Source organism: Pseudomonas sp. CH61 (genome assembly GCF_059429415.1).
In genome coordinates, this window is record NZ_CM182098.1 from 4,356,420 (window position 1) to 4,471,762 (window position 115,343).

The 115,343-nt window shown below is 59.3% G+C and carries 94 protein-coding genes; 55 read left to right on the forward strand and 39 right to left on the reverse strand.

Features of this window, described 5'->3' with window-relative positions; genetic code table 11:
* Window positions 1–89 precede the first annotated feature (89 nt).
* Window positions 90–1,274 (forward strand): 4-hydroxybenzoate 3-monooxygenase, encoded by a 1,185-nt coding sequence (pobA, locus tag AC5SEM_RS19490; RefSeq protein WP_495473488.1) that lies wholly within the window; start codon window positions 90–92, stop codon window positions 1,272–1,274.
* 79 nt (window positions 1,275–1,353) lie between these two features.
* Window positions 1,354–2,871 carry an MDR family MFS transporter gene (locus AC5SEM_RS19495; RefSeq protein ID WP_495471071.1) on the forward strand — a complete coding sequence of 506 codons (1,518 nt, stop codon included), beginning with the start codon at window positions 1,354–1,356 and terminating at the stop codon, window positions 2,869–2,871.
* 127 nt (window positions 2,872–2,998) lie between these two features.
* Here AC5SEM_RS19495 and AC5SEM_RS19500 read toward each other — a convergent pair whose 3' ends face one another.
* The 4 genes from AC5SEM_RS19500 to AC5SEM_RS19515 all read right to left on the reverse strand — a co-directional run bounded on the left by AC5SEM_RS19500 (window position 2,999) and on the right by AC5SEM_RS19515 (window position 6,908).
* Window positions 2,999–3,847, reverse strand: coding sequence for a cache domain-containing protein (locus AC5SEM_RS19500; protein ID WP_495471072.1), 849 nt, complete (start codon window positions 3,845–3,847; stop codon window positions 2,999–3,001).
* A 108-nt stretch (window positions 3,848–3,955) separates the two neighbouring features.
* Window positions 3,956–4,804: an ATPase gene (locus tag AC5SEM_RS19505; protein ID WP_495471073.1), complete on the reverse strand. Its 849-nt coding sequence runs from the start codon at window positions 4,802–4,804 to the stop codon at window positions 3,956–3,958.
* 116 nt (window positions 4,805–4,920) lie between these two features.
* Window positions 4,921–5,913: an NAD-dependent epimerase/dehydratase family protein gene (locus tag AC5SEM_RS19510; protein ID WP_495471074.1), complete on the reverse strand. Its 993-nt coding sequence runs from the start codon at window positions 5,911–5,913 to the stop codon at window positions 4,921–4,923.
* Between the two features lie 95 nt (window positions 5,914–6,008).
* A complete protein-coding gene (locus AC5SEM_RS19515) occupies window positions 6,009–6,908 on the reverse strand; it encodes a LysR family transcriptional regulator ArgP (RefSeq protein WP_495471075.1) in 900 nt (299 codons plus the stop codon).
* Window positions 6,909–7,004: 96 nt separating this feature from the next.
* Here AC5SEM_RS19515 and AC5SEM_RS19520 point away from each other — a divergent pair, with 96 nt between their 5' ends.
* The 10 genes from AC5SEM_RS19520 (at window position 7,005) to AC5SEM_RS19565 (ending at window position 21,152) form a co-directional block, all read left to right on the forward strand.
* On the forward strand, window positions 7,005–7,406 hold the full coding sequence (locus AC5SEM_RS19520; RefSeq protein WP_495471076.1) for an ACT domain-containing protein: 402 nt from the start codon (window positions 7,005–7,007) through the stop codon (window positions 7,404–7,406).
* A 5-nt stretch (window positions 7,407–7,411) separates the two neighbouring features.
* A complete protein-coding gene (locus AC5SEM_RS19525; RefSeq protein ID WP_495471077.1) occupies window positions 7,412–8,014 on the forward strand; it encodes a LysE/ArgO family amino acid transporter in 603 nt (200 codons plus the stop codon).
* Window positions 8,015–8,240: 226 nt separating this feature from the next.
* Complete coding sequence (locus AC5SEM_RS19530) at window positions 8,241–8,837, forward strand: superoxide dismutase (RefSeq protein ID WP_007918933.1); 597 nt, start codon at window positions 8,241–8,243, stop codon at window positions 8,835–8,837.
* Between the two features lie 424 nt (window positions 8,838–9,261).
* Window positions 9,262–11,313 carry a putative bifunctional diguanylate cyclase/phosphodiesterase gene (locus AC5SEM_RS19535; protein ID WP_495471078.1) on the forward strand — a complete coding sequence of 684 codons (2,052 nt, stop codon included), beginning with the start codon at window positions 9,262–9,264 and terminating at the stop codon, window positions 11,311–11,313.
* A gap of 225 nt (window positions 11,314–11,538) precedes the next feature.
* Window positions 11,539–12,885, forward strand: a complete 1,347-nt coding sequence (locus AC5SEM_RS19540) for an imelysin family protein (protein WP_495471079.1) — start codon at window positions 11,539–11,541, stop codon at window positions 12,883–12,885.
* A 277-nt stretch (window positions 12,886–13,162) separates the two neighbouring features.
* Window positions 13,163–14,590, forward strand: coding sequence for a di-heme oxidoreductase family protein (locus AC5SEM_RS19545; protein WP_495471080.1), 1,428 nt, complete (start codon window positions 13,163–13,165; stop codon window positions 14,588–14,590).
* A 28-nt stretch (window positions 14,591–14,618) separates the two neighbouring features.
* Window positions 14,619–15,683 carry an imelysin family protein gene (locus AC5SEM_RS19550; RefSeq protein ID WP_077574348.1) on the forward strand — a complete coding sequence of 355 codons (1,065 nt, stop codon included), beginning with the start codon at window positions 14,619–14,621 and terminating at the stop codon, window positions 15,681–15,683.
* 14 nt (window positions 15,684–15,697) lie between these two features.
* Entirely contained in the window at window positions 15,698–16,798 is a 1,101-nt protein-coding gene (locus tag AC5SEM_RS19555; RefSeq protein WP_340134880.1) for a DUF1513 domain-containing protein, read from the forward strand.
* A 156-nt stretch (window positions 16,799–16,954) separates the two neighbouring features.
* On the forward strand, window positions 16,955–18,103 hold the full coding sequence (locus tag AC5SEM_RS19560) for an efflux RND transporter periplasmic adaptor subunit (protein WP_495471081.1): 1,149 nt from the start codon (window positions 16,955–16,957) through the stop codon (window positions 18,101–18,103).
* Between the two features lie 13 nt (window positions 18,104–18,116).
* Entirely contained in the window at window positions 18,117–21,152 is a 3,036-nt protein-coding gene (locus AC5SEM_RS19565) for a multidrug efflux RND transporter permease subunit (protein WP_495471082.1), read from the forward strand.
* Window positions 21,153–21,321: 169 nt separating this feature from the next.
* Here the strand turns inward: AC5SEM_RS19565 and AC5SEM_RS19570 are convergent, their stop codons facing one another.
* The 5 genes from AC5SEM_RS19570 to colR form a co-directional block, all read right to left on the reverse strand.
* Window positions 21,322–21,549, reverse strand: coding sequence for a hypothetical protein (locus tag AC5SEM_RS19570; RefSeq protein ID WP_495471083.1), 228 nt, complete (start codon window positions 21,547–21,549; stop codon window positions 21,322–21,324).
* Between the two features lie 2 nt (window positions 21,550–21,551).
* Window positions 21,552–22,268 (reverse strand): lipopolysaccharide kinase InaA family protein, encoded by a 717-nt coding sequence (locus AC5SEM_RS19575; protein ID WP_077574352.1) that lies wholly within the window; start codon window positions 22,266–22,268, stop codon window positions 21,552–21,554.
* Window positions 22,269–22,272: 4 nt separating this feature from the next.
* Window positions 22,273–22,941, reverse strand: a complete 669-nt coding sequence (locus AC5SEM_RS19580; protein WP_016986675.1) for a class I SAM-dependent methyltransferase — start codon at window positions 22,939–22,941, stop codon at window positions 22,273–22,275.
* Window positions 22,942–23,102: 161 nt separating this feature from the next.
* On the reverse strand, window positions 23,103–24,377 hold the full coding sequence (locus AC5SEM_RS19585; RefSeq protein ID WP_077574353.1) for a sensor histidine kinase: 1,275 nt from the start codon (window positions 24,375–24,377) through the stop codon (window positions 23,103–23,105).
* Complete coding sequence (gene colR / locus AC5SEM_RS19590) at window positions 24,367–25,050, reverse strand: two-component system response regulator ColR (RefSeq protein ID WP_016986673.1); 684 nt, start codon at window positions 25,048–25,050, stop codon at window positions 24,367–24,369. The genes AC5SEM_RS19585 and colR overlap by 11 nt, the downstream gene beginning before the upstream one ends.
* A gap of 202 nt (window positions 25,051–25,252) precedes the next feature.
* Between colR and AC5SEM_RS19595 the strand changes: the two genes are divergently transcribed.
* Together AC5SEM_RS19595 and AC5SEM_RS19600 are read left to right on the forward strand one after the other, a co-directional pair.
* The gene (locus tag AC5SEM_RS19595) at window positions 25,253–27,202 is read left to right on the forward strand and encodes an LTA synthase family protein (protein WP_495471084.1); all 1,950 of its coding nucleotides are present in this window, start codon (window positions 25,253–25,255) and stop codon (window positions 27,200–27,202) included.
* Between the two features lie 54 nt (window positions 27,203–27,256).
* On the forward strand, window positions 27,257–28,000 hold the full coding sequence (locus tag AC5SEM_RS19600) for a phosphatase PAP2 family protein (RefSeq protein ID WP_495471085.1): 744 nt from the start codon (window positions 27,257–27,259) through the stop codon (window positions 27,998–28,000).
* Window positions 28,001–28,193: 193 nt separating this feature from the next.
* Here AC5SEM_RS19600 and groL read toward each other — a convergent pair whose 3' ends face one another.
* The 4 genes from groL to AC5SEM_RS19620 form a co-directional block, all read right to left on the reverse strand.
* Window positions 28,194–29,840 (reverse strand): chaperonin GroEL, encoded by a 1,647-nt coding sequence (groL, locus tag AC5SEM_RS19605; RefSeq protein WP_016986670.1) that lies wholly within the window; start codon window positions 29,838–29,840, stop codon window positions 28,194–28,196.
* Between the two features lie 50 nt (window positions 29,841–29,890).
* Complete coding sequence (locus AC5SEM_RS19610) at window positions 29,891–30,184, reverse strand: co-chaperone GroES (RefSeq protein WP_007916610.1); 294 nt, start codon at window positions 30,182–30,184, stop codon at window positions 29,891–29,893.
* A 248-nt stretch (window positions 30,185–30,432) separates the two neighbouring features.
* Window positions 30,433–30,909, reverse strand: a complete 477-nt coding sequence (locus tag AC5SEM_RS19615; protein WP_077574356.1) for an FxsA family protein — start codon at window positions 30,907–30,909, stop codon at window positions 30,433–30,435.
* 65 nt (window positions 30,910–30,974) lie between these two features.
* Window positions 30,975–31,706 carry a HugZ family pyridoxamine 5'-phosphate oxidase gene (locus tag AC5SEM_RS19620; protein WP_077574357.1) on the reverse strand — a complete coding sequence of 244 codons (732 nt, stop codon included), beginning with the start codon at window positions 31,704–31,706 and terminating at the stop codon, window positions 30,975–30,977.
* 164 nt (window positions 31,707–31,870) lie between these two features.
* Here AC5SEM_RS19620 and AC5SEM_RS19625 point away from each other — a divergent pair, with 164 nt between their 5' ends.
* Window positions 31,871–32,629: an SDR family oxidoreductase gene (locus AC5SEM_RS19625; RefSeq protein ID WP_064391936.1), complete on the forward strand. Its 759-nt coding sequence runs from the start codon at window positions 31,871–31,873 to the stop codon at window positions 32,627–32,629.
* Window positions 32,630–32,761: 132 nt separating this feature from the next.
* On the opposite strand, the gene apbC is transcribed toward AC5SEM_RS19625, so the two are convergent.
* Window positions 32,762–33,856: an iron-sulfur cluster carrier protein ApbC gene (gene apbC / locus AC5SEM_RS19630; RefSeq protein ID WP_095123282.1), complete on the reverse strand. Its 1,095-nt coding sequence runs from the start codon at window positions 33,854–33,856 to the stop codon at window positions 32,762–32,764.
* Between the two features lie 155 nt (window positions 33,857–34,011).
* Between apbC and metG the strand changes: the two genes are divergently transcribed.
* The 8 genes from metG (at window position 34,012) to AC5SEM_RS19670 (ending at window position 41,024) form a co-directional block, all read left to right on the forward strand.
* A complete protein-coding gene (gene metG, locus AC5SEM_RS19635; protein ID WP_034153500.1) occupies window positions 34,012–36,063 on the forward strand; it encodes a methionine--tRNA ligase in 2,052 nt (683 codons plus the stop codon).
* A 114-nt stretch (window positions 36,064–36,177) separates the two neighbouring features.
* The gene (locus AC5SEM_RS19640) at window positions 36,178–36,747 is read left to right on the forward strand and encodes an electron transport complex protein RnfA (protein ID WP_495471086.1); all 570 of its coding nucleotides are present in this window, start codon (window positions 36,178–36,180) and stop codon (window positions 36,745–36,747) included.
* The gene (rsxB, locus tag AC5SEM_RS19645) at window positions 36,744–37,952 is read left to right on the forward strand and encodes an electron transport complex subunit RsxB (protein WP_495471087.1); all 1,209 of its coding nucleotides are present in this window, start codon (window positions 36,744–36,746) and stop codon (window positions 37,950–37,952) included. The genes AC5SEM_RS19640 and rsxB overlap by 4 nt, the downstream gene beginning before the upstream one ends.
* Window positions 37,939–38,922, forward strand: a complete 984-nt coding sequence (locus tag AC5SEM_RS19650; RefSeq protein WP_495471088.1) for an RnfABCDGE type electron transport complex subunit D — start codon at window positions 37,939–37,941, stop codon at window positions 38,920–38,922. Before rsxB ends, AC5SEM_RS19650 begins: the two co-directional genes overlap by 14 nt.
* Window positions 38,919–39,524, forward strand: a complete 606-nt coding sequence (locus AC5SEM_RS19655; protein WP_495471089.1) for an RnfABCDGE type electron transport complex subunit G — start codon at window positions 38,919–38,921, stop codon at window positions 39,522–39,524. Before AC5SEM_RS19650 ends, AC5SEM_RS19655 begins: the two co-directional genes overlap by 4 nt.
* Window positions 39,521–40,102: an Rnf-Nqr domain containing protein gene (locus tag AC5SEM_RS19660; protein ID WP_495471090.1), complete on the forward strand. Its 582-nt coding sequence runs from the start codon at window positions 39,521–39,523 to the stop codon at window positions 40,100–40,102. The genes AC5SEM_RS19655 and AC5SEM_RS19660 overlap by 4 nt, the downstream gene beginning before the upstream one ends.
* Window positions 40,099–40,737, forward strand: a complete 639-nt coding sequence (nth, locus tag AC5SEM_RS19665; RefSeq protein ID WP_077574364.1) for an endonuclease III — start codon at window positions 40,099–40,101, stop codon at window positions 40,735–40,737. The genes AC5SEM_RS19660 and nth overlap by 4 nt, the downstream gene beginning before the upstream one ends.
* Before the next feature lie 107 nt (window positions 40,738–40,844).
* The gene (locus tag AC5SEM_RS19670) at window positions 40,845–41,024 is read left to right on the forward strand and encodes a PA3496 family putative envelope integrity protein (protein WP_495471091.1); all 180 of its coding nucleotides are present in this window, start codon (window positions 40,845–40,847) and stop codon (window positions 41,022–41,024) included.
* An 88-nt stretch (window positions 41,025–41,112) separates the two neighbouring features.
* Here the strand turns inward: AC5SEM_RS19670 and AC5SEM_RS19675 are convergent, their stop codons facing one another.
* On the reverse strand, window positions 41,113–41,739 hold the full coding sequence (locus AC5SEM_RS19675; protein ID WP_007916656.1) for a response regulator transcription factor: 627 nt from the start codon (window positions 41,737–41,739) through the stop codon (window positions 41,113–41,115).
* Between the two features lie 507 nt (window positions 41,740–42,246).
* Here AC5SEM_RS19675 and AC5SEM_RS19680 point away from each other — a divergent pair.
* A complete protein-coding gene (locus AC5SEM_RS19680; protein ID WP_495471092.1) occupies window positions 42,247–42,963 on the forward strand; it encodes a hypothetical protein in 717 nt (238 codons plus the stop codon).
* A gap of 133 nt (window positions 42,964–43,096) precedes the next feature.
* Here AC5SEM_RS19680 and AC5SEM_RS19685 read toward each other — a convergent pair whose 3' ends face one another.
* Both AC5SEM_RS19685 and AC5SEM_RS19690 read right to left on the reverse strand, forming a co-directional pair.
* Window positions 43,097–44,314, reverse strand: coding sequence for an argininosuccinate synthase (locus AC5SEM_RS19685; protein ID WP_016986656.1), 1,218 nt, complete (start codon window positions 44,312–44,314; stop codon window positions 43,097–43,099).
* Window positions 44,315–44,443: 129 nt separating this feature from the next.
* Window positions 44,444–45,352, reverse strand: a complete 909-nt coding sequence (locus AC5SEM_RS19690) for a flagellar protein MotY (RefSeq protein ID WP_160059244.1) — start codon at window positions 45,350–45,352, stop codon at window positions 44,444–44,446.
* 160 nt (window positions 45,353–45,512) lie between these two features.
* Here AC5SEM_RS19690 and pyrC point away from each other — a divergent pair, with 160 nt between their 5' ends.
* Together pyrC and rnt are read left to right on the forward strand one after the other, a co-directional pair.
* Complete coding sequence (gene pyrC, locus AC5SEM_RS19695) at window positions 45,513–46,559, forward strand: dihydroorotase (protein ID WP_007916661.1); 1,047 nt, start codon at window positions 45,513–45,515, stop codon at window positions 46,557–46,559.
* A complete protein-coding gene (rnt, locus tag AC5SEM_RS19700; protein ID WP_007916667.1) occupies window positions 46,556–47,233 on the forward strand; it encodes a ribonuclease T in 678 nt (225 codons plus the stop codon). Before pyrC ends, rnt begins: the two co-directional genes overlap by 4 nt.
* 77 nt (window positions 47,234–47,310) lie before the next feature.
* On the opposite strand, the gene AC5SEM_RS19705 is transcribed toward rnt, so the two are convergent.
* Window positions 47,311–47,913, reverse strand: coding sequence for a peroxiredoxin (locus tag AC5SEM_RS19705; RefSeq protein ID WP_003227723.1), 603 nt, complete (start codon window positions 47,911–47,913; stop codon window positions 47,311–47,313).
* Between the two features lie 314 nt (window positions 47,914–48,227).
* On the opposite strand from AC5SEM_RS19705, the gene AC5SEM_RS19710 reads away from it, so the two are divergent.
* Together AC5SEM_RS19710 and bfr are read left to right on the forward strand one after the other, a co-directional pair.
* Window positions 48,228–48,446 carry a bacterioferritin-associated ferredoxin gene (locus AC5SEM_RS19710; protein WP_003227725.1) on the forward strand — a complete coding sequence of 73 codons (219 nt, stop codon included), beginning with the start codon at window positions 48,228–48,230 and terminating at the stop codon, window positions 48,444–48,446.
* 201 nt (window positions 48,447–48,647) lie between these two features.
* The gene (gene bfr / locus AC5SEM_RS19715) at window positions 48,648–49,121 is read left to right on the forward strand and encodes a bacterioferritin (RefSeq protein WP_007916671.1); all 474 of its coding nucleotides are present in this window, start codon (window positions 48,648–48,650) and stop codon (window positions 49,119–49,121) included.
* Between the two features lie 193 nt (window positions 49,122–49,314).
* Here bfr and grxD read toward each other — a convergent pair whose 3' ends face one another.
* The 3 genes from grxD to plzR all read right to left on the reverse strand — a co-directional run bounded on the left by grxD (window position 49,315) and on the right by plzR (window position 52,284).
* A complete protein-coding gene (gene grxD / locus AC5SEM_RS19720; protein WP_008079424.1) occupies window positions 49,315–49,656 on the reverse strand; it encodes a Grx4 family monothiol glutaredoxin in 342 nt (113 codons plus the stop codon).
* Between the two features lie 97 nt (window positions 49,657–49,753).
* Window positions 49,754–51,859 carry a molybdopterin oxidoreductase family protein gene (locus tag AC5SEM_RS19725; RefSeq protein ID WP_212621152.1) on the reverse strand — a complete coding sequence of 702 codons (2,106 nt, stop codon included), beginning with the start codon at window positions 51,857–51,859 and terminating at the stop codon, window positions 49,754–49,756.
* A gap of 134 nt (window positions 51,860–51,993) precedes the next feature.
* Window positions 51,994–52,284, reverse strand: coding sequence for a PlzR type 4 pili assembly inhibitor (gene plzR / locus AC5SEM_RS19730; RefSeq protein ID WP_027612069.1), 291 nt, complete (start codon window positions 52,282–52,284; stop codon window positions 51,994–51,996).
* A 403-nt stretch (window positions 52,285–52,687) separates the two neighbouring features.
* Here plzR and argF point away from each other — a divergent pair, with 403 nt between their 5' ends.
* Both argF and AC5SEM_RS19740 read left to right on the forward strand, forming a co-directional pair.
* Complete coding sequence (gene argF / locus AC5SEM_RS19735; RefSeq protein ID WP_038369078.1) at window positions 52,688–53,608, forward strand: ornithine carbamoyltransferase; 921 nt, start codon at window positions 52,688–52,690, stop codon at window positions 53,606–53,608.
* The gene (locus AC5SEM_RS19740; protein WP_495471093.1) at window positions 53,605–54,714 is read left to right on the forward strand and encodes an ABC transporter ATP-binding protein; all 1,110 of its coding nucleotides are present in this window, start codon (window positions 53,605–53,607) and stop codon (window positions 54,712–54,714) included. Before argF ends, AC5SEM_RS19740 begins: the two co-directional genes overlap by 4 nt.
* Window positions 54,715–54,832: 118 nt before the next feature.
* Here the strand turns inward: AC5SEM_RS19740 and AC5SEM_RS19745 are convergent, their stop codons facing one another.
* On the reverse strand, window positions 54,833–55,615 hold the full coding sequence (locus tag AC5SEM_RS19745; RefSeq protein ID WP_495471094.1) for a PhzF family phenazine biosynthesis protein: 783 nt from the start codon (window positions 55,613–55,615) through the stop codon (window positions 54,833–54,835).
* Between the two features lie 95 nt (window positions 55,616–55,710).
* Window positions 55,711–56,181 (reverse strand): Cys-tRNA(Pro) deacylase, encoded by a 471-nt coding sequence (gene ybaK, locus AC5SEM_RS19750; protein ID WP_003227741.1) that lies wholly within the window; start codon window positions 56,179–56,181, stop codon window positions 55,711–55,713.
* 362 nt (window positions 56,182–56,543) lie between these two features.
* Here ybaK and AC5SEM_RS19755 point away from each other — a divergent pair, with 362 nt between their 5' ends.
* The 11 genes from AC5SEM_RS19755 to AC5SEM_RS19805 all read left to right on the forward strand — a co-directional run bounded on the left by AC5SEM_RS19755 (window position 56,544) and on the right by AC5SEM_RS19805 (window position 69,335).
* Entirely contained in the window at window positions 56,544–57,395 is an 852-nt protein-coding gene (locus AC5SEM_RS19755; protein ID WP_495471095.1) for an MIP/aquaporin family protein, read from the forward strand.
* A gap of 77 nt (window positions 57,396–57,472) precedes the next feature.
* Window positions 57,473–58,975, forward strand: a complete 1,503-nt coding sequence (glpK, locus tag AC5SEM_RS19760) for a glycerol kinase GlpK (protein WP_077574371.1) — start codon at window positions 57,473–57,475, stop codon at window positions 58,973–58,975.
* Between the two features lie 274 nt (window positions 58,976–59,249).
* Window positions 59,250–60,005: a DeoR/GlpR family transcriptional regulator gene (locus AC5SEM_RS19765; RefSeq protein ID WP_007916700.1), complete on the forward strand. Its 756-nt coding sequence runs from the start codon at window positions 59,250–59,252 to the stop codon at window positions 60,003–60,005.
* Window positions 60,006–60,252: 247 nt separating this feature from the next.
* A complete protein-coding gene (gene glpD, locus AC5SEM_RS19770) occupies window positions 60,253–61,791 on the forward strand; it encodes a glycerol-3-phosphate dehydrogenase (protein WP_331691891.1) in 1,539 nt (512 codons plus the stop codon).
* A gap of 521 nt (window positions 61,792–62,312) precedes the next feature.
* The gene (locus tag AC5SEM_RS19775) at window positions 62,313–63,239 is read left to right on the forward strand and encodes a glutamate/aspartate ABC transporter substrate-binding protein (RefSeq protein ID WP_137219176.1); all 927 of its coding nucleotides are present in this window, start codon (window positions 62,313–62,315) and stop codon (window positions 63,237–63,239) included.
* Between the two features lie 193 nt (window positions 63,240–63,432).
* Window positions 63,433–64,179, forward strand: coding sequence for an amino acid ABC transporter permease (locus AC5SEM_RS19780; protein WP_016986630.1), 747 nt, complete (start codon window positions 63,433–63,435; stop codon window positions 64,177–64,179).
* On the forward strand, window positions 64,179–64,850 hold the full coding sequence (locus tag AC5SEM_RS19785) for an amino acid ABC transporter permease (RefSeq protein WP_003227756.1): 672 nt from the start codon (window positions 64,179–64,181) through the stop codon (window positions 64,848–64,850). The genes AC5SEM_RS19780 and AC5SEM_RS19785 overlap by 1 nt, the downstream gene beginning before the upstream one ends.
* Window positions 64,847–65,581 (forward strand): amino acid ABC transporter ATP-binding protein, encoded by a 735-nt coding sequence (locus AC5SEM_RS19790; protein WP_007963947.1) that lies wholly within the window; start codon window positions 64,847–64,849, stop codon window positions 65,579–65,581. Before AC5SEM_RS19785 ends, AC5SEM_RS19790 begins: the two co-directional genes overlap by 4 nt.
* Window positions 65,582–65,758: 177 nt before the next feature.
* A complete protein-coding gene (gene aauS / locus AC5SEM_RS19795) occupies window positions 65,759–67,660 on the forward strand; it encodes a two-component sensor histidine kinase AauS (RefSeq protein ID WP_495471096.1) in 1,902 nt (633 codons plus the stop codon).
* Window positions 67,657–68,985: a two-component response regulator AauR gene (gene aauR / locus AC5SEM_RS19800; RefSeq protein ID WP_077574375.1), complete on the forward strand. Its 1,329-nt coding sequence runs from the start codon at window positions 67,657–67,659 to the stop codon at window positions 68,983–68,985. Before aauS ends, aauR begins: the two co-directional genes overlap by 4 nt.
* A gap of 11 nt (window positions 68,986–68,996) precedes the next feature.
* Window positions 68,997–69,335 carry a GlpM family protein gene (locus AC5SEM_RS19805; RefSeq protein ID WP_150693227.1) on the forward strand — a complete coding sequence of 113 codons (339 nt, stop codon included), beginning with the start codon at window positions 68,997–68,999 and terminating at the stop codon, window positions 69,333–69,335.
* A 197-nt stretch (window positions 69,336–69,532) separates the two neighbouring features.
* Here AC5SEM_RS19805 and AC5SEM_RS19810 read toward each other — a convergent pair whose 3' ends face one another.
* Together AC5SEM_RS19810 and AC5SEM_RS19815 are read right to left on the reverse strand one after the other, a co-directional pair.
* Window positions 69,533–70,198, reverse strand: a complete 666-nt coding sequence (locus AC5SEM_RS19810) for a DsbA family oxidoreductase (RefSeq protein WP_495471097.1) — start codon at window positions 70,196–70,198, stop codon at window positions 69,533–69,535.
* Between the two features lie 177 nt (window positions 70,199–70,375).
* Window positions 70,376–71,410: an alpha/beta fold hydrolase gene (locus AC5SEM_RS19815; RefSeq protein ID WP_331691898.1), complete on the reverse strand. Its 1,035-nt coding sequence runs from the start codon at window positions 71,408–71,410 to the stop codon at window positions 70,376–70,378.
* 216 nt (window positions 71,411–71,626) lie between these two features.
* On the opposite strand from AC5SEM_RS19815, the gene AC5SEM_RS19820 reads away from it, so the two are divergent.
* The 3 genes from AC5SEM_RS19820 (at window position 71,627) to metR (ending at window position 78,886) form a co-directional block, all read left to right on the forward strand.
* Window positions 71,627–77,185, forward strand: coding sequence for a dermonecrotic toxin domain-containing protein (locus AC5SEM_RS19820; protein WP_495471098.1), 5,559 nt, complete (start codon window positions 71,627–71,629; stop codon window positions 77,183–77,185).
* A 127-nt stretch (window positions 77,186–77,312) separates the two neighbouring features.
* Window positions 77,313–77,825, forward strand: coding sequence for a hypothetical protein (locus tag AC5SEM_RS19825; RefSeq protein ID WP_495471099.1), 513 nt, complete (start codon window positions 77,313–77,315; stop codon window positions 77,823–77,825).
* Between the two features lie 143 nt (window positions 77,826–77,968).
* Entirely contained in the window at window positions 77,969–78,886 is a 918-nt protein-coding gene (metR, locus tag AC5SEM_RS19830; RefSeq protein ID WP_007916739.1) for a transcriptional regulator MetR, read from the forward strand.
* A gap of 125 nt (window positions 78,887–79,011) precedes the next feature.
* Here the strand turns inward: metR and AC5SEM_RS19835 are convergent, their stop codons facing one another.
* The 4 genes from AC5SEM_RS19835 to nosR all read right to left on the reverse strand — a co-directional run bounded on the left by AC5SEM_RS19835 (window position 79,012) and on the right by nosR (window position 82,037).
* Complete coding sequence (locus AC5SEM_RS19835) at window positions 79,012–79,509, reverse strand: GNAT family N-acetyltransferase (RefSeq protein WP_495471100.1); 498 nt, start codon at window positions 79,507–79,509, stop codon at window positions 79,012–79,014.
* A 2-nt stretch (window positions 79,510–79,511) separates the two neighbouring features.
* Window positions 79,512–80,150 (reverse strand): LysE family translocator, encoded by a 639-nt coding sequence (locus tag AC5SEM_RS19840; protein WP_034153531.1) that lies wholly within the window; start codon window positions 80,148–80,150, stop codon window positions 79,512–79,514.
* 23 nt (window positions 80,151–80,173) lie between these two features.
* Window positions 80,174–80,608 carry an NUDIX hydrolase gene (locus AC5SEM_RS19845; RefSeq protein ID WP_495471101.1) on the reverse strand — a complete coding sequence of 145 codons (435 nt, stop codon included), beginning with the start codon at window positions 80,606–80,608 and terminating at the stop codon, window positions 80,174–80,176.
* Between the two features lie 67 nt (window positions 80,609–80,675).
* Window positions 80,676–82,037, reverse strand: coding sequence for a response regulator c-di-GMP phosphodiesterase, NosR family (nosR, locus tag AC5SEM_RS19850; protein ID WP_495471102.1), 1,362 nt, complete (start codon window positions 82,035–82,037; stop codon window positions 80,676–80,678).
* Window positions 82,038–82,289: 252 nt separating this feature from the next.
* Here nosR and AC5SEM_RS19855 point away from each other — a divergent pair, with 252 nt between their 5' ends.
* Genes AC5SEM_RS19855 through AC5SEM_RS19875 form a run of 5 tightly spaced genes read left to right on the forward strand, consistent with a single transcriptional unit; the run spans window position 82,290 to window position 90,624 of the window.
* Complete coding sequence (locus tag AC5SEM_RS19855; RefSeq protein ID WP_495471103.1) at window positions 82,290–84,548, forward strand: GGDEF/EAL domain-containing response regulator; 2,259 nt, start codon at window positions 82,290–82,292, stop codon at window positions 84,546–84,548.
* Window positions 84,545–86,428 carry a putative bifunctional diguanylate cyclase/phosphodiesterase gene (locus tag AC5SEM_RS19860; RefSeq protein WP_495471104.1) on the forward strand — a complete coding sequence of 628 codons (1,884 nt, stop codon included), beginning with the start codon at window positions 84,545–84,547 and terminating at the stop codon, window positions 86,426–86,428. The genes AC5SEM_RS19855 and AC5SEM_RS19860 overlap by 4 nt, the downstream gene beginning before the upstream one ends.
* A gap of 31 nt (window positions 86,429–86,459) precedes the next feature.
* Complete coding sequence (locus AC5SEM_RS19865) at window positions 86,460–87,413, forward strand: cytochrome-c peroxidase (protein ID WP_495471105.1); 954 nt, start codon at window positions 86,460–86,462, stop codon at window positions 87,411–87,413.
* Window positions 87,410–89,224, forward strand: coding sequence for a DAHL domain-containing sensor histidine kinase (locus AC5SEM_RS19870; RefSeq protein WP_495471106.1), 1,815 nt, complete (start codon window positions 87,410–87,412; stop codon window positions 89,222–89,224). The genes AC5SEM_RS19865 and AC5SEM_RS19870 overlap by 4 nt, the downstream gene beginning before the upstream one ends.
* Window positions 89,221–90,624, forward strand: coding sequence for an ATP-binding protein (locus AC5SEM_RS19875; RefSeq protein WP_495471107.1), 1,404 nt, complete (start codon window positions 89,221–89,223; stop codon window positions 90,622–90,624). The genes AC5SEM_RS19870 and AC5SEM_RS19875 overlap by 4 nt, the downstream gene beginning before the upstream one ends.
* A 7-nt stretch (window positions 90,625–90,631) precedes the next feature.
* Here the strand turns inward: AC5SEM_RS19875 and AC5SEM_RS19880 are convergent, their stop codons facing one another.
* Together AC5SEM_RS19880 and AC5SEM_RS19885 are read right to left on the reverse strand one after the other, a co-directional pair.
* Window positions 90,632–91,957, reverse strand: coding sequence for an APC family permease (locus AC5SEM_RS19880; RefSeq protein ID WP_495471108.1), 1,326 nt, complete (start codon window positions 91,955–91,957; stop codon window positions 90,632–90,634).
* Window positions 91,958–92,245: 288 nt separating this feature from the next.
* Window positions 92,246–93,067 carry a carbon-nitrogen hydrolase family protein gene (locus AC5SEM_RS19885; protein ID WP_495471109.1) on the reverse strand — a complete coding sequence of 274 codons (822 nt, stop codon included), beginning with the start codon at window positions 93,065–93,067 and terminating at the stop codon, window positions 92,246–92,248.
* Window positions 93,068–93,193: 126 nt separating this feature from the next.
* Here AC5SEM_RS19885 and AC5SEM_RS19890 point away from each other — a divergent pair, with 126 nt between their 5' ends.
* Window positions 93,194–93,994 carry a helix-turn-helix transcriptional regulator gene (locus AC5SEM_RS19890; RefSeq protein WP_495471110.1) on the forward strand — a complete coding sequence of 267 codons (801 nt, stop codon included), beginning with the start codon at window positions 93,194–93,196 and terminating at the stop codon, window positions 93,992–93,994.
* 170 nt (window positions 93,995–94,164) lie between these two features.
* Complete coding sequence (locus tag AC5SEM_RS19895) at window positions 94,165–95,784, forward strand: FMN-binding glutamate synthase family protein (RefSeq protein ID WP_495471111.1); 1,620 nt, start codon at window positions 94,165–94,167, stop codon at window positions 95,782–95,784.
* A 311-nt stretch (window positions 95,785–96,095) separates the two neighbouring features.
* On the opposite strand, the gene AC5SEM_RS19900 is transcribed toward AC5SEM_RS19895, so the two are convergent.
* Window positions 96,096–97,517, reverse strand: a complete 1,422-nt coding sequence (locus tag AC5SEM_RS19900) for an amino acid permease (protein ID WP_495471112.1) — start codon at window positions 97,515–97,517, stop codon at window positions 96,096–96,098.
* A 489-nt stretch (window positions 97,518–98,006) separates the two neighbouring features.
* Here AC5SEM_RS19900 and AC5SEM_RS19905 point away from each other — a divergent pair, with 489 nt between their 5' ends.
* Together AC5SEM_RS19905 and AC5SEM_RS19910 are read left to right on the forward strand one after the other, a co-directional pair.
* Window positions 98,007–101,150 carry a transglycosylase domain-containing protein gene (locus AC5SEM_RS19905; RefSeq protein ID WP_495471113.1) on the forward strand — a complete coding sequence of 1,048 codons (3,144 nt, stop codon included), beginning with the start codon at window positions 98,007–98,009 and terminating at the stop codon, window positions 101,148–101,150.
* A 192-nt stretch (window positions 101,151–101,342) separates the two neighbouring features.
* Window positions 101,343–106,457, forward strand: coding sequence for a dermonecrotic toxin domain-containing protein (locus tag AC5SEM_RS19910; protein ID WP_495471114.1), 5,115 nt, complete (start codon window positions 101,343–101,345; stop codon window positions 106,455–106,457).
* A gap of 133 nt (window positions 106,458–106,590) precedes the next feature.
* On the opposite strand, the gene AC5SEM_RS19915 is transcribed toward AC5SEM_RS19910, so the two are convergent.
* The 5 genes from AC5SEM_RS19915 to AC5SEM_RS19935 form a co-directional block, all read right to left on the reverse strand.
* The gene (locus AC5SEM_RS19915) at window positions 106,591–107,094 is read right to left on the reverse strand and encodes a CS1 type fimbrial major subunit (RefSeq protein ID WP_495471115.1); all 504 of its coding nucleotides are present in this window, start codon (window positions 107,092–107,094) and stop codon (window positions 106,591–106,593) included.
* A gap of 33 nt (window positions 107,095–107,127) precedes the next feature.
* A complete protein-coding gene (locus AC5SEM_RS19920) occupies window positions 107,128–107,871 on the reverse strand; it encodes a molecular chaperone (protein ID WP_495471116.1) in 744 nt (247 codons plus the stop codon).
* Window positions 107,872–107,915: 44 nt separating this feature from the next.
* On the reverse strand, window positions 107,916–109,133 hold the full coding sequence (locus AC5SEM_RS19925; RefSeq protein ID WP_495471117.1) for a hypothetical protein: 1,218 nt from the start codon (window positions 109,131–109,133) through the stop codon (window positions 107,916–107,918).
* 4 nt (window positions 109,134–109,137) lie between these two features.
* On the reverse strand, window positions 109,138–111,660 hold the full coding sequence (locus AC5SEM_RS19930; RefSeq protein WP_495471118.1) for a CS1-pili formation C-terminal domain-containing protein: 2,523 nt from the start codon (window positions 111,658–111,660) through the stop codon (window positions 109,138–109,140).
* A gap of 113 nt (window positions 111,661–111,773) precedes the next feature.
* Complete coding sequence (locus tag AC5SEM_RS19935; protein WP_137219346.1) at window positions 111,774–112,265, reverse strand: CS1 type fimbrial major subunit; 492 nt, start codon at window positions 112,263–112,265, stop codon at window positions 111,774–111,776.
* A 510-nt stretch (window positions 112,266–112,775) separates the two neighbouring features.
* On the opposite strand from AC5SEM_RS19935, the gene AC5SEM_RS19940 reads away from it, so the two are divergent.
* Window positions 112,776–113,351, forward strand: coding sequence for a PadR family transcriptional regulator (locus AC5SEM_RS19940; RefSeq protein WP_495471119.1), 576 nt, complete (start codon window positions 112,776–112,778; stop codon window positions 113,349–113,351).
* Window positions 113,348–114,133, forward strand: a complete 786-nt coding sequence (locus AC5SEM_RS19945; RefSeq protein WP_495471120.1) for a siderophore-interacting protein — start codon at window positions 113,348–113,350, stop codon at window positions 114,131–114,133. The genes AC5SEM_RS19940 and AC5SEM_RS19945 overlap by 4 nt, the downstream gene beginning before the upstream one ends.
* 102 nt (window positions 114,134–114,235) lie before the next feature.
* Here AC5SEM_RS19945 and AC5SEM_RS19950 read toward each other — a convergent pair whose 3' ends face one another.
* Complete coding sequence (locus AC5SEM_RS19950) at window positions 114,236–114,877, reverse strand: Pr6Pr family membrane protein (protein WP_495471121.1); 642 nt, start codon at window positions 114,875–114,877, stop codon at window positions 114,236–114,238.
* A 1-nt stretch (window position 114,878) separates the two neighbouring features.
* Window positions 114,879–115,109 carry a VF530 family protein gene (locus AC5SEM_RS19955; protein WP_007916799.1) on the reverse strand — a complete coding sequence of 77 codons (231 nt, stop codon included), beginning with the start codon at window positions 115,107–115,109 and terminating at the stop codon, window positions 114,879–114,881.
* Between the last annotated feature and the right edge of the window lie 234 nt (window positions 115,110–115,343).

The window sequence follows — 115,343 nt, forward strand, 5'->3', positions numbered from 1 at the left end:
CAAGGGAAAAATGCAAGCACTCGATCCATAAAAATCATTCACCGGTCTTGGCCGCGTGAAGCTTGCGAGTCATAAAAACAATGAAAACGCTGAAAACCCAAGTCGCCATTATCGGCGCCGGTCCGTCCGGATTGCTCCTCGGCCAGTTGTTGCACAACGCCGGCATCGATACCCTCATCCTCGAACGCCAGACCCCGGATTATGTCCTCGGTCGCATCCGCGCCGGTGTGCTCGAACAGGGCATGGTAGAGCTGTTGCGTCAGGCTGGCGTGAGTCAGCGCATGGACGCCGAAGGTCTGGTGCATGGCGGTTTCGATCTGGCCCTGGACGGGCGTCAGGTGCACATCGATCTGCACGCGCTGACCGGTGGCAAGAGCGTGATGATCTACGGCCAGACCGAAGTCACCCGCGACCTGATGGCCGCTCGTCGGGAGGCCGGCGCGCCGACGATTTACCAGGCGAGCAATGTCGTTCCTCACGGCATGAAAAGCGACGAAGCCTTTGTCACTTTCGAAAAGGACGGCGAAACCTTTCGCGTCGATTGCGATTACATCGCCGGTTGCGACGGTTTCCACGGTGTCGCTCGGCAGGCGATTCCGGCCGACAGCCTGAAGGTCTTCGAGCGGGTTTATCCGTTTGGCTGGCTGGGCATTCTGGCGGACACGCCGCCGGTGCATGACGAGTTGGTCTACGCCAGCCATGAACGCGGCTTTGCCTTGTGCAGCATGCGTTCGGCAACGCGCACCCGTTATTACCTGCAAGTGCCGGCGGATGAGAAGGTCGATGACTGGAGCGATCAACGCTTCTGGGATGAGTTGAAAAATCGCCTGCCGGTGGCGCTCGCGGAGAAACTGGTCACTGGTCCGTCGATTGAAAAAAGCATCGCGCCACTGCGTAGTTTTGTCGTCGAGCCCATGCAGTACGGACGGATGTTTCTCGTCGGCGACGCCGCGCATATCGTCCCGCCCACTGGCGCCAAGGGTTTGAATCTGGCGGCGAGTGACGTCAGCACGTTGTTCAATATTCTGCTGAAGGTTTACCGCGACGGCCGCACCGACCTGCTGGAAAAATACTCGGAAATCTGCCTGCGCCGCGTCTGGAAAGCCGAGCGCTTTTCTTGGTGGATGACTTCGATGCTGCACCGCTTCGATGATCACGATGCGTTCAGCCAGCGCATCAGCGCCTCGGAACTGGACTACTTTGTCAGTTCAGAAGCAGGGCGAAAAACCATTGCAGAAAATTACGTCGGACTTCCTTATGAGGCTATCGAATAGCCTGCTACCGACTTACACTGGCGAGCATCCCCGCTCGCCTGACGATCTGCGGGACTCTCACTGCCCGCAGGTTTTGCCCGTGACCAATCTCAATCACCCCGAAACGCCCAAACCGGCCATTCGCAGCGTGCTGGTCGCGTTGATGATGGCGATCTTTCTCGGCGCGCTGGATCAAACCATCGTCGCCGTGTCGATGCCGGCCATCTCTGCACAGTTCAAGGACGTCAGCCTGCTGGCCTGGGTGATTTCCGGGTACATGGTCGCGATGACGGTGGCCGTGCCGATCTACGGCAAGCTCGGCGACTTGTACGGGCGGCGCAAACTGATGCTGTTCGGCATGGGCCTGTTCACCCTCGCCTCACTGTTTTGCGGCATGGCGCAGAGCATGGAGCAACTGGTACTGGCGCGGATCCTTCAGGGCATCGGCGCCGGCGGGATGATTTCGGTGAGTCAGGCGATCATCGGCGACATCGTGCCGCCGCGTGAACGCGGGCGTTATCAGGGTTACTTCAGCAGCATGTACGCGGTGGCCAGCGTTGCCGGCCCGGTGCTCGGCGGTTACATGACCGAATACCTGTCGTGGCGCTGGGTGTTTCTGATCAACCTGCCGCTGGGCCTCGGTGCCTGGTGGGTGGCGCGGCGCAATCTGCGCGGGCTGCCGATTCCGCAGCGCAAACCGATCATCGATTATATCGGCACCTTGCTGATGATCATCGGCCTGACTGCCCTGCTGCTGGGCATTACTCAGGTTGGTCAGGGTCATTCGTGGCGCAGCGCTGAAGTGCTTGGCCTGTTCGCTTGTGCAGTGGTGGTACTGGCGGTGTTTGTCTGGCACGAGCGCCGTGCTCGGGAGCCTTTGCTGCCGATGCACCTGTTTGCCAACCGCAATGCCCTGCTGTGCTGGTGCACGATTTTCTTCACCAGTTTCCAGGCGATTTCCTTGATTGTGTTGATGCCGCTGCGCTTTCAGACCGTGACCGGGGCCGGTGCTGACAGCGCCGCCCTGCACTTGCTGCCGTTGGCGATGGGACTGCCGATTGGTGCATTTTTCGCTGGCCGACGTACGTCGATCACCGGGCGTTATAAACCGCAGATCCTGACGGGTGCGATGCTGATGCCGATCGCGATTCTCGGCATGGCGTTCAGCCCGCCCGAGGCGACACTGGTCAGCGGTCTGTTCATGTTGCTCTGCGGTATTTCCAGCGGCATGCAGTTTCCGACCTCGTTGGTCGGCACCCAGAATTCGGTGGAACAACGCGACATCGGCGTGGCGACCAGTACCACCAATCTGTTTCGCTCCCTCGGCGGCGCAGTGGGTGTGGCGTTGATGTCGGCGCTGTTGCTGGCGTTGTTACAGGACTCCAGCTTCGCCCATCTGGCGAGCAGTTCGCTGATGAGCGAGGGGCATTCGGGCAACGTCTTGCTGGATGGTTTGAACGCCGCGCCGGGAGACGCGCAGAACGCCCTGCGTGCGGAATTGCTGGTGACATTCCGGCATTTGTTGTGGGTGAGTGCGGCGGTGTCATTGCTGGGACTGGCGGCAGCGATTGCGATGCCGAACAACCTGCTGCGCGGACGTGAGCACGGCGCAAAATAACCGCAACACCACAAAACCCTGTGGGAGCGAGCCTGCTCGCGAAAGCGGTGTGTCATTCAACCACGATGTTGGCTGAAACGACGCCTTCGCGAGCAGGCTCGCTCCCACAGGGGAGACGGTGTTTCATTCAAGGGCTGTAGTAACCCACGGCCACAAGGAAATGCCCGGCCTTCTTCAGGTAGGCATGCTTGTCCTCGACCTTGCCGGTCACCGGGTTTTTCCAGCGGTATTCATACTCGCCTTCATCCTGCTTGCCGATCAGCGCCAGAATCGGCTCGCCTACCGGTTTGCCATCCGGATCCTTGATCTTGCCAAAGTCGGTGTTGATCAAGCGCAGATTGGTGCCGTGGGCGACGTAGCGCTGGGTGTTCAGATCGACCACAAACACGTACAGGTCATCCTGCAAATAGCCACCCTTGAGCGAGTTGATCGCCGTCAGCGTGCCCTTCTCGTCTTTGCCCAAATCAGTCGCCGCTTTGTCGAGCAACGCCTTGGCCTGTTCGGCCGAGGCTCGCGGCAAGTAGTAACCCACTGCCAGAATTCGCTGGCCGATGCGCTGGTAATACACATGCTTGCGCTCGACCTTGCCATCGGCCCAGTTCTGCCAACGGTACTCGGCCTGCTGGATGCCGTTGCCTTCCGGCACCTTCAACGCATCCTTGAAGGTTTTCTGCAAATCCGGGCCGAGCACCTCACTCACGTCACGACCGATCAACGCCGACGAAGGCCCACCGCTGGCGAGCATCACGCCTTTGGTGTCGAGGACGAACACGTAGCGATCCTTGTCGACGAACTCGCCCTGGCGGCTGAACGCGGCGAACGCCTTGTCGCCGTTGTCGTGGTAGTAGGCCAGGGCTTTTTCCAGCAAGGCAATGGCGGCCTGACTGTCATCCTTGGCGGTGGTGGCGGCGCTGGCCTGGCCGAAACCGGCCAGTAACATCACGCCGAGCCAGGCCACTTTATGCAAAAACCCCATAGCGCATCCCTCGTTCTTGTTGGTGTTTCAAGAGCGTAGACGGCTTGGGGTGATGTACGAGTATTCAGAATGATGCAGGGGATTACAGAATCCCCTGATCAACAAAGCTTATGGGCGGGAATTGATCTGCTGCTGCAAATTCTGAATCTGCGCCTGAAGGGTGTTGATATTGCGGGTCATCTGCCCACGGAAGGCGTCGAACTCGGCGGTATTGCCGCCGCCCTGCGCGGCTGCCGGGCGGTTGTCCTGTTCGCTTTTGAGCACAACGATTTCCTGTTCGAGACGATCGATCGCCGCGCTCGGATTGCCCTGTTTCTTCAACGCCGCGATATCGGCGCCGAGGCTTTTGAACTGCGCATCGAAGGCTTTCAACTGCGTGTCGACCTTGCTGGTGTCGGCCGGTGTGCTTTTCACCGTCGCCAATTCCGCGCTCAAGGCTTTGACCTGCGCTTGCAACTGGGTATTGGCGTTCTGCTGTTCGGTGGTTTGCGCGGTCATCTGCGCCAGGCGTTTGTCCAGATCACTGGCCTGTCCTGCTACGCCTTGCTGCTGTTTGCTCTGATCGAGCAGCTTGCCTTCGAGCTGTTTGATCTGCAGCTTCAAGGCTTCGCTGTCGCTGGTGACGTTGGACTGGCTGGCGACGACCTTGCCGGAAATGTCCTGCAAGCGTCCGGCCGCTTCTTCGCTGATCCGCGCGAAGCTTTCCTGGGTCGCGACCAGTTGCTGCTCCATCAGCGAGATCTGCTGGAAACTCCACCAGGCCAGACCGACAAAGGCGAAGAACAGCGCACCGACCAAGGCCCACAATGGCCCGGTGCTCGCGGCCTTGACCACCGGCGGCGTGCGCGAGTGTACGGAGGTGCGGGCGGTGGTCGGAATGTCATCGTCGTCGAAGTTGTCGGCACGCAGGCTCGGGACATCATCGAAATCGTCGTGGGCATCATTACGCATGGACATTGAGGCAACCTTTGGGAAACGCGGTGATGGCTAAATGCTGCGAAGTATAACCGCCGCAGCCGCAGGGATTGACCCCCAAGCGGCTACACGGTTCATTGCCGCCCGGCCGAATCGTTTCAACGGATGTCCTGAGCTTTCCACCACGCGCAGAACTCATCCAGCGCCGACCACAGGCTGACTTTCGGATCGTAATCCAGATAATGCCGGGCGCGGCTGATGTCGAGGGTGAAATTTTTTTTCATCACCTGCATGCCCAGGCGCGACAGGGTTGGCTCCGGACGCCCGGGCCAGAGCTTGCACGCCCCTTCGTTGAGCGCCGCGACGCTATAGGCCAGTCCATACGAACGGTACTTGCTGACCTGCGGCACTTCCATTTTGCGCATCACGTAATTGACCACATCCCACAGCGGCACCGGCGCGCCATTGCTGATGTTGTAGGCCTTGCCCAGTGCGGAGCCGGCGGCCAGCAAGCTGCTGAGCATCGCTTCGTTGAGATTCTGCACACTGGTGAAGTCGACTTTGTTCAGGCCATTGCCGATGATCGCCAGCCGGCCCTTGCGCTGCATGTTGAGCAGGCGCGGGAAAATGCTCATGTCGCCGGCACCGGTAACAAAACGCGGGCGCAGGGCGATGGTTTCCAAGCCGAATTCCTGGGCACCGAAGACCTTTTGCTCGGCCAGGTACTTGGTCGCGGCATAGTGATGCTTGAAGCGCTTGGGCACTTGCTCTTCGGTCAGGTTGAAATGATCGCGACCATCGAAATAGATCGATGGCGACGACAGATGCACCAAGCGGCGGACGCGCTGTTTGAGACAGGCTTCGACAACGTTTTCGGTGACCTGCACGTTGCCCTGGTGGAAGTCCTGATAGCGGCCCCACAATCCGACGGCGCCAGCGCAATGCACCACTGCTTCGACGTCGGAACACAACTCACGGACCAGATCGGGATCGGTCAGATCGCCGGGGACAAACTCGGCACCCCGGCGCACCAGATGTTCGACGCTCTCGGCCCGGCGACCGTTGACCCGCACGTCCAGGCCCTGCTCCAGGGCGAAACGCGCAAAGCGTCCGCCAATGAAGCCGCTTGCGCCGGTGACCAAAATTTTCATGCAAAACTCCAATGAAACCAGCTGCGAGCTTCAAGCTTCGAGCTGCAAGTTTAAAACGGTGCGCAGCGCTGAACTTGCCGCTTGCAGCTTGACGCTCATGGCTGCTTCCAGGGCACCAGCCATTGCGCCGATGAACGCACCAATTGCTCGGTCAGCAAGCCTAGAAGCTGACCGCCATTGCGCCAATGATGCCAGTACAACGGCACGTCGATCGGTTTATCTGGCAACAGTTCGCGCAACACGCCGCGTTGCAGTTGATCGCGCACTTGCAGTTCCGGCACCAGCCCCCAGCCGAGTCCCGCTTCGGTCAGGCGGATAAAACCTTCCGAGGACGGGCACAAATGGTGTTCGAATCCACCATCGACGCCCAACGAGGCGAGATAGCGATGCTGAAGAAAATCGTCCGGGCCGAATACCAGCGCCGGGGTGCGCGGCAATTGTTCGGCACGCACGCCGTCGGGGAAATGCCGCTCGATGAACGCCGGGCTGGCCAGCGCGCGATAACGCATCGCGCCGAGCAACACGCTGCGCGCGCCCGCAACCGGACGCTCACTGGCACAAAGGCACGCGGCCACTTCACCGGCGCGCATGCGTTTGAGGCCGACGGTCTGGTCTTCGACAATCAGATCGAGCAGTAAATGTTGTTCGGCGCAGAAATCGCCAACCGCTTTAGCCCACCATGTGGCAAGGCTGTCGGCATTCAGCGCAATGCGCAGACGCTCCGGCAAACCCTCTTCGTCCAGCGCGGGCACCAGGGTTTGCAGGTCGCGCTCAAGCAAACGCACCTGCTGCACATGGTTGAGCAGGCGCCGGCCAATCTCGGTCGGCGACGGTGGCGTGCCGCGAATCAACACCGGCTGGCCGACCCGCGCTTCAAGCAATTTGATCCGCTGCGAGATCGCCGATTGCGACAAGCCCAATACCTGCGCGGCCCGTTCGAATCCCGCCTGCTCGACCACGGCGGCCAGAGCAGAAAGCAATTTGTAGTCGAACATCAGTTTTCCTAATGAGCGATCAGCACTATTGGTTTTTCTTATACAGGTTTCGACCGGAGAATAGCCAGCAAGCACTCTTTCTCAAGGATCACTTTCATGGCTGGCGAAACTTCACTCACGACTTTGTTGCGCAGCATGAGCCCGCAACTCAACGTCGGCGAATACGTGTTCTGCACCCTGCGCGACGGTCTGCTTCCAAGCGGTCTGGAGATTGTCGGCAGCTTCCGCGAACAGGAAGGTTTGACGGTGATTCTTGAACGTTCCCATGCCGAACAGGCCGGTTTGAGCTTCGACTACGTCGCGGCGTGGATAACTCTGAATGTGCATTCGGCGCTGGAAGCCGTTGGCCTCACCGCCGCGTTTGCCACGGCATTGGGCCAGGCCGGGATCAGTTGCGACGTGATTGCCGGCTATTACCACGACCATTTGTTCGTCGGTCAGGCCGACGCCCAACGCGCCATGCAAGTGCTGCGTGATCTCGCAGCCGACGCGGAGTAATTGTTATGTGGCAAAGCTATGTGAACGGCTTGCTGGTGGCGTTGGGGCTGATCATGGCGATCGGTACGCAGAACGCCTTTGTATTGGCGCAAAGTCTGCGCCGTGAACATCACCTGCCGGTGGCGGCATTGTGCGTGGTCTGTGATGCGCTGTTGGTTGCGGCCGGTGTATTCGGTCTGGCGACGATTCTGGCGCAGAACCCGACGCTGCTCGCCATTGCCCGTTGGGGCGGCGCGACGTTTCTGATCTGGTACGGCAGCCAGGCGCTGCGCCGGGCCTGTTCGAAACAGAGCCTGGGTCAGGGCGAGAACCAGACTGTGCGCTCCCTGCGGGCGGTGATGCTCAGCGCTTTGGCCGTGACGCTGCTCAACCCGCACGTTTATCTGGATACGGTGTTGCTGATCGGCTCTCTCGGCGCGCAGCAATCGGTGCCGGGCGCTTATGTAGTGGGCGCGGCGAGCGCTTCGTTGCTGTGGTTTTTCACGTTGGCATTGGGCGCTGCGTGGTTGGCGCCATGGCTGGCGCGTCCGAGCACTTGGCGGATTCTCGATCTGGTGGTGGCATTGATGATGTTCACGGTTGCAGGACAGTTAATTATTGCGGGCTGATTTATTCCAAACAGCTAAGGGGATGCCCTCACTAAATGACGATCCGTCATTTAGTGAGGGCATCCCCTTGAACCTCTATCCCACACAGTTGTTGCGTGGTTATGCCGCAACCCCGGTGCTATGATCGAAACCCTGCGCCGCAAAGAGTAAAAACTCGCCGGTGCATTTCTGGCCGCCCGTGATCGGCCTTGCGCTCACCGCAACAGACCTGATTAGGAGAATCATCATGGCTTTCGAATTGCCGCCGCTGCCTTACGCACACGATGCCCTGCAGCCGCACATTTCCAAGGAAACCCTGGAATACCACCACGACAAGCACCACAACACCTATGTCGTGAACCTGAACAACCTGGTGCCAGGCACCGAGTTCGAAGGCAAGACCCTGGAAGAAATCGTCAAGACTTCCTCGGGCGGTATCTTCAACAACGCCGCTCAGGTCTGGAACCACACTTTCTACTGGAACTGCCTGGCGCCAAACGCCGGCGGTCAACCAACCGGCGCGCTGGCTGAAGCCATCAACGCAGCCTTCGGTTCGTTCGACAAGTTCAAGGAAGAGTTCAGCAAAACCTCGATCGGCACCTTCGGTTCCGGCTGGGGCTGGCTGGTGAAAAAGGCTGACGGTTCCCTGGCTCTGGCCAGCACCATCGGCGCCGGTAACCCGCTGACCAGCGGCGACACCCCGCTGCTGACCTGCGACGTCTGGGAACACGCTTACTACATCGACTACCGCAACGTTCGTCCTAAATACGTCGAAGCGTTCTGGAACCTGGTCAACTGGAAGTTCGTTGCTGAGCAGTTCGAAGGCAAAACCTTCACCGCTTAAGCTGCGCGCCAGTCAAAAAACCCGGCTTTTGCCGGGTTTTTTTATGCCCGGATAAACCCCGTACGATGATCGTTCCCACGCTCCGCGTGGGCATGCAGCCCGTGACGCTCCGCGTCACTGGACGCAGAGCGTCCCTGGAGGCATTCCCACGCGGAGCGTGGGAACGATCAAGCCGTCTACCGCCGCTTGCTGCCGTGCCACTGCGGGCTACCATCAAAAAGAGGAAAAAATGCTGCGAACCGCTCAAGTTGAGGGACGAAACTACCGACATAGTACAAATTAGGGCTAATACTCCAGACAGCAGCATTTCGGCCTAGGCCACGGGCAAATCATCCCCGGTCTGATTGTCCCTTTGACTGCCAACACGGGATTGCCAATACTCATGGCAACTTGACGCTACCCGCACGGAACAAGGAATAACCCTTTGAAGCTGGAACTCAAGAACAGCTTGTCGGTGAAGTTGCTCCGGGTCGTGCTCCTGTCGGCATTGATCGTCGGCGTAGTCTTGAGCTGCGCGCAGATTGTTTTCGACGCTTACAAAACCCGTCAGGCCGTTGCTGGCGACGCCGAACGCATCCTCGACATGTTCCGCGACCCGTCGACCCAGGCCGTTTACAGCCTGGACCGGGAGATGGGCATGCAGGTGATCGAAGGCCTGTTCCAGGACGATGCCGTGCGTCAGGCCTCCATTGGCCATCCCAACGAAGCCATGCTCGCGCAGAAATCCCGCGACCTGCAGCAGTCCAACAGCCGCTGGCTGACCGACCTGATCCTTGGCCAGGAACGCACCTTCACCACGCAACTGGTGGGGCGTGGCCCGTACAGCGAGTATTACGGCGATTTGAGTATCACCCTCGACACCGCCACCTATGGCGAGGGCTTTATCGTCAGTTCGGTGATCATTTTCATTTCCGGCGTGCTGCGCGCACTGGCCATGGGTCTGGTGCTGTATCTGGTTTATCACTGGCTGCTGACCAAACCGTTGTCGCGGATCATCGAACACCTCACCGAGATCAACCCGGATCGCCCCAGCGAGCACAAGATTCCGCAGCTCAAGGGCCACGAGAAAAACGAACTGGGCATCTGGATCAACACCGCCAACCAGTTGCTTGAGTCGATCGAACGCAACACCCATCTGCGCCACGAAGCTGAAAACAGCCTGCTGCGCATGGCCCAATACGACTTCCTCACCGGCCTGCCGAATCGCCAGCAGTTGCAGCAGCAACTGGACAAGATTCTGGTCGACGCCGGCAAGCTGCAACGCCGGGTCGCGGTGCTGTGCGTGGGGCTGGATGATTTCAAAGGCATCAACGAGCAATTCAGCTACCAGACCGGCGACCAATTGTTGCTGGCTCTGGCCGATCGCTTGCGTGCCCACAGTGGCCGCTTAGGCGCCCTCGCCCGCCTGGGTGGCGATCAGTTCGCCCTGGTACAGGCCGACATCGAACAACCTTACGAAGCGGCGGAATTGGCGCAAAGCATCCTTGATGATCTGGAAGCGGCGTTCGCCCTCGACCATCAGGAGATTCGCCTGCGCGCGACCATCGGCATCACCCTGTTCCCGGAGGACGGCGACAGCACCGAGAAGCTGTTGCAGAAAGCCGAGCAGACCATGACGTTGGCCAAGACCCGCTCGCGCAACCGCTATCAGTTCTACATCGCCAGCGTCGACAGCGAGATGCGTCGCCGCCGCGAACTGGAAAAAGACCTGCGCGATGCGCTGTTGCGTGATCAGTTCTACCTCGTCTATCAGCCGCAGATCAGCTATCGCGATCACCGCGTGGTCGGCGTCGAAGCGCTGATTCGCTGGCAGCATCCAGAACACGGTCTGGTGCCGCCGGACCTGTTCATTCCGCTGGCCGAGCAGAACGGTACGATCATCGCCATTGGCGAATGGGTGCTCGATCAGGCCTGCAAACAACTGCGCGAATGGCACGATCAGGGCTTTGTCGACTTGCGCATGGCGGTCAACCTGTCGACGGTTCAGTTGCACCACGCCGAGCTGCCGCGAGTGGTCAATAACCTGCTGCAAATGTACCGCCTGCCACCGCGCAGTCTGGAACTGGAAGTCACCGAAACCGGCCTGATGGAAGACATCAGCACCGCCGCGCAGCACCTGTTGAGCCTGCGCCGTTCCGGTGCGTTGATTGCCATCGATGATTTCGGCACCGGGTATTCGTCACTGAGCTATCTGAAAAGTCTGCCGCTGGACAAGATCAAGATCGACAAGAGCTTCGTACAGGATCTGCTCGATGACGACGACGATGCGACCATTGTTCGCGCGATCATTCAACTGGGTAAAAGCCTCGGCATGCAGGTGATTGCCGAGGGCGTGGAAACCGCCGAACAGGAAAGCTACATCATTTCCGAAGGCTGCCACGAAGGTCAGGGTTACCACTACAGCAAACCGCTGCCGGCCCGGGAACTGGGCGCCTATCTCAAACAGGCACAACGCACTAACGCGGCCATTCTCTAGAAGATCAAAAGATCGCAGCCTGCGGCAGCCCCTACATTTGGAATGTGTTCCCCCTGTAGGAGTTGCCGAAGGCTCGGGCCGCGATCGGACGATCTTTTGATCTGCGTAAATAAGAAATATTTCCAGCCACAACCCTTTACACATAATGCGAAAGATTTGCATTATGTCGCAGTTTTGCGCACCCCCAGCGCGAGTCCACTCAACTATCGAAGCAGGATGTTCGCCATGATTCGTATGCCTCTGGCTACCGCCAGTCTGCTGGCCATCGCTATTTCCCTCGCCGGTTGCGGCGAAGGCAAAGACAAGGCCGCCGCTCCGGCCGCACCGACGCCAGCCGCCAGCACCACCGCACCTGCGGCTGCTCCTGCCGCTGCCGGTAAAGTCGACGAAGCCACCGCCAAGGCTGTGGTCGCGCACTATGCCGACATGGTCTTCGCCGTCTACAGCGATGCCGAATCCACCGCGAAAACCCTGCAGACCGCCGTCGACGCTTTCCTCGCCAAGCCGAACGCCGACACCCTGAAAGCCGCCAAGGCTGCCTGGGTCGCCGCGCGCGTTCCGTACCTGCAAAGTGAAGTGTTCCGCTTCGGCAACACCATCATCGACGATTGGGAAGGTCAGGTTAACGCCTGGCCGCTGGACGAGGGTCTGATCGACTACGTCGACAAATCCTACGAGCACGCACTGGGTAACCCGGGCGCCACCGCCAACATCATCGCCAACACCGAAGTTCAGGTCGGCGAAGACAAGGTCGACGTCAAAGACATCACCCCGGAAAAACTCGCCAGCCTCAACGAGCTGGGCGGTTCCGAAGCCAACGTCGCCACCGGCTACCACGCCATCGAATTCCTGCTCTGGGGCCAGGATCTGAACGGCACCGGCCCTGGCGCTGGCAACCGTCCGGCCTCCGACTACCTGGAAGGCGCCGGCGCTACTGGCGGTCACAACGATCGTCGCCGTGCCTACCTGAAGTCCGTGACCCAACTGCTGGTCAGCGACCTCGAAGAAATGGTCGGCAACTGGAAGCCGAACGTGGCTGACAACTACCGCGCCACCCTGGAAGCCGAGCCGGGCGAAAGCGGTCTGCGCAAAATGCTCTTCGGCATGGGCAGCCTGTCGCTGGGCGAACTGGCGGGCGAGCGCATGAAGGTGTCCCTGGAAGCCAACTCCCCTGAAGACGAGCAGGACTGCTTCAGCGACAACACGCACAACTCGCACTTCTACGATGCCAAAGGCATTCGTAACGTTTACCTGGGCGAGTACACCCGTGTTGACGGCAGCAAAATGACCGGCGCCAGCCTGTCGTCGCTGGTGGCCAAGGCTGACCCGGCTGCCGACACTGCACTGAAAGCCGATCTGGCTGCCACTGAAGCGAAGATCCAGGTCATGGTCGATCACGCCAACAAGGGTGAGCACTACGACCAGTTGATCGCTGCCGGCAACACCGCTGGCAACCAGATCGTTCGCGACGCCATCGCCTCGCTGGTCAAGCAGACCGGTTCGATCGAAGCCGCTGCCGGTAAACTGGGCATCAGTGACCTGAACCCGGACAACGCTGATCACGAGTTCTGATCAACCGCGTCTGCGTCAAAAAGGCGACCTTCGGGTCGCCTTTTTCATGTCTGCCGTACACGGCCCTTTGTAGGAGTGAGCCTGCTCGCGATAGCGGAGTGTCAGTTGACGAATTAGTGTCTGATGCACCGCTATCGCGAGCAGGCTCACTCCTACAGGGGTTTTGCATTGCTCTTCAGATTTGCGCTGTATCAAGCAAACGATAATTCCTCTTATTCAATCATCCCGGCCCTGTTAGACTTTGCGCCTTTATTTTTGCCCGTCCGCAGGATGTCTGATGCCCTCGCTGCCTCTTCGCTTGTCCGCACTGTTGCTGGCCCTGGGCCTGAGTGCCTGCGATGACGCCCCGCGTTTCACCAAGGCCGAGCCCGGTGAAGCCCGTTCGGGCGGTGCAGCGACCGTGCGCAAGACTGATCAGAATGCGTTCTCTTTGCCTTCGGCGAATCTGCCACCGTCGCGGCGGGTGGATTTCAGTGTCGGCAACAGCTTCTTTCGCAGTCCGTGGGTGATTGCGCCGTCGACCACTACCGCACGCGATGGTCTCGGCCCGCTGTTCAACACCAACGCCTGCCAGAACTGCCACATCAAAGACGGTCGCGGCCATCCGCCAACGCCGGATGCCGCCAACGCGGTGTCGATGCTGGTCAGGCTGTCGATCCCTGATGCGCCGCAATTCGCCAAGCTCATCGAGCAGGTCGGCGTAGTGCCGGAGCCGGTCTACGGCGGCCAGTTCCAGGACATGGCCGTGCCCGGCGTCGCCCCGGAAGGCAAGGTGCGCGTCGATTACACACCCGTGCCCGTGCGTTTCAAAGACGGCACCGAAGTCGAACTGCGCAAACCGGTGTTGCAGATCACCCAGCTCGGCTACGGCCCGATGCACCCGGACACGCGTTTTTCCGCCCGCGTCGCGCCGCCGATGATTGGCCTGGGCCTGCTCGAAGCGATCCCCGAAGAAGCCATCCTTGCCAACGCCGCCGCACAGGCAAAAGACAAAAACGGTATCAATGGCCGCCCCAATCAGGTCTGGGATGACGCCTTGCAGAAGACCGTCATGGGCAGATTTGGCTGGAAAGCCGGGCAACCGAACCTCAATCAACAGAATGTTCACGCGTTTTCGGGTGATATGGGTCTTACGACGAGTTTGAGACCCTTTGATGATTGCACCGACGCGCAAACTGCCTGCAAACACGCGCCGAACGGCAATGGGCCGGATGGCGAACCGGAAGTCAGCGACAACATCCTGCGTCTGGTGTTGTTCTACAGCCGCAACCTCGCCGTGCCTGCACGCCGTGGCATCAACGATGCAGAAGTGCTGGCCGGCAAGAACCTGTTTTTCCAGGCTGGCTGCGATTCCTGCCACACGCCGAAATACACCACCGCCGCCAACGCGGCCGAACCTGAACTGGCCAATCAAGTGATTCGCCCGTACAGCGATCTGCTGCTGCATGACATGGGCGACGGTCTGGCCGACCACCGCACGGAATTCCAGGCCTCCGGCCGCGACTGGCGCACGCCGCCGTTGTGGGGGATTGGCCTGACGCAAGCGGTCAGCGGCCACACACAGTTTTTGCATGACGGTCGCGCGCGCAATCTGCTCGAAGCGGTGCTCTGGCACGGCGGCGAGGCAAAAGCGGCGCAGCAACAGGTTTTGTCTTTCAATGCCGAGCAGCGTGCCGCGCTGCTGGCGTTTTTGAACTCACTTTAAACACTGATAAAAGAATCGGGAGCCCGACATGTTCCGTCCCAAGCTACTGTTCACCAGCCTTGCCGCGCTCGCCCTCGGCGCCTGCTCACCGCAGGATCCACAAGCGGTCACCTCGGCAGCCATCGCCAAATCGGTGATCCTGCCGACCTACACCCGCTGGGTCGAGGCCGACAAGCAACTGGCGGTCAGCGCCCTCGCCTACTGCCAGGGCAAAGAAACCCTGGAAACCGCCCGCGCCGACTTCCTCCACGCACAGAAAGCCTGGGCCGAGCTGCAACCGCTGCTGATCGGTCCATTGGCCGAGGGCAACCGTTCGTGGCAGGTGCAGTTCTGGCCGGACAAGAAGAACCTCGTCGGCCGTCAGGTCGAGCAATTGGTCGTCGCGCAGCCGCAGATCGATGCCGCTGCACTGGCCAAATCCAGCGTTGTCGTTCAGGGTCTGTCGGCCTACGAATACATCCTGTTCGACGCCAAGCCTGACGTGGCCAACGCCGAGCAGAAAGCCAAGTACTGCCCGCTGCTGATCGCCATCGGCGAACGTCAGAAGCAACTGGCCGAAGAGATTCTGCAGAACTGGAACAACACCGACGGCATGCTCGCGCAGATGACCAAGTTCCCCAACCAGCGCTACGCCGACTCCCACGAAGCGATCGCTGATCTGCTGCGTGTGCAAGTCACCGCGCTAGACACCCTGAAGAAAAAACTCGGCACGCCAATGGGCCGCCAGAGCAAGGGCGTGCCACAGCCGTTCCAGGCCGATGCATGGCGCAGCCAGTCTTCGCTGACCGCACTGGAAGCCAGCCTCGCAGCGGCCAAAACCGTCTGGGAAGGCGTCGACAACAAAGGTCTGCGCGGTCTGTTGCCAACTGAGCAAAAGCCTTTGGCCGACAAGATCGATGCCGCTTACGCCGCGTCGCTGAAGCTGTTCGACAGCACCCAGCGTTCGCTCGGCGAAATGCTTGAAGACGACGCTGGTCGTCAGCAACTCAACGACATCTACGACAGCCTCAACGTCGTCCATCGCCTGCACGAAGGCGAACTGGCCAAGGCGCTGGGCATCCAACTGGGCTTCAACGCCAACGACGGTGACTGATGAGGGCAAGTGCCATGCTGCGACGTCAGGTTCTGACTTTAGGTAGTGCACTGCTGGGAGCAGTGACGCTGGGCGGCTGGACGCTGTTCAAACGCAAGGATCAGAGCCCGCTGTTGCTGTCGGCGCGCGACGACACTGACGGCAAGCATTACGCCGTCGGTTATCGGCTCGATGGCACGCGGGTGTTCGCCACCGAAGTCGGCCAGCGTTGCCACGACATCATCAACCACCCGACGCAGCCAATCGCGCTGTTTGTCGCCCGTCGTCCGGGCACCGAGAGTTACCTGATCGACCTGCGTGACGGTAAGTTGCTGCAGACCGTGACCTCGCAGCCGAACCGGCATTTCTACGGGCATGCCGTGGTGCACAAGGACGGCGAATACCTGTACGCCACCGAGAACGACACGACCGATCCTGGCCGTGGTTTGCTCGGTGTGTACAAGTTCGAAGGCGAACGACTGGTGCACAGCGGCGAGATTTCCACCCACGGCCTCGGCCCGCATCAGGTGTCGTGGATGCCCGACGGCGAGACGCTGGTGGTGGCCAATGGCGGGATTCGTACCGAGGCGGAAAGCCGCGTCGACATGAACCTCAACGCCATGGAGCCAAGTCTGGTCTTGATGCAACGTGACGGCACTTTGCTGAGCAAGGAAACCCTCGCCCAGCAGATGAACAGCGTGCGCCATCTGGGCATCGCCAGTGACGGCACCATCGTCGCCGGTCAGCAATTCATGGGCGCCTCGCATGAGCGCTCGGAACTGTTGGCGATCAAGCGTCCGGGGCAGCCGTTCGTGGCGTTCCCGGTGCCGGATCATCAGTTGCAGTCGATGGGGCACTACACCGCCAGCGTCGCGGTACACAGTGAATTGCGTCTGGTCGCCCTGACAGCGCCGCGCGGCAACCGTTTCTTTATCTGGGATCTGGACAGTGGCGAAGTACGCCTCGATGCGCCGCTGCCCGATTGCGCCGGTGTCGGTGCGGTGAAGGACGGTTTTGTCGTGACCTCCGGGCAAGGACGTTGCCGGTACTACGATTGCCGTCAGGATGAGCTGCTGGCCAAGCCGCTGGAATTGCCGGCGGGGCTCTGGGACAACCATCTGCATCTGATGGCATAAGCGTGCGCTTCATCTGCTGACATCACCTTGAGGGTGAGGAGGTTTTCATCCCCCTTACCCTTTTCATTACCTGTAATAACTGCCAGTTGGAATCCCCCCTGTACTCGGAGTAATGTGCCCGCCTGTCTCACCTGATTTATCCAAGGAACTGGAAATATGCTGCGTCGCCGCATGCTGATCATGTTGGGTGTTGTTTTGCTGATCGTCCTGGTGCTGGGCGGGTACAAAGCCTTTTCGATCTACACGATGATCCAGGGCTTCTCCAAGCCGAAACCGCCGATCAGCGTCGCCGTGGCCAACGCCAGCGAACAGCCGTGGCAGCTGCGCCTGCCGACCGTCGGCACGCTCAAGGCGCTGCAAGGTGTCGAGCTGAGCCTGGAAGTGGCCGGCACCGTCACCGAACTCAAGTTCGAATCCGGACAGAAGGTCAAGGCCGGGCAACCGCTGCTGCAACTCGACAGTGGCGTCGAAACCGCCCTGTTGGAGACCGCCAAGGCTGATCTGGGTCTGGCGCAGCTGGACTTCGGCCGTGGCAGCCAACTGATCGACAGTCGCGCCATTTCCAAAGGTGAATACGACCGGCTCTCGGCGGTTCTGCAAAAGGAGCGAGCCACGGTCAATCAGCTCAACGCAGCGCTGGCGAAAAAGCGCATTCTCGCGCCGTTCAGCGGCACCATCGGCATCCGCCAGGTCGACATTGGCGACTACCTCGCCAGCGGCACCAAAATCGCGACCCTGCAGGATTTGAGCAGCCTCTACGCCGACTTCTACCTGCCCGAACAATCGATCCCGAAACTGGCCATCGGCCAACCGGTGCAAATCGCGGTCGCCGCGTATCCCGGGCAAAACTTCGCCGGCAAGATCAGCGCAATCAACCCGATCGTTGAAAGCACCACGCGCAATATTCTGATCCGCGCCACGCTGGCCAACCCTGACGGCAAATTGTTGCCGGGCATGTTTACCAGCCTTGAAGTGCTGCTGCCCGATCCGCAAAAACACGTCGTGGTACCGGAAAGCGCGATCACCTACACCCTCTACGGCAACTCGATCTACGTGGTCGGGCAGAAGAAAGCCGCGGACGGCAGCGTCGAAAAGGATGACAAGGGCCAACCGGTGCTGATCGCCGAACGCCGCTTCATCGAAACCGGTGAACGCCGCGATGGCCTGGTGATGATCAACAAGGGCGTGCAGAGCGGCGAACAAGTGGTGACGGCCGGCCAGATCAAACTGGACAACGGCGCGCACATTGCCATCAGCGACGACAAGACCCTCGGCGAGCAGAACAGTCCGCCGCGCGCCGACTGATCAAGGAATCCCCATGGCTTTTACTGATCCGTTCATCCGCCGCCCGGTGCTCGCCACCGTGGTCAGCCTGTTGATTGTGTTGCTCGGCTTTCAGGCCTGGAGCAAGTTGCCGCTGCGCCAATACCCGCAAATGGAAAACGCCCTGATCACGGTGACCACCGCTTACCCCGGGGCCAACGCCGAAACCATTCAGGGCTACATCACCCAGCCGATGCAGCAGAGTCTGGCCAGTGCCGAGGGCATCGACTACATGACCTCGGTCAGCCGGCAGAACTTCTCGGTGATCTCGATCTACGCGCGCATCGGCTCCAACACCGACCGCTTGTTCACCGAGCTGCTGGCCAAGGCCAACGAGGTGAAGAACAAGCTGCCACAGGACGCCGAAGACCCGGTGTTGAGCAAAGAGTCCGCCGACGCCTCGGCGCTGATGTACATCAGCTTCTTCAGCAAGGATCTGAGCAACCCGCAGATCACCGATTACCTGTCACGGGTGATCCAGCCAAAACTGGCAACCCTGCCGGGCATGGCCGAAGCGGAAATCCTCGGCAATCAGGTGTTCGCCATGCGCCTGTGGCTCGACCCGGTGAAGCTCGCCGGTTTCGGCCTCAGCGCCGCCGATGTGACCAACGCCGTGCGCCAGTACAACTTCCTCTCCGCCGCCGGCGAAGTGAAAGGCCAGTACGTGGTCACCAGCATCAACGCCAACACTGAACTGAAATCCGCTGAGGCCTTTGCGGCGATTCCGCTCAAGGTCAGTGGCGACAGCCGCGTGCTGCTCAGCGATGTCGCGCGGGTGGAAATGGGCGCGGAAAACTACGACTCGATCAGCTCGTTCGGCGGCACGCCGTCGGTGTACATCGGCATCAAGGCGACACCCGGCGCCAACCCGCTGGACGTGATCAAGGAAGTGCGCAAGCTGATGCCCGAGCTGGAAGCGCAACTGCCGCCGAACCTGAAAAGCGAGATCGCTTACGACGCCACGCTGTTTATTCAGGCCTCGATCGATGAAGTGGTGAAAACCCTGTTCGAGGCGGTGCTGATCGTCATCGTCGTGGTGTTCCTGTTCCTCGGCGCACTGCGCTCGGTGGTGATCCCGGTGGTGACCATTCCGCTGTCGATGATTGGCGTGATGTTCTTCATGCAGATGATGGGCTACTCGATGAACCTGCTGACGCTGCTGGCGATGGTGCTCGCCATCGGTCTGGTGGTCGACGATGCGATTGTCGTGGTGGAGAACATTCACCGGCACATCGAGGAAGGCAAGACGCCGTTTGATGCAGCGCTGGAAGGCGCGCGAGAAATCGCCATGCCGGTGGTCTCGATGACCATCACCCTGGCGGCGGTGTATGCGCCGATCGGTTTTCTCACCGGGCTGACCGGGGCGTTGTTCAAGGAGTTTGCCCTGACCCTGGCCGGCGCAGTGGTGATCTCCGGCATCGTCGCCCTGACCCTGTCGCCGATGATGTGCGCATTTTTGCTGCGTCACGAGGAAAACCCCAGTGGCCTGGCGCATCGGCTCGACCGTGTTTTCGAAGGTCTCAAGCGCCGCTATCAGAGCATGCTGCACGGCACGCTGAACACACGGCCGGTAGTGCTGGTGTTCGCCGTGATCGTGTTGTGCCTGATCCCGGTGTTCCTCAAGTTCACCAAATCGGAACTGGCCCCGGACGAAGACCAGGGCATCATTTTCATGATGGCCAACGCACCGCAGCCGACCAACCTTGATTACCTGAGCACCTACACCGACGAATTCATCAAGATCTTCAAGGAATTCCCGGAGTACTACTCCTCGTTCCAGATCAACGGCTACAACGGCGTGCAGGCAGGCATCGGCGGCTTCCTGCTCAAACCGTGGAACGAACGCAGCCGCACGCAGATGCAGATTCTCCCCGAAGTGCAGGGCAAACTGGGCGCCATCCCGGGTCTGCAGATCTTCGGTTTCAACCTGCCCTCCTTGCCCGGCACCGGTGAAGGCTTGCCGTTCGAGTTTGTGGTCAACACCGCCAACGATTACGAACTGCTGCTGCAAGTCGCCGACCGGATCAAGAAACGCGCGATGGAATCCGGCAAGTTCGCCTTCGTCGACCTTGATCTGGCGTTCGACAAACCCGAGGTTGTGGTCGATATCGACCGCGCCAAAGCGGCGCAGATGGGCGTGTCGATGCAGGACCTCGGTGGCACGCTGGCGACGCTGCTCGGTGAGGCGGAAATCAACCGGTTCACCATCGAAGGGCGCAGTTACAAGGTGATCGCTCAAGTCGAACGGCCGTACCGCGACAACCCGGACTGGCTGAACAATTACTACGTGAAGAACACCCAGGGTGAGCTGCTGCCACTGTCGACGCTGATCAAGGTCAGCGACCGCGCGCGACCGCGCCAGCTCAACCAGTTCCAGCAACTCAACGCGGCGAAGATTTCCGGTTTCCCGTTGGTCAGCATGGGCGAAGCCATCGACACCGTATTGCAGATTGCCCGCGAAGAAGCGCCGGCCGGGTTTGCCTTCGACTATGGCGGCGCCTCACGCCAGTTTGTGCAGGAAGGCAGTGCCCTGTGGGTAACCTTCGCGCTGGCGCTGGCGATTATCTTTCTGGTGCTGGCGGCGCAGTTCGAGAGTTTCCGCGATCCGCTGGTGATTCTGGTGACGGTGCCGTTGTCGATCTGCGGAGCGTTGATCCCGCTGTTCCTCGGCTGGTCGAGCATGAACATCTACACCCAGGTCGGGTTGGTGACGCTGATCGGGCTGATCAGTAAACACGGGATTCTGATCGTCGAATTCGCCAACCAGTTGCGCAAGGACAAAGGCCTGACGGCGCGTGAAGCCGTTGAGGAAGCGGCGGCGATTCGCTTGCGGCCGGTGCTGATGACCACGGCGGCGATGGTGTTTGGCATGGTGCCGTTGATTCTCGCCACGGGGGCGGGGGCGGTGAGCCGTTTTGATATCGGCATGGTGATTGCCACGGGGATGTCGATCGGCACGTTGTTTACGCTGTTTGTCTTGCCGTGTGTTTACACCCTGCTGGCGAAACCTGATCCCAAACCAACCGCATAACCCCCTGTAGGAGTGAGCCTGCTCGCGATAGCGGTGGATCAGTCGCCTTAAATACTGACTGACACACCGCTATCGCGAGCAGGCTCACTCCTACAAGGGATCTGTGTCGTCTCGGGCATAAAAAAAAGGCCTCGCATCTGCGAGGCCTTTTATGTGGGCTTCAATCGGTTCAACTCTGCGGCCTCATCCCTTGAGAAAGTCCGAACATGAACAGCAATAAATCATGATCGGGTCTGGTCGCCACGGAGGCTTTCGCCACCCGTGGGACTGCGCAGTGGGCGTCGTCTACGGACGCGCCAACCACCTGCATGCGGGGCTGCTCCCAGGCAGCCACCGCCAATGACGCAACTGCCAAGGCTCCAACCAAAAACAAACCTCGTGCAATTTCTAGTTTCATCGCTATAAACCTTTGATAGCGCTGCCAAACGCCGTCTCATAAAAGTAGACGAGTTTTTTCCAGTCCGCGTCGCGGAACGACGAATGGCGGCGCAATTGCTTCATGTCGTGGGAAGCGGCGCGATAGGCGGTCAGACGCTGGCGGCACTTCTCCAGATCGATCAAGGCAACCTCGACCTTGGCCGACTCGCCCTCGCCCGTCACCCGCACAAACACGTGTTTGATGTAAATGCAGCTGTGCTGCCAACGGCCCTTGTGCATGCGCGCCAGGTTCTCGGCGAGGTCCTTGAGCACACGCTCGTAAACCCCATCGCCACACTGATCGCGACCGCCGGCAGCCGCCAGCCAATGTTCCAGTTCCTGGAAACCGTCCAGGGACTTGGTCACCAGCAGCGCGCGCCATTTGTGCTGCGGATCAGGCTGGGCGCCGCAGAAAACGATTTCTGGCACGCGCACACCGAGCTTGCTCACGCCGGTCAGCGCGTCGAGCTCACGCAGAACAGTGGGACGGCCAAAAGGGTGCAACCAACTGCGATAGATATGACCGGTCTGGCGCTTGGCATACAGCAGTTGACCATCGCGCCCCACGACCCTTTGCACGCCACTTTCGCCACCGCGTCGAACGTTGGGTTCTTCCACCCACTCGCCACGCTGGTTCCAGTAAAAGTCAAAGCGATCTTGCGGAGCGACATCCGTTTCTGCTGCCAATTGCACTGCCATCCTGTTACCTCTTGCGTAATACGTAAACCCGCCACATGGCGTAGAGCGGAATAAAGTCCAGTTGTTCCTGAATCCGAAAACCTGCTTCCTCGAATTCCTTTTCCACCGTAGCGGCCGGTAACACAAAGCGATTCTGATACTCGCGTTTGTCACGGTTGCGCTCGGCTCGCTGGCGTTTCCAGGCTTTGAAATTGCCATCAACCCACAGCGAAACGATCACACTGTCCCGGGTAACGCGCTCGAATTCGCGCAGAATCGCCCGGCGATGCTCGGCTTCACCGATGTGGTGGAGCAGACGCATGCAGAAAATGCTGTCGACGGCGTTGTCAGGCAAGGCAATGTCGAAGGCAGATGTGTGCAAGGGTTGTACCCGTTTCACCACATCGGCCGGTTGCGACTGCATAGCCGTCTTGATCATCGACTCGGAATTGTCCGCGCCGATAATCACCCGGTTGGCCTTTTCGCCCAACAAGGGCCAGAAACGCCCGGCACCGCAAGGCAGATCCAGCACCAGTCCCGGCTCACCCACCGACGCCAGCGCCTTGCGGGCCATCTGTTCGTCACGCCAGTGGGAGAGACGACGTCCAAGGCTTTCTTTGTGCTTGCGCAGGTATTTCTGCGCATGTTGATCGTCGTACTTCTCGGAAAAATCGAGTTTGATCGGACCGGCCATCACCTGGACTCCTGAATTGCTGATGTCACCACCTTAAAGAGCGGCGTGTCAGCGTCAGGTCATCCGTTTGTGAAAAAAATGTCCGGTAAACAGACAAATTATTACAGCGTTATACAGGATTCAGACAGGTTAGAGGGAGTAGCCTTGCGCCACCCCCTGCGTCAGATTTTGCCCAGATCCACCTCGAAGCGGCAGCCATTGGGCTCCATCGTGCTCAAACTGACGGTCCAGCCCTGGTTCTCGCAGATCCGCTGCACCAGCGACAATCCCAGTCCCAGACCTTCGCCACGCTTTTCGCTGCCACGTACGAAAGGCTCGAACATGGCTTCGCGTTTTTCTTCCGGAATGCCGACACCGGAGTCCTCCACCACGAAACCGCTGCCGTTGAGCGTCAGGCGAATAAAGCCCTTCTCGGTGTAGTGGCAAGCGTTGCGCAACAGGTTGCCCATCACCGCGGTCAGCAAGGTCGCGTTGTAGCACGTGTGCGGCGGATTCCCCGGTTCGAACTGCAAGGTCAACCCTTTGCTTTCGATCGGCTCACGCCACACGCACAACAGGCTGTCCGCAACTTGAGCGAGATTCTGTTGCGGCGCCGAGCCGGCATCTTCGCGCTGGGAGCGGGCGAGCATCAGGAAGGTCTGCACCAGTTCGCGCATTTCCTCACTGGCTCGCGCAATGCGCTCGACCTGATTACGCCCGCGCTGATCGATGGCCGGGTTTTCCATCAGCAGCTCGCAGGAGCTGGCCAGCACCATCAATGGCGTGCGCAACTCGTGACTGACGTCGCTGGTGAACAATCTTTCACGGGTCAGCGCCTGACGCAGACGTCCCAGCGTGGCATCGAACGCCACCGCCAGTTCGCCGACTTCGTCTGCCGCATAATCCGGCGCCAGCGGCGGTGCCAGTCCGAGTAACTGGTCGCGATGGCGCACTTGTCGGGCCAGCCGCACCACCGGCGCCATCACCTTGCGTGCGAGTACCCAACCGAGGAATACCGCCAGGGCCAGGCTGAGCACGAAGCCCACCAGCACCACGGCAAACAGTACCCGCTCGCGCTCTTCGAAATCGCTTTGATCCTGCAGCAGCACATAACGCCGACCGTCGACGATCTCGACCATCGCGTGATACGAGAGTTGCTCGCGGAACACTTCATGGAAACCCGCATCGAGGTGACGCAAGTCCTTGGGCAGCTCGAAATCACCCGGCCCGCCGCTGAAATAGAACAATTGGTCCGGTTCCGGGCGGTGGCTCCAGTCCGAAACATTGTCCATGAGCAAAAGGCGCTGCAGGTCGCCGCCCAGCCCGGCCGAAATCAACTTCTCTTCCACAAGGTGCACGGTCGCAACAATGCCCATGGCAAACGCGCCGGCCACCAGTGCGCTCATCAGCGCAAAAGCGATGATGATCCGCTGGGAAAGGCTTTGCTTAAACTCCATCGCGGCCCTCGGCCAAGCGATAACCGACGCCATGCACGGTGTGCAGCAGTGGTTTGGCGAACGGTTTGTCAATCACCTGACGCAATTGGTGTACGTGGCTGCGCAGGCTGTCGCTGTCCGGGCAATCATCACCCCACAGCGCCTCCTCAAGAATTTCCCGACGCAAGACATGCGGGCTCTTCTGCATCAACACCGCCAGCAACTTCAGGCCGACCGGGTTGAGCTTGAGAAACTTGCCTTCACGGGTCACTTCCAGTGTATCGAGGTCATAGCTCAGATCTCCGACCTGCAACGCCCGGCGTCCGCCACCCTGGGTACGCCGCATCACCGCTTCGACGCGCGCGGCCAGTTCCGACAGGGCGAACGGTTTGACCAGATAATCGTCAGCCCCGGACTTGAACCCCTGCAGACGATCATCGAGCTGATCACGAGCGGTGAGCATGATCACCGGCGTGTCACGACGGGCGTCTTCACGCAGGCGTTTGCACAGGGTGTAGCCATCGATGCCGGGCAGCATGATGTCGAGCACGATCAGGTCGTAATGCTCGGTGGCGGCCAGATGCAGGCCTGACAGACCGTCTTGGGCGCAATCGACGGTATAGCCTTTGAGCCCCAGGTAATCGGCCAGATTGGCGAGGATATCGCGGTTGTCTTCAACCAATAGAATTCGCATGGGCACTCCTCCGTACACAGTAACGGCCGTCATGGCTCGCGCAGCTTAAGGCCATCGCCAGCTCAGGGCTAGGGCTGAAAACTTCGTAAATCAACTCTCTCAGGCAAATTCAAAGCTTAACGAGTTTTTCACTATTGGTTCACAACCTGACTACAGTGACAACGCGAGACTCTCGCGCCATTAGATATAAGGAATGTAGACAATGGACTTTTTCAAGACGGCGCCCATGCGCCTTCTGCTGTTGGTCACTGGCGTCTGGCTGGTGCTGTTCTTCCTGACTCGAACCGTCCTGCTGCTGACTCACCTTGATGAGGCCGGCGGCATTGCGCTTTCCGTGTTCGGCATCGGTCTTTTGTATGACCTGGGTTTCCTCGCCTATGCCGCGCTGCCGATGGGCCTGTACCTGCTGCTCTGCCCGCCAGCGCTGTGGCGTCGCCGTGGCCATCGCTGGTTTCTGCAAGGGCTGCTGACCGTCAGCCTGTTCGCCATGCTGTTCGTCTCGGTGGCCGAGTGGCTGTTCTGGGACGAGTTCGGTGTGCGCTTCAACTTCATCGCCGTCGACTATCTGGTGTATTCCGACGAAGTGCTGAACAACGTGCTGGAGTCGTATCCGATCGGTACGCTGTTGAGCATTCTGGCGCTGCTGGCCATTGCTATCAGTTTTGCCCTGCGCAAGCCGTTCAACTCTGCGCTGGACGCTCCGCTGCCGCCGTTACGTGGACGTCTGCTCAATGCATTGGCGTTGCTGGTGGTCGCCGGCCTGAGCCTGCAACTGCTCAGCCAGGATGCGCCGCGTGCGCAGGGCGGCAACGCCTATCAGAACGAACTGGCAAGCAATGGCCCATATCAGTTCTTCGCCGCGTTCCGGAACAACGAACTGGACTACACGCAGTTTTACGGCAGCCTGGCGCCGGAAAAAGTCGCCCAGCAGATTCGTGCCGAACTGAATGAACCCAACGCGCAGTTCATCGGCAAGGACCCGCAGGACATCCGCCGGATGATCGACAACCCCGGCACCCCACGCAAACCGAACATCGTGCTGGTAACCATCGAAAGCCTCAGCGCCAAGTACCTGGGCAGCAATGGCGACGAGCGTAACCTGACACCGAATCTGGATGCCTTGCGCAAACAGAGCTTGTACTTCAACAACTTCTACGCCACCGGTACCCGTACCGACCGCGGCCTGGAAGCCATCACCCTGGCCATTCCACCGACCCCGGGCCGTTCGATCGTCAAACGCATCGGTCGTGAAAGCGGTTTCGCCAGCCTCGGTCAGCAACTCAGCGCGGTGGGCTACGACAGCGTGTTTGTCTATGGCGGGCGCGGCTACTTCGACAACATGAACGCGTTTTTCAGTGGCAATGGTTACCGCGTGGTCGATCAGAGCAGCGTTGACGAAGCCGAGATTCATTTCAAGAACGCCTGGGGCATGGCCGACGAGGACCTGTACAAACAGACCCTGAAACTGGCCGATGCTGACTATGCCAAGCAGCAACCGTTTCTGTTGCAGTTGATGACCACCTCCAACCATCGCCCCTACACCTATCCGGACGACCGGATCGACATCAAATCCGGTAACGGTCGTGATGGCGCGGTGAAATACACCGACTACGCGATTGGCCAGTTCCTTGAGCAGGCGCGGCAGAAACCGTGGTTCGACAACACGATCTTCATCTTCGTCGCCGACCACACGGCCGGTAGCGCCGGTAAAGAAGACTTGCCGATCACCAACTATCAAATCCCACTGTTTATCTATGCGCCGAAACTGGTCGAGCCGCGTGAAAGTGGCCAACTGGCCAGCCAGATCGATCTTGCGCCGACGCTGCTGGGCCTGTTGAACATGGATTACCAATCGACGTTCTTCGGTCGCAACCTGTTGCAGGATAACCCGCTGCCACCACGTGTGGTGGTCGGCAACTACCAGCATCTGGGCCTGTTCGACGGCAAGGATCTGGCGATCCTCAGCCCGCGTCAGGGCTTGCGTCGGCATGACGATGCGCTGACCGAGAGCCGCGAATCCCGAGCGACCAGTGATGATCCACTGATCAGCCGCGCGATCACTTATTACCAAACCGCCAGTTATGGCTTCAAGCAACAGCTGCTTGCCTGGAAAGCACCCAAGGAGGGTGCTCCACAAGTCAGCGAACGTTAATCGAAGCGCCCCGGGCTGATGCCCCGGGGCGTTTTCTTTTATTCAGGAACCAACATGTCATCAACTGTTGTACGCCCCACTCCTCGCCCGATGAATCTGTGGCTTTATCTGGGCATTCCCGTCGTTGCAGCGCTCACGCTGGTCCTGCTGGAAATGACTGATCTGGACATGGTGCTGGCGCGGTTGTTCTATGACCCGGTGGCCGGCGACTTCATTGGCCGCCACAGTTTTTTCCTTGAAGACATCCTGCACGATCGCGCCAAACAGGTGGTGATCGGCTTCTCGGTGTTTGCGGTACTGGGCTTTATCGGCTCGTTTTTTATCGCAAGACTGAAGCCATTCAAGCGTGAACTGGGCTGCCTGGTGCTGTCGCTGGGCCTGGCGACCTCGTTCGTCACTCCGGTCAAAGCCGTGACTGCGGTGCAATGCCCTTGGAGCCTGGAACAATTCGGCGGCCATGAAACCTACAGCAAACTGATGGAGCATCGCCCGCAGACCGACAAGCCAGGCCGTTGCTGGCCGGGTGGTCATGCGGCGACGGGGTTCACTCTTTTTGCGCTGTTTTTTGTCTTGCGTGATCGCCGTCCACGCCTGGCCCGTCAGGCGTTTATCTTTGCCTTCGCACTGGGTTCGGTGTTTTCGATCAGCCGGATGATGCAGGGTGCGCACTTCTTCTCGCACAACGTATGGACGGCGATTTTCTGCTGGCTGATTTGTCTGGGGTCGTATTACTGGGTGCTGTATCGCCCGGCGGTGAAAACCGCGGCCGTGGTCAAGGCGCAACCCATCAGCGCCTGAAATATAGATCCGATTGTGGGAGCGAGCCTGCTCGCGAATGCGCTGTGTCATTCAACATTAATGCTGGCTGATCCGTCCCCTTCGCGAGCAGGCTCGCTCCCACAGGGGTTTGGGGGTGACGCTGATATTTGGGCAATAAAAAACCCCGCTGACTTTCGCCAGCGGGGTTTTGCGTTACAGGGGCAAGGCTGGCTTACATCATGCCGCCCATGCCACCCATGCCGCCCATGTCTGGCATGCCGCCGCCAGCGCCGCCGTCTTTCTTCGGCGCGTCAGCTACTGCCGCTTCGGTGGTCAGGATCAGACCGCCGATCGACGATGCCGCTTGCAGAGCGGAACGAGTCACCTTGGTTGGGTCCAGGATGCCCATTTCGATCATGTCGCCGTATTCGCCAGTTGCAGCGTTGTAACCGAAGTTACCTTTGCCGTTCTTGACTTCGTTGACCACAACGCTTGGCTCGTCGCCGCTGTTGGCAGCGATCTGACGCAGCGGCGCTTCAACAGCGCGGCGCAGAACAGCGATACCGACGTCCTGATCAGCGTTGTCGCCTTTCAGGTCGTTCAGGGTTTGCAGAGCACGGATCAGCGCAACGCCACCGCCAGGTACCACGCCTTCTTCAACGGCTGCACGGGTTGCGTGCAGGGCATCTTCAACGCGGGCTTTCTTCTCTTTCATTTCAACTTCGGAACCAGCGCCAACCTTGATCACTGCAACGCCGCCGGACAGCTTGGCCAGACGCTCTTGCAGTTTTTCACGGTCGTAGTCCGAGGAAGTTTCAGCTGCCTGGGCACGGATCTGAGTGATACGCGCCTGGATGTCAGCTTCTACGCCAGCACCGTCAACGATGATGGTGTTTTCCTTGGAGATGGTCACACGCTTGGCGCTACCGAGGTTTTCCAGGGTAGCGGCTTCCAGGCTCAGGCCGATCTCTTCGGAGATAACGGTACCGCCGGTCAGAACAGCGATGTCCTGCAGCATGGCCTTGCGACGGTCGCCGAAGCCTGGCGCCTTGACGGCGGCGACTTTAACGATGCCACGCATGTTGTTCACAACCAGAGTCGCCAGGGCTTCGCCTTCAACGTCTTCGGAAACGATCAGCAGTGGACGGCCGGCTTTGGCAACGGCTTCCAGCACTGGCAGCATTTCGCGGATGTTCGAGATCTTTTTGTCGACCAGCAGGATCAGCGGGCTGTCCAGCTCGGCAACCATGGTCTCTGGCTTGTTGACGAAGTACGGGGACAGGTAACCACGGTCGAACTGCATGCCTTCAACAACCGACAGTTCGTTTTCCAGGCCAGTGCCTTCTTCAACGGTGATCACGCCTTCTTTACCGACTTTTTCCATGGCTTCGGCAATGATGTCGCCGATGGAGCTGTCGGAGTTGGCCGAGATGGTGCCGACCTGAGCGATTGCCTTGGTGTCAGCGCATGGCTTGGACAGGTTCTTCAGCTCTTTGACGATCGCGATGGTCGCTTTGTCGATACCACGCTTCAGGTCCATCGGGTTCATGCCGGCAGCGACGGCTTTCAGGCCTTCGTTGACGATCGACTGAGCCAGAACGGTAGCGGTGGTAGTACCGTCACCAGCGTCATCGTTGGCACGGGAGGCAACGTCTTTGACCAGCTGCGCGCCCATGTTTTCGAAGCGATCTTCGAGTTCGATTTCTTTGGCGACGGAAACGCCGTCCTTGGTGATGGTCGGAGCGCCGAAGCTCTTCTCGATGATCACGTTACGGCCTTTCGGGCCCAGGGTCGCTTTTACTGCGTCAGCCAGGACGTTGACGCCCTTGAGCATTTTTTTACGGGCGGAATCGCCAAACAGAACTTCTTTAGCAGCCATGATCGATATTCCTTAAATACTTTGTAGTAGCGGGAAAATGAACGGGGGTATCAGCCTTCGATAACAGCGAGGATTTCGTTCTCGCTCATTACCAGCAGGTCTTCGCCGTCGACTTTCACTGTGTTGCTGCCGGAGTAAGGACCGAACACAACCTTGTCGCCTTCTTTAACGGACAGTGCGCGCACTTCGCCGTTTTCCAGAGCTTTGCCCGGGCCTACAGCGAGAATCACACCGTGGTTGGCTTTTTCAGCAGCCGAACCTGGCAGGACGATACCGCCAGCGGTTTTCTTTTCTTCTTCGCTGCGACGGATTACGACGCGGTCATGCAGAGGACGAAGCTTCATTGTCGATCTCTCCTAATTGTGGTTTTCATCGGCCGGTGTAGTCCCGGCGGGTTTAACAAATCCGGCCTGCGCCGGTTGCGGTTCGTCGAACGAACCGCGGAAGACTGACTGGCTCAAATGCCAGAAACCTTTCGGTGACCGATACATAAGGGCGCATAAGCTTATTACAAGGGCGAGCCCAGAAAATTTTTCACTCTGGAGGCCCATAAATGAACACGGCACCCGAAGGTGCCGTGTGGCTAACGCAGTTACTTGCTGTCGCGGTGTTCGAACTCGCCTTCGATCACATCACCCTCGCGGCCCAGAGGCTGACGCGGTGCAGGACCGCCACGGGGCTGCAGGTCGTCGGCGAACGCACGCTGACGCATGGCCTGTTCTTCGGCGCGCTGACGCATTTTGTTCGCCAGCAACCGGCGGCTGAATGGCAGCAGCATGACCAGACCGACCACATCGCTGATGAAGCCCGGCAGGATCAACAGGCCGCCGGCCAACGCCAGCATCAGCCCTTCAAGCATGGTTTGCGCGGGCAGTTCGCCGCGGTTCAGGCTTTCACGGGCACGCAGGGCGGTGGCCAGACCGGCGACGCGCAGCACAAAAACACCGAACATCGAGCCGAGAATGATCAGCAGCAGGGCCGGGAAAAACCCGATTGAGCCTGCCACTTTGACGAATACGAACAGCTCCAGCACTGGAAACAGCAGAAAGAGCAACAGAAAAGGGCGCATCAAAGTTTCCTCAACGCAAGAAATGCCTTGCAGTAAGCCTTAGATGACGTCGCCCTTTCGTGAATTCAAGCATCGGCCACTGTATTTTTTCCCCAGACCTCGGCGTGAGCCAATGAAACCAGGGCTTCGCGCACTTGTGTCGGCGTATTACAAGGTGCCGGAAACGGCAACCAGTACAGTGCCTGACCGATGCGCAGGTGCATGCCTTCGGTGTCGATCCCGGCCAGTTGCGCCGGTACAGTTTTCGGCAGACCGGCAAGGTCGACGTAGTGCGCGATGGCTTTGGCGTGATCGCTGTTCATGTGTTCGACCATGCTGATTTCGGCCTTGCCGGCAAACGGATTGGCCAGGGTCAGTTGATCGATCCAGTGAATCGCGCCGAAACCGCCGATGTAGCGGTGACGCACCGGGTTCAATACCCAGAAGTCGAAATCGTGGGCCTTGTGGTAGTTCTGCGAATCCGGGAAGTAACGGTAGTAACGCTCGGCGGCAGCTTCGATGGCAGCTGCGTCTTCGAGCTTTTGCGCTTCGGCCAGATAGGTCAGGCGACCAACGGCTTGCACATCATCGGCCTCGCGCTCGCCGACGAGCATCGAGCATTTCGGGTCTTTTTGCAGGTTGTGGGTGTGCTGGGCGATGCGGCTGATCAGGATCAGCGGCCGGCCCTGCTCGTCCAGGCAGTACGGCACCACGGAGCCAAAAGGAAAACCAGGCATCGATTTGGAGTGTGTCGACAGCACTCCACGGTATTCCTTGAGAAGCAATTCTCGGGCATTCTTCGCCACTTCAACGCTCAATTTATGACTCCTTAAATAGTATCCGTCGAAAAAACGGACGGGCGCCCGGGATCAAGTCCCCGTCACGCCAGCGGGCAACTCTCATGTGCACACCTGCCACGGCCGGTGCAGATCGGGAGTCGCTGAAAACAAAAACTACTCAGACCTGCTATCGGGGCATGCGAATGCAACTCAACGACAAAGTAATCATTATCACTGGCGGTTGCCAGGGTTTGGGCCGTTCGATGGCCGAGTATTTCGCCGGCAAAGGCGCGAAGCTCGCCCTCGTCGACCTCAATCAGGAAAAGCTCGACGACGCGGTCGCGGCTTGCAAGGCCAAGGGCGTCGAGGCGCGCAGCTATCTGTGCAACGTCGCCAATGAAGAGCAGGTCGAGCACATGGTCGCTCAGGTCGCCGCCGATTTCGGCGCGATCCACGGCCTGATCAACAACGCCGGGATCCTGCGTGATGGCCTGCTGTTGAAGGTCAAGGACGGTGAAATGACCAAGATGAGCCTGGCACAGTGGCAGGCCGTCATCGACGTCAACCTGACCGGCGTGTTCCTCTGCACCCGTGAGGTGGCGGCGAAAATGGTCGAGCTGAAGACCAGCGGCGCGATCATCAATATTTCGTCGATCTCGCGGGCGGGCAACGTTGGCCAGACCAACTATTCGGCGGCCAAGGCCGGTGTAGCGGCGGCGACGGTGACTTGGGCGAAAGAACTGGCGCGATATGGCATTCGCGTGGCGGGGATTGCGCCGGGCTTCATCGAAACCGAGATGACCCTGGGCATGAAGCCGGAAGCGCTGGAGAAGATGACTTCGGGGATTCCGCTCAAGCGCATGGGCAAGCCGGAAGAGATTGCGCACTCGGCGGCGTATATCTTCGAAAACGACTATTACACCGGGCGGATTCTGGAGATGGATGGCGGGCTGCGGATCTAACTGCCAACACAAAACAAATGTAGGAGTGAGCCTGCTCGCGATAGCGGATTAACATTCAACAAATGTGTTGAATGATCGACCGTTATCGCGAGCAGGCTCACTCCTACAGGTTTATTCAGTGTTGCGGATGCATCAATCGTCGCTGATGGTGATGTTCGGCATCGCCGGTGTCGCCGCTTCCTGCAACACAATCCGCGCGCCGACGTGGCGGGCGAGTTCCTGATAGACCATGGCAATCTGGCTGTCCGGCTCGGCAATCACCGTTGGCTTGCCGCCGTCGGCCTGTTCGCGGATCAACATCGACAATGGCAGCGACGCCAGCAGCTCTACGCCGTACTGGGTTGCCAGTTTTTCACCACCGCCCTCACCGAACAGATGCTCGGCATGCCCGCAGTTCGAGCAGATGTGCACGGCCATGTTTTCCACCACGCCCAGCACCGGAATGTTGACCTTGCGGAACATTTCCACGCCTTTGCGTGCGTCCAGCAGTGCCAGATCCTGTGGCGTGGTGACGATCACTGCGCCGGCCACCGGGACTTTCTGCGCCAGGGTCAGCTGGATATCGCCAGTGCCCGGTGGCATGTCGATGACCAGATAATCCAGATCGCCCCACGCGGTTTGCGTGACCAGTTGCAGCAAGGCGCCGGAGACCATCGGCCCGCGCCAGACCATCGGCGTGTTGTCGTCGGTCAGGAACGCCATCGACATGACCTCAACGCCGTGAGCCTTGAGCGGCACGAACCACTTCTGGTCCTTGACCTCAGGGCGGGTGCGCTCGGGAATGCCGAACATGATGCCTTGGCTCGGGCCGTAGATATCAGCGTCGAGAATCCCCACTTTGGCGCCTTCACGGGCCAGGGCCAGCGCGAGGTTGGCGGCGGTGGTCGACTTGCCCACGCCGCCCTTGCCCGACGCCACGGCGACCACGTTCTTGACGTTGGCCAGCCCCGGAATCTGCGCCTGCGCCTTGTGCGCAGCGATAACACTGTTCACTTCAACCTTGGCGATCACCACGCCATCAAGATTCTCGATGGCCAGTTGCAGCAATTGCGCCCAGCCGCTCTTGAACAGACCGGCGGCGTAACCGATTTCCAGCTGCACGTTGACGCGGTCACCGACGATCTCGATGTGCTTCACGCAACCGGCGCTGACCGGGTCCTGGTTCAGGTAAGGGTCGGTGTATTGGCTGAGGACGGCTTCCACCGCTGCGCGAGTGACGGCGCTCATGGGCAACTCCGATAACAAGACTGGGAAAAGATGGCGGGTATCCTACCCCTTCTATCCTCCGGACGGCACGCCCGGCAACGATTTGCAGGGGTGAAATATCTTGCCCGGCGCTTTATAGTGGCCGACCTCCGTTTCATCAAGTAGCGAAGCCCCACATGTCCGAACCACGCAAGATCCTCGTCACCAGCGCCCTGCCCTACGCCAACGGTTCGATTCACCTTGGCCATATGCTGGAATATATCCAGACCGATATGTGGGTGCGCTTCCAGAAGCATCGCGGCAATCAATGCATTTACGTCTGCGCCGACGACGCCCACGGTTCGGCGATCATGCTGCGCGCGGAAAAGGAAGGCATCACCCCGGAACAACTGATCGCCAATGTGCAGGCTGAACACAGCGCCGACTTTGCCGAGTTCCTGGTTGATTTCGACAACTTCCACTCCACTCACGCCGAAGAAAACCGTGAGCTGTCGAGCCAGATCTACATCAAGCTGCGTGACGCCGGGCACATCGCCCAGCGCTCGATCACCCAGTATTTCGACCCGGAAAAGAAAATGTTCCTGGCCGACCGCTTCATCAAGGGCACCTGCCCGAAATGTGGCACCGAAGACCAGTACGGCGACAACTGCGAAAAATGTGGTGCGACCTACGCCCCGACCGACCTGAAAGATCCGAAGTCGGCGATCTCTGGCGCCACCCCGGTGCTCAAGGACTCCCAGCACTTCTTCTTCAAACTGCCAGACTTCCAGCAAATGCTGCAGACCTGGACCCGCAGCGGCACCCTGCAAGACGCCGTCGCCAACAAGATCGCCGAATGGCTGGACGCCGGCCTGCAACAGTGGGACATCTCCCGCGATGCGCCGTACTTCGGTTTCGAGATCCCGGGCGAGCCAGGCAAGTATTTCTACGTGTGGCTGGATGCGCCAATCGGCTACATGGCCAGCTTCAAGAACCTCTGCGACCGCACGCCGGATCTGGATTTCGACGCGTTCTGGGCCAAGGATTCCACCGCCGAGCTGTACCACTTCATCGGCAAGGACATCGTCAACTTCCACGCGCTGTTCTGGCCAGCGATGCTTGAAGGCGCCGGCTACCGCAAGCCGACCGGCATCAACGTACACGGCTACCTGACCGTCAACGGCCAGAAAATGTCCAAGTCGCGCGGCACCTTCATCAAGGCCCGTACGTATCTGGATCACCTGTCGCCGGAATACCTGCGCTACTACTACGCGGCCAAACTGGGCCGTGGCGTCGATGACCTCGATCTGAACCTCGAAGACTTCGTGCAGAAGGTCAACTCCGACCTGGTCGGCAAAGTGGTCAACATCGCCAGCCGTTGCGCCGGTTTCATTCAGAAAGGTAACGCTGGCCTGCTGGTCGGCACCAATGCCGCGCCGGAGCTGACCGAGGCGTTCCTCGCTGCCGCGCCAAGCATTGCCGACGCCTACGAGGCCCGTGATTTCGCCCGCGCCATGCGTGAAACCATGGCCCTGGCCGACCGCGCCAACGCGTGGATCGCCGACAAGGCACCGTGGTCGTTGAACAAGCAGGAAGGCAAGCAGGATGAAGTCCAGGCGATCTGCGCCACCGCCATCAACCTGTTCCGCCAACTGGTGATCTTCCTCAAACCGGTGCTGCCGCTGCTGGCCGCCGATGCCGAAGCGTTCCTCAACGTCGCCCCGCTGACTTGGAACGACCACACCACGCTGCTGGCCAACCACCAGCTCAACGAATTCAAACCGTTGATGACCCGCATCGACCCGGTAAAAGTACAAGCCATGAGCGACGCCTCGAAAGAAGACCTGACCGCCAGCCAGACCGACACCGGCGCCGCCGCCCCGGCCGGCAATGGCGAACTGGCCAAGGATCCGCTGTCGCCGGAAATCGACTTCGATGCCTTTGCCGCGATCGACCTGCGCGTCGCACTGATCGTCAAGGCCGAACACGTGGAAGGTGCTGACAAGCTGCTGCGTTTGACCCTCGACATCGGTGACGAGCAACGCAACGTGTTCTCGGGCATCAAGAGCGCCTATCCGGATCCGTCCAAACTCGACGGTCGCCTGACCATGATGATCGCCAACCTCAAGCCACGGAAAATGAAGTTCGGTATCTCCGAAGGCATGGTGATGGCGGCCGGCCCTGGCGGTGAAGAAATCTACCTGCTGAGCCCTGACAGCGGCGCCAAGCCGGGTCAACGCATCAAGTAACACTCGGCGGTGAATTGATCCCACAGGCGTGCCCGGCATGCCTGTGGGATTTTTCATATCTGGCCGGATAATGCCTAACCTTAAGAGACACCCGCCCGTTTCGCTGGCAGAACCATGACCGAACTCGTGCTTACGCTTATCAGTGCTGCGCTGCTCAACAACTTCGTGTTGCACTGGCCGCTGGGCGTCGATCCGCTGTTGGCGGCCAGTCGTCGTCAGGTGCATGCGTTGGGGCTCGCGACGTTGTGCCTGATGTTGGTTGTCGGTGTGGCGGGTTATGCGATCTGGCATTGGCTGTTGGTGCCGTTGCAACTTGAGGCGCTGCGCCTGTTTGTGTTTCTGCTGTTGAGTGTGTTGCTGATTGCGCCACTGTTGAAGCTGCTCGCGCGCAGGCTGCCGAATCTGCCCTTCGGAGGTTTGTGGCCATTGTTGCTGGGCAATGCCGGCGTGCTCGGGCTGGCACTGATCAATGCGCAAAACGATCGGGGCCTGCTGCAGGCGACCGCTTTGAGCCTGGGTGCCGGGCTGGGTTTCTGGTTGGTACTGAGCCTGTTCCAGGATTTGCGTGAACGTACGGCCGATAACGACATTCCCCTGCCCTTTCGTGGCTTGCCGATCGATTTGATCAGCGCCGGATTGATCGCAGTGATTTTTCTCGGATTCAGTGGACTGATCAAAACATGAGTCTGATTCAACGCATCGATGCCCTTCTGCCGCAGACCCAATGCGGTAAATGCGGCCATCCCGGATGCAAGCCGTATGCGCAAGGCATCGTCGCAGGCGAGCCGATCAACAAGTGCCCGCCGGGCGGTGACGAAACCATTGCCGCGCTGGCTGAACTGTTGAAAGTGCCGGTGCTGGAACTGGACATCAGTCGCGGCACAGCGCCGCCGCAAGTGGCGTTCATCCGTGAAGCCGAATGCATTGGCTGCACCAAGTGCATCCAGGCCTGCCCGATCGACGCGATTGTCGGCGCGGCGAAACTGATGCACACGGTGATCATTGACGAATGCACCGGTTGCGACTTGTGTGTTGCGCCGTGCCCGGTGGATTGCATCGAAATGCATCCATTGCCACCGAGCACGTTGCCGGTGGTTGGCGGTCTGGCATTCAGTCTTGAAGAACAGCGCGCACGGGCGGCCAAACGCGACCACGCGCGTCAACGTTTCGAGCGTCGAAACCAGCGCTTGCAACGCGAAGAACAACAAAAGCAGGCAGAGCGTGAAGCGCGGGCAAAACGGGCGGCGCAACCTGAAGTGACTGCAACCGATCCGGTACAGGCAGCACTGGAACGGGTGCGTGCGCAGAAAGCGGCGACCGCTGATGCGGCGCTGAAGAAAGCCAAGATCGATGTGGCCATGAGCCGTGCGCAATTGCACAAATCGTTGAAAGCTTTCGGCCATCCGCCAACGTTCGAGCAGCAGACCCAACTGATCGTGTTGCAGCAGCAGTTCGAAGCGGCCGAACAGGCTCTGGCGGCCGTTGAAAGCAGCGCTGCGCCAGCACCCACAGTGCCTGCCCCTGCCAAAGACGCCGATCTGAAACGGGCGAAGATCCAGTTGGCCATGCGCCGCGCTGATCTGAAAAAAGCCCAAACCGCCGAAGCGGCGCCGGAGCAGATCGCCGCGCTGGAACAAGCATTAAGCGATGCCGAGCAGGCCCTGCACGCCGCCGAAGCCAACAGCGATCAACCTTTGCCTGACCTGGTGCGCGTCGAAAAACGCCCTATCGACAGCCAGCTTCGCCAGTTGAAAACCGAATTGGCCTACGCCCGCGCGGACCTCAATAAACTCGAACGTCGCGCCGACACGCCCAGTGAAACCCTCGACAAGGCCCGCGCCCGCCTGCAAGACGCCGAGCGCCAGGTGCAAGATCATGTCGCCCCTTGAGGCACCCGAAGACCGCCTGCAACAGGCGATGAAACGGGTGCTGCTGGCCTCGTTGCCGGGGCTGCTGACGCTGTTCTGGTTGTACGGCTGGGGCGTGTTGATCAACTTGATGTTGGCTATCGTCACCGCGCTGATGGTCGAAGCAGCTGTCCTCCGACTGCGTCGACAGCCAATGCAGCCGACACTCCGCGACGGCAGTGCACTGGTCAGCGCGACATTGCTCGCCGCCGCCCTGCCACCTTATTGCCCGTGGTGGCTGACGGTGACGGCGATTGCCACGGGTCTGTTGTTTGGCAAGCACGCGTACGGCGGCGTCGGTCGAAATCCGTTCAATCCGGCGATGCTCGGGTTTGCCTTGGCCATGGTGATGTTCCCGCAGCCGATGACCCATTGGCCGGCCCATGGCCTGGATCTGACGGCAGCGTTTCAACAGGTGTTCGGTGCAGGCCAGGCGCCGGACGCTTGGGCGCAGGCCACGGTGCTGGACAGCCTGCGCATCAACAAAAGCCTGACCATGGACGAATTGTTCGCCAGCAATCCGGCGTTCGGTCGCTTTGGCGGCCACGGTGTGGAATGGGTGAATCTGGCGTTTCTCGCCGGGGGCTTGTTTTTGCTGCAACGCCGGGTCTTCGGTTGGCACGCACCGGCAGGCATGCTCGCCAGCCTGTTTGTTGTCAGCCTGCTGTTCTGGAATGGTTCCGGGTCGGACTCGCAGGGGTCGCCGCTGTTCCACCTGCTCAGTGGCGCGACCATGCTGGGCGCGTTCTTCATCATCACAGAACCGGTCTCGGGAGCTAAAACCGCGCTCGCCCGCCTGCTGTTCGGCATCGGGGTCGGGCTGCTGACTTATTTGATTCGCACCTGGGGTGGGTATCCGGATGGCGTGGCGTTTGCGGTGCTGCTGATGAATCTTTGCGTGCCGGCGCTGGAGCGATTTGCCACTGACCGTCAGGTTGAGGTGAGGCCATGAATCGTACGGCGAGCGCGTTTATTGTGCTGCTGTTGGCGGTGATCGGCATCGGCGCGACCTACTTCGTACAGCGCATTAACGCACCGCAGATTGCCGCCGAACAGCGCTTGATCGAAAGCCGCAAACTGCTCGACCTGCTCCCGCTCGAGACCTACGACAATCAACCGCTGGAACAGCCTCTGGCTTTGACAGACACCACCCTGAGTCACAGCACCTTGTCGGGCGGCTATCGCGCGACTCGAGACGGCCAGGCCGTCGCGATACTGTTGCGCACTCAGACCCAGGGTTATGCGGGTGCCATTGAGCTGTTGATCGCCATCGATACCACCGGCAAATTATTGGCGGTGAAAACCCTTGAACAGACCGAAACCCCGGCACTCGGCGGGCATCTGGGTGACTGGCCGAATGCCTGGCTGCAAACGTTTACCGGCCAATCAGCCAAAGAGCCGACCGATGCAGGCTGGGCGCTGAAAAAGGATCAAGGACAATTTGATCAAATCGCCGGTGCGACCATCACATCTCGCGCGGCGATCAGCGCTATCCATGATGCGCTGCGCTACTTCGATGAACATCGGTCGGCACTGCTGGGGAGCGGAACATGAACCGCTCGGCAGCCCTTTCGAATGCTTTGATGCTGACACTGCTGCTTGGCACCAGTGACTCCTTGGCAGGCGCACTGGGGGCATTATTGATGTTCGCCAGTGTCGTGGGTCTGTATGGCCTGTGCATGCCTGTTTTACGCTCTCGCCTCACTGGCACGAGCGCATTGCTGGCTGGCCTGCTGCTCGCCGCGACCTTCAGCAGTTGTGCAGACCTGTTGGCGCAACGCTGGTTTCTGCCCTGGCAGCAAACATTCAGCCTCTATGCCGGCCTGATCGCCTTGCAATGCGTGGTACTGGAACACAATGGCTTCTGGCGCTCATCGCTGGTCGAGCGCTTGAAACTCTGCGGCATGTTCGGCGGATTGATGTTGCTGCTCGCCGGGCTGCGTGAACTCATCGGTCACGGTAGTCTCGGCCGGGGGCTGTCCGAAGACTGGCCAGGTTTTGTTGTATTTAGCGAAGGGCTGCACCTGATCACCTTGATCCCCGGTGCTTTTATTTTGTTGGCGCTGCTGTTGGCGGCGCGCCAGGCGTTGATTCGCCCGAACTCGATATCCAAGGAAACGCATCGCCCATGAATGCTGCAAAACGTCTGGAGATTTTCCGCCGCCTGCACGAAGACAATCCGGAGCCGAAGACTGAGCTGGCCTACTCCTCGCCGTTCGAGCTGTTGATCGCCGTGATTCTTTCTGCGCAGTCGACTGACGTCGGCGTCAACAAGGCCACGGCAAAGCTGTTTCCGGTGGCCAATACGCCGGCGGCGATCCACGCTTTAGGGGTCGAAGGTCTATCGGAATACATCAAGACGATCGGTCTCTACAACAGCAAGGCCAAGAACGTCATCGAAACCTGCCGCCTGCTGGTCGAACGCCACGGCAGTGTGGTTCCGCAAACCCGTGAAGAGCTCGAAGCCTTGCCGGGAGTGGGCCGCAAGACCGCCAACGTCGTACTCAATACGGCTTTCCGGCAACTGACCATGGCCGTCGACACCCACATCTTTCGGGTCAGCAACCGTACCGGCATTGCACCAGGTAAAAATGTGGTTGAAGTGGAAAAGAAGCTGATGAAGTTCGTACCCAAAGAATTCCTGCTCGACTCTCATCACTGGCTGATTCTTCACGGCCGTTATGTGTGTCTGGCCCGCAAGCCACGCTGCGGCAGTTGCCGCATCGAGGATTTATGCGAGTACAAAGACAAAACTTCGGACGATTGACCGGCTATTGGGAAAATTGATAAGTCGATTGAAAAAATCTTTTTTACCCGCCGCAGGAATATCGATATAAGGAGCGCCAAAGGCAGTCTTAGCCGGGAGCTAACCTTATGAGTAGCGATGAAAAGCAATTGGACGTAGAGGACGAGTTTACTGCCGCTGACCCCGATGACGCAGAACCAGTGGTCGAGGTCGCCAAGACCAATCTGAGCAAGCGCCGCACGATCGATAACATGCTTGAGGAACGCCGGTTGCAAAAGCAACTGGCCGATTACGATTTTGATCTCTGATACTTAAAGCCTCCCGAACCGGAGGCTTTTCACTTTCTGCGGCTAGCTGAGTTTGATCGGCCCATGATCCTGTCAGCCATCGATACATTCAGACCAGACCATTACGCTGCGCCAGCTCGATCAGATCAACCAGTGAGCGCGCATTGAGCTTCAACAACAAGCGAGTCTTGTAGGTGCTCACGGTTTTGTTGCTCAAAAACATGCCATCGGCGATTTCCTTGTTGGTCTTGCCCCGCGCCAACTGCTGCAACACCATCATTTCCCGACCGGACAGACGATCGACCATGTCGGCTTCACTGGCATTACCCAGACTGGTACGCACTGTATGCAAAGCCTGATTGGGAAAATAACTGTAGCCGGACAAGACGGCCTTGATTGCGCTGAGCAACTCGGTCAAGTCCTGCTGTTTACAGACATAACCGGCAGCCCCCGACTGCATGCAGCGCATTGAAAAGTGCCCAGGCGCCTGGGAAGTCAACACCAGTACTTTAATAGGCATCGCCGTCGACGTCAGGCGTGCAATAACTTCCAGACCATCAAGTTTTGGTATTCCTATATCCAGAATGACAATATCCGGCATTTGTTCGCGAGCAAGTTGTAACGCATCCACACCGTTATCAGTTTCTGCGATGACTTCGTAGCCATGACGTTCCATCAGCATACGTACCGCAAGACGAATGACAGGGTGATCATCCACGATCAGCACTTTATTCATGGGCAAGTCCAGTTTCGCTGTTCGAATTTTTAGAACACGCACAATAGCCCAGTCACTTGCTCTATGGCATGCCGGGGTTATCATGCACTTGCATCGAGAGACATCCCCTACAGCGATCGCGGATTAATCCTACAAAAAATCGCTACCCTCCTAAAAATCCGACGTTATTCCCTCCTCCATCCAAAGCAATAGTTCTCTTCCAACTTGTTACAGACTACGACTGACGACATCGAGTTGGTGACTCGCCGCTGACCTGCACTGGCCAAAACGGCCTCGCTCCCCTTGAGCTTGCGCCCGGCAGACGACATTTATTACAAACCGCAAACATAACGCAATAGCAGACACACGGACTCGATAACAGCGAGCAGAATATAAACACTTGAAACAAGATATTTATACCCGACCCAATACTTTTACTATAAATATAAATACCTGAAAACCAACTACCCACTTCTCAACCAACACAAACCATTAACCATGAGAAAGACCAGACACAAGAGCACAAACATGCTAAAAATAAAAAACAAGATCACTAACCCAATGACAGTAATTGCCATATTTGCAGCCATTTCGGAAACATCAGCCGCAGTTTCCCTGCCTTTTCTCGACAACAAAGACAGAGAGATTTACGTGTGGTTTCTGATCAGCTTTCCATTCTATCTGCTATTTCTGTTTTTTATTACTTTAAACTTTAACTACCGCTCTCTCTATTCGCCATCAGACTTCGGCAAAGACAAGAGTTTTCTAAAAACAATCGACAACAATGACCGCGAGAGCAAACGAAACACTTCGACTCAGCAGTCATCCACGCAAGGTACATTTGAACTATCAAGTTGTATCGTGCCCAACGAGTCAGCCACAGTGGAATGCAAAGTCTCGTGCACAGTGCACACCGCGCCCGACCCACCTGGGGGGACCAACACCAAGTCGAGTCTGATTGTTCAGCACAACATCCAGTTGCCCGCGTCGATCAGCAACCTGCATCTCATTGATGCGCGAGATGTCGACGCGTCGAAAGAATTAGCCACGATTCTGGAAAATATCCGAAACCTCGACAGGAAAACTGTCCGTGTGGTGGTGTTTCTTTCCAATCATGTGTCGGACGTTTTACTGACGAAAAATGCGCTGCTGCACATCAAGCAGGTTAAAAAAGGCTCAGGCAAAACGCTTTGTATTGTTTATAACCTGTGCTCACAAGCGGTGACGCTGCTGGGACGGGCATGAAAGATGAGTCGTAGCCACGAACGCGAAGACCAGGAGCACGGCTCGATCAGAGATAGGCAAAGAATGATGCAAAAAGGGCGACCTTGTCTCGATGACAAGGCCGCCCTTTTCATTGCGCGTCAGTCTGCAACGCTTAGAACAGCTTGCGACCCTTGTTGGCCGCAATGCGCATGCGCAGCGCGTTGAGCTTGATGAAGCCCGCCGCGTCGGCCTGGTTGTAAGCACCGCCGTCTTCTTCGAAGGTCGCGATGTTGGCATCGAACAGCGAGTCGTCGGACTTGCGGCCAGTGACGATCACGTTGCCTTTGTACAGCTTCAGGCGAACGACACCGTTCACGTTGACCTGCGAAGCATCGATCATCTGTTGCAGCATCAGACGCTCAGGGCTCCACCAGTAACCGGTGTAGATCAGGCTGGCGTATTTCGGCATCAGCTCGTCTTTCAGGTGAGCGACTTCGCGGTCCAGGGTGATCGACTCGATGGCGCGGTGAGCGCGCAGCATGATGGTGCCGCCCGGGGTTTCGTAGCAACCACGGGACTTCATGCCGACGTAACGGTTTTCAACGATGTCGAGACGGCCGATACCGTGAGCGCCACCGATCTTGTTCAGCGTTGCCAGCACGGTGGCCGGAGTCATTTCGACGCCGTCCAGCGCAACGATGTCGCCGTTACGGTAGGTCAGTTCCAGATACTGTGGTTTATCAGGAGCGTTCTCCGGAGAGACGGTCCATTTCCACATGTCTTCTTCGTGCTCGGTCCAGGTGTCTTCCAGCACGCCGCCTTCATAGGAGATGTGCAGCAGGTTGGCGTCCATCGAGTACGGGGACTTCTTCTTGCCGTGACGCTCGATCGGGATCGCGTGCTTCTCGGCGTAGTCCATCAGTTTTTCGCGGGACAGCAGGTCCCACTCGCGCCAAGGTGCAATGACTTTTACGCCTGGCTTGAGTGCGTAGGCACCCAGTTCGAAACGCACCTGGTCGTTGCCCTTGCCGGTGGCGCCATGGGAAATGGCGTCAGCGCCGGTTTCGTTGGCGATTTCGATCAGACGTTTGGCGATCAGCGGACGTGCGATGGAAGTACCCAGCAGGTACTCGCCCTCGTAAACGGTGTTGGCGCGGAACATCGGGTACACGAAATCACGCACGAATTCTTCGCGCAGATCGTCGATGTAGATTTCTTTGACGCCCATGGCCTGGGCCTTGGCGCGGGCCGGCTCGACCTCTTCGCCTTGACCGAGATCGGCGGTGAAGGTCACCACTTCACAGTTATAAGTATCCTGCAGCCACTTGAGGATCACCGAAGTGTCCAGGCCGCCGGAATACGCCAGAACGACCTTGTTTACGTCCGCCATGCCATCACTCCACGGGGTTCTACGGAAAGCCGAGGAGTCTACCGCTCAAACGCGATAATTTACAGAGGCGCGACAGCTTAAGACGACAAAGCGACAGAATCTGTCGAGAGCGCGACGATGACCGGCGGGTCAGGAAGTCGCTGCAGTGCTGGCTGGCGTGCTCGCTTGCGGTGCTGGAGCGGTCACTGGAGCCACGCGCGCCAGTTTTACATTGACCCGACGGTTCTTCGCACGATTGGCCGCATTGGTGTTCGGCACGATCGGATATTGCTCGCCATGGAAGCGTACGGTGATCTGCGATTCCTGAATGCCGTTGGCCTTGAAGAAGTCGACCACTGCCAGCGCTCGGCGGCGCGACAGTTCACGGTTGGTCAGGCGATTGCCGCTGTTGTCCGAGTGGCCATCGAGCTCGATGTGATTGACCGTCGGATCGGCCTTCATGAATTCGAGCATCACTTGCAGCTTGGCCTTGGCGGCGGCGTCCAGATCAACGCCCTCGCCGGGGAAGCCGATCTGCGACTGCTTGATCTGGTCGAAATTCTGCGGCAGCAATTTCGCCACACAGGTCTGATAGTCGTTAAACGCTTTGCTGAATTTCACCGGCAATAAACGCACTTCCGAGACACGGCCATCGCCAGACGCGCGACGTACAACCGGGCTGCGCCCGTCCAGCAGACCGCTGATCAGACCACCGGCCTGCGACTGCGAACTGCTGAACAGCACGTTGCCGCTGCCAAGCCGGACGCTGCCCAGATTGATGTCACCACGCCCCGGCTGCCAAGGCGCAGCGGCTGCCAGCAACGTTGCCGAACCACCGCCAAGCATGGCGTTGTAGGCGTTCAGACGAAAGATCGCCTGCTCGCCCGCCTTGCGCACGAACTCGCCCGAGCCGAAATCGGTGATCGGCTGGGTCAGACGACATTCGAACTTGTCGCCGGCGACCGTCCACTCAATGTTCTCCAGACGGGTCTGGTACGTGAGCGCCATCGCGGGAAGGCTGGCAAACACACTGAGCAAGGCTAAATAACGCTGGCGCACGGGAGGCTCCATTGGCTTCTGAAACACAAAGACCGATTCACACTATGTTTACGGCATACCTACGGGATATCGGAAGCTTCCCGCAAAACTTGATAGCGAGTGCCTGCAAGAGTCTTTTCCGGTAGCATTCGCCTCAGTTTGACCCGCCTGGAATCCCCTCATGTCCGACCGCCTGACCCTGCTGCGTCCCGACGACTGGCACATTCATCTTCGCGATGGTGCCGTGTTGACCAATACCGTTGCCGATGTTGCGCGCACTTTTGGTCGCGCCATCATCATGCCCAACCTGGTACCCCCGGTGCGCAACGCCGCTGAAGCCGACGGCTATCGCCAGCGGATTCTCGCTGCCCGCCCGGCCGGCAGTCGCTTTGAGCCGCTGATGGTGCTGTACCTCACCGACCGCACCCAGCCCGAAGAAATTCGTGAGGCCAAGGCCAGCGGTTTTGTCTATGCCGCCAAGCTGTACCCGGCCGGCGCGACCACCAACTCCGATTCCGGCGTGACCAGCATCGACAAGATTCTGCCGGCGATCGAAGCCATGGCCGAAGTCGGCATGCCGCTGTTGATCCACGGTGAAGTCACCCGTGGCGACGTCGATGTGTTCGACCGCGAAAAGATTTTCATCGATGAGCACATGCGCCGCGTGGTCGAGCGTTTCCCGACGTTGAAAGTGGTGTTCGAACACATCACCACCGGCGACGCCGTGCAGTTCGTCAACGAGGCTTCAGCCAACGTTGGCGCGACCATCACCGCGCATCACCTGCTCTACAACCGCAACCACATGCTGGTGGGCGGGATTCGGCCGCACTTCTATTGCCTGCCGATCCTCAAACGCAATACGCACCAGGAAGCCCTGCTCGACGCCGCCACCAGCGGCAGCGCGAAGTTCTTCCTTGGCACCGATTCGGCGCCGCACGCGCAGCACGCCAAAGAAGCCGCTTGCGGTTGCGCCGGCTGCTACACCGCGTACGCCGCCATCGAGATGTATGCCGAAGCCTTCGAACAGCGTAACGCGCTGGACAAGCTCGAAGCCTTCGCCAGCCTCAACGGCCCGCGTTTCTACGGCCTGCCGGCAAACACCGATCGCATCACCCTGGTTCGTGAAGAATGGACCGCCCCGACCAGCCTGCCATTCGGCGAGCTGACCGTTATCCCGCTGCGCGCCGGTGAAAAACTGCGCTGGCGCCTGCTGGAGGAACACGCGTGAGTGAAGACCATTTCGACGACGAACTGGACGGTCAAAGTGGTGGTGGCGGTTCCCGTCACCCGATGGCAGCACGCTTTCGCGGCTATCTGCCGGTAGTCGTCGACGTAGAAACCGGTGGTTTCAACTCGGCCACCGATGCGTTGCTGGAGATTGCCGCGACCACCATCGCCATGGATGAAAAGGGTTTTGTTTACCCGGACCACACCTACTTCTTCCGTGTTGAGCCGTTCGAAGGCGCCAACATCGAAGCAGCGGCGCTGGAGTTCACCGGGATCAAGCTCGATCACCCACTACGCATGGCGGTCAGCGAAGAAACTGCGCTGACCGACATTTTCCGTGGCATCCGCAAGGCGCTGAAGGCCAACGGCTGCAAGCGCGCGATTCTGGTCGGTCACAACAGCAGCTTCGACCTTGGCTTCCTCAACGCGGCCGTTGCGCGTCTGGACATGAAGCGCAACCCGTTCCATCCGTTCTCCAGCTTCGACACCGCGACGCTGGCCGGTCTGGCCTACGGTCAAACCGTACTGGCGAAAGCCTGCCAGGCTGCCGACATCGATTTCGATGGCCGTGAGGCGCACTCGGCACGTTACGACACCGAGAAAACCGCTGAGCTGTTCTGCGGCATCGTCAACCGCTGGAAACAGATGGGCGGCTGGGAAGACTTCGACGACTGATTGTTGGTCGTCGGGTAAATCCCGCGCATAAAAAACCGGCCACGTGGGCCGGTTTTTTTGTACCTCGACGTTGCGCCTTACAGTGCCGCAGCGTTCTCGGTCAGGTATGCAGCAACGCCTTCTGGCGAAGCGTTCATGCCTTTGTCGCCTTTTTTCCAGTTGGCAGGGCAGACTTCGCCGTGCTCTTCGTGGAATTGCAGAGCGTCGACCAGACGGATCAGCTCTTCCATGTTACGGCCCAGCGGCAGGTCGTTGATGATCTGCGAACGGACAACGCCTTTGTCGTCGATCAGGAACGCGCCACGGAAAGCCACGCCGCCTTCGGACTCAACGTCGTAAGCCTTGGCGATGTCGTGCTTCATGTCGGCAGCCATGGTGTATTTCACCTGGCCGATGCCGCCATTGTTCACTGGAGTGTTGCGCCATGCGTTGTGAGTGAAGTGCGAGTCGATCGACACAGCGATCACTTCAACGTTGCGTGCCTTGAAGTCAGCCATGCGGTTGTCCAGAGCGATCAGCTCGGACGGGCAGACGAAGGTGAAGTCCAGTGGGTAGAAGAACACCAGGCCGTATTTGCCTTTGATGGCCGAGGACAGAGTGAAGCTGTCAACGATCTCGCCATTGCCGAGTACGGCCGGGACGGTGAAGTCAGGGGCTTGTTTGCCTACGAGTACGCTCATTGATATCTCCTGGTGTAAAAACTTGAAGTTCAGGGTCCGCGCCAGCCTGCCACCCTCAGGCGACAGCCCTGTGACACGAACCCCCTTCGCAAGGGCCGACCATCATACACTGCGAATTTGGCCTGTCCTTAACGGTTTTTTAAAGCAGGCGCAGAACGGCGCTGCATTTACGGGGCCAGGCAAATCGCCAGCAAATACCGTTCGTCAGTCATGGCTATTAATCAGCTGAAGCGTTCCGAAAGCACTTTGACAATCATTCTCGTTAACATTAAGATCCATCGCAATTGAGTCACAACCAGCGACGGTTCTCACTTATGTATGTTTGTCTCTGCACTGGCGTCACCGACGGACAGATCCGCGAAGCGATCTATGAAGGTTGCTGCAGCTATAAAGAAGTCCGCCAGGCCACCGGCGTCGCCAGCCAATGCGGCAAATGTGCCTGCCTTGCCAAGGAAGTGGTCCGCGAAACCCTGACCAAGCTGCAAACCGCTCAGGCCGCGATCCCCTATCCGGTAGAATTTACCGCTGCGTAATAACACCCCATTCCAAAGAACCGGACTTATGTCCGGTTTTTTTATGCCTGTAAATCAATTGCTTAGGCTCCAGACGCGGAACACAAACATTCTTATTCCGATTAATTTTCATATATTATTCAATAACTTAGGTTTGACACTTATAAGTACGAAGCTCAAACTCTGCCGTATATACAGCGAATACAGGGCAGGACTCCGATCATGAAAGGCGACATTACAGTCATCCAGCATCTCAACAAGATCCTTGCCAATGAGCTGGTCGCGATCAATCAGTACTTCCTGCATGCGCGCATGTATGAAGATTGGGGTCTGAACAAGCTCGGCAAGCACGAATACAAAGAATCCATCGACGAGATGAAACACGCGGACAAGCTGATCAAGCGCATCCTGTTCCTCGAAGGCCTGCCGAACGTGCAGGACCTGGGCAAGCTGCACATCGGCGAGCACACCAAGGAAATGCTGGAGTGCGACTTGCGTATCGAGAAGACCGGTCACGCTGACCTGAAGACCGCGATCGCACATTGCGAAACTGTCGGTGACTTCGGTAGCCGTGAACTGCTTGAAGACATTCTCGAATCCGAAGAAGAACATATCGACTGGCTGGAAACCCAGCTGGGTCTGATCGATAAAGTCGGTCTTGAGAACTATCTGCAATCGCAGATGGGCGAAGAGTAAGTTAGCGCCCGCTAAACTCCAGACACTAAAAAGCCCCGCCCTCTTTCGAGGCGCGGGGCTTTTTATTGCCCGGATTTCAGTCAATGCTGAAACCCTGTGGGAGCCAGCGTGCTGGCGATAGCATCATGTCAGCCGAGAACGTCGTCAGCGGCAGAAAGCATTCGCGAGCAGGCTCGCTCCCACAAAAGCCGGATCAGGCTTCGGACTTGTTCGCAGCAGCCGCTTCAACAGCCGACTTGATGGTGCTTTGCAGCGAACCGTCTGCAGCCATCTCGGTCATGATGTCGCTACCGCCGACCAGTTCACCGCCGACCCACAGTTGCGGGAAAGTCGGCCAGTTGGCGTACTTCGGCAGGTTGGCGCGGATTTCCGGGTTCTGCAAGATGTCCACGTACGCAAACTTTTCGCCACACGCCATGACAGCCTGCGCAGCTTTCGCGGAGAAGCCACACTGTGGGGCATTCGGCGAGCCTTTCATGTAAAGCAGAATGGTGTTGTTGGCAATCTGCTCTTTAATCGTTTCGATGATATCCATGGAGCACCTCGGCTGAACTTTCCGACTCATGGGTCGGCACGGTGACGCATTGTAACGGAATCCCGAGCGCCATGCTCGGTCTCCCCGACAGTCATGCTCAGGCCGCCGCCACCGTGACCGGCACGCCATTAAGCGCCGCGTTACCCGACAACTCATCAAGCTGGCATTCATCGGTCAGGTCATTGGCACTCGACCCCGGCTGGCCACTGGCAATCGCCATTTGCACACCTGGCCGCGCATGGCCCCAGCCGTGCGGCAAACTGACCACACCCTTCATCATGTCCAGACTGCCGAGCACTTCCACCTCGATCTGACCGACCCGCGAACTGACGCGCACAAGCTGACCATCGTTAAGCCCACGGCTGGCAAGATCATCCGGGTGCATCAGCAACTGATGACGCGGCTTGCCCTTCACCAGACGGTGATAGTTGTGCATCCACGAATTGTTGCTGCGTACGTGGCGGCGGCCAATCATCAGCAGCTCATCAGCGGCCGGAGCCTGTAGCGCAGCGAAACGTGCAAGGTCAGCGAGAATCTCTGGCGGAGCGGCCTGCACGCGCTGATTCGGCGTTTTAAGACGCGACGCCAGATTCGCTTTCAGCGCCCCCAGATCAATCCCGTGGGGATGATCGAACAACGTCGCCAGTGACAGCTTTTGCTCAGACGCGTCGCCGTACATCCCCATACGCAGGCCCATGTCGATCATCTTCGCCGGTGGCATGGTCGGTTTCAGCTCCTTGCCGGTCTTTTCGGCAAAGGCCTTGGCCAGGCCCACGAAGATCTCCCAGTCATGCAAGGCGCCCTCTGGCTTGGCGAGGATCGCGCGGTTGAAGCGGGTGACGTTACGCACCGCGAACAGATTGAACGTCGTGTCGTAGTGATCATTCTCCAGCGCCGAGGTCGACGGCAGGATCAGGTCGGCATAGCGCGTGGTTTCATTGATGTACAGGTCGATGCTGACCATGAACTCGAGACCGTCCAGCGCCTGCTCCAGTTGCCGCCCGTTCGGCGTCGACAGCACTGGATTACCAGCGACGGTGATCAGTGCACGGATCTGGCCCTCACCTTCAGTAAGCATCTCTTCGGCCAGCGCCGAGACCGGTAACTCGCCGCCGTATTCAGGACGTCCCGAGACCCGGCTCTGCCATTTGTTGAAATGCCCGCCCGAGGTCGACGCCACCAGATCCACCGCAGGTTCGGTGCACAGCGCGCCGCCAACCCGGTCGAGGTTGCCAGTGACCAGATTGATCAACTGCACGACCCAATGGCACAGCGTACCGAACGCTTGCGTCGAAACGCCCATGCGCCCATAGCACACCGCACTCGGCGCTGCGGCGAAGTCGCGGGCCAGTTGGCGGATCTGCTCAGCAGGCACGGCGCACAGCGGGCTCATGGCTTCAGCAGTGAAACCTGCGACGGCTGCACGCACTTCGTCCATGCCATCAACCGGCAGATGACTGTCGCGGGTCAGCCCCTCGCTAAACAGCGTGTTGAGCACGCCAAACAACAACGCCGCATCGCCCCCGGGACGCACGAACAAATGTTGGTCGGCTATCGCCGCCGTCTCGCTGCGCCGTGGATCGACCACAACGACTTTACCGCCGCGCGCCTGGATTGCCTTTAAACGTTTCTCGACATCCGGCACGGTCATGATGCTGCCGTTGGACGCCAGCGGATTACCGCCGAGAATCAGCATGAAGTCGGTGTGATCGATATCTGGAATCGGCAACAGCAGGCCGTGGCCGTACATCAGATAACTGCTCAGGTGATGCGGCAACTGATCGACCGAGGTCGCCGAGAAGCGATTACGCGTCTTCAACAACCCGAGGAAATAGTTGCTGTGGGTCATCAACCCATAATTGTGCACGCTCGGATTGCCCTGATAGACCGCCACGGCGTTCTGCCCATGACGCTCCTGGATGGCCGCCAGCTTTTCAGCCACCAGCGTAAACGCCTCGTCCCATTCGATCGGCAGCCATTCACTGCCCACCCGGCGCATCGGCTGACGCAGACGATCCGGATCGTTCTGGATATCTTGCAGGGCCACGGCTTTGGGGCAGATGTGGCCACGGCTGAAGGTGTCGAGCGCATCACCCTTGATCGAGGTGATCGCGACATTACCGTCAGTTTCGGTGGTCTCAATGGTCAGCCCGCAAATGGCTTCGCACAGGTGGCAGGCACGGTGATGGAGAGTCTTGGTCATGGCCAGTCTCTGTCTTGTTCTGGGCGGGTAATCACGCCCGCGGGAACAAAACTATGGCCCCGGCGCCGTTCAGGCGCCAGCGACGTTCGTCTTGTGAATCGACACCTATCAGGTGAGCCGATAAACCGCCATGATCAGTTCGACGGCAACTGCGGCGGCGCGGCCAGCTGAATTTCCTGGATGGTTTCGATCTGCTCGTGGGCGACGTGCACGCCGGTGAGTTCGCCGATCAATCGCCAGTGTTCATCGAGGCCGGCGCTGATGGTCGCCATGCGATCGATCATGTGGCGACCGGCGGTCTTCACCACTTCGTCTTCGCTGCGCAGCAGTTCGAAAGACATTGAGGTGACCGACGCGGTGAGATGGGTCAGAGAGCGAGCCGTATGGCCCAGCAATTCCATTAACAGTTTTTCTTTCGATTCCATGCGGAGGCTTCCTGCGTCGCTCGAAAGTTATTTATAACCCAGCACTTTGCTTTAGCAAATGTTTCAGCCTGAGCATCCGACCAAATGATGGCATGGCGCCACGGTCGTAAACCGACCCAAGCGACACGATCCCCGCCACGCCGCATTGCCAAGCCCTGCGAGGCCAGTGTACAAAGAGGCTCGCGGCGCCCCTGAACCCGGCTGCAAATGCGCGACTGCAACATCCAGTGCGCCCTTCGATTTCCGCAAAAACCGTAGCCTATTGGAAAAACGCGACATTTAGTGTCAATATCGCGCCTTCCCCTATTTCGTCGCCCCGTGCGGCTTACGCCGCAGGTCTCGCCCGTTGTTCCGCTAAACAAGGCTTTGAGCATCTGCGGTTTGTAGCAAAAGGTAGTCAATGATGAGCGCAAGGCACTTTCTCTCCCTGATGGATTGCACGCCCGAAGAGCTGGTCAGCGTGATCCGTCGAGGCGTTGAGCTCAAAGACCTGCGTAACCGCGGCGTACTGTTCGAGCCTCTGAAAAACCGCGTGCTGGGCATGATCTTCGAGAAGTCCTCGACCCGCACCCGGATCTCGTTCGAGGCCGGCATGATCCAGCTCGGCGGCCAGGCGATCTTCCTCTCGCCGCGCGACACCCAACTGGGCCGTGGCGAGCCGATCGGCGATTGCGCCATCGTCATGTCTAGCATGCTCGATGCGGTGATGATCCGTACCTTTGCCCACAGCACCCTGACCGAATTCGCTGCCAACTCGCGCGTGCCGGTGATCAACGGCCTGTCCGATGACCTGCATCCGTGTCAGTTGCTCGCCGACATGCAGACTTTCCTTGAACATCGTGGCTCGATTCAAGGCAAGACCGTGGCCTGGATCGGCGACGGCAACAACATGTGCAACAGCTATATAGAAGCGGCGATGCAGTTCGACTTCCAGTTGCGCGTTGCCTGCCCGGAAGGCTACGAGCCCAACCCAGAGTTCGTCGCCAAGGCTGGCGATCGAGTGACCATCGTCCGTGATCCTGCCGACGCCGTACGCGGCGCGCACCTGGTGAGCACCGATGTCTGGACTTCGATGGGTCAGGAAGAGGAAACTGCCAAGCGCCTCAAGCTGTTCGCCCCGTTCCAGGTCAACCGCGCCCTGCTCGACCTCGCTGCCGAGGACGTGCTGTTCATGCACTGCTTGCCTGCGCACCGTGGCGAAGAAATCAGCCTCGACCTGCTTGATGACCCGCGCTCCGTCGCCTGGGATCAGGCAGAAAACCGTCTCCACGCACAGAAGGCCCTGCTCGAGTTCCTCGTCGAACCGGCATATCACCACGCATGAGCCATGAATTACTGCTGAACCTGCGCAACCTCGCTTGCGGCTATCAAGATCAACGTGTGGTGCAGAACCTCAATCTGCACCTCAACGCCGGTGACATTGGCTGCCTGCTCGGCTCGTCCGGCTGCGGCAAGACCACCACCCTGCGCGCCATCGCCGGTTTCGAGCCGGTGCACGAAGGTGAAATCACCCTCGGTGGCGAAACCATTTCCAGCGCCGGCTTCACCCTGGCGCCGGAGAAACGCCGGATCGGCATGGTGTTCCAGGATTACGCGCTGTTCCCGCACCTGAGCGTCGCCGACAACATCGCCTTCGGTATTCGCAAGCATCCGAACAAGGAGCGCGTCACCGAAGAACTGCTCGAACTGGTCAACCTGAAAAACCTCGGCAAACGCTTCCCGCACGAGTTGTCCGGCGGCCAGCAACAGCGCGTAGCCCTCGCCCGCGCATTGGCGCCGGAGCCGCAATTGCTGCTGCTCGATGAGCCGTTCTCCAACCTTGATGGCGAGTTGCGGCGCAAGCTCAGTCATGAAGTGCGCGACATTCTCAAGGCCCGTGGCACCAGCGCGATTCTGGTGACCCACGACCAAGAGGAAGCCTTTGCCGTCAGCGATCACGTTGGCGTGTTCAAGGAAGGTCGACTGGAGCAGTGGGACACGCCATACAACCTCTATCACGAGCCGGCAACGCCTTATGTGGCCAGCTTCATTGGTCAGGGTTATTTCATTCGCGGCCAGCTCGGCAGCCCGGAATCGGTGCAGACCGAACTGGGTGAGCTGCGCGGCAATCGTGCTTATACGTGGCCGATTGGCGGCGCGGTGGATGTGCTGCTGCGCCCGGATGACATTGTGTATGCGCCGGACAGTGAGTTGAAAGCGCGGATTGTTGGCAAGACCTTCCTGGGTGCTTCGACGCTGTATCGCCTGCAATTGCCGACGGGGGCGCAGTTGGAGTCGATTTTTCCGAGCCACGCTGATCATCAGGTTGGCGCGGAAGTGGGAATTCGTGTTGCCGCCGAACACCTCGTACTGTTCCAGGCATCGGGCAGCACCGCCGCACAAATCCCGGCAGTGGAAAACGGTGTGCGCCGCTACAGCGCCGCGCTCTGATCCAACACCCATTCTCCTTGTAGGAGTGAGCCTGCTCGCGATAGCGGTGTGTCAATCAACATATATATCGACTGACACACCGCTATCGCGAGCAGGCTCACTCCTACAGGGGGTTGCGTTAACCCAGGATCAAGGTGCCGCTGGCAACCAGCGTCGCATTGCCGCCAATCTTCACCCGCTCGCCCTCCAATCTACAAAACAACTCCCCGCCCCGCGCCGAACGCTGACAGGCGGTCAGGCTCGACTTGCCCAGTCGTTTCGACCAATACGGAATCAGGCTGCAATGCGTCGAACCGGTCACCGGATCCTCATTGATGCCAATCGCCGGGGCGAAATAGCGCGAGACGAAATCGTGCTGATTGCCGCGCGCCGTGACGATCGCACCCAGCCACGGCAGCTTGGCCAGCGCAACCATGTCCGGTTTGCAATCAAGCACGGCCTGCTCCGACTCCAGCACCACGAACAGTTCGTTCGAGCCGAGCACATCCACCGCCTCAACACCCAGCGCCCGCTCGACGTCCAGCGTCACACCAATCTCTGACGGTACGATCGAGGGGAAATCCAGCCACAACCGATCACCCTCTCGCGTGACGCTCAGTGCGCCGGACTTACAAGTGAAGTCGATACGCTCGGCGGTTTCCTTATAGATCTCGAACAGCACATAAGCGCTGGCCAGCGTGGCGTGCCCGCACAACGGTACTTCAGTGGTCGGGGTGAACCAGCGGATATGCCAGACCGATCCCTCACGCACCAGAAACGCAGTTTCCGCCAGATTGTGTTCGCCGGCGATCTTCTGCATCAGCTCATCCGCGAGCCATGCATCCAACCGGTAAATCATCGCCGGATTACCACTGAACGGCCGTTCACTGAACGCGTCGACCTGATGAAACTCGAGCTGCATAACCTTCTCCCTAAGTCAGTCGCCAGAGCATGCAACCACGATGCGCTCAACGCCAGTGACAGAACCGGGCAATTTTCTACATACAGCGATAACGGTTACGCGCGGCCGATATCGGCAAATTTCGCTTGGGTATGTTCGGCGAGCACGGCGGGTGCCAGTTCGACCTCCAGGCCTCGCCGACCGGCGCTGACATAAATAGTCGCAAAACCCTGAGCCGAGTTATCGATGAAGGTGCGCAGGCGCTTCTTCTGCCCCAACGGGCTAATGCCGCCCAACAGATAACCGGTGGAACGCTGGGCTGCTGCCGGGTCGGCCATCTCGACTTTTTTCACGCCTGCCGCATGCGCCAGACCTTTGAGGTCGAGGCTTCCGACGACCGGCACTACCGCCACCAGCAACTCGCCCTTTTCGCTGGCCGCGAGCAGGGTTTTAAACACCTGCGCCGGCTCAAGCGCCAGTTTCTCTGCGGCCTCCAGCCCATAGGACGCGGCCTTTGGGTCATGTTCGTAACTGTGCACGCGATGTTCGGCACGAACTTTTTTCAACAAGTCCAACGCAGGGGTCATGGCAGCTCCGGGCTCGGCAGTGGCGGAAAAACACTGTGCCGGATTCTAGGTGATCAGCCCCTAAAAGGCTCTATCCCAAGCCACGATTCCCGTGGCTTACAGACTTTTCGAGCGCACGACACTGCAGCGACGGCAGAGGATCATTCACACAACGAATAGTTTTATTGTGACTGATGGTTCACTTTCGACCTTTGACAGGTTTGTTTCTTGTCTATATTTTTTCGAATCTGAATAATGTAAGAATTATCGTCATCGCAGCACCCAGCAGTAAACCGGGAAAGGAATGGGGATTCCTGAACGGGGAAAATCGCGCCCTGCCCTGACGGCAGCGCGCCAGACAACAACAAAAACCGAGGTTTTCAATGACAACTGCTTTACAGCAACCAACGCTCTCGAGCCAATGCATGGCCGAGTTTCTGGGCACTGCACTGCTGATCTTTTTCGGCACCGGTTGTGTCGCCGCGCTCAAAGTCGCGGGCGCCAGCTTTGGCCTGTGGGAAATCAGCATCATCTGGGGCGTCGGCGTGAGCATGGCGATCTACCTCACTGCCGGCGTTTCCGGCGCGCACCTGAACCCGGCCGTGAGCATCGCGCTGGCGATCTTCGCCGACTTCGAAAAGCGCAAACTGCCGTTCTACATTCTTGCCCAGATCGCTGGCGCCTTCTGCGGCGCGCTGTTGGTTTACACGCTGTACAGCAATCTGTTCTTCGATTACGAACAAACTCACCAAATGGTTCGTGGCTCGACCGCCAGCCTTGAGTTGGCGTCGGTGTTCTCGACCTTCCCGAATCCGGTGCTGTCCATTGCTCAGGCATTTCTGGTCGAGATGATCATCACCGCGATCCTGATGGGCGTGATCATGGCCCTGACCGACGACAACAATGGCCTGCCAAGAGGCCCGATGGCGCCGCTGCTGATCGGTTTGCTGATCGCGGTGATTGGTAGCTCGATGGGCCCGCTGACCGGTTTTGCAATGAACCCGGCGCGTGACTTCGGTCCGAAACTGATGACTTTCTTTACCGGCTGGGGTGAAATTTCCTTCACTGGCGGTCGTGATATTCCGTACTTCCTGATTCCGATTTTTGCACCGATTGTCGGTGCCTGCCTCGGCGCTGCCGGGTATCGCGGGCTCATCGCCCGTCACCTGACCGGCGCCACACCTGCTACAAAGGATGCAGAACCGGCCATTGACGGCAAACCAAGAACTTCTTGAAACAGTCGGCGCAGGCTCCTGCCCTATAGAGCCTGCGCCACGGCCCACTCTCCCTTATTTCGTCCAAGGCAATCGACATGACCGACATTCAGAATAAGAACTACATCATTGCCCTCGATCAGGGTACGACCAGCTCCCGCGCGATCATTTTCGACCGCGATGCGAACGTGGTCTGCACCGCGCAGCGCGAATTCGCCCAGCATTACCCACAGGCCGGTTGGGTCGAACATGACCCGATGGAAATCTTCGCCACCCAGAGCGCTGTGATGGTTGAGGCCTTGGCTCAGGCCGGTCTGCACCACGATCAGGTCGCTGCCATCGGTATCACCAACCAGCGCGAAACCACCGTGGTCTGGGACAAGACCACCGGCCGTCCGGTGTACAACGCCATCGTCTGGCAGTGCCGCCGCAGCACCGAGATCTGCCAGCAGCTCAAGCGCGACGGTCACGAAGAGTACATCCGCGACAACACCGGTCTGGTCACCGACCCGTACTTCTCCGGCACCAAACTGAAGTGGATCCTCGACAACGTCGAAGGCAGCCGCGAACGCGCGCGCAACGGCGAATTACTGTTCGGCACCGTCGATAGCTGGCTGATCTGGAAGTTCACCGGCGGCAAAGTACACGTCACCGACTACACCAACGCCTCGCGCACCATGCTCTTCAACATTCACTCGCTGGAGTGGGATTCGAAGATGCTAGAGATTCTCGACATTCCGCGCGAGATGCTTCCGGAAGTGAAGGCTTCTTCGGAAATCTACGGTCGTACCAAGAGCGGCATCGCCATCGGCGGTATTGCTGGCGACCAGCAAGCGGCGCTGTTCGGCCAGATGTGCGTCGAGCCGGGCCAGGCGAAAAACACCTACGGCACCGGCTGCTTCCTGCTGATGAACACCGGCGACAAAGCGGTGAAATCCCAACACGGCATGCTCACCACCATCGCCTGCGGCCCGCGTGGCGAAGTCGCTTACGCGCTGGAAGGTGCGGTGTTCAACGGCGGTTCGACCGTGCAGTGGCTGCGCGATGAACTGAAGATCATCAACGACGCCCACGACACCGAATACTTCGCCAATAAAGTGAAGGACAGCAACGGCGTGTACCTGGTACCAGCGTTCACAGGTTTGGGCGCTCCATACTGGGACCCGTATGCCCGTGGCGCGCTGTTCGGCCTGACCCGCGGCGTACGCGTGGATCACATCATTCGCGCTGCGCTGGAATCGATCGCTTACCAGACCCGCGACGTGCTCGACGCCATGCAACAGGACTCCGGCGAACGGCTCAAAGCCCTGCGCGTGGACGGCGGCGCGGTGGCGAACAACTTCCTCATGCAGTTCCAGGCCGACATCCTCGGCACGCAGGTCGAGCGTCCGCAAATGCGTGAAACCACAGCGCTTGGCGCAGCGTATCTGGCTGGTCTGGCGTGCGGTTTCTGGGGCAGCCTGGAAGAACTGCGCGGCAAAGCGGTGATCGAGCGCGAGTTCGAGCCGAGCCTCGACGAAACGGAGAAAGAGAAACTCTATAAAGGCTGGAAAAAAGCCGTCAGTCGTACCCGTGATTGGGCGCGTGAAGACGCTGAATAAGCCAACCTTAGGACTGGCTAAAGCGGTCCAAACAGCGTGAAAGCGTAGCGAGCGAAGGCAAGCCAAGGCAAAAACAGGCGAGGACCGGCTGGGGTCGCACTCGACTTTACGGGTTTGTAAATGAACAGTCCGAGCCTGTTTTTAACGCAGGATGGCTTGCGTAACGCCGTAGGCGCCCAGCACGAAGTAGCTTTCACGTTGTTTGGAAACTGGTAGGGAGCGGATTCCTGCGTCATCATGGGCAAATTTTGCACGGCAGCCCAAAGGAAGCCCCATGAATCTGCCTCCCCGTCAGCAGCAAATCCTCGAGCTGGTCCGCGAACGCGGCTATGTGAGCATCGAGGAAATGGCCACGCTGTTCGTTGTTACCCCGCAAACCATCCGCCGCGACATCAATCAGCTCGCGGAAGCCAATCTGCTGCGTCGCTACCATGGTGGTGCCGCCTATGATTCCAGCGTTGAAAACACTGCCTATGCGATGCGCGCCGATCAGATGCGCGATGAAAAACAACGCATCGGTGAAGCCATCGCCGCACAGATTCCCGATCACGCCTCGCTGTTCATCAACATCGGCACGACCACCGAATCGATTGCCCGCGCTCTGCTCAATCACAATCATCTGAAAATCATCACCAACAACCTGCACGTAGCGTCTATGCTCAGTGCCAAGGATGATTTCGATGTGCTGCTGACCGGCGGCAATGTGCGCCGTGATGGCGGTGTGGTCGGTCAGGCCAGTGTCGATTTCATCAATCAGTTCAAGGTTGATTTCGCCTTGGTCGGGATCAGCGGGATAGATGAAGACGGCAGTTTGCTGGATTTCGATTATCAGGAAGTGCGGGTTTCGCAGGCGATCATTGCCAATGCGCGACAGGTGATTCTGGCAGCGGATTCGAGCAAGTTCGGCCGTAACGCGATGATTCGACTGGGGCCAATCAGCCTGATCGATTGCCTGGTGACCGATCAGCAGCCGGTGCCGGCGCTGGCGCAGTTGTTGAGCCAGCACAAGATTCGCCTGGAAGTCGTTTAAAAACCCTCAAGATCAAAAGATCGCAGCCTTCCGCAGCTCCTACATGGGTTCACTTGACCTGTAGGAGCTGCCGAAGGCTGCGATTTTTTGCTTTTAATGTTCGAAAATTTTCTTTTAGCCGCCCTTCGATGAGTTTTTTCAATCGAATGCGACTGGCTGCGCGCGTCTTTATGGGCTACCATTTTCGCAAATGAACATTCATGTTCAATTTCCAATATAGAAAATCAAAAGAACCCGAGGCCAGCCGATGTCCACCTCTACCTTGCGTACGCCCCCAATCTCCGAGATCTACGACATCGCCGTTATCGGCGGCGGGATCAATGGCGTGGGGATCGCAGCGGATGCCGCCGGTCGCGGGCTTTCGGTGTTCCTTTGTGAAAAAGACGATCTGGCCAGCCACACCTCGTCGGCCAGCAGCAAGCTGATCCACGGCGGCCTGCGCTACCTCGAACATTACGAATTCCGTCTGGTGCGTGAAGCGCTGGCCGAACGCGAAGTGCTGCTAGCCAAGGCGCCGCACATCGTCAAGCCGATGCGCTTCGTGTTGCCACACCGTCCGCACCTGCGCCCGGCGTGGATGATTCGTGCCGGCCTGTTCCTGTATGACAATCTCGGAAAGCGCGAAAAACTGCCAGGTTCGAAAAGCCTGAAGTTCGGCGCCGACAGCGCGCTGAAAAGCGAAATCAAGAAAGGCTTCGAATACTCCGACTGCTGGGTCGACGACGCCCGCCTCGTGGTTTTGAACGCCATGGCCGCCCGCGAAAAGGGCGCCCATGTGCACACCCAGACGCGCTGCGTCAGCGCCCGTCGCGCCAAAGGCCTGTGGCACCTGAATCTGGAACGTGCCGACGGCAGCCTGTTTTCGATCACTGCCAAAGCGCTGGTGAACGCCGCTGGCCCGTGGGTCGCCAAGTTCATTCGTGACGATCTGAAGATGGAATCGCCGTACGGCATCCGTCTGATTCAGGGCAGCCACATCATCGTGCCGAAGCTGTACGAAGGTGATCATGCGCACATTCTGCAAAACGAAGATCAGCGCATCGTCTTCACCATTCCGTACCTGAACCACTTCACCCTGATCGGCACCACCGACCGTGAATACACCGGTGATCCGGCGAAAGTGGCCATCACCGAAGGTGAAACCGATTACCTGTTGAAAGTGGTCAACGCCCACTTCAAGCAGCAAGTCAGCCGCGACGACATCCAGCACAGTTACTCGGGCGTACGCCCACTGTGCAACGACGAATCCGACAACCCATCGGCCGTCACCCGCGATTACACCCTGGCACTGTCCGGCAACACCGAAGAAGCGCCACTATTGTCGGTATTCGGCGGCAAGCTGACCACCTACCGCAAACTCGCCGAGTCGGCGATGGCGCAGTTGCTGCCGTTCTTCACCCAGATGCGCCCGAGCTGGACAGCCACCGCTACCCTGCCCGGCGGCGAAGACATGACCACGCCACAAGCCTTGTGCGCGCAGATTCGCGACAAGTTCGACTTCGTGCCGACCGAGATCGCTCGTCGCTGGTCCACCACTTACGGCAGCCGCACCTGGCGCATGCTTGAAGGGGTGGAAACCCTGGCCGACATGGGCGAACACCTCGGCGGCGGGCTCTACACTCGCGAAGTGGATTACCTGTGCAGCGAAGAGTGGGCGACTACGGCGCATGACATTCTGTGGCGTCGTAGCAAGCTGGGCCTTTTCACTACCCCGGCAGAGCAAGAGAAGCTTGCGGCGTATCTGGGTAAGGTCGAACAGAACCGTAGCAAGATCGAAGCGGCGTGATTTGAACATCGCTTAAACGAAAGCCCCTGAATTGAGAGATTCAGGGGCTTTTTGTTTTGTGGGTTCTGTTGAACCTGATTGTGTCAGTTAGATCTTTCCCCCTCACCCCAGCCCTCTCCCCCAAGGGGTAGAGGGGGAAAGGGAGCCGATCGAGGTGCTCTGTAAAGCCTGAGTTCGACTCGGTATCTCAAGTCGGTGCATCTCACCCAGTCGCCGCGTTCAGTCCCCTCTCCCTCTGGGAGAGGGCTAGGGTGAGGGGCTGTTGCTCGTTCGGTTTTCCGAACGCAACTTCCCGGTCGATTCGGTAAACCGGATCAGTTACGCCAAAACAAACCATCACAAAACTTTAATAACGTTATAAATCATCAACTTAAGTACACGTCGCTGGTCTGGCACGAGTCATGCTCTACACTCTCTCGACGAATGCTTGTTGTGCCAACACTTCAGGAGCCGTCAGGCATTCGAAGCACAAAAGGGCCGACGAACTGGCTCCATAAAAAAAACAATTCGAGGAAAATTTGATGCGCATCGTTCCCCATATCCTGGGCGCAGCCATTGCGGCCGCTCTGATCAGCACGCCAGTTTTCGCCGCCGAACTCACCGGCACCCTGAAGAAAATCAACGATTCGGGCACCATTACGCTCGCTCACCGTGACAGCTCCATTCCGTTTTCCTACATCGCGGATGCTTCCGGCAAACCAGTGGGCTACTCCCACGACATTCAAGTGGCCATCGTTGAAGCCCTGAAAAAAGACCTGAACAAGCCAGACCTGCAGGTCAAATACAACCTGGTGACCTCGCAAACCCGTATCCCGCTGATCCAGAACGGCACCGCGGATATCGAGTGCGGCTCCACCACCAACAATGCCGAACGCGCCCAGCAAGTCGACTTCACCGTCAACATCTTCGAAATCGGCACCCGTCTGCTGGTCAAGAAAGACAAGGATGGCAAGCCGTCCTACGCTGACTTTGCCGACCTGAAAGGCAAAAACGTCGTGACCACCGCCGGCACCACGTCCGAGCGCATCATCAAAGCGATGAACGCCGACAAGCAGATGGGCATGAACATCATCTCCGCCAAAGACCACGGCGAATCCTTCAACATGCTGGAAAGCGGCCGCGCCGTTGCCTTCATGATGGACGACGCTCTGCTGGCCGGCGAAGAAGCCAAGGCCAAGAAGCCGAACGACTGGATCATCACCGGTACGCCACAGTCCTTCGAAGCCTATGCGTGCATGGTTCGTAAAGACGATCCGGCCTTCAAGAAAGCGGTCGATGATGCCATCGTCGCCCTGTACAAGTCTGGCGAGATCAACAAGATCTACAGCAAGTGGTTCGAAAGCCCGGTTCCACCAAAAGGCCTGAACCTGAACTTCCCGATGAGCGACAAGGTAAAAGATCTGATCGCCAACCCGAGCGACAAGCCGGCGCCTGACGTAAAAATCTGATTCCTGACTAACCTTATTGCCTGAGGGGGCCACTCTCCCTCAGGCGTCTGTTACTACCTGCGGGCTGTACTGTGGAACACTCGACCTGGCGGTTTTCGAGCCGATCGCGTGTGCCTGACGTTCAACGTCAGGCGGGAAAGGATCTTCCCCAAGCGGGTGCTTGTACATCGATCGATCTCGAGGGGAGACCCTAATGAATTACAACTGGGACTGGGGCGTGTTCTTCAAGTCCACCGGCGTCGGCAGCGAGACTTATCTCGACTGGTACGTCACCGGTTTGGGCTGGACCATTGCCATCGCCATCGTGGCGTGGATCATCGCCTTGCTGCTGGGCTCCATTCTGGGCGTCATGCGCACGGTGCCAAACCGCATCGTATCGGGCATTGCCACCTGCTACGTCGAGCTGTTCCGTAACGTGCCGCTGCTGGTTCAGCTGTTCATCTGGTACTTCCTGGTACCCGACCTGCTGCCGCAAAACCTGCAGGACTGGTACAAACAGGACCTCAACCCGACCACCTCGGCTTACCTGAGCGTTGTCGTCTGTCTGGGTCTGTTTACCGCTGCCCGTGTCTGCGAACAAGTGCGTACCGGTATCCAGGCGCTGCCACGCGGCCAGGAATCCGCCGCCCGCGCCATGGGTTTCAAGCTGCCGCAGATCTACTGGAACGTGCTGCTGCCCCAGGCCTACCGGATCATCATTCCACCGCTCACCTCGGAATTCCTCAACGTCTTCAAGAACTCCTCCGTGGCGTCCTTGATCGGCCTGATGGAACTGCTGGCGCAAACCAAACAGACCGCTGAGTTCTCGGCCAACCTGTTTGAAGCCTTCACCCTGGCCACGCTGATCTACTTCACCCTGAACATGAGCCTGATGTTGCTGATGCGCATGGTCGAGAAGAAAGTCGCGGTGCCCGGCCTGATCTCCGTGGGGGGTAAATAATGGACTTCGATTTCAGCGGCATCATCCCCGCTATCCCGGGCCTGTGGAACGGCATGGTCATGACCTTGCAGTTGATGGTCATGGGTGTGGTCGGCGGCATCGTGCTGGGGACGATCCTGGCGCTGATGCGCCTGTCGTCGAGCAAATTGCTGTCCCGCGTGGCCGGCGCTTATGTGAACTACTTCCGTTCGATTCCGCTGCTGTTGGTGATCACCTGGTTCTACCTGGCGGTGCCGTTCGTGCTGCGCTGGATCACCGGTGAAGACACGCCGATCGGTGCGTTCACCTCCTGCGTCGTGGCCTTCATGATGTTCGAAGCCGCGTACTTCTGCGAAATCGTCCGGGCCGGTGTGCAGTCGATCCCCAAAGGCCAGATGGCCGCCGCGCAGGCGATGGGCATGACCTATGGCCAGACCATGCGTCTGATCATCCTGCCCCAGGCGTTCCGCAAGATGACGCCGTTGCTGCTGCAACAGTCGATCATCCTGTTCCAGGACACCTCGCTGGTCTACACCGTGGGCCTGGTGGACTTCCTCAACTCCGCCCGCTCCAGCGGCGACATCATCGGTCGTTCCAACGAGTTCCTGATCTTCGCCGGTGTCGTCTACTTCATCATCAGCTTTTCCGCCTCGCTGCTGGTCAAGCGTCTGCAAAAAAGGTTTGCCGTATGATCTCTATCAAGAACATCAACAAGTGGTATGGCGACTTCCAGGTGCTGACTGATTGCAGCACCGAGGTCAAAAAAGGCGAAGTGATCGTGGTCTGCGGCCCGTCGGGTTCCGGCAAATCGACCCTGATCAAATGCGTAAACGCGCTGGAGCCGTTCCAGAAAGGCGACATCGTCGTCGACGGCACGTCGATTGCCGACTCGAAGACCAACCTGCCGAAACTGCGTTCGCGCGTCGGCATGGTGTTCCAGCATTTTGAGCTGTTCCCGCACCTGACCATCACCGAAAACCTGACCATCGCGCAGATCAAGGTGCTGGGCCGGAGCAAGGAAGAGGCGACCAAGAAAGGTCTGCAACTGCTCGAGCGCGTCGGTCTGTCGGCGCACGCCCACAAGCACCCGGGGCAACTGTCCGGTGGTCAGCAACAGCGTGTGGCGATTGCCCGTGCGCTGGCGATGGACCCGATCGTCATGCTGTTCGACGAACCGACTTCGGCGCTCGACCCGGAGATGGTTAACGAAGTGCTCGACGTGATGGTGCAACTGGCCCACGAAGGCATGACCATGATGTGCGTAACCCACGAAATGGGCTTCGCCCGTAAAGTGGCTGATCGCGTGATCTTCATGGACGCCGGCAAGATCATCGAAGACTGCCCGAAAGAGGAATTCTTCGGCGACATCAGTGCCCGCTCCGAACGCGCGCAGCACTTCCTCGAGAAAATCCTGCAGCACTAAAAGCAACACACCCGCCGGGGCATTGCTCCTTCCCTGTGGGAGCGATTCTGCTCGCGAAGAGGTCATTACATTCAGCCTGGATGTTGAATGTCAGTCCGTTTTCGCGAGCAGGCTCGCTCCCACAAGGGCCGGCGTTGCCCTTGCAACAAGTGTGGTGGTTGACCCAAGGCAACTGTGATGAAATGCGACCCCAATCTCTATCGCGCCGCGCCGCCATCACTTGCCGTGAAGCCCCGTCTGATTCGTCATTTGTTCCTGCCGCCACTGATCATCGCCCTGATGATCGGGTTGGGTTTTATCGGCTTCTGGACCAGTGAACATTTCGGCATTCGCAGCCTCGGCGAAAATGGCCAGCGCCAGCTGGAACTGCACGCCCGCGCGGTCGAAAGCGAGATCAGCAAATACACCTACCTGCCCAGCCTGCTGGAACTCGAAACCAGTGTGTCGCAGCTGCTGGCCGACCCGAGCCCGGAGCACCGGCAAAAGGTCAACGATTACCTTGAAGGCCTGAACCGGCGCAGCCGCAGTCGGGCCATCTACGTCATGGACACCACCGGACGCGTCATGGCCACCAGCAACTGGCGCGATGTCGACAGTTACCTCGGTGAAGACCTGTCCTTCCGCGCTTACTTCCAAAAAGCCGTACGTGGCGAACCCGGGCGTTTCTACGGCATCGGCAGCACCAACGGCGAACCCGGTTACTACCTCGCTCATGGCCTCGAAGAGCACGGCAAGATCATTGGCGTCGCCGTGGTCAAAGTGCGCCTGGAAGCCATGGAAGAACGCTGGCAACGCGCGCGTCTGGAAGCGTTCGTCAGCGATGAAAACGGCATCATCATTCTCTCCAGCGATCCGGCCCGGCGCCTGAAAGCAGTGATTCCGCTGAGTGAAGCCACCAAGGAAAAACTCGCCCGCAGCCTGCAGTACTACTGGTTCCCGCTCAACGAGCTGCAACCTCTGGCTCGCGAAACCTTGTCCGAGGGCGTAGAAAAATTCACCTTCCCGGCCAACAGCGAAGTGCAGTCCGGCGAGGACGACATCAGCTATCTGGCGCAAACCCGACCGCTGAGCGACACGCCGTGGAATTTCACCCTGCTTACGCCGTTGCAGGACCTGCGCCGCGAAGCGATCAACCAAGGCATTCTCGTCGCCGTCGCGTTCGCGCTGGTGGCCTTCCTGCTGATCGCCTGGAACGAACGGCGCAAGGTCATCGCCACCCGCCTCGCGGCCCGTGAAGCCTTGCAGGAAGCCAACAATCAGCTGGAGCGTCGGATTACCGAACGCACCACCGACCTGCGCGCCAGCAACGAACGGCTGAAGAGCCAGATCCGCGAACGCCGCCAGGCTGAAGAGACCCTGCGGCGTGCGCAGGATGAGCTGGTGCAGGCCGGCAAGCTCGCCGCCATTGGCCAGATGTCGACCAGCATTGCTCATGAATTGAACCAGCCGCTGGCGGCGATGCGCACGCTGTCGGGCAACACCGTACGCTTTCTCGAGCGCGGTCAGCTGGATGTGGCCAGCACCAACCTGAAAACCATCAACGACCTGATCGACCGCATGGGCCGGATCACCGCCAGCCTGCGCTCGTTCGCCCGGCGCGGTGACAACAAGGGTCAGGCCAGCCTCGGCAAAGCGGTCGATGCCGCCTTGCAAGTGCTGGGCGCCCGGGTGGAAACCTCGGCGCTGAACGTGCATCGTCAGTTCATCGACGTGCAAGTGCAGATCGACCAGACCCGCCTCGAACAGATTCTGGTCAACCTGATCGGCAACGCCCTCGACGCCATGCAGGCGCAACCACAGCCCGAACTGTGGCTGGAGGGCGAAGAGTTCAACGCCAAGTATCGCCTGCGCGTACGCGACAACGGCCACGGCATCGACGCCGAAGCGCGCAAGCATCTGTTCGAGCCGTTCTTCACCACCAAGCCCGGCGAACAAGGCCTGGGCCTTGGTTTGACCCTTTCCGCCAGCCTCGCCGCTGCCACCGGCGGGCATCTGGGTGTCGAACACCCGGCCAGCGGTGGCTCCACCTTCGTCCTCAGTTTACCGTTGGTAAGCCCTACTCCTGCCGAGCCAATATGAACCACGACCTTAGTGTGCTGATCGTCGAAGACGACCCCCATGTGCTGCTCGGCTGCCAACAGGCGCTGACCCTCGAAGACATTCCCTGCGTCGGCGTCGGCAGTGCCGAGGAAGCGCTGGAGCGTGTCGGCGACAATTTTGCCGGCATCGTCATCAGCGACATTCGCCTGCCGGGCATTGATGGCCTGGAACTGCTGACCCGCCTCAAGCAGCGCGATCGCAGCCTGCCGGTGGTGTTGATCACCGGCCACGGCGACATTTCCATGGCCGTCGGCGCGATGCAGAAAGGCGCCTACGACTTCATGGAAAAACCGTTCTCGCCGGAGCGTCTGGTGGATGTCGCGCGACGGGCGCTGGAGCAACGCAGTCTGGCTCGCGAAGTGTCATCGCTGCGTCGGCAACTGGCCGAGCGTGATTCCCTCGAGGGGCGGATCATCGGCCGCTCGCCGGCGATGCAGAACCTGCGCGAACTGATCGCCAACGTCGCCGACACTTCGGCCAACGTGTTGATCGAAGGCGAAACCGGCACCGGTAAAGAACTGGTCGCCCGTTGCCTGCACGACTTCAGTCGCCGCCACAGCAAACAATTTGTCGCGTTGAACTGCGGCGGCCTGCCGGAGAACCTCTTCGAAAGCGAGATTTTCGGCCACGAAGCCAACGCGTTTACGGGCGCCGGTAAACGCCGGATCGGCAAGATCGAACACGCCGACGGCGGCACATTGTTCCTCGACGAAGTGGAAAGCATGCCACTGCCGTTGCAGATCAAACTGCTGCGTGTGTTACAGGAACGTACCCTCGAACGCCTCGGTTCGAACCAGAGCGTGGCCGTGGATTGCCGAGTGATCGCGGCGACCAAGTCCGACCTCGACGAGTCGAGCAAGGCCGGGGAGTTTCGCAGCGACTTGTACTACCGCCTCAATGTGGTGACGCTGGAACTGCCGCCGTTGCGCGAGCGCCGCGAAGACATCCTGCAACTGTTCGAGCACTTCACCCAGCAGTCGGCGCTGCGCTTTGATCGCGCGCTGCCGGAGCTGGATAACCAGACCCTGTCGAACCTGATGAGCCACGACTGGCCGGGTAACGTGCGCGAACTGCGCAACGTCGCCGAACGCTTCGCCCTCGGTCTGCCGGCGTTCAAGAAGTCGGGGGCCAACAGTGGCGGACAAGGGCTGGCGTTTGCCGAAGCGGTGGAAGCGTTCGAGCGCAACCTGCTCAGCGATGCCCTGCAACGCAGTGGCGGCAACCTGACTCAGGCCAGCCTGGAACTGGGTATGGCCAAGACCACGCTGTTCGACAAAGTAAAAAAATACGGTCTGAGCCATTAAGCGAGAACGATGTGGATCTGTTTTTCAAAGCCCTGTTGGGCGCCGCGGTAGTTCTGATCATCGCGGCGCTATCGAAAACCAAAAACTACTACATCGCCGGATTGGTGCCGCTGTTTCCGACGTTTGCGCTGATTGCGCATTACATCGTTGGCAAAGGGCGTTCGATTGATGATCTGAAGACCACGATCGTGTTCGGCATGTGGTCGATCATTCCGTACTTTGTGTATCTGGCGACGTTGTATGTGATGGTCGATCGGATGCGGTTAGAGGCTTCACTGGCGGTAGCGGCGGTGGCCTGGTTGATGGCTGCTACGGTGTTGGTGACGGTTTGGGTTCGGTTGCACAGCTGACCCTCACCCCAGCCCTCTCCCAGAGGGAGAGGGGGCCGACCGAGGTGTCTTGCGTCTGACATTGACCTGAAAGATCCAGTCGATTATGGATTCGCTACAACACGCTCAGGTCGGCGTATCACTGCAGCATCCCCCGATCAGTCCCCTCTCCCTCTGGGAGAGGGCTAGGGTGAGGGGCTTTTGACTTCTGACCGATATCAACTAACCGTACCACCCTTAGACTCGGCCATGATCTGCCGAATCGCCCCGACAAACGTCTCCACCGGCTGCCCGCCCGTCACCGCGTATTGCCCGTTGAACACCACCGTCGGCACCGAACTCACCCCGCGCTGCAGCCACAACTGCTCTTCTTCACGCACCTCATCGGCAAACTCGTCCGACGCCAGAACCGCCTCGGCACGCTGGCGATCCAGCCCGACACTTTCCGCAATCTGCACAAGCTGCCGAGGATCCGACGGATTGCCTCCATCACTGAAGTACGCCTTGAACAGCGCCTCTTTCAACGGCAATTGCAAACCTTCAAGCCCGGCCCAGTGCAGCAAGCGATGCGCATCAAAAGTGTTGTAGATACGGCTGTTGCCGTCGGTGCGAAAGGCAAACCCGAGTTCTGCACCACGAGCGCGGATCGCTTCGCGGTTCTTCTGCGACTGCTCCGGGGTTGAACCGTATTTCTCTTGAATATGCTCGGCGATGTTCTGCCCATCGGCGCCCATTTTCGGATTCAGTTCGAACGGCTGGAAATGGATCTCGGCCTGCACTTCGTTGCGCAAGATCTCCAGCGCCTGTAACAAACCACGCAAACCGACGACGCACCACGGGCAGGAGACGTCGCTGACAAAATCGATTTTCAAAGCGGAACTCATCACACACCTCGCGAGGGGAGATCGGGCGGGAAAGTTTGCACGATACACCTGCTGCAGATTTTTGCTGACTATAGCGGCCCCTTCGCGAGCAGGCTCGCTCCCACCCTTGGAGTGCGTTCCCCTGTGGGAGCGAGCCTGCTCGCGAAGAGGCCCGCTCAGACAACACAAATACCTCGGTTACAGCAGATTCCCGCCCACCACCGGCTCAATCTGCGCCCAATGCGAGGTGTCTTCACGATGCGCCTGCAAATACGGCAGCACCGCCGCCAGCAATGGCTCCTTGAACGCCTCTTGAAAGCGGTGCGCCAGCCCCGGAATCAGCTTCAACTGACTGCCACGAATATGCGCCGCCAGATGCACGCCGTGCATCACCGGCAACAACGGGTCCGCCGTGCCATGCACCACCAGCGTCGGCACGCGCAATTGATTGAGCAACGCCACCCGACTCGGCTCGGCGAGGATCGCCATGATCTGCCGTTTCACGCCTTCGGGGTTGAACGCCCGGTCATACGACGCGGCTGCCTGCTGCAACAAGACCTGCCGATCATCGGTGACCGCCGGGCTGCCGAGTGCCGCGAGCAAATCCGCCTGTTGCTCCAGTGCCACCTGACGATTCGGTGCACCGCGTCGCGAGAGAAGTTGCACCAGCGCAGCACTCGGTGCCGGCAAACCTTCGGCGCCAGACGTGGTCATGATCAACGTCAGGCTTTCGACCCGCTGTGGCGCCATCGCCGCCATGTGCTGGGCGATCATCCCGCCCATGCTCGCGCCCAGTACATGGAATTGCTCAACGTGCAAAGCGTCCATCAAACCCAGCGCGTCGTCCGCCATATCGGTCAGGCTGTACGGCGCCGCCACTGGCAAACCGAGCTTGTAACGCAGCACTTCGAAGGTCAGGTTGGCTTCAACCGGCGCCTGACGCCAGGTCGACAAGCCGACATCGCGGTTGTCGTAGCGAATCACCCGAAAGCCCTGCTGACACAGCGCAACCACCACTTCGTCCGGCCAGTGGATCAACTGCCCGCCCAGGCCCATCACCAGCAGCAACGCCGGGTCCGACGCCCGCCCAATGCTCTGATAAGCAATGCTGACTTGTTGCAGATCAGCGTGCTCGGTCGGCACGTTGACATCACAACGCGCTGCCGCCATCGACGGCGCACTGAACAAAAGCGCGGCCAACATGGCCGCGACGGATAAAAACACCTTGTGCATGAAAAACACCGAAACGCAGAACCCCAGTAGAGCGCGAGTCTGATGAAGTTTGTACAAGCGCGCTGCCACAGTTCGATGACAGTTTGATGAAGAGTGCCGAGCGGTCACGCGGGGTTGTTGCAAACAATATCTATGTACCGCCATCGCCTTGCGCGATTTGTCTTGAATGACCCGTTCCGGAACGGATGAGCCGTTCCCTTTGCGAGTCATGCCACCATGCCCGATCGCCTTAATCTGGATGAAGCCAGCGCCCCCTCACCATTGCCCACGGTAGCCGGGCACCTGCCGAAAGTGACCGATGACAGCCTGTTGCAGCAGGCCAGCCACCGCTGGCGCGCCAGCAGCGAAGGCTTGCGCCAATTGTTTGCCGATAGCCCGGCCCTGCGCGACACGATCAATGAGTTACTGCGCCAACAACTGCAACTGGACGGCGAAACCACGCACTTGCACTTTGCTGCCACTGATGAGCACCCCGAACATATCGTCAGCCTTACCGATGCGTGTGCCTTCGTCGCCCAGCAACCGACGCTGGAAACCGGTCTGGATCAGCGTTGCCACCTCACCGGCATCAGCACAAATCATGCGTTGTACGCGTTGAAACCCCTGCAACTCCTGGAAAAGCTCAAATCGCTCGATCCCGCGAAGAGCCACGCCACACGCTGGAGAAACTTCTGGGAAGCGCGCGCGCCGCGCACACCGGTGTCACGCAGCAGCCGTGCCACGCAGCTTTACCGTGCGCATTTCGAAGCTACCGCGCACACGGCGCTCGCCAACCAGACCCTTAGCGCTGCTCAACTCAAAACGCTGCAACAGGTCATCGATTCGGACACCGGCGCACTGACCCTTGACGGCCAACCCATCCACACGCAAAAGCCGGCGCTGGTACTGAGCAATCACAGTAAAGTGAAACTTCCGGGGGCGTGGGTGATCAGCGTGGGTGATCTGGCCACGGCCGCGCCGCTGCTGTATCTGCCCAGCAGCGCCGTGTCGATCCAGGCCTTCAAGAGCCGCGCCGACCTGCAAGCCTGGCTGACCAGCCATGTGCAAATCCCCACCGATCTGCCCAAGGACATCCTGCGCTTTGACTACAGCGCAGCGCTCGACCCGATGGTCACCGGGGCGAGCGATCTGTTCGCCGACCGACACCATGCGCAGCTTGATGCCTTGAGCAATACCAACAAAGACAAAACCGGGATCAGGGAGCACGGCGCGCGATCCCTGGTGCATGTCGACCTGATCGATCATCAGCGCAGCAACGCGATCATCGTGGCAGCGCCGCCAAAACCAGCCACGCCTGTCAGCGACGGCGAGTTCGATGAAAAGCCGCTGTTCGGCAGCCTGTCGGCCGCTATTCCACTTGCCGTGCGCCAGGCCGCGCTCAAACGCGAGCGCGATGCACTGAAGCGCTTGCAGGACAACGACGGCGACGGTTCTCGTTACCGCCAATGCAAGGACGCCCTCAAAGCACTGGAGACCGCCGAACAAGCCGGTGAGCGCGCCGCCACATCGCTGCATTACCGCGAAAGTCTTGATTTAAGCGCCTTCAACACAGCGTTCGCTGCGCTCCTTCAGGCGCACAAGGACGGCTTGCATGCCGAAGCCAGACTGCAAGCAGCACTGGGCCAACTCGACAGTACTGAACACGATCTGCTCAAAGCCGTGCTGAACACCCCCATCGCGGCCGAACGCGACATTGACTTCACAGCGGCCAGCCTGACCTTGTCGATGAGCGAAACAAAAGACGGGATTACCTCCACGCAGAGCGAAACGCTCAAGGGCGTACTGGTGATCGCACCTCAGGCCGCACTCTCGGACAGCACCTCAAGCGCCAGCCTGATGCTCTACTGGCCGGGCACCGGTGGTGGTCTGCAACGATTCGCCGACCGTCGCACACTGGCGCGCGAGGTGTTCAAGATTCAGGATCAGGACAGCGAACTGGCCCTGCAACTGAGCACCCTGACCGCGGACCCGCTGCATTACTGCCTCAATGAACTGATCGCCGACTTCGAAGCGAAAGCTACCCGCCTGCGCGGCAAACCCGAGCAGGCTGACGCTCTGGAAACGCTGCGCCAGGCCTGTCTTGCCGCTGTGCAGGTGCCGGTTCACGCCGCCAGAAGCCTGTCCTTTGCTCACCTGCAAGAGCAGGAACGCAGCGGCACTCTCGCCGGCCATCTGCCGGAATGGCTGATCAAGCTCAAGGAAAACGAGCGTAACGGGCTCAAACAAAACATTGAGGCGTACATCGCGGCAATGCGCCAAAGCCACGCTCTGATGACCCTCGCACTGGAACCTCGTGACGACTTCACCCGCCGCCACCTGTACGCCCGACTGCGCAAGGATTTTTCCCTTGAAGGTCACTTTTCCATCCAGGTCGAACTGCCCGACTCGACCAAAACCGAGCAAATCCCTGAATCCGGGCCAGGAGGTAACCGCAAAACCACTGTCATCGTGCCCAGCCAAACCCGCAGCAAAATGTCACTCGAAGACCTTGCCCAGCTCAACATCGATAATGTCCATTCGGTGCTCAACGATGCGCTGTCACAGCGTCTGATCTTCTTGCGCCTGGAGGTCACCGCGACGCTGAAAAAGGATCGTACGCGCCTGCTCAATGGCATCAACCTGACCTATCTGCGCAAGGTGCTGCCGGAACTCGATCTGCCCAAGGCCTATGAACAGAAGATCCACGACGCCTTCACGGGGGCCGCCGACGAGTCGGCGTTTATCCAACAGCATCGCCGGGAAAGCCTCATCGAACCGTGGCGTCTGCTGCTCAAGATTCAAAGTGAAAATGCGCGCCTGCAAAAGCACATCAACCGTGACGAGGCCGCGCTGCTGAACATCGCCATTGATGCCTGCACCGCAGAAGCGTGGCAAGCCAATGGCAAGCGCATTGTCTTGTTGCCGGTATCTCTGAAAGTCGGCGGCAAGGACACCCCCGGCGAAGGCCCGGTGACCCTGTCCAGCATCAGCTTCATCGAAGAACAGATCAGCGGCGTCACCCTGTTGTACCTGCCAGACAGCCACGACGGGCAGTTTTTCCGCCGCTACGACACGCTCGAAGCGGCGCGCACAGGGCTGTTCAGGTTGTGCGGGAGCGACAAGTGGGTCGCATACCTCGCGGGCCGGGCCTTGCAGGGCAACGTCAGGGCACATGTCAGCCGGATCGCTCAGGCCGTGGCAAAAAACTTCGATGCCATCATCGAAGTGGGCGTGCGCTGGCCGGCGAGCACATCGCTGGCCGCGCACCTGCTCGATGCGCACAGGGGACGCCTGGTCGAAGCCCATCGCGGTACCTCGCGTTCCAACGACGAGCTGTTCTTCGAGCGCTACGCCTTGAAAGGCCCGCGTGCCTTCAACTACATAAAAATGGCACTGGGGATGGTGCCCTTTGTCGGCAGCGTGCTGGCCCTTTATCAAGCCTGGACAGCGGCCAATCAGGCCACAGCAGCATTTTTGCGCGGTGATGTCGCTGATGGTCTGGCGGAAGTCGAGTCCATGTTGCTGTCGTTGATCGACGCGCTGATGGATCTGCTCCCGGGCGAAGCGGTGGCCTCGACCCTCTCCCGGACGACACGCGCGTTGACACAGGCTCGCCAACTTCACGCATTGATCGGCAACGTTGCGGCCCTGCACGGCAAAACGCAGCGCCAGGCCAGACAAGTGCTGGCGCGTTTCAAGGATTACGAATATGAAAAACCGCTTTCACTGGCAGGGACTGAACCCGCCACCCACGGTCTTTATCGCGGTATCTACCGGCATGCCGACGGCGACTTCATCGAACGTCAGGGTCGCCTCTACCAGGTTGAGCTGAGCAAGGACTCGCGCCAGTGGCGCTTGTCAGGCAACTCGCAAAAAACCTACAAGCAACCGATCGCACTGGATGAAACCGGGGCCTGGGACACCTGGTTCGGCGTCTACGGAACGACCTTCGACGGCGGCCTGGCGGGGGGTGGCAATGTCGTCGGGCGCGTGGCCGATACGCTGGATCCTTACTGGCCTCCGGTGATTCGCCAACGCTTGCCGCGCTGGCTGGTGGATCGGAACTTTCGGCGCCAACATCAATTGACTGCCGCTGCGGATGATCTGGCCGATCGGTTGCAGGTCAGCGGAACCCAAAGTGATCGGTTGATCAACGTCTATAGCGAAGCCACGCTGGAACAACGCCCGGCCAAGTTGCCCGCAGTCGAAGCCGCTTGCGTTGTCGATATCCGCTTGGCTGAACAACGTTATCAAACGTTGACCGAGCTGACCGAGCTGACCCATGGCGGAAAACTCAGGGAAGTCGTCGGCATGCAAAGCAAGTGCGCGTGGCTCCTGACCGATCGCTATCGGCGCCGCGCTGTTCACGCCTCGCACAACGTTCATGCCATGACCCTGAAAATCAGGGAGCTGAAACGGGCCCGCAACGCTTTGCCCCCCGACAGCCTGCCGCAACGTTTGATCATCCTGGAAGAGATGCGTGGACTGCGTATCGAGATCGTGAAAAAACTCGAAGACATGGAGGCATTCAAGGAGCAGGTCAATCACTGGTATGGACACATGCTTGCAAAAGAACGGCCGAAGATTTCGACACTCGTTGACAACATCAACACCCGATACAGTGATGCCGCCCTGCTATACCTGAGAACCTCGCAGCGCCTGGAAATTGTCAAGAAAGCGGGCCACGCCGACCCTGCGTCGTGGCTCTATTTTCAAAGAGTTGCCGAGCCGCTTCGCGCGGACATTGATCGCGTCCTGTACCGCCAGTACGACCTGCCGAATATCGCGACTACAACAGCCCAACGAAACCGCATGCTTCAGGAATCTGTCGAGCTGTGCCAGCGCTTTCGTCGCGAGATGGGCGTGTGGATCGCCAGCTACCCGCAATTCTTCCATCTCGAAGTGGTCGAGCCCTTGCTGGAAGGTATTGACCGCCTGGCCGATCGGGCGCGCGCCGGGATCAATACGCCGTCGGCGCCGGTACGAAGGCCCGGGGGGCCACCTCTGCAACGCGTATTCACCACGGCTGACAATCAATTGCGCCATGGCGTCGAGCAATGGGACAACGTGACCCAGACCCGCCGATACACATGCACCGGGCCTGGCGGCCATGAGGAAATCTGGGAACAAGCCGCCGATGGCATATTACGTCTGACCAACCCGCGAACCTCAGTGGCGCGCTCGCCCGCAGGATTGAGTCTGGCCTCCCTGGTGAGCGCAGCCCGACAACGTGTGGATAACGTCGCGACTTTCCGGGCTACGGTTCAAAGTAACGCTGACAGGGGCATGCTACCCATTGATCTGCAACACATGATGGACGTTAGAGCAAACGAGTTCATCGCCCGCGCCGACGACATCGCAGCCAAGTCTGCGCAACACCCGATCATCCAGACGTTGCGCGACCAGGCCACAGAGCTGACGGCTGCCGGGCGAGCCATCCGCACCGAACGCTCACTGACCAGCCCGAAGCCAACCGATGGCATGCTCGACGACCTCATCGATCAACATGTCGTGGAGATACGGCGTACGCAGTCGATCCAGCCACTGGGCCAGTATCAGGGTTATCCAGACTACATGCAGGAATACGAGATCTGGAACGTCAACGCACAACCGCCTTACCTGCTGTGGTATGCGCACTTTCATTACCGCAGTGCAACGCCTGATTTTCGTCAGTTCGAAAAAGCTCACCTGAAACTGCCTGAGCACCGCTTCCTGACCCACGCTGACGATGCCACCCTGCCGTATTCGGACATTGGCAGGCAGTCGGTGGTGCTGGGTCATTTCGAAGCCATTTGAGCAAGATTCAGCGGACCGTCCGTCGCTACTGTCAGATCTGACAGTAGCGTGATCTTGCGTTTACGCAGCCAATGGTTCGACGACGGAACTCATGGTGAACCGTCGATACGATTACAGGATGGCAGACATGAATAAAAATCTTCTGCAAAACGGCGACTTCGGCACTGGCAAGTTTGCGCCTTGGGAGGTTCATGCATTCCAAGGCAAGGTCAGCGTCGTTCAGCATAACCTCGGCTATCAAGCGAAGGTGCTGCCTGGTGTAGATAACGGCGTCGTACTGTTGAATCGATTCGACGCCCCACCCGGGGCCTTTACCGTGCAGATCGATGCATCCGCGCCTGAGGCCAAATACCATCAGGATCCGCCGAACATCGACACGCACCCGATTCTGTTTTTTATCATCTCGGGCTATGGAGCGGACGGCAGAACGATCCAGTACGACGTCGGTAGCTGGTGGCTGAAACCTGCGCAAATGCCTTTCGAATACTCCGGCGTCATGTTGGCAGGTGTAGTGAGCGCCCAACTGCAAGTGTCCTTTCCCTCTGATCCTCTTAAGGTCAAGGGGTCGCTCTACATCGATAACGTCAGCTATATGCTCGACCCGCCAGGGCAAATTCATAAAACGCGCTGGAGTCAGTGATCGGCAGCCCCCACTCAGAAACTGCGCAGCGGGTAGGTGACACTCTGCGGGCAAAAGGATTTCGTAATCGTCGACAGCCCACTAAACATGAGACAAACTCAACACTTTTGCGTTGACCACAAGTTTTCCTCATGGAGCCATCGGTGCTTGAAATCCGCCACCTGAAAACCCTGCATGCCCTGCGCGAAGCCGACAGTCTGGTGGACGCCGCTGACCGTTTGCACCTGACGCAATCGGCGCTGTCCCACCAGTTCAAGGAGCTTGAGGAACGCTTGGGCATGGCCCTTTTTGTGCGCAAGACCAAACCGGTGCGTTTCACCAGCGCCGGTTTGCGCTTGCTGCAACTGGCCGATGCGACCCTGCCGCTGCTGCGCGCTGCTGAACGCGATATCGGTCGTCTGGCCGGTGGCACCGCCGGGCGTTTGCACATGGCCATTGAGTGCCACAGTTGCTTTCAGTGGCTGATGCCGACCATCGACCAGTTCCGCGATGCCTGGCCGGAAGTCGAACTCGACCTCGCCTCGGGGTTCGCCTTCGCACCGCTGCCGGCCTTGGCCCGTGGCGATCTGGATCTGGTGGTGACGTCTGATCCACTGGAAATCGCTGGCATCACCTATGTGCCGCTGTTCACTTATGAAGCCATGCTGGCCGTGGCCAATCAGCATGCACTGGCGAGCAAACCGTACATCGTCCCCGAAGACTTGCTCACGGAAACGCTGATCACCTACCCGGTGGAACGCGACCGACTCGATATCTTCACGCGCTTCCTCGAACCGGCCGATATCGAGCCGGCACAGGTGCGCACTTCAGAGCTGACGGTGATGATGATGCAACTGGTCGCCAGCGGCCGTGGCGTCTGCGGCATGCCGCATTGGGCGCTGCACGAATACAGCTCGCGCGGCTACGTGAAGGGCAAACGGCTGGGGGAAAAAGGCTTGTTCGCGACGTTGTACGCGGCGATTCGCACCGACATGCTCGATGCACCGTACATGCGGGATTTTCTGCTGACGGCCAAGGACACATCGTTCTCGACGCTGGACGGTGTCAGCGCCGTGCGATGACTCAAGTACAGCGCGAACTCTGTGGGAGCGAGCCTGCTCGCGAATGCAATCGGTCAGTTGCCAACGTTGCTGACTGACACATCGCTTTCGCGAGCAGGCTCGCTCCCACAGGGATCAGTGTGAAATCAGATCTCGCGCCACATATGGATCTTGTCGAAGTAGTCTTCACCCACCCGCACCGCCAATGGTTCGAGGCCGAACTGGATGAAGCCGCAGCGCTGGTAGAGGTTGAACGCGGCTTCATTGCCGGCGGTGACGGTGAGCTGGAGCAGTTTCAGCGCCGGATGGTTTTGTGCTTCGGCAATGGCCGCCTGCACCAGTTCATGGCCCAGGCCATGCTGGCGAAAATCCGCCGACACGTACATGCCGAACAGCGTGGCCTTGTGACGAGCCTTTTCGCGCGGTTCAAAGGCCAGCCCGACAATCCCGGCCAACGTGCCGGCTTCAAACGCGCCGAGCACCACGTCGAGCTTGCTGGTCAGGCGCCCCTCCCACCAGCTCAACGGCATTACCGCCCGTTCGCGTACGCTGGAAGTGAACGCCTGCGGATGACGGTCATAGGCTTCGAGCATCAGTTCCCGGTAGGCCAGGGCATGGCTGGCGTCCAGCCGTTCGATCCACATGATCACGCCGTCCTGCGTTGCTCAAACATCAGGCGCACGGCCAGACCAGCCAAAACGAAGCCCATGAAATAACGCTGCAGCGCCAGCCATGTCGGGTTGCGCACAAACCACGAAGCGATGCCCGCCGCGAACAGCGCGATCAGCAAATTCACGCAGAAACTGACGCTGATCTGAGTCAGGCCGAGAATGATGCTTTGGGTGAACACCGAGCCGTGTTCAGGGGTGATGAATTGCGGGAATACCGAAAGGTAGAACACCGCTATTTTCGGGTTCAGTGCGCTGGTCAGAAAGCCCATAGTGATCAGCTTGCGCGACGAGTCCGCCGGCAATTGTTGCGCTTCGAACGGCGAGCGAGCACCGGGTTTCAGCGCTTGCCAAGCCAGCCACAGCAGGTACAACGCACCGGCCCATTTCAACACTTCGTAGGCCATCGGCACCGCCAGAAACACTGCGGTCAAACCCGCCGCTGCCGCAAACAGATGCACAAAGAACCCCGCCACCACGCCCAGCAACGAGGTCACCCCGGCCTTGCGTCCCTGACAGATCGAACGCGAGATCAGGTAGATCATGTTCGGGCCCGGCGTCAGCACCATCAGCAAGGCGGCAGCGGCGAAGATCAGCAAGTCTTGAAGCGGGATCATGGCAAAGTCCTTTGCGTGGATGATCAGGCAATTGCGCTCAGCGAGTTGCGATAAAACGGCAGGATCAGGTCGCGTGTCAATGGCGCCAGAACGACCGCAGGATCAGTGGCCGGATCGACCCAGATCACTTCTTCGATTTCCGCTGCCGGCATGACCTCAGTGTCGATCGTCAGTTGAAAGATTTGCGCCTGCACAACGCATCCCGGCTCGTTGGCGGCGGGGGCGGAAAACTGCCCGAGAAACGTCGCCTGCGCCGAGTCGATCTGCAAGCCCAATTCCTCCTCCAGCTCACGCGCCAGCGCGTGCACCGGCGACTCGTGCGCTTCGATCTTGCCGCCCGGTTGCATGAACGCCGTGGTGCCACGCTTGCGTACCAGCAGGGTTTGCCCTTCGGGGTTGAGCAACAGCGCGGCGGCTATACGAATGAGGTTTGCAGAGTTAACAGATGCACAAGTCATGGGTCAGCCACCGGCCTGGAAAAACCGCAAGGATCCCATGCGCGCCCCGCTGAGGTCACCCCGTAAATCATTCCCCCTGGGCCTTGAGCACGGCTTCAACCTCCTCCGGCACCTTGACGAAAATCGTGTACTTGCCGCCCTCCATGGCTTCGAACGCAATCAGCTTTTCCACCAACAGCGCGCTGAGTACCTTGCCGGCATTGAGCAGCAGCATGCCGTTATCGGCATTGAGGTTGCGTGCCAGAATCATCCCCGCCGCCAGATCCCGAGTGGAGAGTACCTTGACCGACGGATCGGCCAGCGTCACGTCGCTGAGAAACGCCGCGCACACCAGAATGAAATCTTCGACCAGATCGGGGTCGTATAAGCGCCCGGCGTACTGGCGCAGGTACAGCAGCGCTTCATCGCTGTTCATCTGCCGCTCGAGGATCAGACCGCGTTGCAACTCGACGAAATCCACCGCCAGTTTCAGCAAGCGTGAACCGAACGGAATGCCCTCGCCCTTGAGCCGGTCGGGAAAGCCGCTGCCGTCCCAGCGCTCCTGATGATGCAGGATCAGACGCGCCGCATCTTTCATCGGGTCCAGGGTCATGAGCAACGATTCGCTCTGCTTCGGATAACTGCGATAGCGCTCGCGTTCGGTATGACGCAACAGATCCGAGGGCGTGGTCATCATCGCGTCGGTCCAGCTCAGCTTGCCGATGTTGTACAGCGCCGCAGCCATGGTCAGATCACGGCTGGTGGCCTCGTCCAGGCCGTGCTGTTTGCAGTAGCTGCGCACCAGTTCGATGATCTGCCGGTTGGTCTGCTTGGCAGGTGGCAAGCGCAGATTGGCCAGCAGCGAAAACACTTCGGTGCCGGTGACATAGCTGTGCTTGAGCTCTTCGTACGCCAGATCGAGCATGTCGGCGGTTTGCTGCAGTTCGGCGGTGCGCGCCGCGACATGCTTTTCCAGGGTGCTGTTGAGCAGTTTGAGCTGCTCGTTCTGCACCCGGGTCAAGCGCTCCAGACGCTGGCGCTCGTGCTCGGAATGCTGGTGCTCGAGGGACTGGCGCAGAATCAGCAGCAACTCTTCGTCGTTCCACGGTTTGCTGATGTAACGGTGAATCTGCCCGTCATTGATCGCTTTGATGATCGCCGCCGGGTCGGCATATCCCGTGAGCATGATCCGCGCAGTCGCCGGAAAACGCTCACGGACATGCGCCAACAACGACGCACCGTCCATGCCCGGCATGCGCGCATCACTCACCACCAGATTCACCGGCTGCTGCGCGAGGATCTCCAGCGCCTGGACGCCGCTGGTGGCCAACAGAAGATCGTAGGGTTGGCCGCGTAACAGGCGGCGCAGGCTGTTGAGGATCGACTCCTCGTCATCGACCAGCAGCACTGTGGGTCGATGCGCCGACATCGGCGCGGATAGCTCTTCCATGGCATGGCCTCAAGCAAACAGGGAAATAACGACGCACCGACCCAACGCTTCGCCGGTCCGCGCCTGAGTCCAAGGCTAGATGATTTTGGCCGGCATTCACGCCGATCTTTGTCCGGGGCCGAAAGCGCAGTACCGGGGAGCCGACTATGCTGAACACAGCGCAAGACTCCATCGGCTGATACAAACAGGCAAATGGCGAGGGAAAAGGATGCCCCGGATCACCACAGCATGCCTCCCCACGGGTGGCGCGGCATGACAACGCCAACCGTGCACATCAATCGCCGCGTGCTGATCGTTGACGACAGCCCGGCGATCCATGGCGATTTCGCCAAGATTCTCAGCCCGGTCATCCCCGGCGACGATGGTTTGGGCGAAACCGAGAATCTGTTGTTCGGCACCCCGTCTGCAAAACAATCCCAACATTTCGAGCTGGACTCGGCGTTTCAGGGCCGCGAAGCGCTGGACAAACTCGAAGCCGCGCTGGCGCAAAACCGCCCCTACGCCATGGCTTTCATCGACATGCGCATGCCGCCGGGCTGGGATGGTCTGGAAACCATCGAACGGCTGTGGCAGGTCGACCCCAAGCTGCAAGTTGCGCTGTGCACGGCCTATTCCGATTATTCCTGGGAGGATATCGACCAGCGTCTGACATTGAACGACCGGTTGCTGATCCTGAAAAAGCCCTTCGACGCCATCGAGATCCGCCAGATGGCCAGCGCCCTCACGGTCAAATGGCAGATGACCGAAGACGCAGAACTGAAGATGAGCCTGCTGGAGCAAGCGGTGCAGGAACGCACCCGGGAGCTGTCGGACGCCAACGCGATCGTGCAGAACAGCCCGACCATTCTTTACCGTTTGCGCGGCGAACCCTCGTTTGCACTGATGTACATCTCCCACAACATCACCCGTTACGGCCATGTCGCCGCCGACCTGGTGGGGTCGCCCGACTGGGCACAGGCACTGATTCATCCGGACGATCAGGCGAACGTCGATGCCGCCATGGCCCGGGTGCTGGATCGGCATGCGTCGGGCGCATCCATCGAGTTCCGCATGCGCACAGGTCAGGGCACCTGGCGCTGGGTGGAGAACCGCTACATCCCGGTGCGCGATCAGGACGGCCGTCTGCTGGAAGTCGAAGGCATCATTCTCGACATCACCGAACGTCGCCTGGCCGAGGACAAACTGGCCTTGCTGGCGCGCTCCGATGGCCTGACGGGCCTGGCCAATCGCGCCACACTGATCGAACGCCTGCATCAGGCATTCGCCGCCGCGCGACGGGGGGCCATGCCGTTCGCGGTGTTCTACCTGGACCTCGACCATTTCAAGCGGATCAATGACACCCTGGGCCACCCGGTGGGCGATCTGCTGCTGCAGGAAGTCGCCCGGCGCATCAGGTTCGGCGTCCGCGAAAACGACGTGGTGGCGCGCCTGGGCGGCGACGAATTCGCGATCCTGCAACTGGACGTCAGCGACCCGACCCAATCGGCCGCGATGGCCGCCAAGATTCGCGACACGCTGCTGGCGCCCTACAACCTGGCCGGCAATGCGCTGCATATTTCGGTGAGCATTGGAATCAGCAGTTACAGCGACCTCAGCCTCGATGCCGACACGCTGCTCGGACAGGCCGACATGGCGCTGTACCGCGCCAAGGAAATGGGGCGCAACCAGTACCACTTCCACTCCGAGGAAATCTCCCGGGAAGTGGCCGAACGCATGACCCTCGTCAGCGAACTGATGACGGCCCTCGAGGGCAATGAGCTGATGCTGCGGTATGCGCCGGAGGTCGATCTGCACAGCGGCAGGATTCTCGGCATGGAGGCACAAGTCCTCTGGCAGCATCCTCGTCACGGCCTGCTGCCGGCTGCCGACTTCGTGCCGATCGCGGAGAAAACCGGCGCAATCATTCCGCTCGGGCGCTGGGTGCTGGATCACGCTTGCCACCAGATGCATCTGTGGCGTAATGAGGGCGTCGCGCCGCCGGTGATGGCGATCAAACTTTCGCTGGCCCAACTCAAGAGTGGCCCCGAACTGATCTACAACGTACTGCGCACCACCGCCCGCTGGGAACTTGCGCCCTGGGACCTGCGCTTCGATGTTACCGAGGCTACGCTGGCCCAAACCAAGTGGACGCACAACGACGCGTTGCCGCGCCTGCGTGAACTGGGCGTGAGTATCGCCATCGATGATTTCGGCACTGAATATTCCTCGTTCGACTACCTGAAAACCTACCGGGTCAATCACCTCAAACTGGCGCAGAGTTTCGTTGACAGTGCTGCCCACGATATCGCCGGAGCCAATGCCCTGCGCGCGATCGTCAACTTCGCCCGGGACCTGGACATTGGCATCATCGCTGAAGGCCAGCCGTCGTCGGATCAGCCGTGCACACCACCCGCCGCGCCCCCGCTGCCGAGCGCCCGGGGCATGTATTTCAGTGCAGCGGTCAGCGCCGAACAGGCCAGGCATTTGCTCAAGGACAGTGCCCGTCTGACGCCAAAGGAGGACGAGGCATGAAAACGCCTTTTCCCCAGACCAACCGGCGCATCCTGATCATCGACGACACGCCGGCGATCCACGAGGACTTTCGCAAGATCCTCGCCCCGCAGGTGGCGGACGCCGTCGATTTGCAGCAACTGGAACAGACGCTGTTCGGCAGCCAGCAGACGCCGCGCCTGAGCTTCCAGCTCGACTCCGCCTATCAGGGCCAGGAAGCCTTGGCGCTGGTCAACCGCGCACTGGCCAGTGGCAATCCCTACGCCCTCGCCTTTATCGACATGCGCATGCCGCCCGGCTGGGATGGCCTGGAAACCATCGAGCAACTGTGGCGGGTCGACCCGAACCTGCAAATCGCCTTGTGCACGGCCTACAGCGACTACAGCTGGGAGGCGATGGCCGAACGGCTGGAGTTCGGCGATCAGTTGCTGATCCTGAAAAAGCCGTTCGACAGTCTGGAAATCCGTCAGATGGCCAACGCCCTGACCTGGAAATGGCAACTGGCACAGGACGCGGCACTGAAGATGCTCAGCCTTGAGCGAACCATCGAGGCGCGGGTGCACGAACTGCTCAAGGTCTCGCACCTGCTGCAGTACGACAGCCTCACGGAACTGCCCAACAGCACCCTGCTCGGTGATCGACTGAGCCAGGCCATGGCGGTGTGCCGGCGGCATGACAAACAACTGGTGGTGATGTTTCTCGGCCTCGATCGCTTCAAGCGCATCAACAACGCGCTGGGCCATCCGGCGGGTGACGAGATGCTCAAACGGGTCGCCCGGCAACTGTTGTCCTGCGTGCGTGATTCGGACTCGGTGTTTCGCTACGGCTCCGATGAGTTCGTGGTGATCCTCGGCGACATCAACCACCCTCAGCAAACCCACGGCATCGCGGAAAAACTCCTCGCCGCCATTCGCCTGCCGCAGACGATTGTCGGCCACGATGTCAGCGTCACCGCCAGCGTCGGCATCAGCGTCTACCCCGATGACGGCCTCGAAGCCACCGAGCTGATCAAGAAGGCCGAGACCGCGATGCGCAACGTCAAGGAACAGGGCCCCGATAACATCGGCTTCTTCATCGAAGCCATGAACCAGCACGCCCGCGAACAGCACAGCATCGAGTCGGGCATTCGCCGAGCGCTGCAAGAGCATGAATTCGTCCTGCACTATCAGCCGAAAATCGACCTGCGCAGTACCAAAGTGGTGGGTGCCGAAGCACTGGTACGCTGGCAAAAACCGGGGCATGGCTGGGTCTATCCGGCGGACTTCATCCCGGTGGCCGAGGACAGCGGTCTGATCGTGCCGCTGAGCAAATGGGTGCTGGCTGAGGCCTGTCGGCAGACCCGGGCCTGGCAACTGGCCGGACTGCCGCCGATCCGTATGTCGGTCAACACTTCACCCATCGATTTTCGCCAGCGTGACTTCGTCGCCGGCATCGAGCGCGTACTGCAACAGACAGGTCTGGCGCCCGAGTGGCTGGAACTGGAAATCACCGAAGGCGTGCTGATGCAAAACGTCGAGGCGACGATGACTGCGCTCAATCGCCTGAAGACGCTGGGCACGCGTCTGGCCATCGATGACTTTGGCACCGGCTATTCCAGCCTGAGCTACCTGCGGCGGTTTCCCATCGATGTGCTGAAGATCGACCAATCGTTCATTCGCAACCTGTGCAACGACCGCAGCGATGCGGCGCTGGTCAGCGCGATCATCAACCTGGGCAAGAGCCTGGGCCTGAACGTCATCGCCGAGGGCATCGAAACCGCCGAACAACTGGCGTTTCTCAAGGCCCATCACTGCGAAGAAGGCCAGGGTTACTTTTTCAGCAAAGCGCTGCCGGCAGATGCGTTTGCACGCTTGCTGGCCGGCACGGAACCCGCGCCGTGGACGATGGGATCAACACTGTGAAACCGGCCTTGAGTCAGGGAGACAATTGCCAATGAAGCTTTTCCACCACGCCATGGCGTTACTGCTGTGCGGACTCTGTGTCGGCGCCAGTGCCGAGCCACTGGACGAGCCGCTCAAACCGTTGCCCGCAATACCACAGCAAGATGCCCGGCACGTGGAGCTCGGGCGACGGTTGTTCCACGAGCCACGCTTGTCGATCAACAACACACTGTCCTGCGCCAGCTGCCACCAACTCGACAAGAACGGTGCCGACAGCCGCGCCTTGTCACTGGGCTTCGACGGCAAACCGGTGGCCGTCAACACCCCCACCGTGTTCAACGCGGCCCTCAACTTCCGCCAGTTCTGGGATGGCCGCGTCGAAACGCTGGAGGAACAAAGCAACGTAGTCATCACCAGCCCGCATGAAATGGGCAGCGACTGGAACACAGTCATCGAGCGGCTCGGGCAAAACCCCGACTATCGCCGCGACTTCGCCGCCATCTTCCCGGACGGTGTAACAAGGGCCAATGTCCAGCAGGCGCTGGCCAGTTTTGAGCGTACCCTGTTGACGCCCGATTCGCGCTTCGATCAATACCTGCAAGGCAATACCGACATCCTCACCCTGGAAGAAAAGTACGGTTACCAGCGCTTCAAGGAGTACGGCTGCATTGCCTGCCATCAAGGGGTGAACATCGGCGGCAACATGTTCCAGAAGTTCGGTGTGTTCGGCGATTACATTGCCGATCGCGGCAACCCGACCGTGGCCGACCAGGGCCGCTTCAACGTGACCGGCGACGAAGCAGACCGGGCCGTGTTCAAGGTGCCGAGCCTGCGCAACGTCGCGATCACCGCGCCGTACTTTCACGACGGTTCGGCACCCACCCTCGAACGCGCCGTGGATGTGATGTTCCAGTACCAGTTGGGGCGCATGCCAAGCGCTGAGGACAAACGGCTGATCATGCTGTTTCTTACAACCCTGACCGGCCAACGGGAAGACAAGCCATGATCAACATCTCGCGGCGACGCAGCCTGCTGTTGCTGACCCTGGTCGCTTTGGCGCTGGCCTCGATCCTGCTGTTCCTGTACATCAAGTCCAGCTCTGACCAGACCATGACGTACACCGAATCGAGGGATCTGATCCGGCAGATCAAACAGCAGAACTCACTGTGGGAAAACGAGCTCCTCAAGGCGCGGGTGGCGCTCACCCACAACTACGATCCGTTGGTGTCGCCGATGAACGAGATGAACCGGCTCTGGGCGCGCTTCGACGCGATCGAGTCCGGACATGGGCGCAACGACTCGGCGCAATGGAACGAGGCTCACGAGAGTTTCCTGCAGGCGATGCAGGAGAAGACCCGTCTGGTCGAACAGTTCAAATCGCACAACGCGCTGTTGCGTAATTCCCTGGCCTTTTTGCCCACCGCTGAAGACGACATCCAACAGCAACTGGCCAGCCTGTCGGACTTCGATAAATTGCAGCTGCAGAACATCACTACCGACACCTACGACCTGCTGCTCAGTGCCCTCGAATTCGCCCAGGTCACCTCCGACGATCGGGCCGCCGACATCGAGGTCGGCCTGAACAAGCTGAAGGTCAACGCGCAACGCCTGCCGCCGGCGTTTCAGACCCCGATCAAAATCATGAGCAGCCATATCTCGCTGATTGCGCGCGAGCAGCCACTGGTCAACCAGTTGCTCGAAAACATCGAAAACATCCCCGTGGCTGACAGCCTCGACAACATCACCACCATGCTCGATCACGATCAGCAGCGCGCCGATCAGGTCGATCGGCAATACCACTTCTACCTGCTGTTGTTTTCGGTGCTGTTGATGTTGTCGCTGGTGTGGCTGGCCATCCGCCTGATCGGCAGCTTCGCCGAGATCAACCGGGTCAATAACGCCCTGCAAACGGCCAACGATGCGCTGGAACAACGAGTCGAAGAACGCACCCGGGAACTGCGGGACGCCCAGAGCGAACTGCTCGACGCGGCACGTCAGGCCGGGATGGCGGAAATCGCCACCAATGTGCTGCACAACGTCGGCAACGTGCTCAATAGCGTGAACATCTCCAGCGACCTGATTACGCGCAAGCTGCGCAGCAGCAAGAGTCAAGGCCTGGGCAAGGCCATGCAATTGATCAACGAACACCCGGATGACCTCGGCGGGTTCCTCAGCGAAGACGCCAAAGGCAAATTGCTCCCCGGCTACCTCAACCAACTGGTGGTCGCGATTGCCCAGGAACAACAGGAAATGCTCGACGAATTGAATCAGATGAACAAAAGCGTCGACCACATCAAGGACATCGTCGCCACCCAGCAATCCTATGCCGGCGCCAACAGCATGACCGAACCGCTGTTCATCAACGAACTGCTTGAAGACGCGTTGCGCATGAACGCCGGCGCACTGACCCGGCACCACGTCACGGTGGTCAGGGAATACGCCGACGTGCCGCAGGTGATGGGCGACAAACACCGCTTGTTGCTGATCCTGATCAACCTGATCAGCAACGCCAAATACGCCATGTCCGACCTCAGCAACCGCCCCCGGACCATGACCCTGGCGGTCAGGATTGTCGATGACAGCTTCCTCGAAATCAGCGTCAAGGACGATGGCGAAGGCATCGCTGCGGAAAACATGACGCGGATCTTTGCCCACGGTTTCACCACCCGCAAGGAAGGCCACGGCTTCGGTCTGCACAGCTGCGCCCTGGCCGCCATCGAGATGAACGGCCACCTCACTGCGCACAGTGACGGCCCGGGCCAGGGTGCGTTGTTCACTTTGCAGATCCCCCTGATCAGCGTCACGGAGAACGCATGAGCGAGCTGTCGAACCGCCGCATTCTGCTGATCGACGACATGCCGTCGATCCATGAAGACTTTCGCAAGATTCTCGCGCCGCCGGCGGCGCAGTCGGTGGAACTGGACGAGATGGAAGCGGCACTGTTTGGCGCTCAGGTGCGCGCCGAACGTCCGCCGTTCGAGCTGGACTCGGCCTACGGCGGCGAGGAAGGTCTGGGCAAACTGATACAGGCCCAAACAGAACAACGCCCCTACGCGCTGGCCTTTGTCGACATGCGCATGCCCGACGGTTGGGACGGCGCGAAAACCATTGAACATCTCTGGCAACAGGACCCGCAGTTGCAAGTGGTGGTCTGCACCGCCTACTCGGATTATTCCTGGGATGAACTGCTGGAGCGCCTGCAGGCGCATGATCGGTTGCTGATTCTGAAAAAGCCGTTCGACAACATCGAAGTGCAGCAGATGGCCAACACCCTGCTGACCAAGTGGCAGATGACCGAACGCGCGTCATTGCAGATGCATCACCTGGAACATCTGGTCGATCAACGCACAGCCCAGTTCAAGCAGGCCAGCGAAGAACTGCAGCGGGAAATCGATGAGCGCAAGCAACTGGAAAGTCAGTTGGTGCAGTCGGAAAAACTTGCGTCACTGGGGCAAATGGCGGCGGGTGTGGCCCATGAAATCAATAACCCGATCGGCTTCATCTCCTCCAACCTCGGCACCCTGGACGGCTACTTCAAACAATTGCTGAGCGTACTTGATACCTGGCAGACGCTTGGCCCCACGCCAGACAGTGAGTCCGTGGCACGGCTTGAGCAATTGCGCAAAGACGCCGACCTGGATTTTCTCCTCGAAGACATCCCGGTGCTGATCCGCGAATCCAAGGAAGGCATTGGCCGCGTCGGGCAGATCGTCAAGGACCTCAAGGACTTCTCGCGGGTCGATAGCCATCAGCAATGGCAGTGGGCCAATCTGCAACAAGGCATCGAGTCGACCCTGAATATCGTTGCCAGCGAACTCAAGTACAAGGCCGACTTGATCAAGGAGTACCAGCCCCTGCCGGACATCGAGTGCCTGCCATCACAAATCAATCAGGTGATCATGAACCTGGTGGTCAATGCGGCACAGGCCATGGGCCCCGAACGCGGCACCATCACCTTGCGCACCGGGCAACAACAAGACACGGCCTGGGTGGAGGTCGCGGACACCGGCGCGGGGATTGCGCCGGACATCCTGCAGAAAATCTTCGATCCGTTTTTCACCACCAAACCGGTCGGCCAAGGCACCGGGCTTGGCTTGTCCTTGTCGTACGGCATTGTGAAAAAGCACGGTGGCGATATTTCGGTACGCAGCGAACCGGGGGTGGGCACGACCTTTCGCGTCGAGTTGCCGATGCGCCAGAGCCGGCCCGCTGCGTAAAGGTGCCTCAGGTCGTTTCCTGAAAGTCCATTTCCGGCGGCTGCCGACGGAAGCCACCGGTGAGCACCGCCAGATACACCACGCCGATCGCCAGCCAGCTCAGGCCCAGATACACCGCCAGGTGATCGAGGCTGACCATCAGCCACAGATCCGCGACCAGACCAATGAACGGGAAGAGCAAAAACAGCACCAACTCACGCGGGCCTTTTTTCTCGCCGCCGATCCAGTAATGAAAGATCACCGACAGGTTGACCAGGCTGAACGCGAGGAACGCGCCGAAGTTGATGAACGAGGTCGAGGTGGTCACGTCGAGTTTCAGCGCCAGCAACGCCACCACGGCGCAGAGCAGGATGCTGTTGACCGGTGTGCCGAAGCGCGCATGCAGCGTGCCGAAGAACGACTTCGGCAACACACCGTCACGGCCCATGGCAAACAACAGGCGCGAACCACTGGCCTGCGCCGACAGCCCTGAAGCGAACTGGCCGACAATCAGACCGATCAGGAAGATCGACACAAACAGATCACCGCCGATGTTGCGGGCGATTTCATAGGCGGCCGAATCGACATTGTCGAACTGGAACGACGGGTGCGCGATCTGCACGAAGTACGACACGCCGACGAAGATCAGCCCACCGATCAAGGTGATCAACATGATCGCCCGCGGGATGGTGCGGCGTGGGTCGCGGGTTTCTTCGGTCAAGGTGCTGACCGCATCGAAACCGAGGAACGAGTAGCTGGCGATGGCCGCGCCGCTCATGATCAGCGGCATCTGCATGTCGCCGTTGAAGAACGGTTTGATAGACCACAACGGCGTGCTCGCATCGCCGCCGATGTAGTGCACGCACAGCGCAACGAAAGCGATCAACACGAGGAATTGCACCAGCATCAGCAAGGCGTTGATGCCGTTGGCCAGTTTCAGGCCAATGATGTTGATTGCGCTGGTGATGCCGATAAACGCCAGCACCCAGATCCATTGCGGGATCGACGGGAATGCCGACGCCAGATACGCCGCACCGATCAGCCAGATCGCCATTGGCAAAAACAGGTAATCGAGCAGCACCGCCCAACCGGCGATGAAACCGAGCTTGGGGCTGATCGCCTTGCGCACGTAGCTGTAGGCGGAACCTGCAACCGGGAAAGCAGCGGCCATACGGCCGTAGCTCATCGCCGTAAAGAACATCGCGATCAGTGCCGCCAGATAGGCGGCGGGGACCATACCGGCGGTGGACTGGGCGAGAATGCCGAAGGTGCCGAGGACAATGATCGGCGTCATGTAGGCGATGCCGAACAGCACCACCGACCCTAATGAAAGGGTGCGTTGCAAACGAGCCATGGGCGACTTACTCCGAGTTTTATTGGATTTATGGCAGAGCCGAGTTCGGCGAATGTTTCGGTTCTTTTTGTTGGCTGATCGTTCCCACGCTCTGCGTGGGAATGCCTCAATGGACGCTCTGCGTCCGCTCTTGGGACGCGGAGCGTCCCGGGCTGCATTCCCACGCAGAGCGAGGGAACGATCGGGTAAAACCTGAGTTCGACTCGGTATTTCAGGTCGGCGTATCTCGAACAATCAGCTCGGTCAGTCCCCTCTCCCTCCGGGAGAGGGCTAGGGTGAGGGCAGCGGTCAACGGCGTGGAATCAACAACTCACGAACACCATCGCCGCGCTCCACCACCTCCCCCGGCAACTTCAAACGCTGATCATCCAGATAGCGATAATCCCTGCGCGCAATCTCTAACCGGTCGAAATCCAGCTCAACGCTGAACGTCCCTTCTTCCCGCCCGGCCTCGAACAGCAACGTCCCCAGCGGATCGACCAGCGCACTGCCACCGGCAAACACCAAACCGTCGTCCCCCGCCTCCACACGATTGACCATCAGCGCAAACGCCTGATTCTCCTGAGCACGGGCCATGATCGCGGTGCGGTGAGTCGATGCGTACGGGTCCATGTTGCCGTTGGTCACGATGAGCAACTCGGCACCCAGTTGCGCGAGGGCACGGGCCGACTCCGGAAACTCGATGTCGTAGCAAATCAGCAAGCCAACGCGCACACCGTTCCACTCACAGGTGGCATAGCGGTCGCCGGCCTCGAACACGCCACGATCCGACGCCCACAAATGCGTCTTGCGGTATTTCAGCGCAATACCTTCAGGGGTGATCAGCAGCGTGGTGTTGTAGAAGCGCCCGTGGTCGTTCTCGGCCATGCCGATCACCACCGCAATGTTGCGTTCGCGCGCTGCGGCCAGCACGGCGCTGACGGTCGGGCCGTCGAGGGGTTCGGCGGTTTGCGCGACGGTCTCGGCCGTCGGGAAGCCCATCAAATGGGTTTCCGGGAACACGATCAATTGCGTGTCGGCCGCGCACGCGGCAATCGCTGCGAGTGCGCGTTCGAGGTTATATGCCGTGGCATTGTCACGGCCCGCCAGTTGGGCGAGTTCGACTTTCATGGGGATTCCCTTGTTATGAGCGGCGGGCGCGGAAAGATTGCCCGGTGGCTGTCTGTGGGCCAGTATGCGCAGCAAGCGAGCGGCCAGGGAATTACGCGGCCGGGGTAACCCGATAGGGGTAGATCGATGACACTTTCGTTTGACGACATCACCTGGCACCGCGCCGTCGGGCAACTGATCGACGCGCTCGACAAGCCGAATTTTTGGGCGCAAATGGTGCGTTTGCTCGACCAATACGTGCCGTTCGATAGCTGGGTGGTGCTGCTGTTCAGCGCCGATCAACACCCGCAAGTCTTCGCCGAATGCCCGGGCGCAGACGGCAACCCTGACCCGTTGTTTCAGGATTATCTGCGCGGCCTGTACCTGCTCGACCCGTTCTACATCGCCTGTCGCGAGCAAACGCGCACCGGTCTGTATCGCTTGTCCGAGGTGGCGCCGGAACATTTCGAACTGACCGAGTATTACCAGCGATACTTTCGTCTGAATGTCGTGGCCGACGAAATCCAGTTCAATTGTCAGCTCGAAGGCGATCGCACGCTGTGTCTGTCGCTGGGCAGTGAAAAACGTTTCACTGGCGAACATATCGCCTTGCTGTCATTGATCCAGCCTTGGGTGCTGGGCCTGCTGCGCCAACGACTACCCTATGAGATCAACGAAACCGTGGCCCTCGCCGCCGCCCCTGTCCGGGCAGACTGGCGGGTGCAACTGGAAGCGTCGGTGCAACAACTCAAAGGTGCGCAACTGACCGCCCGCGAGCTGGATGTAGGGCGCTTGATGCTCAGCGGTTGCTCCAGTAAAGAGATCGCCCGTAAGCTGGAAATCTCCGTAGAAACCGTGAAAGTCCATAAGAAACACATGTACAGCAAGCTGGGAATCAAATCCCAGTCCGAGCTGTTTTCGATATTTCTTCAGGCGCAAAACGCCTGATCGTTTGGTGAAGTTGCCTCATGTAGGAGTGAGCCTGCTCGCGATGGCGTCGGGTCAGTCAAATCATTTGTAGCTGATATACCGTTATCGCGAGCAGGCTCGCTCCCACAGGGATTTTGTACATCCCTGAGCCTTCGCCGAAATCTCTGAGTCCGAACCAAGGAAACCGTATGAGCCTGTCACTCCTGAGCCGCTACGCCTTCTTTGCCGTCTGCGTGATATTTACCCTCGCCAGCCTGCCTTTCCTCGAACATGACTGGCTGTGGCCGATCACTGCGGTCACCGGCGTACTGAGCCTGATCGGTCTGTTCGACCTGCTGCAAAGCCCGCACGCCGTACGCCGTAATTACCCGATCCTCGGCAACATCCGCTATCTGGTCGAAGGCATCCGCCCGGAGATCCGTCAGTACCTGCTGGAGTCCGACAGCGACGCCCTGCCCTTCTCCCGTGCGCAGCGTTCGCTGGTCTATTCGCGAGCGAAAAACGAAACCGCTGACAAGCCGTTCGGCACGCTGATCGATGTCTATCAATCCGGATTCGAATTCATCGGCCACTCGATGCGCCCGGCGCCACTGAGCGACCCGAGCAGTTTCCGCGTCACCGTCGGCGGCCCGCAGTGCAGCCAGCCGTACTCGGCTTCGGTGTTCAACATTTCGGCGATGAGCTTCGGCTCGCTCAGTGCCAACGCCATTCGCGCACTCAACCAAGGCGCGAAACTCGGCAACTTCGCCCACGACACCGGTGAAGGCAGTATCAGTCCGTATCACCGCGAACACGGCGGCGACCTGACCTGGGAACTGGGCAGCGGCTACTTCGGTTGCCGCACCAGCGACGGCCGTTTCGACCCGGAACGCTTCGCCACCCAAGCGCAGAATCCGCAAGTGCGGATGATCGAAATCAAGATGAGCCAGGGCGCCAAACCCGGCCACGGCGGCATCCTGCCCAAGCACAAAGTCACCCAGGAAATCGCCGAAACCCGTGGGATCCTGATGGGCGAAGACTGCGTGTCGCCGTCACGCCACAGCGCGTTTTCCACGCCGATCGAAATGATGCAGTTCATCCAGCAACTGCGTGAACTGTCCGGCGGCAAACCGGTGGGTTTCAAGTTCTGCCTCGGCCATCCGTGGGAGTTCATGGGCATCGCCAAAGCCATGCTGGAAACCGGCATCCTTCCCGACTTCATCGTCGTCGATGGCAAGGAAGGTGGCACCGGCGCCGCACCGGTCGAGTTCACCGACCACATCGGCGTACCGATGCGCGAAGGCCTGCTGTTTGTCCACAACACGCTGGTCGGCCTGAACCTGCGTGACAAGATCAAACTCGGCGCCAGCGGCAAGATCGTCAGCGCCTTCGACATCGCCAGCGTGCTGGCCATCGGCGCCGACTGGGCCAACTCCGCACGCGGCTTCATGTTCGCCATCGGCTGCATCCAGTCGCAAAGCTGCCACACCAACAAATGCCCGACCGGTGTGGCCACTCAGGATGCCTTGCGCCAACGTGCGCTGGTGGTGCCGGACAAGGCGCAGCGCGTGTTCAACTTTCATCGCAATACGTTGAAGGCGCTGGCGGAAATGCTCGCCGCAGCCGGGCTGGAACAGCCATCACAACTGTCGGCCAAGCATCTGGTGCGGCGCATGTCGGCGACCGAGATCAAACTGTTCTCGCAGTTGCACGTGTTCCTGAAACCGGGGGAATTGCTCACCGGCGAAGTGAATGGCGAGTTCTATTCGCGGATGTGGCAGATGGCGCGGGCGGACAGTTTCGAGCCGCTGGAAGTGGCCGCGGCCTGAGCCTGAATGAAGCGTCAGTCTGTACAACCGATTGACGCTTCAGCTTTTGCGTTCAGGCAGCAGAAAAAACAGCACAATTTGACGTCGACTGAGTTCTCGTTCGAGACATTCGCCCGTCCTCATTGCTGCACCTCTGTTGACTGCCGCGCGGGATTGGAAAGCACTAAAGCTTTGAGCCTTCTCGCAGGCGTTGTATCGCTCTTTCAGATCGGCGGTGATGTCCCGTTCAGCCTTGCCAGGCGATCAGTGGCACGGGTAACAAAAAAGCCCCGATCTCTCGACCGGGGCTTCGTTGTTTACGCAGCTACAACTTACGACGCCGAACGCACCGCGCCTTGCGCTACGTTGGTCGGTTGCAACTTGAACACATAGAACAACACGGTCAGCAGCACCAGGAACGCCGGGCCCACATACAGCGCCACGCGCGTGTCCGGGAAGTACGCCATCAGGCCGACCACCAGCACCAGAAACGCCAAGGCAAAGTACGAACTGACCGGGTACAGCCACATCTTGTACTTGAGGCCGGCACGTTCGCTGGCGCTCAGGCCTTTGCGGAATTTCAGCTGGGCCAGCAGGATCATCACCCAGGTCCAGATCGCGCCGAAGGTGGCAATCGAGGTCACCCAGACGAAGACTTTCTCCGGCACCAGATAGTTGAGCATTACGCCCAACAGCAACACCCCGATCGACAGCAACAGCGCACGACGCGGTACACCGTTATTCGACGTCTTGGCGAAACCGGCCGGCGCCTGGCCATTCTGCGCCAGGCTGTAGAGCATGCGCCCGGTGCTGAAGATGCCGCCGTTGCACGACGACAAGGCTGCGGTAATTACCACGAAGTTGATGATGCCGGCGGCGGTCTTGATGCCCAGACGCTCGAAGGTCATCACGAACGGGCTGCCCTGAGTGCCGATTTCATTCCAAGGGTAGATCGACAGAATCACGAACAGTGCGCCGACGTAGAACAGCAGAATCCGCCAGAACACCGAGCCGATCGCATCGGGAATGGTCTTCTGCGGGTTCTTCGCCTCACCGGCGGTCAGGCCGATCATCTCGACGCCGAGGTAGGCGAACATGACCATTTGCAGCGACATCAGCACGCCGGTCACGCCATTGGGCATGAAGCCGCCGTGGGCCCACAGGTTGGAAATCCCCAGTGCCACACCGTCATTACCGAAGCCGAAGGCGATGATGCCGACGCCACCGATGACCATGGCGATGATGGTGACGATCTTGATCAGCGCGAACCAGAACTCGAATTCGCCGAAGGCCTTCACCGCGATCAGGTTGATCGAGCCCATGCTGATCAGCGCCGCGAGGGCCCAGATCCAGCGCGGCACATCGGGAAACCAGATGCCCATGTACACCGCCACCGCGGTGATTTCCGCGACGCAGGTCACCAGCCACAGAAACCAGTAATTCCAGCCAGTGAGGAAGCCTGCCAATGGACCGAGATAGTCTTGCGCGTAGCGGCTGAACGAGCCAGCGACCGGATTGTGCACGGCCATCTCGCCGAGGGCGCGCATGATCACCAGAATCGCCAGACCACCCAGAATGTACGAAAGCATGATCGCCGGGCCGGCCATTTCGATGGCCTTGGCCGAACCTAGAAACAGACCAACGCCGATACAGGCGCCGAGCGCCATCAGGCGAATATGCCGTTCGCCGAGTTCGCGTTTGAGCGGACCGCCCTGAGCGGTGTCGCCGTGAGGCAGTTGATTGCCGACTGGCATAGGGGTGCAACCTCGTCTTGTTATTGGATATGACCACCGAGTATCGAAGCGTCGGCCGATAAGCCTTGGCTGCTGTGAAACCGCGTGTACCTCGTGGGCAAACGCGTCCTGCAGGTCAACCTGCAAGATCAGCGGGGCGTGCAGTATAAAAAGCCTTGGGCAGGACTTTTCACTCTATAAACCACAACATTCAGCGACAACTCTCGGCAATAGCCCGGTTTGCGGAGAGGCATTACCTGCTTTACGTAGGAATATTCGCCACTGAAAAAGTCGCCGAGTATTGCACAGCATTGGTGCATCGTCATGTGTCCGCTCGGCCAGCATTGCCCTATAGAGCGCTCTGACTTGCAGGTCTTCGCCTCGGCACCAGCCGTTCAGATTTATTCAGCAACTACCCCTCGCCCATCCCGCACATTTTCTTCCCCGCCGCCAACCACCGTCTAAGCTTCAGACAAGTCCGATCAATCTGCGTGAATGGATCAATCGACTATGGGCGCTTTGTGGCAAACCGATTCGAGTAAAGCCGTGGTTCCGACTGAACGAGTGGATGAAGCGCCTGTCCCTGAAAAAACCCGCCGTAATCGGCACGGGTGGAAGGCTTTCTGGTTGTTGCTGGTGATTATCGCGATCGTGGTAGGGCTGGCCGCATCCAAGGAAATGCGCACTTCGCGCTTTCAGTCGCGCGAGCTCAGCCAATACGCCGCTTCGCTGACTTACCATCTCGAACCCGGCCCCAGCGAAGCGATTCGCTATCCGGGCAACGGGCCGTTCGATCTGCGCCTGGGTTACAGCTCCCTCGATGAGTTCCTGCCGCGCCTGCTCAAACGCAACTATGTCATCACCGAGCAGACGCGGTTTTCCCCGGCGCTGCTCAGCTACACCGACAAAGGCCTGTTCGTGCCGTATTCGGAAAAGATCCAGGCCGGGCTGTCGATCACCGATTGCCGGGCTGCGCCGCTGTACAAGTACAACTATCCGCAACAGCTGTACGCAAGCTTCGCGGCGATCCCGCCCGTGGTAGTCAGCAGCCTGTTGTTCATCGAGAACCGTTTTCTGCTCGACCCGAAACAACCGCTGGCCAATCCGGCAGTGGATTGGCCGCGCTTCGGCATGGCGGCGTGGTCGCAAGTCGCCAAATTGCTGCGTCTGCCGGGACAATCGGCGGGCGGCAGTACGTTGGCGACGCAATTGGAAAAGTACCGGCATTCACCGGAAGGCCTGACGGTGTCCGGTGCCGAGAAGCTGCGGCAGATGATGTCCGCCAGCGTGCGCGCCTATCAGCCCGGGCCGCAAACCCTGGGGGCACGGCAGAACATCGTGCGCGATTATCTCAACAGCGTGCCGCTGTCGGCGGTGCCGGGGCATGGTGAAGTGCATGGCATGGCGGAAGGTCTGCGCGTCTGGTACGGCAGTGACTTCAACCAGGCCAACGCACAGTTGAACAGCCCGGCCACCGATCCGAAAACCATGGCTGCCAAAGGCCTGGCCCTGCGCGAGATGCTCTCGCTGATGATCGCCCAGCGTCGCCCTTCGTATTATCTGACCAAGGGCCGCGAGGAACTCGCTGATCTCACCGACAGCCATTTGCGTCTGCTCAAACAGAACGCGGTGATCGATGGCGCATTGGCCGATGCCGCTCTCGCGAGCAAGGTCAGCTACCGCGACTGGCAGACCCAGCCGACCATGCAGCCCATCGAAACCAACAAAGGCATCAGCGCCGCCCGCAGTCGTCTGGCGAGCATGCTCAACCGGCCGCTGTACGACCTCGATCGTCTCGACCTCTCGGCCACCAGCACCCTGCAGGGCGAGCTGCAAACCCAAGCCACCGCGTACCTGAAGAAACTCGCCGACCCGGCCTATGCCGCCGAAATCGGCCTGCTCGGCGAACGCTTGCTGACGCCGACCAGCACCACGCAAGTGCGCTACAGCTTCACCCTCTTTGAACTGACCCCGGACGGTTCCCGCGTGCGGGTGCAGACCGACAGCACCGACCAGCCGTTCGACATCAACGAAGGCAGCAAGCTCGAACTCGGCTCAACGGCGAAAATGCGTGTGCTGACCACGTACCTGCAAATCATCGCCGAACTGCACGACAAGTACGGCGCCATGAGCGTGCCGGAACTGAAAAAGGTCGAAGTCCCCGATCAGGATCGCCTGAGTCAGTGGGTCATCGATTACCTGATGCAGAACAAGGATCACGACCTGTCGAAGCTGCTCGGCGCAGCCCTCGACCGCAAATATTCGGCCAGCCCCGGCGAGGCATTTTTCACCGGCGGCGGCTTGCACACGTTCCACAACTTTCGCAAGGAAGACAACGGCCGCCTACCGACCCTGCGCGATGCCCTGCGCGAGTCGATCAACCTGCCGTTCATTCGCCTGATGCGCGATCTGGTGCGTTACACCACCTATTCCGGCCCCAACAACAGTGCCGAATTGCTCAAGGATGATCGCGACCCCCGTCGCCAGGAATACCTGGCCAGTTTCGCCGACCGCGAAGGCACCTCGTTCCAGCTCAAGTTCTGGAAAAAGTACAAAAACAAGGACACCCAAGCGCGTCTCGACACGTTCCTCGACAGCATGCGTCCGACGCCGATCCGCATGGCTGCCGTGCATCGCTACCTGCTGCCGGATGCCAGTCAGGCAGACTTCAACACGTTCGTCCGTTCCCACCTGAAAGGCGCCAAGCTCAACGAAAAACTCACCGATGATCGCCTGATCCGCCTCTACGATTCCTACGGTCCCGGCAGTTACGATTTGCCCGATCAGGGCTTTATCGCCAAGGTGCACCCGCTGGACCTGTGGATGATCGGCTACCTGCTCCACCACCCTGACGCGACCTTCAGCGAGATCGTCAAGGCCAGCCATTTCGAACGTCAGGAAGTCTATAGCTGGCTGTTCAAAAGCAAACACAAGGGCGCCCGCGACAGCCGTATTCGCACCATGCTCGAGATCGAGGCGTTCCTCGATATTCACCAGCGCTGGCAGAAAGTCGGTTATCCGTTCGATCACCTGGTGCCGTCACTGGCCACCGCGATTGGCAGCTCCGGTGACCGTCCTGCTGCACTGGCCGAACTGATCGGCACCATCCTCAATGACGGCGTGCGCATGCCGACGCTGCGCATCGACAGTCTGCATTTCGCCGCCGACACGCCGTACGAAACGCAACTGGTCAACGACCCGCATGTCGGCAAACGGGTGATGCCATCCGAGGTCGCCACGGCCATGCGCGAGGCGTTGTCGCAAGTGGTCGATGCCGGTACGGCAAAACGTGTTTCCGGCAGTTTCAAACTGGCTGATGGCAGCCCACTGGCCATGGGTGGCAAAACCGGTACTGGCGACAACCGCATCGAGGCCATCGGTTCGGGTGGACGCATCCTCAGTTCGAAGTCGATCAACCGTACCGCAACCTTCGTGTTCTACATCGGCGATCACCATTTCGGCACCCTCACTGCGTTCGTGCCGGGGCGCTCGGCGGAGAACTTCAAATTCACCTCGGCCCTGCCCGTGCAGGTGCTCAAAGGCATGGCACCGATTCTGACGCCGTATCTGCAACCGGGCAGCGACTCGCAATGCAAGCCAACGCAGACGGCGAGCATCGCAATGGTCGAGGCGCCACGCCCTACAGCGAGGTAACAATTCGTGTCAGGTATTTCTGCATCAGGGTGACGTTTTTTCGCTGTCGCGGGTGGTACTTATGTATTTTTCAGATTCGAATTTTCGTCGGGTTCGCCAGTCGCAGCGCTGTTTGCCTCCCGATCTTTGAACTTTTGTTTTGCCCTGCCGTGGGTAGGCTGATCACTCCTCAACAATCAAGGATGATTGGCCATGTCTCTCTCTCCCCTGCCTGCGGACAACGCGGACAAAGGACGGCACTACGATTTCATCAAGTCCGCCGTCAACGACAATTTCAAAACCGCCACCGTCAGCCGGGGCGTCGCCTTGGCAGCTTCGCCACTGAAGATTCAATCCTGGTACACCAGCGCGCCCGCCGCATACCTGAACAAACTCGCCGCCGCCAATCTCAAGGCCTGGAGTTCGCAGAACCGCGTTGATCAGCTGTTGGCCAAAACCGATCTGTATGCCTTCGCCGAGCCGCTGCTCAAGGCGAAAATCAAGGAACGTCACGGCATCGAGCCGGACGTCAAAAGTACCTTTCTGCGCCTGTACCTGCCGAAAGACAAACCGTGGTACGCCATTGAGGTTTCCAGGGGCGTCGTTACCCGCACGGTCTCGCTACTGGATGCCGCCCTGCACAACTTCGCCAGCAGTGAAACCATCGGGCATGGCTCGGACTACATCAGCCAACCCGATGCGCGAGGCTTGTTCGATGTCGTGCCGATCAAAGGTGCAATGCCCATCAGCCAGTTCCAGACGCTGTGCCGCGATCTGGACATCGGTGCGCAGTATAAAAAGCATCTGGAAAGCTACCTGTTGCCCGGCGAACCGCTGGCCGCAGGCGTACTGCAATACAAGGTGAACGAGAGTCAGAAAGACGCCCTCGCCGTCGCTGCGCATCTGGCCTTGATCAAGGAAGATATCCAGTACGACGCCTACAAGATGCTGCTGACCTTGGCCGAAGACAAACCGCAGTTGCTGCTCAACGGTCGCTCAATGCAGTGCTCTGACCTGTCGTTGCTCGGCACCCGACTGACCGGCATCCTGCTGTTGACGCATACGGTTTCAGACAGTCGCGGCGTTCGACGCCTGATCGTCTACATCCCCCACGACCCGGATCATCCGCTCAAGGAGTACGACTCTCTGAAGGCGTTCCGCGATGAATTGGTGCGCCAGTTTCGTGAAGACCGACTCAGCGAATCGACCGGACAGACCTACCGTCAGTTCTTCAGCCAGTTCGTTGATCAGCAGCAGCGCGGGCACTTCTTTGCCGAGCTGGAACAACGGCTGTTTATCGTCAGGTATCACCCGCGGCAGGATCCGATCGATCAGCGACCGGCGTGGCGCAAGGATCCGCTGGACAACCCGAACCTGCAATTCAGCCGGGTGCAATTATCGGGCGATTACTGGCGCCACGCCTACCAGCAAAAGCTCAACAAGATCCTCAACGACGCGCGGGAAATCGCCGTCTCCACTGCCGATACCGACAGCAAGGCACGCTGGGCCTGGTGGGACAACTTCAAGAAAATCCTCTCGGACATTTTCAATGTCGCACTGTTGATCGCCACACCGTTCGTGCCCGGGCTGGGCGAATTGATGATGGCCTACACCGCTTACCAACTGACCAGCGACGTCATCGAAGGCATCGTCGATCTGGCCGAAGGCCTGTGGCAGGAAGCCGCCGGGCATGTCATCAGCGTGGTGACCGACATCATTCAGCTGGCCGCCTTCACCGCCGGCGCGCAGATCGGCGAAGCCTTTCGCGTCAAGCTGTCACCGCTGGTTGACGGCATGAAACCGGTGAAACTGCCCAATGGCAAAAACAGCTTATGGCACCCGGACCTGAGTCCTTACGAACGCAACGACCTGATGCTCTCGCCAGACGCCAAACCCGACCGCCATGGCCTGCATCAGCACGGCAACGAAAACATCCTGCCGCTGGAGGGCAAGCTGTACTTCGTCGAAAAAGCCTCGACTGACGCGACGTCCAACACCCACCGCATCAAACACCCGACCCGCGCCAACGCCTACAAACCCAAGATCGAACACAACGGCCACGGCGCCTGGGTGCATGAAGTGGAAACACCGCAAGACTGGCCGGATCAAGCGCTGATGCGGCGACTGGGCCACAGCGTCGAACGCTTCTCCCCTACCGAGCTGGAACAGATCCGCGTTGGCAGCGGCACCGATCACAACACGCTGCGCCAAATGCATATCGACAACAGCCCGCCCCCGCCGCTACTGGCCGATACGGTCAAACGTTTCAGCGCTTACGACGAGGTGCTGACGGCCAGTGCCGACATACGTAGCGGTCGCCCGATCGATGCGCAGGCGGTCTGGCTGGAACCGATGTTGACCGCGTTGCCGGGCTGGCCGGACAGCAAAGCAATGGAGGTGTTTGCCGATGCCAGCCTGAGCGGCTATTCGCGCAAATACGGCAACCCGCAGGCGGCGCCGACCGATACGTTGAGCATCAGTCAGGGCGATCTCAACGCGGGCCGGTTAGTGGATCGGGTGGTGGACTTTCTCGGTGACGAGGACTTGAATCATCTGACCGGCCACGCTGCCACCCGCGACGACCGTATCGCCTTCTTGCGCAATCGGCTCGCGGACGCGGTCGATGAGCGTCGCAGCGCCGTCGCGCGTCACGTTTATCAGGCCGGTGAACGCTCCGGCAACGCCGACATCCGCGTGGTCAAACAGACCTTTCCCGAGCTTCCACTAGTGCTGGCGGAGAAAGTCGTGGCCCAGGCCAGCCCGGCCGAATTGCAAAGAGTCGTCGACGAACAACGCCTGTCTCTGCGCCTGAAGAACCAGGCCCGAGAGCTGAATTTCGAAGCCTGCGCCGCCCGCGCCTACGACGGTTTTTTTCGCGATGAGCTGATCACCGCCGACACCGAAAGACTGGCCCTCAACACCTTGAAATTTTACATCGACAGCTTCAGCGACCAGCGCATCGAGGTCCGCGACGGAACCTGGGACGGCCCGTTGCGCTGCAGCGCCGGACCACAGGATGCGACCAGCGTGCGGCGCCTGATCCGCGATGAACAGGGCCGCTATGCGGTGCTCGACGGCAGCAACCGCACGCTGCATGACGCCGACGATTTCTATGCATCGCTGCTGCGCGTGGTACCCGAACAGACCCAGTCGGTATTCGGGCATCAACACGGCCGCAGTCATGCACTGAAACGCTGGATCATGGCAAAAGCCGAGCCGCCTGCCGAGCGCCGGACCGTGCTGGCCGAACCGCCCATTCGCCCGGTGGTGAGCATGGAAACAGAGGCCCTGGTACGCGGCTTACCGCGGTTCCTCCGTCGATCGACACTGGAGGAAAAAGTCAGGGACATGTATCCAAAAATGAGTGAAAGGGAAGCAGGCGCGTTCATTGAGGCATTGGCACGCAAGGGCGAGCCGGCAGACGCGATCATGCGCCTTGAAAACGATCGCAAGGAACTGCACGAAGAACTGGCGAATTGGGCTAACAGGTATCGCGAACCGGACCCCGAATCAGAATACATTTCCCTTTCATGGGACTACTTGCACGAAGGCGGTCAATTTATCGAAACACGGCTGATCGATTGCTTTGATCGCCAAAGCGAATTTTCAGGTGAGCGCAACGTGCATCCTGAGCAAGGCTATACGCTGGACTTGTCTTTTGAGTTTCCGGGTCACGACCTTGAGCGCTGGTGGAATGACCTGCGCAGGCGGCCAAAGATGAAAAAATACTTTGATCGCATCACGGCATTGAAACTTGACCGGGCGCGCCTTTCTTCAGACCCCAGCGCTCTGCTGAGTACCTTCCCTGACCTTCGCCAATTGAGCGCCCGCCACTGCGAGTTGAAAGAAATACCGTCCATCCTCGGGTTGATGCGCCAGCTCAAAGATCTGGATCTGGCCGATAACCACATCACACTGACCAACGAATCCAGCCAGCAACTGGCCGGGCTGGATCAACTCCGAACGCTGAATCTGAATGGCAATCCCCTGCATCAGCCACCCGATGTCGGACGGATGGATCATTTGACTGAACTGCGCCTGGCCAAGACGAAAATCCAGACCTGGCCTGAAGGTTTGTTTGGCGTCGACGCAGTCGACAAACAGCGGCCACAAAGCTTCTTTCTGGATCTGCGCGGTGCGCCAATCAACACCTTGCCCGAGGTCGTTTCCGGACCCGCTCAGGCAAAAATGCTGAACCGGGCGCGCTTCGATACGGAGCGATTGTCCAACGAAGATCGCCTGCGGTATGGCCAATACCGTGAATCCATAGGCCTCCCTTTCGTGCAGGATGACTTTCCGGCCGCAAAAAACGAGATCAGCTATTGGCAATTGTTTCCCAAGGATTCCATTGACTTCAGTCCGTCAGGATCGCTCAGCAAGTATCGCAAGGAGTCCTGGCATGACCTGATGGCCGAACCCTATTCGGAAGGTTTTTTCAGCGTGATTCGCAAGCAGCGAGAGAGCGCCGACTACCAAACGGATCATGGCCGCAGACGCTTGACCCAGCGGGTCTGGGAAATGGTCGATGCTGCCGCGCTTGATGACCGGCTGCGGGAAAAACTGTTCAAGCAGATTGTGTCACCCAAAGACTGCGGAGATCTCGGCGCGCAGTTGTTCAACTCATTGGGAATGAAAGTGCTGGTATCGAAGGCATACGCCGGGTCGACCTCAGCCAGCGAGCTGGACGCCAGGCTGGTGCGCCTGGCGCGCAGTGCAGCCCGGTTGGACCGGGTTGCCGATGAAGCCCGGGTCGAGTACAAAAACCAGATTGAACAAAACCTCATGGATCCCGGTATACCCGCGCCAGACGAGGCGGAAATTCATCTGGCATTCGAGATAGGTCTGGCCGAGAGACTGGAACTGCCCTGGCAGTCCGAGAGCATGCTTTATCCCTTGCGTTCCGGTGTCTTCAAAGAACAAATCGAAACTGCCTTCAGGATGATCACCAAGCTCGAACAGGGCGACGGACTGGTCAACGGGATGATCGATCTCACCTCCGAAAACTTCTGGGAAGAACATTTACGCCGTACCCACCCGAAAGACTACGAAGCCAATGACCGTTTGTTCGACGACAAATCAGGGCAGCTCGAAGAGCTGCGCAGCGCGCAGGCTGAATGGGCCAACGCCACCCCCCAGACACCTCTGAATGAGCTGGCGCGAAAACTGGAAAGACTCGCCGATCTCTTGGGTGTTTCCCAGGCTGAGGTGTTCAGCGGCGACGCCATGAGCGATAAGACCTACACACGACTGTTCGACAAAATCGCTTACGCTCGCAAAGAGCTTTCCAGAAAATTGACTCGTAAAGCCATGACCACGGCCGGTCTCTGACGACGAACGTTAACACCCGGCCAGCCCAGACAAGGACTGGCCGGAATGCACGCCGACTAACGTTGCCAGCAACACCAGCCAATCAAACCTTTTCATCTACACCTCTGCCTCTGTCGGGCATTTTCAGTGTTCTTCACTCCGCACCCGGCGCCTTGGCGTTGAACATCAGCACCACATTGCCGTAGTAATCGCCTGAGCGATAACCCCCAGCAGGCTCGATCGGGTCGATCTTCAACGCCACACGCTTGCCCCCGGAAGCTTCTTCCTCGGACAACACCTGACGCGGGATGATGTGCGAACTCAGCTCGACATCATTGAATGACACACGCAAATCGATCACTTCACCGGGCCGGCCGTTCGCCAGGTATGGGTCGAAGGCCAGGCGCGCTTCAATCGCGCTGCTGTCATGGCGCACATCGAAATTGCGCATCAGCCCGTTCAGGGTCGAGCGCGGGTAATCCCACTCAAGCCGCTGCGGCCGGTGAATCCAGCCAGGCTCCGCCGGGATGATGTAGAACGGCCGGCTGGGAATGGTCAGGGACACTTCGAAGGTGTGCTCTTCGCGCGCGGCCCACGCCCCGGTGCCGGCCAGCGCCGTGGCGGCCAGCAGCGCGGCGGCAGTGCATTGCTTGATCATGTTGGGTACCCGATGCGTCAATGGAAAACAAACCTAGCGACTGGCGGTCTTCATGGTTTTCTTCTCGCTGCCCTCGACCAGGAAGAAGCTGTACTGGCGGCCCTTTTCCTTGTCGAAGGCGAAGGTCTTGCCCGCCAGCACATGGTGTTTGGTGGTCGCGCCGCAGTCGCTTTCCTTGCTCAGTGAACAGCTCTTGAACTCATCGACAATCAGCACGGTGTTACCGTCGTTGCGCAGTTCATAGCGGCTGTCGGTGTCATTGATGACGGTGGCGAAGCGCGCATTCCTGGGCCGCACAAAGAAGATCGTGCCGAAGCCGGTCATCACGTTGACCCCGGCCGAGAGCGAGTTTTTATAGTCTTCGCGCTCCTCGTTGCCGACCACAAATTCGTCTTCCTTTTCCGGCACCACCGGGACAAAGCGCACGCGAAAGTATCGCTCGCGATCACGCTCGCCCATGTACAGCAAACGCGTCCCTTGCATACCCTGAGCCGGCACGATCAGCCGCGCCGGGCTGGCCATCACACCATTGCGCGAAGCGCCATCGGCGGCATTTGCCACGGGCACTTCCTTGGGCAGTCCATCAGCGCCATAGATGATTTCCAGCACGTTGATCTTGACGAACGCCGTGGCATCGCCGCTGTTGAACACCCGTTTCAGGTAGGTACTTTTATCGGCATCGAGATAGTCGTAGACAGTGCCGACATTGATCTGCGGACCGGCCTGCGCCGTCAGGCAAAACACACTGAGCACGCCCAGCAGAAAACCACGTTTCATCGCGTTCAACTCCATGAAATTCGAAAAGGGCCGGACTGGGGCACTCACACATCCGAGTCCCAGATAATGGTGATGTTGCCGCGCAGCCGGTCGTTCAGACCGGGGCGCAGGAGGAAATCGATCGCTGAGGGTTCCAGCTCGAAATGCATCGCGCCGGGTTTGCGATCCACATAGAGACTGGGCTGGAACGAGCTGGACCAATCATTGACGTTCAATGGAATCCTGTTGACGGGAACACCGGGACCACCGGGGCCGTCGATTCCCGCCGGTAAACTCATCGAGACCCTGACCCGAACGGAGTTGCCCAAAGGGCTGCCGAGGTTGCAGTACGGCCCGCCCTGGGAATCGCACAGCATCATGACTTTGAAGCGCGATGACGCAGAAATGTAGAAGGGTTGATCGCGAAAGATCCGCTTCGGCTTGCGCCCGCTGTCGATCCATGGCGCCCAGCCACCTTCAGGTTCCAGCGATACTTTGTTGCCACCCGGTGGCAGATCGACTTTGAGGGTGTGCTGCACGTCCAGCACGAAGTCCAGGGTCAGGTTGCCGTCGTCCGGCTGAAACGTCGCACCCATGTCGAAATCGCCGCCGGGTCCCATCGAGTAGGTGGTCGATCCGGTATACAGACCGCTCGACATGCCCAACGGGTTAGGGGTTTTCAATTCATACGCAAAATCAATCTTCTCAAAATACATCGAGGGGATTCGGAAAGCAGCGGTCTTGGTGCAGGGCGCTTGCACAGGCGTCTGCCAGAAAAAACGATAGGTGCGATCGCTGTACCCGGCAACGCTAGTGCCTTGGCAAGGCGCCGGGGCATAGAGCCAACCGCTAAGGGACGTCCAGAGGATGTCATGGCCTGTGGGGGCTGCTACTCCGGTCAGGTCATCCACGCTATCGCTGAGGACAAATCGGGAGCCAATGCCGGTGATGCGTACCTCTACGGTCTCCGTTTCCTGAGTATCCTGATTAGTCACCGCCAACCGTTTCCAGCCAGCAGGAACCTGCAGCGAGACATCGTCACCCTGCCTAAGCTCGCCTGAGCTGAAGCGGACGGGCAACTCAATGCTGAACATGTTGTTGCTGGCGCATTGCGCGGGGAAGTTCACGCAATAACCACTATTGGGTGTCTGATTGATGAACAGATTCTTGCCCGGCTGCGAGGGGTCAGGCTGAAACAACGCGCGGATTTCCTGATTGATCGCTTGTGCCGTGGACATACTCAGCGCCAGCGCCAATGCACAACCACCTGTAAATATCTTCATAAGATCAACCTGCCTTCTGTTCGGTGGAGGTGACGTCGGCCAGGGTGTCCGGCGTGCAACGCAGGTCGCCGATCATCAACACGTTGTTCTCGCTGCGATGGTCGGACTCGTTGAGGCGGAACTGGCACAGCAACTGATTGCCCTGGCGCACTTCCAGGGTCGGCGAACCGGCATTCATTTCCATCGAGAAGAACCCATCGACTTCGGTTACCCCACGGCTGGCGTGGTTGATCACGTGATGGCCCTTGAGCGGCCGCCCTTGCTCGTCGATGAGTCGGCCGAGCACGGTCAGGGTTTTCATCACGCGGACCTTGCGGTACTCGACGCCGCCCTTGTTCAGGTGATAGCGGGTACGCGCCGGTTCGATGGTGGCGGCCGGCACGTTGTTGCCTTCGAAGTCGAAACTCACCGAGCTGTTCTGATAGGCGGTAATCGGGATGAAGTTGCGCCCCGGCTTCAACGCCGCTCCGCCACCGCTGTAATCGTCAGCGCGCAGGACGATGTCGTCGATGTCCGACTCGACATCGACGATCATCCCGGCGCCGCGTACCTCGCTCTGGCTGGTCATGAGCATCTGCTGGCCGCCGACCACCAAGGTGCTGTCGACGTTGAGGCCGCCAGTGAAGTTGCCGTTGTAGGAGGAGCGCTGAATGAAGCCATCACCATTGACCGCGTCGGTGCGGAAGTTGGCAAGGCTGGCGACGCCCACCCCGTAAGTGTCGGTGAGTGCCGTGAGCGACACGTTTTGCAGGACGTGATCCTGAAAATCCTTGCGCCAGCCGAGGGAGGCGTTGTTGTCACGCGTGCCGTCGCGGGCCGTGCGCGTTCCGATACTGCCGGTGATCTGCTGGCCGGGTGCGCCGAGCGCCATGTTGATGCTCAGGTCGACCCCGCGATTGCGCGCATCGCCACTGCTGAAACTGCCCGGCCGATCGAAAATCGACAGGCGCCAACTGGCATCGCTACCCAGCACCATCGTGCGCTGGGTCCAGCCCAGATCCACACCCATGCCCTCGACATTGCCCTCGCTGTGGGAAACCCTCGCGTTAACCGAGCTTTTGCTGCTCAGCCGATGGTTGAGCGCCAGTGACGAGTTACTGGTCTGGCCGATAAACACATTGCGCGGGCGAACGCGGGTGCCGTCCGGCAAGGTGTCGTAGGTGTAAGTGGTGTCGAGCCAGCTGCGGTTGTGGCTGACGACCACGCTGCCCGAGCCATAGTTGTAAAGGCTTTGCAGATCGAGACCGGTGCCGTAGTCCTCGGTTTTATAAACGTTGGCGTACAGGCTGATGTGATTGGCCAGCGTCCAGTCGATGGACGTGCCGTATTGCAGCTTTTCACGAATCTGCCGCGCCGACAGGCCGAGAATCACCCGTGGATGCAGCAAGTAGTTCAGCGAGGCACCTGCGGTCGGGCTGCCGCTGGCCTGGGTGTCCCAGTTGCTCAGCAGTTTCTGTTCTTCACCGGCGAACACGTTGTAGCGCCAGCGTTCGTCGAGGTTGCGCCAGTTGTTGGGCTTGTACACCAACTCCTGGGTGGTGGAGGTGATCTGGCCGTCTTCGATCAGACGCACTTCCACTTCATAAATACCGCCGGGCAACGGTCGGGTATCGAGGGTCTGCAAACCGGCGGGCACCGATTGCGTATTGATCAGCAAGCCATCGCGCCAGATCTCGACGGAACCCTGGCGGTTGGCGGTGACGTAGATCGGATAAACGCTGGGCATCGGGCTGTTGATGGCCAGGCTGTCGGAGCTGCCATACATCACGCCGACGGCGGTGTCGGGGCTGGTGCCAAACGTACGCGGCTGGCGCGTCAGCCCTTCGGAATTGGGGGTGAAATAACCCAGACGGAAGAAACTGCCTTGCAGTTCGCGCTGGGTGTGCAGCTCTTGAATGGCGTGATAAAGCTTGTCGTCCGGACCGCCGAGACGGGCCAATTGCAGGTTGAGCGTCTGGCTCCAGTTGCCCAGGCTTGAACTGGCCTCGAGGCCGAAGCGTCCGCCGAGATCCTGGTCCTGACCACCATTGAGATTGAGCTGGTTGCGCACCATCAAGCCATGGCTTCCGCCATCAGGCTGTTCGTAGTAACGCTTGGCCTCAACATCGCGCTCGGCGTTTTCAGTGAGGATCGAGACCAGCGAATTTTCCAGGTTGTAGTGCACCGCCAGAAACTGGTCCGGGCAGGAACCGCTGCACGCCCCTAGCGGCACGCCGGGCTTGAGATAACTCGCCCACTTTTCACGTTCGGCGGGGCCAAAGCGGTTTTCGCTGGTGTCGGTGAATTCGAGCAGGGTGATGCGGTCATCGCGGGACAACACCACCATGGCCTCACCCAGCGGTTGCTGGTCGACTTCGACCCGTACCGCGAGCGGCACATCAAAGAAATGCTCCTCGAAATCCGCCGGCAAACCCTTCGCCTGCGCCAGCAAACTGCGGGGTGTGGTACCGGTGGAGTTGGAAGCCACGGCTGCGCTGGCACAAAACAACAGCGCAAGCGCAGCCGCGATGGGTGTCATCGGGAACATGAACTCGTACTCTGATTTACAAACAAGGAAAGTCCGGCGGGGCAAACACTGCTGACTGCCCCGTCGGTTAGCGCCACTTTTAAAAGTGCACGCTTAGTGCCTGATCAATGTGATCAGTTGGTCGCAACCGGTGGCACGGCATCGAAGATCATTGCCACGGAACCGGTGTAATCGCCCGGCTGGAAGTTGCTGCCGCGAGCGCTGATTTTCAGCGGTGCGCGGTAGTTGACATCCGACTCGGATTCGCCGACGACCATTTGTGGAGTCAGGGTCAGTTCCTTGTTATTGAGCAAGACTTGCAGGTCGATCGAAGTGTTACCGGCGACCAGTTTCGGCTGGCTTTCGAGGCTGGCGTGTACCGAGCCGTTGTTGTTACGCACATCGAAGAAGCCGTTGACGTCGCGCATCTTGCCGGTGGTTGGCTGATAGCTCATGTCCTGGTCCTTGTTGACCAGATCCGGATCCGTCGGCACTACATAGAAACCGTTGGTCGGCACATGCGCGACAAGGCTGATCGAGTGCGACGCTTCACCAGCGGCGAATGCGCCAGTGGAACCCAGTGCCAGAAGAGCCAGTGGAGCGGCGATTGCGAGTTTCTTGAACATCGTTATGTACCTGTTTTCTTGATAGGGGGATGAACATTGAAAGTTCAAGACAATCACTGCCCGAGTCGCTGCCCGAGTTGAGCCAGGTCAAACTTGAACTTTCAATGCCCGGGCATCATCGACTGTTACCTCTGGAATGTAAGCAGGCAACTTCCGACAACGTCGTAGTTAATCAACCCTAAGACCTGCGAGAAAAAAGAACAAAAAACAGATATTCGAAACAGCGACTGTAAGTTCCACCCTACAGACAGTTTCAGTTAAAAAACCATACAGCAACTTCGTCTCGCCACCACGGTAACTTGCAGTTATTTAGAATATGTACTCTAGAGCAAATAGAGTGATGACTTTAACTCTGAAGTTATTGTTTCCGACATCCGGTCAAAAAATGTCTGCTTGCGTTCGTTTCGCTTCTGCCGCTCGTCAGCCAACACCCCGTTTTTCAGAAAAACGTCTTGCGTCGCGCTTAAGATATATCTTAAGTTGTATCTAAACACGACGAGAGAAGACGAAATGAGAGACCATCATTCCCCCCACCGCGAACACGGCGACGGCCGTGACGGCTTCGAAAAACGCCCCGGACGCGAGCGCGGCGGCCGTGGTCCACGGGTGTTCGCCCCCGGTGACCTGAAATTGCTGCTGCTCGCGCTGGTCGCCGAGCAGCCATGCCACGGCTACGACCTGATCCGCCAGATCGAAGGCATGTTCGATGGCGCCTACAGCCCAAGCCCCGGGGTGATCTACCCGACCCTGACCTTTCTCGAAGAAAGCGAGCTGATCACCGGCGACGCCGAGGGCGGCAAAAAACGCTACAGCGTCACCGAGGCCGGGCGTTTGTCTTTAAGCGAACAAGCCGTTGCCCTCGACGGCGTGCGCATGCGCATCGATGTGAGCAAACGTTCACTGCGCGGCCATGATCGTCCGCCGGAAATCCACGAGGCGGTACACAACCTGCGTCATGCCCTGCAAATGCACCACGGCCGCTGGAGCCCGGCAGAAATCCTGCGCGTGCGTGACCTGCTCAACGACACCGCCAAAGCCATCGTCGACGGCCCTGCCGTTCAACCTGTTGCGGAGAAAAGCGAATGACTGCAGTCGATACCCAAACCATTCACCGCGTGATGCACGAAATCAAACGCCGCAAGCTTGAGGTGTTGCGCGTGGTCGACCTGACGCCACGCATGCGCCGCATCACCCTCGGCGGGCCGGAGCTGGCCGGGTTTATCAGCCTCGGTACCGACGACCACGTCAAACTGCTGTTCCCGCAGAACGCCGAACAGGCGGCGGCGCTGGAGACGATGGTGCTCGGCGCTGGCAAGGACGATGGACCGAAACCCGAAATGCGCGACTACACCCCGCGTCGCTACGACCTCGATGCGCTGGAACTGGACATCGATTTCGTCCTGCACGGTGACGGCCCGGCGTCGACCTGGGCGGAACAAGCCAAACCGGGGCAATTCCTGCACATCGGCGGCCCGCGCGGCTCGATGATCGTGCCGGACATTTTCGACAGCTATTTGCTGATCGGCGACGAAACCGCCCTGCCCGCCATCGCCCGTCGCCTCGAAGGTCTGGCGGCCAATCGCAAGGCGCTGGTGGTGATCGAAGTGGAAAACGGCGCCGAGCAGCAAGTGCTGGAAAGCCCGGCGCAGGTCAATGTGATCTGGGTGCTGCGCGAAGGCAGCAAGGACAATTTGCTGGCGACGGTGAAGCAATTGCAGGTGCCCACGGGCAATCTGTATGCCTGGGTGGCGACCGAAACGAAAGTTTCACGGCAGATTCGCCGGGTGCTGATCGATGAGCATGGGCTGGATGAGCAACTGATCAAAGCCGTCGGCTACTGGCGCGCCGAAGGTTCCGAAGAAGAGTGATATCCCTTGTAGGAGTGAGCCTGCTCGCGATAGCGGAGTGTCAGTCAATAAATTTGCAACTGTTCCACCGCCATCGCGAGCAGGCTCACTCCTACAGGTGCTTTAACTTCGTACGGCTTGCCAGCGGTCGAGGCTGATGACCAACAACCCAATCAGCACAAACCCCAGCAATATCCCCCCGGCATTGACCAGCACCTGTGGATAACCCAACAGCGCCACATCAATGAACGGATACGCATACGCGCCGAGCAAATGCCCGCGCAGCAAGGCGTAGATGAAATACACCAGCGGATAAATCAGCCACACCGGCAGGTGCCACCAGCGCAAAGTGCCCTTGGGCACGCACACCCACCAATACCCCAGAAACAGCAACGGCATCACGTCGTGCAGCAACTCGTCAGCGATAAACTGCCAGCCTTCCGGGTGCCACAAATGCCGCAGCAAAAGGCTGTAGGCCAGGCCGACCACAGCGATGCTCACGGTAATCGCGCTACTCACCCACGGCTGCAGAAACCACCGGCGCGCGGCGGATTCACGATCAGTCACGGCACAGGTCAGCACCGTCGCCACCAGCGTATTGGTCAGAATCGTGAAGTAACTGAAGAAACTCACCAACCCGCCCAACAGGCTGGCGCCGACACTCAGGCGCGCGAAAAAAATCAGGTAAAGCTGAATGCCCAACCCCGCCCAGCCCAATACGGCTGCGCAGGTGATCAGGCGACGGCGCCAACAACCGGCGTCCATCTCAAAGCGGTCGCTTGGTGCGCATCAATTTCACGTACAGACGCTCGACCTTTTCGCGCGCCCATGGCGTTTTACGCAGGAACGTCAGGCTCGACTTGATGCTCGGATCACTCTTGAAGCAGCGAATATCGATGCGCTCGGCCAGTCCCGACCATTCGTAATGGCTCACCAGTGCATTGAGGATCTGTTCAAGGGTGACGCCGTGCAGCGGATCGGGAGTTTGTTCGTTCATGCCAGGCCTTTGGGCGAAGTGAAAATGCGGAAGCCGCGCACCTTAGCCGAGGGGCTGACCGGGTGGAAGGCCTGACTTCAAATGTAGGCCAACCTGGAAAGATCGCAGGCCACGACCCGGCCGACAATGCGCCCGTTTGCCGCACTGTTACCGAATCCGAAACGCTGCATGTTCACAAAAGGCCTTTGTCTTTTTGTAACAGATCTTTATCCTGCCGCCCTTCCGCTGAATCGC

Excerpts from the sequence above, each read along its gene's own strand:
- AC5SEM_RS19650 (WP_495471088.1), top strand. The coding sequence starts at position 37,939 with ATGTCGCCCCTTGAGGCACCCGAAGACCGCCTGCAACAGGCGATGAAA.
- AC5SEM_RS19885 (WP_495471109.1), bottom strand. The coding sequence starts at position 93,067 with ATGAAAGTCGAACTCGCCCAACTGGCGGGCCGTGACAATGCCACGGCA.
- AC5SEM_RS19740 (WP_495471093.1), top strand. The coding sequence starts at position 53,605 with ATGAGCCATGAATTACTGCTGAACCTGCGCAACCTCGCTTGCGGCTAT.
- AC5SEM_RS19725 (WP_212621152.1), bottom strand. The coding sequence starts at position 51,859 with ATGACCAAGACTCTCCATCACCGTGCCTGCCACCTGTGCGAAGCCATT.
- AC5SEM_RS19705 (WP_003227723.1), bottom strand. The coding sequence starts at position 47,913 with ATGAGCGTACTCGTAGGCAAACAAGCCCCTGACTTCACCGTCCCGGCC.
- AC5SEM_RS19670 (WP_495471091.1), top strand. The coding sequence starts at position 40,845 with ATGAGTAGCGATGAAAAGCAATTGGACGTAGAGGACGAGTTTACTGCC.
- metG (WP_034153500.1), top strand. The coding sequence starts at position 34,012 with ATGTCCGAACCACGCAAGATCCTCGTCACCAGCGCCCTGCCCTACGCC.
- AC5SEM_RS19685 (WP_016986656.1), bottom strand. The coding sequence starts at position 44,314 with ATGGCGGACGTAAACAAGGTCGTTCTGGCGTATTCCGGCGGCCTGGAC.
- AC5SEM_RS19775 (WP_137219176.1), top strand. The coding sequence starts at position 62,313 with ATGCGCATCGTTCCCCATATCCTGGGCGCAGCCATTGCGGCCGCTCTG.
- rsxB (WP_495471087.1), top strand. The coding sequence starts at position 36,744 with ATGAGTCTGATTCAACGCATCGATGCCCTTCTGCCGCAGACCCAATGC.
- AC5SEM_RS19710 (WP_003227725.1), top strand. The coding sequence starts at position 48,228 with ATGTATGTTTGTCTCTGCACTGGCGTCACCGACGGACAGATCCGCGAA.
- AC5SEM_RS19855 (WP_495471103.1), top strand. The coding sequence starts at position 82,290 with ATGACAACGCCAACCGTGCACATCAATCGCCGCGTGCTGATCGTTGAC.
- AC5SEM_RS19615 (WP_077574356.1), bottom strand. The coding sequence starts at position 30,909 with ATGCGCCCTTTTCTGTTGCTCTTTCTGCTGTTTCCAGTGCTGGAGCTG.
- AC5SEM_RS19505 (WP_495471073.1), bottom strand. The coding sequence starts at position 4,804 with ATGTCCATGCGTAATGATGCCCACGACGATTTCGATGATGTCCCGAGC.
- AC5SEM_RS19890 (WP_495471110.1), top strand. The coding sequence starts at position 93,194 with ATGACACTTTCGTTTGACGACATCACCTGGCACCGCGCCGTCGGGCAA.
- AC5SEM_RS19570 (WP_495471083.1), bottom strand. The coding sequence starts at position 21,549 with ATGAAACTAGAAATTGCACGAGGTTTGTTTTTGGTTGGAGCCTTGGCA.
- AC5SEM_RS19950 (WP_495471121.1), bottom strand. The coding sequence starts at position 114,877 with ATGGACGCCGGTTGTTGGCGCCGTCGCCTGATCACCTGCGCAGCCGTA.
- glpD (WP_331691891.1), top strand. The coding sequence starts at position 60,253 with ATGTCCACCTCTACCTTGCGTACGCCCCCAATCTCCGAGATCTACGAC.
- AC5SEM_RS19500 (WP_495471072.1), bottom strand. The coding sequence starts at position 3,847 with ATGGGGTTTTTGCATAAAGTGGCCTGGCTCGGCGTGATGTTACTGGCC.
- AC5SEM_RS19575 (WP_077574352.1), bottom strand. The coding sequence starts at position 22,268 with ATGGCAGTGCAATTGGCAGCAGAAACGGATGTCGCTCCGCAAGATCGC.
- AC5SEM_RS19895 (WP_495471111.1), top strand. The coding sequence starts at position 94,165 with ATGAGCCTGTCACTCCTGAGCCGCTACGCCTTCTTTGCCGTCTGCGTG.
- AC5SEM_RS19555 (WP_340134880.1), top strand. The coding sequence starts at position 15,698 with ATGCTGCGACGTCAGGTTCTGACTTTAGGTAGTGCACTGCTGGGAGCA.
- AC5SEM_RS19905 (WP_495471113.1), top strand. The coding sequence starts at position 98,007 with ATGGGCGCTTTGTGGCAAACCGATTCGAGTAAAGCCGTGGTTCCGACT.
- AC5SEM_RS19935 (WP_137219346.1), bottom strand. The coding sequence starts at position 112,265 with ATGTTCAAGAAACTCGCAATCGCCGCTCCACTGGCTCTTCTGGCACTG.
- nosR (WP_495471102.1), bottom strand. The coding sequence starts at position 82,037 with ATGGAAGAGCTATCCGCGCCGATGTCGGCGCATCGACCCACAGTGCTG.
- glpK (WP_077574371.1), top strand. The coding sequence starts at position 57,473 with ATGACCGACATTCAGAATAAGAACTACATCATTGCCCTCGATCAGGGT.
- aauR (WP_077574375.1), top strand. The coding sequence starts at position 67,657 with ATGAACCACGACCTTAGTGTGCTGATCGTCGAAGACGACCCCCATGTG.
- AC5SEM_RS19780 (WP_016986630.1), top strand. The coding sequence starts at position 63,433 with ATGAATTACAACTGGGACTGGGGCGTGTTCTTCAAGTCCACCGGCGTC.
- AC5SEM_RS19660 (WP_495471090.1), top strand. The coding sequence starts at position 39,521 with ATGAACCGCTCGGCAGCCCTTTCGAATGCTTTGATGCTGACACTGCTG.
- nth (WP_077574364.1), top strand. The coding sequence starts at position 40,099 with ATGAATGCTGCAAAACGTCTGGAGATTTTCCGCCGCCTGCACGAAGAC.
- AC5SEM_RS19815 (WP_331691898.1), bottom strand. The coding sequence starts at position 71,410 with ATGCACAAGGTGTTTTTATCCGTCGCGGCCATGTTGGCCGCGCTTTTG.
- grxD (WP_008079424.1), bottom strand. The coding sequence starts at position 49,656 with ATGGATATCATCGAAACGATTAAAGAGCAGATTGCCAACAACACCATT.
- plzR (WP_027612069.1), bottom strand. The coding sequence starts at position 52,284 with ATGGAATCGAAAGAAAAACTGTTAATGGAATTGCTGGGCCATACGGCT.
- AC5SEM_RS19540 (WP_495471079.1), top strand. The coding sequence starts at position 11,539 with ATGATTCGTATGCCTCTGGCTACCGCCAGTCTGCTGGCCATCGCTATT.
- AC5SEM_RS19785 (WP_003227756.1), top strand. The coding sequence starts at position 64,179 with ATGGACTTCGATTTCAGCGGCATCATCCCCGCTATCCCGGGCCTGTGG.
- AC5SEM_RS19820 (WP_495471098.1), top strand. The coding sequence starts at position 71,627 with ATGCCCGATCGCCTTAATCTGGATGAAGCCAGCGCCCCCTCACCATTG.
- argF (WP_038369078.1), top strand. The coding sequence starts at position 52,688 with ATGAGCGCAAGGCACTTTCTCTCCCTGATGGATTGCACGCCCGAAGAG.
- AC5SEM_RS19530 (WP_007918933.1), top strand. The coding sequence starts at position 8,241 with ATGGCTTTCGAATTGCCGCCGCTGCCTTACGCACACGATGCCCTGCAG.
- AC5SEM_RS19880 (WP_495471108.1), bottom strand. The coding sequence starts at position 91,957 with ATGGCTCGTTTGCAACGCACCCTTTCATTAGGGTCGGTGGTGCTGTTC.
- AC5SEM_RS19945 (WP_495471120.1), top strand. The coding sequence starts at position 113,348 with ATGACTGCAGTCGATACCCAAACCATTCACCGCGTGATGCACGAAATC.
- AC5SEM_RS19845 (WP_495471101.1), bottom strand. The coding sequence starts at position 80,608 with ATGACTTGTGCATCTGTTAACTCTGCAAACCTCATTCGTATAGCCGCC.
- AC5SEM_RS19545 (WP_495471080.1), top strand. The coding sequence starts at position 13,163 with ATGCCCTCGCTGCCTCTTCGCTTGTCCGCACTGTTGCTGGCCCTGGGC.
- AC5SEM_RS19640 (WP_495471086.1), top strand. The coding sequence starts at position 36,178 with ATGACCGAACTCGTGCTTACGCTTATCAGTGCTGCGCTGCTCAACAAC.
- AC5SEM_RS19610 (WP_007916610.1), bottom strand. The coding sequence starts at position 30,184 with ATGAAGCTTCGTCCTCTGCATGACCGCGTCGTAATCCGTCGCAGCGAA.
- AC5SEM_RS19930 (WP_495471118.1), bottom strand. The coding sequence starts at position 111,660 with ATGTTCCCGATGACACCCATCGCGGCTGCGCTTGCGCTGTTGTTTTGT.
- AC5SEM_RS19865 (WP_495471105.1), top strand. The coding sequence starts at position 86,460 with ATGAAGCTTTTCCACCACGCCATGGCGTTACTGCTGTGCGGACTCTGT.
- AC5SEM_RS19595 (WP_495471084.1), top strand. The coding sequence starts at position 25,253 with ATGGACTTTTTCAAGACGGCGCCCATGCGCCTTCTGCTGTTGGTCACT.
- AC5SEM_RS19875 (WP_495471107.1), top strand. The coding sequence starts at position 89,221 with ATGAGCGAGCTGTCGAACCGCCGCATTCTGCTGATCGACGACATGCCG.
- AC5SEM_RS19625 (WP_064391936.1), top strand. The coding sequence starts at position 31,871 with ATGCAACTCAACGACAAAGTAATCATTATCACTGGCGGTTGCCAGGGT.
- AC5SEM_RS19810 (WP_495471097.1), bottom strand. The coding sequence starts at position 70,198 with ATGAGTTCCGCTTTGAAAATCGATTTTGTCAGCGACGTCTCCTGCCCG.
- AC5SEM_RS19925 (WP_495471117.1), bottom strand. The coding sequence starts at position 109,133 with ATGAAGATATTTACAGGTGGTTGTGCATTGGCGCTGGCGCTGAGTATG.
- AC5SEM_RS19510 (WP_495471074.1), bottom strand. The coding sequence starts at position 5,913 with ATGAAAATTTTGGTCACCGGCGCAAGCGGCTTCATTGGCGGACGCTTT.
- AC5SEM_RS19860 (WP_495471104.1), top strand. The coding sequence starts at position 84,545 with ATGAAAACGCCTTTTCCCCAGACCAACCGGCGCATCCTGATCATCGAC.
- AC5SEM_RS19565 (WP_495471082.1), top strand. The coding sequence starts at position 18,117 with ATGGCTTTTACTGATCCGTTCATCCGCCGCCCGGTGCTCGCCACCGTG.
- AC5SEM_RS19940 (WP_495471119.1), top strand. The coding sequence starts at position 112,776 with ATGAGAGACCATCATTCCCCCCACCGCGAACACGGCGACGGCCGTGAC.
- AC5SEM_RS19580 (WP_016986675.1), bottom strand. The coding sequence starts at position 22,941 with ATGGCCGGTCCGATCAAACTCGATTTTTCCGAGAAGTACGACGATCAA.
- AC5SEM_RS19515 (WP_495471075.1), bottom strand. The coding sequence starts at position 6,908 with ATGTTCGACTACAAATTGCTTTCTGCTCTGGCCGCCGTGGTCGAGCAG.
- AC5SEM_RS19550 (WP_077574348.1), top strand. The coding sequence starts at position 14,619 with ATGTTCCGTCCCAAGCTACTGTTCACCAGCCTTGCCGCGCTCGCCCTC.
- groL (WP_016986670.1), bottom strand. The coding sequence starts at position 29,840 with ATGGCTGCTAAAGAAGTTCTGTTTGGCGATTCCGCCCGTAAAAAAATG.
- AC5SEM_RS19900 (WP_495471112.1), bottom strand. The coding sequence starts at position 97,517 with ATGCCAGTCGGCAATCAACTGCCTCACGGCGACACCGCTCAGGGCGGT.
- AC5SEM_RS19765 (WP_007916700.1), top strand. The coding sequence starts at position 59,250 with ATGAATCTGCCTCCCCGTCAGCAGCAAATCCTCGAGCTGGTCCGCGAA.
- AC5SEM_RS19825 (WP_495471099.1), top strand. The coding sequence starts at position 77,313 with ATGAATAAAAATCTTCTGCAAAACGGCGACTTCGGCACTGGCAAGTTT.
- AC5SEM_RS19585 (WP_077574353.1), bottom strand. The coding sequence starts at position 24,377 with ATGGAGTTTAAGCAAAGCCTTTCCCAGCGGATCATCATCGCTTTTGCG.
- AC5SEM_RS19560 (WP_495471081.1), top strand. The coding sequence starts at position 16,955 with ATGCTGCGTCGCCGCATGCTGATCATGTTGGGTGTTGTTTTGCTGATC.
- AC5SEM_RS19920 (WP_495471116.1), bottom strand. The coding sequence starts at position 107,871 with ATGAAACGTGGTTTTCTGCTGGGCGTGCTCAGTGTGTTTTGCCTGACG.
- AC5SEM_RS19870 (WP_495471106.1), top strand. The coding sequence starts at position 87,410 with ATGATCAACATCTCGCGGCGACGCAGCCTGCTGTTGCTGACCCTGGTC.
- pyrC (WP_007916661.1), top strand. The coding sequence starts at position 45,513 with ATGTCCGACCGCCTGACCCTGCTGCGTCCCGACGACTGGCACATTCAT.
- AC5SEM_RS19755 (WP_495471095.1), top strand. The coding sequence starts at position 56,544 with ATGACAACTGCTTTACAGCAACCAACGCTCTCGAGCCAATGCATGGCC.
- colR (WP_016986673.1), bottom strand. The coding sequence starts at position 25,050 with ATGCGAATTCTATTGGTTGAAGACAACCGCGATATCCTCGCCAATCTG.
- AC5SEM_RS19835 (WP_495471100.1), bottom strand. The coding sequence starts at position 79,509 with ATGTGGATCGAACGGCTGGACGCCAGCCATGCCCTGGCCTACCGGGAA.
- AC5SEM_RS19655 (WP_495471089.1), top strand. The coding sequence starts at position 38,919 with ATGAATCGTACGGCGAGCGCGTTTATTGTGCTGCTGTTGGCGGTGATC.
- AC5SEM_RS19600 (WP_495471085.1), top strand. The coding sequence starts at position 27,257 with ATGTCATCAACTGTTGTACGCCCCACTCCTCGCCCGATGAATCTGTGG.
- ybaK (WP_003227741.1), bottom strand. The coding sequence starts at position 56,181 with ATGACCCCTGCGTTGGACTTGTTGAAAAAAGTTCGTGCCGAACATCGC.
- AC5SEM_RS19910 (WP_495471114.1), top strand. The coding sequence starts at position 101,343 with ATGTCTCTCTCTCCCCTGCCTGCGGACAACGCGGACAAAGGACGGCAC.
- AC5SEM_RS19840 (WP_034153531.1), bottom strand. The coding sequence starts at position 80,150 with ATGATCCCGCTTCAAGACTTGCTGATCTTCGCCGCTGCCGCCTTGCTG.
- AC5SEM_RS19955 (WP_007916799.1), bottom strand. The coding sequence starts at position 115,109 with ATGAACGAACAAACTCCCGATCCGCTGCACGGCGTCACCCTTGAACAG.
- aauS (WP_495471096.1), top strand. The coding sequence starts at position 65,759 with ATGAAATGCGACCCCAATCTCTATCGCGCCGCGCCGCCATCACTTGCC.
- AC5SEM_RS19675 (WP_007916656.1), bottom strand. The coding sequence starts at position 41,739 with ATGAATAAAGTGCTGATCGTGGATGATCACCCTGTCATTCGTCTTGCG.
- AC5SEM_RS19680 (WP_495471092.1), top strand. The coding sequence starts at position 42,247 with ATGCTAAAAATAAAAAACAAGATCACTAACCCAATGACAGTAATTGCC.
- apbC (WP_095123282.1), bottom strand. The coding sequence starts at position 33,856 with ATGAGCGCCGTCACTCGCGCAGCGGTGGAAGCCGTCCTCAGCCAATAC.
- AC5SEM_RS19525 (WP_495471077.1), top strand. The coding sequence starts at position 7,412 with ATGTGGCAAAGCTATGTGAACGGCTTGCTGGTGGCGTTGGGGCTGATC.
- AC5SEM_RS19915 (WP_495471115.1), bottom strand. The coding sequence starts at position 107,094 with ATGATCAAGCAATGCACTGCCGCCGCGCTGCTGGCCGCCACGGCGCTG.
- AC5SEM_RS19790 (WP_007963947.1), top strand. The coding sequence starts at position 64,847 with ATGATCTCTATCAAGAACATCAACAAGTGGTATGGCGACTTCCAGGTG.
- bfr (WP_007916671.1), top strand. The coding sequence starts at position 48,648 with ATGAAAGGCGACATTACAGTCATCCAGCATCTCAACAAGATCCTTGCC.
- AC5SEM_RS19520 (WP_495471076.1), top strand. The coding sequence starts at position 7,005 with ATGGCTGGCGAAACTTCACTCACGACTTTGTTGCGCAGCATGAGCCCG.
- AC5SEM_RS19745 (WP_495471094.1), bottom strand. The coding sequence starts at position 55,615 with ATGCAGCTCGAGTTTCATCAGGTCGACGCGTTCAGTGAACGGCCGTTC.